This is a genomic window from Azonexus hydrophilus, from assembly GCF_038368255.1.
GTDB lineage: Bacteria > Pseudomonadota > Gammaproteobacteria > Burkholderiales > Rhodocyclaceae > Azonexus > Azonexus hydrophilus.
On the sequence record NZ_CP151406.1, the window covers coordinates 1,517,598 to 1,632,940 of the forward strand.

Here is a 115,343-nt window from a genome sequence, read left to right on the forward strand (position 1 = left end):
GACGATGAAATAGGTTTCGAAAGCGCGGAAATTGCGCGACTGGATGAAGTTGGCGGCGAAGGTCAGTTCCTCGGCGGCAATCTGCGAGCACACCGAGGTGCCGAGCATGACGATCACCACCTGGCTGCACAGCGCCGGCCAGACCTTGAGCAGTGCCGGCGGCAGGACGACATGGCGGAAGGTCTGCAGGCGGTTGAGCGCCAGTGACTGCGCCGCCTCGATCTGGCCCTTGGGGGTCGCTTCGATGCCGGCGCGGATGATCTCGGTCGAATAGGCGCCGAGATTGATGATCACCGCCAGGATGGCCGCCTGCCATTCGTTCATCTGCACCCCGATGGCCGGCAGGCCGAAGAAGATGAAGAACAACTGGACCAGGAAGGGGGTGTTGCGGATCAGTTCGACATAGACCGCGAACAGCCGGTCGAAGGGCGCCAGCCGCCAGGCGCGGCAGACGGCGCCGACGATGCCGAGCGCAATGCCGGCGACGGCGCCGATGGCGGTCAGCGCCAGTGTGCGGCCGGTGCCGGCGAGCAGCGCATCGGTATGCTCGAAAACCGCCGGAAAATCGAAGACGTAGGACATGGATTTCTCCGGTGCCGCCCGCAGGCGGCACCCAGCAGGGTCAGTGAATCAGAGGTCGGCCGGCAGCGGGGCTTGCAGCCAGCGTTGCGAAACCTGGTTCAGGTCGCCGCTCTTCTTGAGCTTGGCGATGACCTCGTTGACCTTGGCCAGCAGCGCGGCCTCTCCCTTGTTCACGCCGACGTAGCAGGGGGAGTTCTTGATCAGGAACTTGGTGTCCAGGCGACGGATCTTGGTGCGCTCGTTGACCGCGGCGGCGACGACGTTGCCGGTGGCGATCAGTTGCACCTGGCCGGACAGGTAGGCCGAGATGGTGGCGTTGTTGTCCTCGTAGCGCTTGATGTTTACGGTCGGCGGGGCGATCTTGGTGAATTCCAGGTCCTCGACCGAACCGCGGGTGACACCCAGCGTCTTGCCGGCGGTGTCGGCGGCGCCCTTGACCGTGCTGTCGGCCGGGCCGAACACGCCGTTGAAGAACGGCGCGTAGGCGATCGAGAAGTCGATTACCTTCTCGCGGTCCGGATTCTTGCCCAGACTGGAAATGACCAAGTCGGCCTTGCCCGTGGTCAGGTAAGGAATGCGGTTGGTGCTGCTGACCGGGATCAGCTCGACCTTGACGCCGAGTTCGCGGCCGATCAGGTTGGCAACGTCGATGTCGTAGCCGCGCGGCTTGAGGTCGGGACCGACGGTGCCGAAGGGCGGGAAGTCCTGCGGTACAGCGACGCGCAACACGCCGGCCTTCTGGACGTTGGCCAGCACGTCGGCGTGGGCGAGACCGCTGAATCCGGCCGAGAAAAGGGCGGTGGCGAAGACGGCTTTGAGGAAGGTACGTTTTTGCATGGCGAGGCTCCAGGGAAGGTTCAGGGTTTGACGAAAGTGATGCCGACGCGGCCGGCGGCCGAGTTCAGGTGCTGCTGCATGGCTTTGCGCGCGGCGCTGGCGTTGCCGGCAGCGACTGCAGCGAGGATGGCGTTGTGCTCGTCGGCCGGCTGCCAGATATGGCTGCGGTCGGCGAAGGGTAGGCGGAGGCTGTAGGCGAGGTGGGCCTGGAAGTGTTCGGTCAGCGCGGTCAGCGCCGGGTTACCGGATAGTTCGGCCAGCGCCAGGTGAAAGCGCAAGTCGCAGTCGGCGGCGGTGAGCAGGTCGCTGGCGGCCAGCGCCCGCTGCATTTCCAGCATGCATTCGCGCAGCGCCTCGATCCCTTCGGGGCCGGCCTGGCGGGCGGCCAGTGCGGCGTTGGCCGGTTCGACGACGTAGCGCATCTGGAAAATGGCGGCCGGCGGCATGGCGCTCGGCCCGGCCGGCAGGTCGGCGGCGCTGGCCGGTTTGCCGGCGGTGACGAAGACGCCTTTACCGGCTTGCGAGCGCAGCAGGCCGAGCGCTTCCAGCATGGAAATGGCTTCGCGCAGCGAGGCGCGGCTGATGCCGAGGTTCTCGGAGAGTTCGCGTTGTCCGGGCAGGGCACTACCGGGTGGGTAGTGGCCGTCGAGGATGCGGCGTTGCAGGGTTTGGGCAGCGATGTTGGCTAGGCTAGGCATGGGTTATCCGTTCAGACCGGTCAGACCAGTGGTGACCTATAAGCATGCTGCGTGCCAAAGTATTCTTTTCCTTATTTTGTGATTTATATATCTGTATTAATTGAACTTTTAATTTTTTGTTGTCTTTGTTTTGGCGTCGACTGCTCGCCCCAGTTCAGGGAGGTTTTTGTCGCATTGGCTTCAATGTGGTGCGTTTTATGACGAATGAGTGCGGAAGCTGGGGGATGTACTAGGTTCATCCGGACGACATTTGGGATTAAGATGAACGGCATACAAAAATGCTTCGGCAATATGCTGGGCAGTAGTCTCGAGAGGACAGGCTCATGACGTGCAGGCTGGTCTGGGAACCGGAAGGCGTATTGGCAATTTACGAGGGCGGGTTGCCGTCGGCCGGCCTTCTTGACGTGGTCAGGCGGATTCAGAGTGATCCGCGATTTGACGACGCTCGCTATGTGATTCACGACTTCTCGGCAGTCAGCCGGCACGATATCGGGCCGTCGGCGCTAACCGAGCTGGCCGCGCTGCATTACGGCGCCAAATTGTCGTCACCTAACTGCCGGATTGTCTTCGTGACGATGGATTCGCGATTGGCTGACGAAATCCGCAAAGTCCTGGGGGGCGACCTGAAGTCTTACCAGTGCGAGGTCCGTCCGACGCTAATCGATGCTCGCGACTGGCTGGACGCCCAGCCGCAACTGATGTTGCTCAGCGACGTCATGGGCTTCATCGGGCGCTGATGCCCGGTAATTGCCCGACAGGCAATCGAACAGCAAGGCGTAGAAGGCTTCCGGATTGATTGGCTTGGCGATGAATTCGTTCATGCCGGCGGCGAAACAGCGGGCGCGGTCTTCGGCAAAGGCATTGGCGGTCATCGCCGCGATCGGGATGTTGCGGCAGTTCTCCAGCCGGCGGATCCGGCGTGTTGCCTCGACGCCGTCCAGGCGGGGCATCTGCATGTCCATCAGGATCAGGTCGTAGGTCTGGCTGCCGGCCATCTCGATGGCCTGCATGCCGTCTTCGGCGGCGTCGGTGGCGAGGCCGGCATCGGTCAGCAGCATCAGGGCGATTTCCCGGTTGATCGGTTCGTCCTCGACCAGCAGGATGCGGCGGCCGGCGTATAGCCTGCGCAGTCGGGTTTCGTGATCGAGCGTCGCTGGCTCGTTATCGGCCTTGGCCACGGGCACCCTTTTCAGCCTGGCCGTAAACCAGAAGGTGCTGCCTTGTCCCGGGGTGCTGATTACGCCGACTTCGCCGTTCATGGCTTCGACGATCTTGGCGGTAATCGCCAGACCGAGTCCGGTGCCTCCGTATTTGCGCGTGGTCGAAGTGTCGGCCTGCTCGAACGGCTTGAACAGGCGTTCGCAGACTTCCGGGGAAATGCCGATGCCGGTGTCGCTGACTTCGAAGCGCAGCAGCAGGTCGTCCGGCGTTTCCGCCTCGACCCGGCCGCTCAGACGGATTTCGCCCTGCTCGGTGAATTTGATCGCATTGCTGGCGTAGTTCAGCATGGCCTGTTGCAGGCGGGTCGAGTCGCCAAGTAGCTGTTCCGGCAGATCGCTGGCATCGACCCGCAGGCGCAGCTGTTTGGCGCTGGCCTTTTCCTGGATCATCGAGCGCACGTTTTCGAACAGGCTGCCCGGGTGGAAAGCGGTGGCCTCGAGTTCCATTTTGCCGGCCTCGATCTTCGATAGATCGAGAACCATATTGATGACTTCGAGCAGATGCTGGCCGGCGGCTTCCAGCTTGTCGAGGCGGACGCCCTGTTCGGGCGGCAGGCCACCGCGGCGGATCAGGTGGGCCATGCCGCTGATGGCATTGAGCGGGGTGCGGATTTCATGGCTCATGTTGGCCAGGAAGGTGCTCTTGGCACGGCTGGCCGCTTCGGCCGCTTCCTTGGCCTGCTGCAGCGCGGTGGTCCGCTCGGCGACGCGTTCTTCCAGGCTGGCATTCAGTTCGCGCAGCGTCTGTTCGCGCTCGAGAATGGCGTTCGCCATGCGGCCGATGTCGCCGGACAGTCGGTTGAATTCGGCAATCCGTCCGCGCGGCCATTCGTCGACCTTCTCGCCCCGGGCCAGCCTGTCGGCGCGCTGGATGATCGCCCGCAGCGGGCGCAACAGGCGCGATGCACCGTAGAGGGCGAGCAGCGTACCGATTACCAGCGAGGCCAGGAAGCCGCCGACGACGATGAATACCGTCATGCGGATTTCCGGATGGGCGAGGCCGGCCGGTACGCGGGCGATGAACGACCAGCCGAGTTGTTGCGAGCGGGCGCCGCCGACGTAGTAATTCTCGCCATCGACCGCGAACTGGCTGGGCAGCGGCGTGCCGGCCAGCACGGCGGCCAGCAGCGGCGACGAATAGAGGTTGAGGGCGCTGCCGGTGCGCGTGGTCGAGGCGGTGTCGGCCAGGACTTCGCCACGCTGGTCGATGACCCAGATGGCGCGCTGGTGGGTTTCGTTGCCGCGGCCGAGATCGAGCAGGTAGGAGAGCGGCAGTTCGGCCAGCAGCATTCCCCGGTCGGCCAGCGGTATGCCCAGGCCGACGGTGACGATGCCGGTCAGCGACGACAGGTATTTGTCGCTCCAGACTGCGCTCTGCTTGTCCCGTACCTCGATGAACATCGGTGCCGACGACAGGTCGCTGCCGACCACTTCGGCTTGCAGGTGGCGATAGTTCGGTGCCAGGCTGGCCGTGCTCACCCGACCGTCCGGTGACAGCAGGTAGAGGGCGCGGAAAGCCTTGCCCTCGCCGACGGCCTTGTCCATCAATTGTCGGGTCCGGCCATTGCCGTCGAGCGCTTCGCCGAGCAGGACGAGCTGATCCTGCAATGCGCCCAGTTGCAGTTCGATGCGCAGGGCCAGTTCGCGTGCGTCGCCTTCGGCGCTGCTGCGGATTTCCTGCTCCAGTTGCGGAATCCGGTTGAACAGGAAGACCGAGGCGACGATGGTGAAGCTGAGCACCGAGGTCAGTGCCAGCAGGATGCCGAGGAAGTTATGCAGGCGCCACTCGCGCCGCTGCGATCGGCTCATCTGACCTGCTCGAATTTGCCGTTGCGGATTTCGGTGAAATACACCTGGCGGGTGGTGTCGCCGTTGGCATCGAAGACGATCTGCTGCTGTGCGCCTTCGTAAGGGCCATAGTTGAGCAGGGCCTGCTTCAGGCTTTCGCCATCCCGACGGCGTTGCAACGCGGTGATGATGATGTTGGCGGTGTCGTAGGCGAGCAGGGAAAAGGAACCGAATTCGCGCTGGAAGCGCTGCTTGTAGGCTTCGCGGAAGGATTGGTACGGCTGGCGCGAGTCGTTGCGGTCGTAGGCGTGGGCGATCAACAGGCCATTGACTGACTCACCACCCATTTCGGTCAGCAATTCGCCGGATGCCGCCCATTCGGTCGACGTGATCACCAGCGCCGGCGCCTGGCGGCGGGCCTGCTGGCTGAGACGGGCGGTGTCGAGCGAGCTGGCGACGAAAAGCAGAGTGTCCGGCGTTGATGGCAGCAGTTTGGCGATGACCTCGGCAAAGCTCGGCGTTGCCGCTGATTCGAAGCGGCTGGTATCGGTCACGCGGCCGCCCAGATGTTCGAACTTGTCACGGAAAGCCTTCACCCAGGTTTCGGAATATTGCAGGTTGGAGGCATCGAAAGCGATGCCGACCCGGCGCGAGCCGCGTTCGAACAGTATGCCGGCATGATGGATCGCCGCCTCGCGGGTGGTCCGGTTCACCCGGAAGAAATTGTCGTCCTTGCCATGGAAGTCGGTCGAGGCCACGGTCGGGCTGATGATTATCTGACCGGCGCGGTTCATCATCGGCACGACGATGCTGGCCATTGAACTGGTCACTGGCCCGATGATGATCTCGGGCTTGAGCGCGATCAACTCCTCGGCGGCACGGATGGCCTGCTCGCGCTCCTGGCCATCGTCGCGGACGATGAGTTCGATCTGGCGGCCATGAATGCCGCCGGCACGGTTCTGTTGTTCGATGGCCAGGATGACGCCGTTGCGCACACTCTCGCCGAAGTCCGAGCCGCGGTCAGACAGGCCGGCGAGCAGGCCGATGCGGATAGGTTCATCGTTGCCGCAGGCCGACAGCAGTAGCAGTCCAAGCACGGCCAGGATCTTGTGCAATTTTTCGCTCACCCGTTCCTCCCCCTGAAACGAGTCATCAGTTTAACGCCTTACATGCATAAGGCACCATGGTGGTGCGGCAGGTTTATTGGCGAATTTCGCGGGTGTTGTCCGGCGGAGCAAAGTCCCCGGTGCTGCGGAAGGGGTTGATGTCGAGGCCGCCGCGGCGGGTGTAGCGGGCATGGACGGCCAGCGCGACGGGGGCGCAGGCGCGCTGGATGTCGCAGAAAATGCGCTCGACGCACTGCTCGTGGAATTCGTTGTGATTGCGGAAGGAAACCAGGTAGCGCAACAGTCCGGCCCGGTCGATCGGCTGACCGCGGTAGCGGACGACGACCATGGCCCAGTCCGGTTGGCCGGTGACCAGGCAATTCGACTTGAGCAGGTGCGAGTACAGGGTTTCCTCGACCGGCGAACCCGGCAGCGTGCGCAGTAGCTGCGGACTGGGCTGGTAGCAATCGCAGTCGATGTCCAGATCGTCGAGCAGGATACCGGCCGGGCTGCCGATGCGGGCCTGCGGACGGCCGCGCAGATCGGCGATGTCCACCGCGACCGGGGCGCCGGCTGCACTGCTCAGGTCGCGGATCAGGCAGGCCTCGACCGCCGCCAGATCGGCAAAAACCGTCTGATTGAAGGAATTCAGGTAGAGCTTGAAGGACTTCGATTCGATCAGCATCGGGCTGTCCGCCGGTACCCGGAAACTGGCGACGGCAACCACCGGCTTGCCTCGAGGATTCAACCAGGAAAGCTCGTAGGCGTTCCACAGGTCTTCGCCGACGAAAGGCAGCTGGTCGTTCCGGATGCCCAACTCGTCGCGCTTCAACTGGCGGGGAATCGGGTAAAGCAGTTCCGGGGCGTAGTCAGCGCGGTATTCGGTCGGCTTGCCGAGCGGGGAGAGGATGCTGGGATCGGTGGGCTGGCTCATGGGCTGGATTTTACCCGCAAGCCCATTGTTGCGGGATGGCAAGCCGCAGTTCCGTGTGACCCCTCCTTCAATGTTTCGACTGATTTTCCCGGGCAAGGGAAAGCGAATCGAGTGCCGAGCTGGCTTCGCCGAAATCGTATTGTTTCAACGCCATCAGAATTCTCCGGTACATGATCGGCGAAACCGACCGGAATAACGCCGAGTTTTCCTCCAGCTTGTCGAAGGCATCCAGATCGCCAAGGTCGATCAGGGTTTTCAGTTCCCGAATGGCAAGCACCAGCCTTTCGTCATCCGCAGGGTTGTCGGGGAGCACGACGTCCGTTACCGGGCGTCTGCCTCCTGCATCGTCAAACACCGTCGCAGCGTCCGCTGACGGCAGCGAAATGGCTATGCCAGCCGGCAGGGTCCCGAGGCCGGGTTTGCTCAGCTTGATCGAAAACCAGAAGGTACTGCCCTGACCCGGTTCGCTGATGACGCTGATTTCGCCGCCCATCATTTCCACGAGGCGTTTGCTCAAGGTCAGGCCGAGTCCGGTCCCGCCGTATTTTCTCGAGGCTGAGCCGTCGCCCTGTTCAAAAAGCCTGAACAGTCGTTGTTTGTCCTCGGCGGGGATGCCAATGCCGGTGTCCTGGACCGAAAAACGCAGTTGCGCCTCCGTTGATGTTTCGGCGGCCAAGCGAACGCGGATATGAATATGTCCGCTTGGCGTGAATTTCACGGCATTGCCGGTCAGGTTGAGCAGGACCTGGGAGAGGCGCAGGGGATCGCCTTCGAAGACTTGCTGGCTCAGCTGTTCATCGATGTCGATGGCGAAGGACAAGCCCTTCAGCATGGCCTTTTCCCTTGACAGCAGATCAAGGTTTTTCATGACCTCACCCAGCTGAAAAGCGGATTTTTCCAGGGTCAGGCGTGCGCCCTCGGCGGTGTCCCGCGGAGTGGTGTAAGAGCGGAAGGTGTTGAGTTTGCCGTGGTGGCCCTGCAGGGCCACCACGGCGGGCGCAATCAGGAGGTCATCGGAGAACTCCGGTAAGGTTGGGTTTGCGAATCTCAATCTCTACTGAGGAGTAAACCGATGACCCAAGACAGAATGCAACTTTCCGAGCTGCTTGAAAAGGCCGGCGCCGACGATATCGTGCGCGAGATGATCGGCTTTGTGGCCCAGCGCCTGATGGAGCTGGATGTCGAGAACCGCTGCGGCGCCAGCCATGGCGAGCGTTCCGAGGCGCGAACCAATTCCCGAAACGGCTTTCGGGATCGCGCGTGGGATACCCGCGCCGGCACGGTGGCGCTGCGCATCCCTAAGCTGCGCTCCGGCAGCTACTTCCCGCCCTTCCTGGAACCACGGCGGACCGCCGAAAAGGCGCTGGCGGCCGTTATCCAGGAGGCCTACGTGCAGGGCATCTCGACGCGTTCGGTCGATGATCTGGTCCAGGCTATGGGCATGAGCGGCATCTCCAAGAGCCAGGTCTCTCGCCTCTGCGCCGAGATCGACGAGCGGGTGCAGACCTTCCTTGCCCGTCCCATCGAAGGCGACTGGCCCTATCTGTGGATTGACGCCACCTACCTCAAGGTACGTCAGGCCGGAAGAATCGTTTCCGTCGCCGCCATAATCGCCATCGGCGCTAACAGCGATGGCCGACGCGAAGTGCTTGGGCTGCAGGTCGGCGCCTCTGAAGCCGAACCCTTCTGGACTGAATTCCTGCGCAGCCTGTCGCGTCGCGGCCTGCGCGGCGTCAAGCTGGTGATCTCGGACGCCCACGAGGGCCTGAAAGCTGCTGTACGCAAGGTGATCTCTGCAACCTGGCAGCGTTGCCGGGTACATTTCATGCGCAATGTCCTGGTTCATGCGCCGACCAACCAGCGTCGCATGGTGTCTGCCCTGATCGCCACCATCTTTGCCCATGAGACAGAAGCTGCGGCACGGGACCAGTGGCGAACCGTCGCTGACCAACTCCGTGAGCGCCTGCCAAAGATCGCCCGGCTGATGGATGATGCCGAGGACGATGTGCTCGCACACATGGGCTTTCCTCGCGAGCACCGGAGCAAGATCCACAGCACCAATCCGATTGAGCGGCTCAATGCCGAAATCAAGCGCCGTACCGACGTCGTCGGCATCTTTCCCAACGAAGCGGCCATCTACCGCCTGGTCGGCGCCCTATTGCTTGAACAGAACGACGAGTGGGCCATGCAGCGACGTTACATGACCCTGGAAACCTTGGCCGAGGTCGGCGACAATCCCGCCGTCAGCTTGTCCGCCGTGACCCTCTGACTGGCAATCCAACCTCACCGGAATCCATGACTTCCTGATTGCCTCTTACACCACGAACGGGGACACGATCTGCGCCCTCGATGTTGGCGATATCAAGAAGGTCATTGATCAGTGTCAGCAGGTTCCTGGCGCAAAGGCTGGTCTTGTCCAGGTAGTTGAGCGTTTTGGGATCGACGGTCCGGCGTCTGGCCAGATCTGTCATGCCGAGTACGCCGTTCAGGGGAGTCCGGAGTTCATGGCTCAAATTGGCCACGAAAATGCTTTTGGCGCGGCTGCCCGCTTCAGCGGCTTCCTTGGCAATCGACAGTGCGGCGGTGCGTTCGTCCACCAAGGCCTCAAGATGGCTGCTGTAACGCGCCAGTTGCCGGTTGGCAGCTTCCAGTTCGGCGGTCACGGTATCGATGAATCTGACCAGGGAAGAAACGACGCGCGCGTGTTGCCGTGCGTAAGGGTCTCGTACTGCGGCGCTCGGTAACTTGCCTGCCGGCCCGGGTGCTTCGCCGCGGGAGTGCAGCGCATCGCTGGGCGGGCCCTCACGCATGCCAACGGCCAGCAAGGTGGCATTCAGTAGTCCCAGGGTTTCGCCGTGGCCGTGGAATTCCCCGTAGGTGTAAAAGCCCGCAGTTGGCGCCGACAACTCGAACGGCCAGGTTTCCAGTTCGGCGTCTTCCTGAAGCAGGTAGCGTCTGCAGCCGCAGACAAAGACAAGAATCCCCTGTGGCTTGAATTCACGCATGAAGCGGTGGATGCCATCGGCCGTCTCCAGCATCCTCGCCGGATCGCCATAGCCGATGCGAAAGCGGTCGCCGGCAGCAATGTCCGCCATGAAGAGCAGGGCATTGTCTTCCGCGGTATCGATGGGGACGCGGGCGAATGTCTCGCCATTGCGTTCTATGAGAAAGGGAAATTCGGATGCGGTCAGCGCGAATTCCGCCTCACGCTCTGTCTGGATATAGCGCCGGTAAACATCAAAGGCCGGCATGTTGTCGATGGTCAATACCTTGAGTCCATCGACCGAGGTAATTTGCATTTCCTTGCTGAGGGGATGCCAGCCGAGGGAGGTACGGGTTTCGATATGCAATTCGCTGCCATCAAGAGCGACGGCAATGCACCCCTGGTCCATGGTTTTATCGCCCATCAATATCCAGGAGCAATTCATTGCCGCATAGTCGCCGGCACCGCCTCCGAAGACGGGAACCGTGCCGAGGATCTGTCCGATGCCCTTGAGCAAGGGGTTGACATCGAGCGAGAGCGGTGTGGCCAGCAGCAATATCCCGGCGAATGAGCTTGAGCCGGCACCAAGCGCCTGAGCCAGTTGCTGGCCGAGTTCGTATTCACCGCCGCGGGCGCATTCTCCGGCCAGCACATGCAGTCGGGTGGCTTCAAAGAATGAGAGGATGATCAGTGTGGAGCCGGTCATCGTCCGTCCGGCGGCGACTTCACCGACCGTGCTGGCACCCACGACGATGGTTCCGGGAAGGCTGCCGGCTATCTCGGCAGCGATTTGCGCTGCCAGTGATGGATTGTCTGGCATCGAGTAAACTTGGGCCAGGCAGGCTCTGCTGGTGGCGCGGCAGCCACTGACTTCGTCTGATCCAAGATATTGCTTGAAGGATTCCAGATCGCTCAGAAGGTGTACGAGTTGTTTCATGCAAGTCTCCGTGCCCGGGTTTCGACCCCGATGCTAGTCGCGAATCCGTTCCTGAACCGGCTAATAATAGGGGGGCGAGCAACTTGACGGAAAAATGCCAGAATGCCATGCCAGAAGGGCACGGCACCCTGCTTTGCCTGGAATCGTCCGCTGCCCGGCAAGCGCTCCTGCGTCGTATTGCCGAAGTTCACGGGCTTCGTTTCCAGGGTTGCCGGAACGAATGCGAAATAAGCGCCGCACTCAACCGCGGGCAGAAATTCTCGGTCATGGTCATCGCTCATTCGACCGCTCAGGGAGATAGCCTGCAGGTGGTCGAAGCCGTGCGCTTGTCGCCATTGCACGCGACCTTGCCGATTGCCTTCCTGATCGGCGGGCGTGAGCTTTCGCTGGCCCGCAGCGCAATGAGCGCTGGGGTCACGGAAGTATTCCTGCGTGAGGAGCATGAAGCCCTGGTGAGTTTTGTCGGCGAATGTGCGGCCGCTACCAGCGATGTGAATTACGGGGGCAAGGTTCTACTGCTCGAGGATTCCGAATCGCATGCCAGCTATGTCCGGCACTTGTGCGAAGCACTGGGCATGAGGGTCGATGTCGCAGCGGATCTTGCTTCGGCAGAAAGACGCTACCGCGAAAATTCCTACCAGTTGATCATCGTCGATGTGGTCTTGAAGGACACGAAATCGGGAATCAGCTTTGTGCGTGACATCCGCCAGAACCACGAATCCAGGCTGCCGATTCTGGTGATGTCGAGTTTCGACGATGTCCCGCGTCGGATCATGGCGATGAAAAGCGGTGCCGATGACTTCATCAGCAAGCCGTTCACGCCTGAAGAGTTTGTCTGGCGGGCCAGAAAGATCATGGAGCGGCAGGCCAGCTATGACGTGGCACGGCAGATCGACAAGCAGGGTCGGGCAGCGGCGGAGGACGTGCTGTTGTCCCAGCTTTCCCGCCGGGAGACAGAAATTTTCCAGATGATCATTGCCGGCAAGGGCGATCGCGCCATTGCCAGCGATCTCGGTATCTCTTTCTGGACAGTCCGCGGACACATTCAGCAAATATTCAATAAGACCGGCGCCATTAACCGACGGGAGTTGATGTCCCGCTTCATCAGGGCGTCCGGCAGGCACTGAAGCTTGCCGTTTCCACCAGAATGACGGGCGGTGGGGCTGACCGCCGCCATGCCCGTCACACCGCCAGCGCTTCCCGCACCCCATCCTGCGGCATGGTCTCGCCGCGACCGCGCATGATGAATTCGCCGCGTTCCATCAGCAGGTACTGGTCGGCCAGGGATTCGGCGAAGTCGTAGTACTGCTCGACCAGCAGGATGGCCATTTCGCCGGTTTCGGCGAGCATGCGGATGGCGCGTTCGATGTCCTTGATGATCGACGGCTGGATGCCCTCGGTCGGTTCGTCGAGGATCAGCAGCGACGGGCCCATGGCCAGCGCGCGGCCGATGGCCAGTTGCTGCTGCTGGCCGCCGGAGAGGTCGCCGCCGCGGCGGTGCATCATCTGCTTCAGTACCGGGAACATGTCGAAGATGCGCTGCGGGATCTTGGTGCTGCCGGGCTTGGTCGCCAGGCCCATCAGCAGGTTTTCCTCGACCGTCAGCCGCGGGAATATCTCGCGGCCCTGCGGCACGTAGCCGATGCCGGCCTTGACGCGCTCGTGCGGCGGCAGCGCGGTGATGTCGCGGTCGGCCAGGGTGATGCTGCCGGATTTCGGTTTGACCAGGCCCATCAGCGTTTTCAGCAGGGTGGTCTTGCCGACGCCGTTGCGGCCGAGCAGGGTGGTGACTTCGCCCTTCTGCAGTTCGAAACTGAGGCCGCGCAGAATGTGCGAGCCGCCGTAGGCCTGGTGGAGGTTGTCGATTTTGAGCATGGTTAGCGTCCCAGATAGACTTCGATGACCCGTTGGTCGTTCTGCACCGTGGCCAGGTCGCCTTCGGCCAGCACCGAGCCTTCGTGCAGCACGGTGACCTTGCCGCCGAGTTTTTCGACAAAGGCCATGTCGTGTTCAACAACGACCAGCGAATGCTTGCCGGCCAGCGAGACGAAGAGTTCGGCGGTGCGCATGGTCTCGTCGTCGGTCATGCCGGCGACCGGTTCGTCGAGCAGCAGCAGCTTCGGTTCCTGCATCAGCAGCATGCCGATTTCCAGCCATTGCTTCTGCCCGTGCGAGAGCAGGCCGGCCGGGCGGTCGGCTTCGCCGTCGAGGCGGATCAGTTTCAGCGTGTCGGCGATGCGGTCGCGGTCGTCGCCGCTCAGCCAGGCCATCAGGCTCTTCCACACGCGCTTGTCGGTCTTCATCGCCAGTTCGAGATTCTCGAAAGCGGTGTGCTGTTCGAAGATGGTCGGTTTCTGGAACTTGCGGCCGATGCCGACGTGGGCGATTTCCGGTTCGGTCAGCCGGGTCAGGTCGATGGTCTGGCCGAAGAAGGCCTTGCCCGAATCGGGCCGGGTCTTGCCTGTGATCACGTCCATCATCGTCGTCTTGCCGGCGCCGTTGGGGCCGATGATGCAGCGCAATTCGCCGGCGTCGATGGCCAGGCTGAGCTTGTTCAGGGCGCGGAAGCCGTCGAAGCTGACGGTGATGTCTTCGAGGTAGAGCGCGACGCCGTGCGACAGGTCGAGCTCGCCGGTGACGACGTGGCCGAGCTGGGTGGCGCTGTCGCCACCGTCCGGTTGATCGATGAGGGCTGCTTGGGCGTTCATGCCTGGGCTCCTTGTTTCTTGCTCATGATTTTCTTCCACAGGCCGACCAAGCCCTGCGGCAGCAGCAGGGTGACGACGATGAACAGCAGGCCGAGGAAGAACAGCCAGTATTCCGGGAAGGAGACGGTGAACCAGCTCTTGGCCAGATTGACCGTGAAGGCGCCGATGACCGGGCCGATCAGCGTGCCACGCCCGCCGACGGCGACCCAGATGGCGATCTCGATGGAGTTGGCGGTGCTCATTTCAGACGGGTTGATGATCCCCACTTGCGGCACGTAGAGCGCGCCGGCAATGCCGCACAGCACGGCCGAGATGACCCAGATGCTCAGCTTGTACCAGAGCGGGTTGTAGCCGATGAACATGACCCGGCTTTCGGCGTCGCGGATGGCGGTGAGTACGCGGCCGAATTTCGATTTGACCAGCCAGGCGGAAAAAACCAGCGTCGCGGCGAGCGCGATGGCGGTCAGGCCGAACAGCACCAGCCGGGTTTCCGGCGCGGTGATCGAATAGCCGAGGATGCGCTTGAAGTCGGTGAAGCCGTTGTTGCCGCCGAAACCGGTTTCGTTGCGGAAGAACAGCAACATCGCTGCGTAGGTCAGCGCCTGGGTGATGATCGAGAAATAGACGCCCTTGATCCGCGAGCGGAAGGCGAAGTAGCCGAAGACGAAGGCGACGATGGCCGGTACCGCGAGGACCAGGAAGGCGGCCCAGCCGAAGCTGTCGCTGCCGAGCCAGAACCAGGGTAGTTCCTTCCAGTCGAGGAATACCATGAAGTCGGGCAGGTCGGCGCCGTAGCTGCCGTCGCGGCCGATCTGGCGCATCAGGTACATGCCGAAGGCGTAGCCGCCGAGCGCGAAAAAGAGGCCGTGGCCGAGCGAGAGGATGCCGCCGTAGCCCCAGATCAGGTCCATGGCGACGGCGACCAGCGCGTAGCACATGATCTTGCCGATCAAGGTGATCGCGTAGGTCGATACGTGGAAAGCATTTTCCGGCGGCAGCGCCAGGTGCAGCACCGGGACGACGACCAGCGCCAGGGCGAGGAAGACGCCAAGGGCGATCCAGGCCTTGCGGTCGAGTGCGGCGAAGACGCGTAGCGTCAGCGGCACGCGGCCGGAAGCGGGGAGCGGGAGGGCGGAAGTTATGGCAGACATGGGTCGCTCCTTACTGGTCGGCAAAGCGGCCCTTCAAGGCAAAGATGCCCTGCGGACGCTTCTGGATGAAGATGATGATGGCGACGAGGATGGCGATCTTGGCGATCACCGCGCCGGCCCAGCCTTCGAGCAGCTTGGAGAAGATGCCCAGGCCCAGCGCTGCCCAGACCGCACCAGCCAGTTGGCCGACGCCGCCGACGACGACGACCATGAAGGAATCGACGATGTAGCCCTGACCCATGTCCGGGCCGACGTTGGAAATCTGGGAGAGCGCCACGCCGCCGAGACCGGCGATGCCGGCGCCGAGCGCGAAGGCCATGGTGTCGATGCGCGAGGTCGGCACGCCGACGCAGCCGGCCATCGGACGGTTCTGCGTGACGGCGCGGACGAACATGCCGAGCCGCGTCTTGTTCATCAGCACCCAGACCAGGAACAGCACGAACAGCGCGAAGCCGATGATGATCACGCGGTTCCACGGCAGGATGAGGTTGGGCAGGAGTTCGACGCCGCCGGACATCCAGCTCGGGTTAGCGACCTCGACATTCTGCGCGCCGAAGATCACGCGTGCCGCCTGGATCAGGATCAGCGACAGGCCCCAGGTGGCGAGCAGGGTTTCCAGTGTGCGCCCGTAGAGCCAGCGGATCACCGTCCGCTCCATCAGCACGCCGACTGCGGCGGCGGTGAAGAAGGCGACCGGGATGGCGGCCGGCAGATACCAGTCGATCAATTCGGGGAAGTGCGTGCGGAACAGGCTCTGCATCACATAGGCGGTGTAGGCGCCGACCATCAGCAGTTCGCCGTGGGCCATGTTGATGATACCCATGACGCCGTAAGTGATGGCCAGGCCGAGCGCGGCCAGCAGCAGGATGGAGCCGAGCGACAGGCCGGAGAAAACGGCGGCCAGCGTGTCGCCCCAGGCCAGGCTGCGTTCGATGGTCTTGAGCGCCTGGATGGCCGCTTCGCGTACCGACTTGTCGGCCTCGTTGGCCGGGTCGGTCAGCGGCAGCAGCAGGCTGCGCACCGCCGGCGTCTGTACTTCAGCCAGCGCGGCCACGGCAGCCAGACGGACGGCCGGGTCGGCATCCTGCAGGGTGGCCTTGGCGTAGGCGGTGGTCAGCAGTTCGAGGATATGCGGGTCGCTCTCGCTGGCTTTGGCCTTGGCCAGCACCGGTGCCAATTCGGCACCGACATTGCTCTGCAGTTCGCGGGCAGCGTTCAGGCGTACCTCGCGATCGTTGTCGAACAGCTTGAGCGCGGCCAGGGCGTTGGCCAGTTCGCCGCGCAGGCGGTTGTTGACCGTGATCGTGTCGGCGCCTTCGGGCAGTTCGACGGTTTCGCCGCTGAAGGCGTCGAGCGTGTTCTCGCCGTCGAAGACGAAGAGTTTGTCGTCGAGCACGTACAGGCTGTCGTCAGCCATGGCTTGCAGGATACCGGCCGTGCCAGGTTCTGCCGCAGCGGCCAGTTGCTGGATGGCGGCGATCTTGTCGCTGTTGTCGTCGGCGGCCAGTTGCCGGACCAGGGCCGGGTCGGGGCCGGCCCAGGCGCTCAGGGCGCCGGTCAGCAGTAACAGGGTGGTGAGTAGTTTTTTCATGGGGTTCCATCCGCAATTTGTGCAGTGCAGCGACAGATTACGGAGCGGACCCCCGGCGGGGAATACGATGAATTGCGTAGGGCCGGCGGTGGACGGCCGGCCCGGTCGGTCAGCGCTTGCGGGTCTGGCGCAGCGAGAGGATCACCGAGGTGCCGATGATCGCGGCAACGACGCCGAGCGAGAACAAGACGGGGATCTTGTAGATGTCGATCAGCAGCATCTTGGTGCCGATGAAGATGAGCACCATCGACAGGCCGTATTTCAGCAGCGCGAAGCGGTCGGCCATCTCGGCGAGCAGGAAGTACATCGCGCGCAGGCCGAGGATGGCGAAGATGTTCGAAGTCAGTACGATGAACGGGTCGGTGGTGATCGCAAAGATCGCCGGAATCGAATCCACTGCGAAAATGATGTCGGAGAATTCAACCAGGACCAGCACCAGGAACAGGGGGGTGACGTAGCGCACCAGTTTGCCGCCTTCCTCGCGGTAAACCACGAAGCGCTCGCCTTCGAGCTGATTGGTGACCTTCATGTGGCCGCGAATCCACCGCAGGATGGGATTGGTTTCGAGATCGGGTTCCTGGTCGGCGAACCACCACATCTTGATTCCGGTGACCAGCAGGAAGGCGCCAAAGACATAAAGCAACCAATGGAACTGCGCCACCAGCCAGACGCCGGCGAAGATCATCCCGGTACGCAGGACGATGGCGCCCAGTACGCCATAGATCAGCACCCGTTTCTGCAACTCCATGGGAATGGCGAAGAAATTGAACAGCATCAGCCAGACGAACAGGTTGTCCACGGCCAGTGATTTCTCGATCAGGTAGCCGGTGACGAATTCCAGCGCCTTCTGGTTGGCCATCGCACGGCCGGCGGTCTGGTCGAGATAGGCCCACAAGCCCAGGGCAAAGAGCATCGAGACGCTGATCCAGATCAGCGTCCAGGTGCCAGCTTCGCGTACCGAGACGCGGTGCTGTTTGCCGCCGCCAACGACGAACAGGTCGATGGCCAGCATCGTCAGCACGATGCTGAAAAACGTGGCCCACAGCCCCCAGCTACCGATAGTTTCCAAAATTTTTCCCGGCGATGTGCGATGGCCGGGTGGCCACCGAAAATGCCGCCGAGAATAGGCGGTGGGTCAGTACCGGTCAATGTGCAGGCACTCGGAAAAGCCGAGGGATGATTCCGCTAAAACCGCAACCGCCAAGCCACTCCCGGCGCCGGTCAGCAGTAACAGGGTGGTGAGTAGTTTTTTCATGGGGTTCCATCCGCAATTTGTGCAGTGCAGCGACAGATTAAGGAGCGGAGCCCCGGCGGGGAATACGATGAATTGCGTAGGACTGAGCGGTAAACAAAAAAAGCCCGGCAGATGCCGGGCAAACTTACGCGAACTGATGTATTTAGTTCAGATAGATGCCACCATGGCGGGCCGCATAGAACAGGAAATCGTCGATGCACTTCTGCAGCGCTTCTTCGAAGATGCTGTCCTGCCAGTTGTCACGTCCGTAGGTGATGCCAAGCGAATTGACGTAGTTTTGACCGTTTTCGTTGGTGTAGTGGGCGGTGATCTCGATCCGCCGGTCGGACAGGTGGCCATCGAGGGTCAGGCCGCAATGGCCGCCATCACGATAGTGCAGGGTGAAGGAAATGCTGACCGGGGAAGCCTTGATCTCGGCAATGATCTTGCGCTCCGCGAGCCTGGCCTGATACGACGCGACAACCGGTTGCAAGCGGGCAACGACCATTTCCAGAAAAGCCTGATTTTCAGCCGGTACGTCCACGGCGCTGACGTTTACACGGGAAATCTTGGCATCGATGCTGCTGAAGAACTCTTCGCGATTCACTGCATACCTCCCTGATGTGTTGAAAAACATCGTGACCACGACGATCGCGCACGCTGGCTTGGGACATCGCAGTGCTATCTGGTTTGGGGAGGGGTGTTTTTGTTTTAGGAAGCCTCGCGATTATGCCACCGTCAGCCTGAGGGGGTGAGGTTTTTTCGCTTCGAAATAGGGTCTTGGGGGCAATTTGCAGTGCTGTCGCTATACTGCGCCTGAGCGTCGTTTGCCGCCGAGTCCATTTGCCGTCAGGAGTTGCCATGCAGGATTGTTTGCCCGCCATCGAAATCGAACACGGCAGCGTACCGCCCAGTTTCAGCGTCATCTGGCTGCACGGCCTGGGGGCCGACGGTTCGGATTTCGTGCCGGTGGTCCCCGAGTTGGGCCTGCCCGACGATGTCGGCGTCCGCTTCATTTTTCCGCACGCACCGGAAATCCCGGTGACCTGCAACGGCGGCTGGGTGATGCCGGCCTGGTACGACATCTTGTCGTTGTCGCCGAACGAAAGGCGGATCGACGAAGCCGGCCTGCTCGCTTCCCGCGAGGCGCTGCGTTGTCTGATTGCCCGGGAAAACGAGCGCGGCATTGCCTGTTCGCGGATTTTCGTCGCCGGTTTCTCGCAGGGCGGGGCGGTCGCCTACCTGGGCGCGCTGACCCACCCGCAGGCGCTCGGCGGCGTGATTGCGCTATCGACCTACATTCCATCGGCGTCCTTGCTGGCGCGCGAGGCGGCACCGGCCAACCGGCTGATCCCGGTATTTGCCGCCCACGGCAGCGACGACGACGTGGTCGCGCCCGTTCTCGGCAAACAGGCGCGCGACCTGCTGCTGGGCGAAGGCTATGCCGTCGACTGGCATGAATACCCGATGCAGCACAGTGTCTGCATCGAAGAAATTGCCGATATCGGCCGCTGGTTGCAGGCGCGCCTGGCATGAGCGCGGTGGAAGTCAGTCGCACCGATTTGACCGACGATCTGCCGCTGTATCCCGGGCTCGATCTGGACCGGATCACCCTGGTTGAAGGCGGGGCGGCACTGGCCGCAGCGGGCGGCGCCTTGCGGGCGGCGGAGGTGATCGGTTTCGACAGCGAATCCAAACCGACCTTCCGCAAGGGCGAGGAATCGACCGGGCCGCACCTGATCCAGCTCGCCACCGACGATCATGCCTGGTTGTTCCAGGTGGCCAATGCCGAGGTTCATCCCTTGCTGCGCGAGATACTCGAGTCGCCGACGCTGCTCAAGGTCGGCTTCGGCCTGGGCAACGACCGCAGCGCGCTCAAGCGCCGTCTCGACATCGTGCCGCGCAACCTGCTTGATCTCGGCGAGAAACTGCGCGGTCCCGGTCATCGCGGCACCGTCGGCGCCAAGGTCGCGGTCGCGCACTTCTTCGGCCAGCGATTCCAGAAATCGAAAAAGACCGGTACCAGCAACTGGGCCACCCGCCGTCTCGACGAACGGCAACTGCGCTATGCCGCCAACGACGCCCATGTTGCCTTGCGCCTTTATCAGGCGTGGCGTGCCGCGCACCCCGACGCCTGAATTCGATCTGACTGGGGTAATTGCTGGCTGTGGTATTTCTTGCGATTGGCTATGATGCTGCTGGCAAGTCCGGGATGCGTCGTTGCTTCCCGGGTGGGCCAATGCAGTCTTTCAATGATCGTTCTAGGGAGTGAAAATAATGTTCAGGAAATGGATGGCGGTAATGGGGTGTGTGCTCTCTTTCGGTGCTGCTTCGTTGCAGGCCCAGGAAGAATCGGTGATCAAGCATGGTGAGATGAATGTCTCGGTGATGACCATGGGGGCGGGCGAGCATGTCGTCATCGCGCTGCATGGCGGTGGCGGAACTGACCGCCGCTTCTTCTTCAGTGGTAACGGCGGCGAAATGGGGCAGGCGCTGGCGGCTGCCGGGTTCCGCGTGATTGCACCGAGCTGGGCCGGGCAGGCTGGCGCCGGTTTCAATGAGGTTGCTGCCTTGGTCGCGCATGCCAGGGAAACCGGTGCGACGAAGATTTCCCTGATGGGCCATAGCCGTGGTGGCGAACTGGCTGCCAACTATGCACGCAGTCAGGATGACGGGGTCTTCAATACGGTAATCCAGTTCGCTTCGGTGGATGATCGCGGATTGCCGATGACTCAGACCAAGAAACTGTTTGCCTACAACAAGAATGATCGTTGGGCCGCATGGCAGCCAAAGGCCTTCACCCAATCTGCCGAGCCCAAGGTCCAGATTGAACTGGGCGGGCGTGGCCATCCTGTTTCCGACCTGATCAAGGAGAAGGCTGATCTGGTTGAGGACGTGGTCGGTCTGCTCAAGCAGTAAGCTTTCCGGAACGCCAAAAACAAACGGGGGCTGAGGCCCCCGTTTTGCTGTGACTGAAGTACCGGTTTACTTGCCTTCCGGAACATCCTTCTTCTTGTCGTTGCCTTCGATGAACGGGCTCCACGGCTGGGCACGGACCGGACCCTTGGTCTTCCAGACGACGTTGAACTGACCGTCAGCCTTCACTTCGCCGATGAACACCGGCTTGTGCAGGTGGTGGTTCTTCTCGTCCATCTTGACGGTGAAGCCGGACGGCGCCTTGAAGGTCTGGCCGGCCATGGCGGCGATGACCTTGTCGGTGTCGGTGGACTTGGCCTTTTCAACGGCCTGGGCCCACATGTGGATGCCGATGTAGGTGGCTTCCATCGGGTCGTTGGTGACCACAGTTTTGGCGTTCGGCAGCTTCTGCTTGGCGGCCCAGTCCTTGTACATCTTGATGAACTTGGTGTTTCCCGGGTTCTTCAGCGACTGGAAGTAGTTCCAGGCGGCCAGGTGGCCGACCAGCGGCTTGGTATCGACGCCGCGCAGTTCTTCTTCGCCGACCGAGAAGGCGACGACCGGGACGTCGGTGGCCTTCAGGCCGGCATTGCCGAGTTCTTTGTAGAAAGGCACGTTGGAGTCACCGTTGATGGTCGACACGACGGCGGTCTTCTTGCCTTGCGAGGAGAACTGCTTGATCTTGGCGATGATGGTCTGGTAATCGCTGTGGCCGAACGGGGTGTACTCTTCCATGATGTCGGCGTCGGCGACACCCTTGGACTTCAGGAAGGCACGCAGGATCTTGTTGGTGGTGCGCGGATAGACGTAGTCGGTGCCGAGCAGGACGAAGCGCTTGGCCGAACCACCGTCCTTGGACATCAGGTATTCGACGGCCGGGATGGCCTGCTGGTTGGGGGCGGCGCCGGTGTAGAAAACGTTCTTCTCGAGTTCTTCACCTTCGTACTGGACCGGGTAGAAAAGCAGGCCGTTGAGTTCCTTGTAAACCGGCAGGACCGACTTGCGCGAGACCGAGGTCCAGCAGCCGAAGGTGACCGCGACCTTGTCCTGGGTCAGCAGCTGGCGGGCTTTTTCGGCGAACAGCGGCCAGTTGGAGGCCGGGTCGACGACCACCGGCTCGAGCTTCTTGCCGAGGACGCCGCCCTTCTTGTTGATTTCCTCGATGGTCATCAGCGCGGTTTCCTTCAGCGCTGTTTCGGAAATCGCCATGGTGCCGGACAGCGAGTGCAGGATGCCGACCTTGATCGTGTCGGCGGCGTGTGCGGCCATGCCGATCGACGACAGGGCGGCGGCGAGGACGGTGGCCTTGATGAAGCTGCGACGAGTGCTCATGAAAACTCCTTGATCTGAATTGACTGACGTTTCGGAAAAACTGTTTGCTGCGGTGCAACGTCAGATTAAGGAGGGCGAGCTTCTGGACAAATACGTCAGATTGCGTAGGTTTGCGTATTCGGTGAAGCGGGCTCAGCTCGGGTTGCTCAGATAGGCTTCCAGATGCTGGTCGAATTCCCGGAAATGCGCTTGCAGGGCATGCTGGACTTCGTCGATTCCCTGGATCGCCAGTACGCAGTTGCCATCCGCCGAGAAGACCAGGCGGATTGCCTGCAATTGTGTGGCAATGCCCTGGTGGGCCTGGTTGTGCGCAACGCGGTGTGCCTTGGGCACGTTGTCGGCCATGTATACCGATTCGATGGCGTTGTGTTTGAGCGTGGCTTCGACGAAGGTCCGGACCAGTTGCTCGATGTTGCTGTGGCAGGACTCACGGTGACCGGACGGGCAGTCGCGGCAATTGTCGATGCTGTCGTCACGGTCGCAGACGGACTTGATGCGCTGGATCAGGTCAAGCAGATAAGCGTGGTCGCGGTGCATACGATCCACGGCATCGTTACAGATCAAGTGCATACACGCCTCCAGGGGAGTGACTGTGGTGTTCCTGTCGAGCGTATTGAGTATAGAAGGTTTTACGGGAAAAAATGCTGACGGTGTCAGCCTTGCGATTTTTCCAGGGCTTCCAGCAATCGCAATGCCCGTTCGCGATTCTTGGCGATGGCGGCAGCGCGTTCATCTACCTTGGCGGCGTCGGCGAGCGATGCCTGCAGCAGTGCCTGGTGCGGCGTCAGACCGCCCAGTGCTGCGTGCAGCATGCTGTCGATTTCTGCGTCGGTTTTCTCTTCCGGCATGGGGTCTCCGTGGGTCTTGCGGCGATACGAATGAAAAGGCCCCGCGGGTCGCGCGGGGCCTCTCGTCATGCAAGCCCGGGAATTACTTGCCTTGCTTCATCGCTGCAGCGATGTTCTTCTGGGCGGCATCGGAGAATTGTTTGGCCATGGTGTTCATGTTGCCGAAAGCCGAGTTGGCAGCGGCGATGGCGCTCTGCACGGCGGCAACGGCACCTTCGGAACCGGCCGGGGCAGACTTGGCAGCCAGGTCAACCATGTTGGCGATCGACTTCTGGAATTCGCTGAACTGAGCTTCAACCATCTTGGCCAGTTCCTGTTGGGTCTGGCTGGAGATTTCGTAGACCGAGCGCGAGTAGGCAACAGCCTTCTCGACGGCCGGCTGGGCCAGGGCCTTCTGGGCGGCCAGGGCTGCTTGCGGGTCCTTGGCTTCGAGCACGGTCTTGACGCCGGAAGCGGTGTCTTCCAGGGCGGCGCGGGCGGTGTTCAGGTTGAGGGCGGCGATGCGCTCTGCGGAGGCCAGTGCCGTGTTGGCGACGGACAGCAGGGAATCAACGGTAGCCTTGTTGGCGGCGGCAAATTGCTCGGTATTGATGGACATTGCTGTCTCCTTGAATGAGTCATGAAAGTGTTCGCTGCGCAGTATAACGGAAGAATATTGTGCACTGCAACATAATTTGTTCGACCCGGTGTTCGCTGCCCGATCGGGTAAAATCAGGCCTTGCCGTTTATCTTCGTTTTTCCAGAGATGCTGTCGATGAAAATGCGTGTGTGCCTGAAGCCGTTGCTCCTCTCCGTTGTTCTGGTTTGCGGCCCGGCTGCCGTATTTGCCGAAACGCCGGGGGTACCCAGGGCGGTGGGGCTGACCGTCAGCAAGGCGACGGCGCCGGTGCTGACCTTGCATGGTGCCAGCGGCGACGTGCAGCTGAGTCTGGCCGAGCTGGAAAGTCTGGGCATGCACGAGGTACGGACGACGACCTTCTGGCCCGAGGACGATGGTAGCTATGCCGGCCCCCTGTTGCGCGATGTATTGCAACGTGCCGGCCTGGACAAAGCGGATGAGATCCGGGTGCGCGCCAAGGACGGTTTTTCCCAGGTGATCCCCCGCCAGGACTGGGAGCGCTGGCCGGTCCTGCTGGCGACCCGCCATGATGGGCAGCCGATGCGCCCGCGCAACAAGGGGCCGTTGCGCATCATCTATCCGCGCGACATGTCGCCGGAATTGGCCGACTCGGTCTATCGTCTGCGCTGGGTGTGGCTGGTGGACAGCATCGAAGCAAAGGCCGGACGATGACCCGGGCCTGGCTGCGCGGCGTTTTCCTGCCAGCAGCATTGATCGCTTTGCTGACGGGCGGCCTGGTCGTCTACCTGACGCACAGTACCAGTCAGATCAAGGCAGCCTTGCCGATTTCATCGCTGCACAAAGAGCGGGACTTTTCGGTCCTGCTCTACGATTTCCTGCGTCTCGAGCATGCGCTGGTGCGCTACGCGGACAGACCTGGCGCCGATTCTCGCGAGCAGTTCGGTTTCGCGCTTGATCTGCTGGTCCTGCGTTTGCAGGACAACCGTTCCCTGTACGCCGGCAGCGATCCGCGCATCGATGCGCTGTATGCCGATGCCGATGCCCTGGTCGCCACACTCGATTCCTGGCAGGATGATTCGCCCGAGCCGTCGGCGAGCGTGCGCCAAGCCGCAGTGCGGCAGGCAGCCCAGTTGCATGCCGTGCTGAAGTTGTTGAACGACGACATATTCCAGGCCTCGATGGCGCAGGCCTCGGTGCAACGCAACCATATTGCCGCACTGCGCCAATCGGTCAGTGTGCAGATCCTGTTTGCCGGTCTGGGCGCCTTGCTGTTGCTGTGGTTGTTGATCCAGAACCGGCGCGCGCTCGATGCCATGAAACGCAGCGAAGAAACCCTGCGGGCGATTGTCGACAACACGCCGTTCGAATTCTGGGCGCGCGATCGCGACGGTCGCTGCATCATGGAGAACCGTGCGCTGATCCAGCACTGGGGTAGCCTGCTCGGTAGCCGCCCCGAAGACAAGGCGAGTTCCCCGGAGGTGCTGGCAGTGTGGCTGGACAACAACCGTCGGGCGATGGCCGGCGAACTGGTCGATGCGGAGGTCGAATACCTGCACGCTGGCGAACGGCGTTTCTACCAGAACATCATTGCGCCGATCCGGGTGGATGGTCAGGTGACCGGTATCGTCGGTCTGAATCTCGACATCACCGAGCGCAAGCGGGCGGCGATGGAGCTGGAGCGCTACAAGCTGCATCTGGAAGACCGTATCGGCGAACGCACCCGCGAACTGCTCGCTGCCAAGCAGGCAGCCGAGGCGGCAAGCGTTGCCAAGAGCGCTTTCCTGGCCAATATGAGCCATGAAATCCGTACCCCGCTCAACGCCATCACCGGGATGACTCACCTGCTGCGCCGCGCGGGCGTCAGTCCCGAGCAATCCGGGCGTCTGGACAAAATCGAAATGGCCAGCCGGCATCTGCTGGAAATCATCAATGCCGTTCTCGACCTGTCCAAGATCGAAGCCGGAAAGCTCTGGCTCGACAGAGCCGAACTGCATGTTGCCGGCCTGGTCAACGAGGTCATCGGGATGATCCAGGGCAGTGCGGCAGCCAAACGGCTGCGTCTGCACGCCGATATCGACATGCCGGACATCTGTCTGCTCGGCGACGCCACCCGCCTGCGCCAGGCCTTGCTCAACTACATCGGCAACGCGATCAAGTTCACCGACCACGGCGAGGTTGCCGTTCGGGTCGGCCTGCTTGAGGAAAGTCCGGTCGATGCCCTGTTGCGTTTCGAGGTGTCCGATACCGGAATAGGGATCGAGCCGGCGGCGGTGGCCCGGCTGTTTTCGGTATTCGAGCAGGCCGATAATTCGACCACCCGGCAGTATGGTGGAACCGGACTCGGGCTGGCGCTGACCAAGCGCCTGGCCCACTTGATGGGGGGCGATGTCGGTGTCCGCAGTCAGCCCGGACAGGGGAGTGTTTTCTGGTTTACCGCCCGTCTGGAAAAGGCCGCTGGCAGACCGGTCGTCAATGGCCTGAATGCCGTGCCGGAGGAAGCCTTGCTGCTTGATCGCCACGCCGGCAAGCGCGTGCTGGTGGTTGATGACGAAGCGGTCAATCGCGAAGTGATCCAGGGCTTGCTGCACGATGTCGGCCTGATCGTCGATGGCGTCGAAGACGGCGACCGGGCGGTTCGCCTGATTGCCCGCCAGGCTTACGACCTGATCCTGATGGACATGCAGATGCCGGTCATGGACGGTCTTGAGGCAACCCGCGCGATTCGCGGCCTGCCCGGTCGTGAATCCCTGCCCATCGTGGCCATGACCGCCAACGCCTTTACCGAGGACCGGGAGCGTTGTCTGGCCGCCGGCATGAACGACTTCATTGCCAAACCGGTGGTGCCGGAGGTCTTGTTCGGGACCCTCCTGAAACGCCTGGATGGCGGTTCGCCGGGAAAAAGCCGTTGAATCAGCCTCCCCGCATTTTTCCCAAGGCCAGATTGGCCGCCGCCGTCCGCGTTTCCACCCCGAGCTTTTCGTAAATGTGCTCCAGGTGCTTGTTGACCGTGCGCGGGCTGCTGCCGAGGATGTCGCCGATGTCCTTGCTGGTTTTGCCCTGGACCACCCAGTAGAGCACTTCGGCTTCGCGCTGGGTGAGGCGGAAGGCGGCGATCAGGGATTCGACGGCGGAGGCGTCGTTTTCCTCGCGCAGGACGACCAGCCATTCGTCGTCGCCGGTCTGGTCGTGGAAGGAGGCGAGCAGGCGCTTGTTGCCCTGGGCGGTGAGCAGCGGCGCCGGTTCGCGCTGGTCGCGGCGGGCGGCGTTGGCGGCGGCGATCCAAGCGAGCAGTTCTTCCGGGGCGACGGTTTCCGGGTTGGCGAAATAGGCGTTGAGCAGGTCGCGGGCCAGCGGCGTCTGCCAGACGATGCGGCTGTCGGCGGCGCGCACGGCGACGGTGGCCTGGCCGAAGGCGTCGAGCGCGCTGCGCGCCTGCTTCATCTGGCGGGCGTTCTGCATGTGCGCGGCGATGCGCGCCAGGACTTCGGCCGGGCGGATCGGCTTGGTCACGTAGTCGGCGCCGCCGGCGGCGAAGGCGGCGACGACGTGCTCGGTTTCGGTGAGCCCGGTCATGAAGACGATGGGAATCTGCTGTGTCGCGAAGTCGGCCTTCAGCCGGCGGGCGACTTCGAAACCGTCGATGCCGGGCATCAGCGCATCGAGCAGGATGACGTCGGGCAGGCTTTGGCGCGCCCGCTGCAGCGCCGATTCGCCGTTGGTGGCGACGAGCACGGTGTAGCCGGCCTCGTCGAGCGCGTCGTGCAGCAGCGAGAGGTTCTCGGGGACGTCGTCGACGATCAGGACGATGTCGGAGATGGCGCGGTCAACGGGGTTCATGGGCAGATTTTCTCAGGATTTCCTTCATCGCGTCGAACTGGAACTGGCGCGCCAGTTCGCGCAGGACGCGGACGAACTCGCCGTGGCGGGCGTCGAGCTTTTCGATCTCGGCGAGCTGGGTGAGGATGCCGCGCAGGTAGCCAAGGTTGATCGCTTCTTCCAGCGCGCTGACCTGCCCGGCGTCCGGGGCGACCAGCGGCAGCGGTTCGGCCGGCGCCGGGGCGGGCGGTGGCGTGTCGGCGGTGACCCATTCGAGGCCTAGCTTTTTGCCCAGCCAGTCGAGCAGTTGATTGACCTTGAGCGGCTTGACGATGAAATCCTCAGGCGCAATGCCGACATCGTTGTCCAGCCCCTTGTCGAAGGCGTTGGCCGAGAGAATGGCGATATGGGCGTCGGTCAATTGCTGCTGGCGGATGCGGCGGATGGTTTCCCAACCGTCGATGCCGGGCATGCCGAGGTCCATGAAGACGAGGTGCGGTTTGCACCGGGGAATCGCTTGCAGCGCTTCGTAGCCGCTGGCGGCCTGGTCGACGATGAAGCCGAGCGGTTCGAGCACGCTCTGCAGCATGTCGCGGTCGACCTTTTCGTTGTCGACGACGAGGATGCGTTTGCGCACGCCGACATAGCCAACCCGGTTGAGCTTCGGCAGTTCGCGTGCCGCCTGTGCCGAATGCACCTGCGGCAGGAAGAGGCGGATGCGGAACAGCGTGCCCTCGCCGGGCGTGCTCGACACCTGCATTTCGCCGCCCATCAGGTCGGTCAGCATGCGGGCGATGGTCAGGCCGACGCCGCTGCCGCCGGCCTGCACCGTGCTGCCGCGGACGAAGGGTTCGAAGATGCGTTCCATGTCCTCGGCCGGGATGCCGGGGCCGGAGTCGCGGATTTCGAAGACGGCCATCTCGCGCCGGCATTCGACCTTGAATTCGACGCCGCCGCGCACCGTGAACTTGACCGCGTTGCCGAGGATGTTGATCAGGATCTGGCGCAGCCGCTTCTCGTCGGCGCGGACCACGGCGGGCAGCTCGCCGGCCGGCCGGTAGTCGAACGACAGCCCCTTGTTGCGCGCCTGCAGCTCGAACATGCCGACGATCTGCTGCATGAAGTCGGGGAAGTCCATCGCCTTGACCTCCAGCGTCAGCTTGCCGCCTTCGATGCGGGCGATGTCGAGGGTGCCCTCGATCACCGACAGCAGGTGGTCGCCGGACTTGCGGATGACGCTGACCGCCTGCTTGCGCTTGGGCGGCACTTCGGGGTCGGCGTCGAGGATCTGGGCGTAGCCGAGGATGCTGTTCAAGGGCGTGCGCAGTTCGTGGCTGATCGCCGTGATGTAGCGGCTTTTCGCCTGGTTGGCGGCGTCGGCTACCTGTTTGGCCTTCTGCAGCGCCTCGTCGGTGCGTTGGTGCGATTCGATTTCCTGCAGCAGCAACTGCGTCTGGCGGTTCGATTCCTCCTGCGCGACGCGCCGGCTTTCCTGGGTCAGCACCATCCACCAGGCGCCGACGCCGGAGAGCAGCAGCAGTGCGGCAAAGGTCTTGACGAAGGTTTCCTGCAGCGCGGCGACCATGCCCGGCTTGCCGTCGCCGAGCATCAGCAGTTCGTGCGTGTACAGCACGCCGAGGACCAGCGCCAGAATCGGCACGATGCCGAGCATCAGCAGCAGGTAGTGGCCGAGCCCGGTTTCCAGATAGGGCAGGGCGGCTTTCGGCAGCAGCCGGCGCAACAGTGCATGCCACTGCGCCGACAGATTGGCGTGCGGTTTGCACAGGTCGTGGCAGCGGGCGTCGAGCGAGCAGCACAGCGAACAGATCGGCCCCTGGTAGGCCGGGCAGTGGGCCATGTCTTCGCCTTCATACTCGCGCTCGCAGATGACGCAGGTGTGACTGTGGGGGGCGGCACCGCCGGCCGTGCGCGCCAGGTAGTAGCGGCCGCCGGTGGCCCAGGCGATCAGGGGCGAAATGACGAAGGCGGCGGCCATGGCGACGAATGGCGCGTAGGGCTGGACGGCGTCGCCGAGCAGGCCCGAGAAGGCGGCTACCGAAAGCAGCGAGGCGACCACCATGGCGCCGACGCCGACCGGGTTGATGTCGTAGAGATGGCTGCGCTTGAACTCCATGCCCTTGGGCGACAGGCCGAGCGGCTTGTTGATGACGAGGTCGGCAACCACCGCCGCCATCCACGAGATGGCGATGTTCGAGTACAGCCCGAGCACCTGGCCGAGCGCCTGGAAGACGTTGAGCTCCATCAGCAGCAAGGCAATCGCCGTGTTGAAGACGACCCAGACGACGCGCCCCGGGTGGCTGTGGGTCAGCCGGGCGAAGAAGTTGGACCAGGCGAGCGAGCCGGCGTAGGCGTTGGTGACGTTGATCTTGAGCTGCGAGACGATGACGAAGATGGCGGTGACGGCAATCGCCAGGGTCGTGTTGTCGAAGACGTGGGAAAAGCCGATCAGGTACATCTGGTTGGGGTCGACCGCCTTGTCCGGGCTAAGGCCGTCGCGCAGCAACAGCCAGGCGAGCAATGCGCCGCCGAGCATCTTGAGGATGCCGGGAACGACCCAGCCCGGTCCGCCGACGATCACCCCAAGCCACCAACGGCTGCGGTTGGCGGCGGTCTTCTCGGGCATGAAGCGCAGGTAATCGACCTGCTCCCCCATCTGGGTCACCATGGCGATGCCGACGGTCAGCGCCGCACCAAAGAGGTGCGGGTTGAAACTGGCGCCGTTGCCGTTCTCGCCGGCGTAGGCGAGCAGGCCGGCGAAGGCGTCGGGCTCTTCGAGCAGCACGAAGACGTAGGGCAGGACCAGCAGGAAGATCCACACTGGCTGCGTCCACGCCTGGAAACGGCTGATCGCGGTGACGCCGTGGGTGACCATGGGGATCACCACCAGGGCGCAGACCAGGTAACCCCAGGCCGGCGGCAGGCCGAAGGCGAGTTCCAGCGCGTAGGCCATGATCGCCGCTTCGAGGGCGAAGAAGATGAAGGTGAAGGACGCATAGATCAGCGAGGTGATGGTCGAGCCGATGTAGCCGAAACCGGCGCCGCGCGTCAGCAGATCCATGTCCAGCCCGTGTTTGGCGGCGGTATGCGAGATCGGCAGGCCGATCAGGAAGATGATCAGCCCGGTCGCCAGGATCGCCCAGAAGGCGTTGATGAAGCCGGCGTTGACCAGCATGGTCGCGCCGACCGCCTCGAGCACCAGAAACGACGCTGCGCCGAAGGCGGTGTTGGCGACGCGTAGTTCGGACCACTTGCGGAAGCTGTGCGGGGTGAAGCGCAGCGCGTAATCTTCGAGCGTCTCGCTGGCGACCCAGGTGTTGTAGTCACGGCGGATCTTGATGATGCGTTGGGCGGGGGCGTTATTCTGGTTCATGCACCAGATTGAAGCAGGTTTTATGCCTTGGTGAACCGGGGTTTTTGTCTGCCTCGCAACTTCTTGGTGCAGGTTTGATTTGTGTTCTGACGCAGGAAGAAATACATTGTCTTAATAGATATCGCTGTCAGGGCACTTCGCTCCTGAAGCAACGATTTCGAGATTGGAGCGCAATTGCCTGTTCCCAAGTCCTGCACCGGAGAGTCATCGCCGCTGGGGTCGCGCCGTCGGGGGATACTGAATCCCGAGGTGTTGCCCTGGATCGTGCTCGGACTGCTGTTGGCGCTGGTCTTTGCCGCCTGGTACCTGGCTCGGGAAACTGCCAACCAGCGCGCCAGCGAGAGTTTCCTCTACCGTGCCGAGAAGGAACGCGATTACATCCAGCGGCGCATGTCGGCGCACGAGCAGATATTGCGCGGTGCCGCCGCCTTCTTCGAAGCCAGCGATGACGTCACCCGGGATGAATGGCGGCGCTATGTCGCGCGCCTGCAACTCGGCGGAAATCTGCATGGGACGCAGGGGCTGGGTCTGGCCCTGGTGTTCGCTCCCGAGGCCAAGGCGGCCCATGAAGCGAGCTTGCGTGCCGACGGCATCTCGCCGCATGAAATCCGCCCGCCCGGCCAGCGCGATCAGTACAGCAGTGTCACCTATCTGGAGCCGCAAAACGAGCGCAACCGGCGGGCGATCGGCTACGACATGCTGACCGACAACGCGCGGCGCGAGGCCATGGAGCGCGCCCGCGACAGCGGGCAGCCGGCGATGACCGGGAAAGTGATTCTCCGACTGGAGCCCGAGGGGCCGGACCGGCAACCCGGTTTCCTGATTTACCTGCCGGTCTATCGTACCGACCTGCCGCGTGACACCGTCGAACAACGGCGGCGCGCGCTACTTGGCTTTGTTTTCAGTCCTTTCCGGGCTGGCGATCTGCTGCGCAATATCAAGGCAAGCCGCGAGATGGATGTCGATTTCGCGCTGTTCGATACTACAGTTGCGCCGGAAAACCTGCTCTACGATTCGCTGGCCGACGAACCGGCGGTATCCGGTCGCCATCTCGTCGATCTGCCGATGGAGCTCGGCGGCCACCGCTGGGTCGTCCGCTTCCGTAGCAGTCCCGAATTCGACCTCGCTTCGACCAGCAGCTTGCCGCAAAGCATTGCCGGTTACGGACTGCTGCTCGGGCTGATGATCTTCGGTCTGCTCTACGGCAATTCCCGTCACAACCGGCGGATCGAAGCGATCGCGCATCGCTTGCGGGACAGTGAGCAGTCGCTGCGCAGCATCCTCGACAACACGCCGGATGCCGTTTTCATCGCCCGCCCGGATGGCAGTTACGAATACGTCAATCAAACGGCCGGCGAGCTGGTCGGCTACACCCGGGAAGAGCTGCTGGTCATGGGTATCGGCGGGCTGGCGCCCAGCGGGCTGGACGAGGTACACCATGAACTGTTCAAGCAGGTTGTCGACGAAGGGCGTTGTTTTGCCGAAATCGATCTGCGCCGCAAGGACGGCAGCATCGCCCATGCCGAAATGAGCGCGGTCCTGTTGCCCAACGGCAATGTGCTCGGCCTGTGCCGGGACATTGCCCGGCGTCGGCAGGCGGAGCAGGCCCTGCTTGCCGCCGAGCGCAAGTTCCGCGGCCTGATCGAGCAATCCCTGGTCGGGGTGTACATCATTCAGGATGGCTATTTCCCTTACGTCAATCCGCGTTTTGCTGAAATGTTCGGCTTCGCCAGCCCCGACGAGGTGATCGGGCAGGTTCCGGTCAGCAATCTGGTGGCGCCGGAAGCACGGGACACCGTCGCTGAAAACCTGCGGCGGCGGATGAGCGGCGAAGTCGAGGCGGTCAATTACTCCTTCGTCGGCGTGCGTCAGGACGGTAGCCGGCTGGATGTCGAGGTCTATGGGCGGATCATGGAGCACGAAGGGCGGCCGGCCGTCATCGGTGTCCTGCTCGACGTTTCCGAGCGCAAGCGGGTCGAGGCCGAACTCGAACAGAACCGCCTGCACCTGGAAGACCTCGTCGCCGCGCGCACCAGCGAACTGCTGTTGGCCAAGGATGCTGCCGAAGCCGCCAATCGGGCGAAGAGCAGTTTCCTCGCCAACATGAGCCACGAACTGCGTACGCCGATGAACGCCATCATCGGCCTGAGCGAAATTCTCCTGCGTCGCTACGACGATCCGGCGTTATGCGACAAACTGGGCAAGATTTCCGGCGCGGCCAATCACCTGCTGCGTCTGCTCAACGACATCCTCGATCTGTCCAAGATCGATGCCGAACACCTGGTGCTGGAGAACGTGCCTTTCCGTTTCGGCAGCTTGCTGGCCGATGTCGACAGCCTGGTTCATGACCGTCTGGAGGCGCGCCATCTGATCCTCAACCGGCAGATCGACCCGCGTCTGGCCAGCCTGGAACTCCTGGGCGACCCCTTGCGCCTGCAGCAGATACTGCTCAATCTGGTGACCAATGCCGTGAAATTCACCGAGCGGGGCGGGGTGACGATAGACCTCGGGGTCGAAGCCGAAAGCCCGGGTGACATCTCCCTGCGCCTGAGTGTCGAGGATACCGGCATCGGCATCCCGGCCGAAGCGCTGGGGCGCATTTTCTCGCCCTTCGAGCAGGCCGACAGTTCGACCACCCGTCGCCATGGTGGTACCGGACTCGGTCTGGCGATCTGCAAGCGCCTGGTCGAACTGATGGGTGGTTCGATCGAAGTGAGCAGCACGCCGGGCCTGGGCAGTTGCTTCAGCTTCGTGCTGCGCTTCCACAAGGCCGCCAAGCCGGCCGCCGATGCCTCGTCGATGGCGATTGCCGGCGGCGAAGCCGAGACGATCATCCGGCAGCGTTATCACGATCGACGCATCCTCGTCGTCGAGGACGATCCGATCAACCAGGAAGTCGCCCGGGAACTGCTGGAAACCTCGCTCGGGCTCGCCGTCGACGTCGTTTCCGACGGTCGCGAAGCGGTCGACAAGGCGGCTCAGGTCCCTTACGACCTGATTTTGATGGATGTCCAGATGCCGGTCATGGACGGGCTGGAGGCGACGCAGGCGATCCGTCAGCTTGCCCTGCATGCGACAACGCCGATCCTGGCGATGACGGCCAACGCCTTCGTCGATGACCGGCAGCGTTGCCTGGCTGTCGGCATGGACGACTTCATCGCCAAACCGGTCAATCCGGATGTCCTGTTCCTGATGATCAAGCGATGGTTTGACCGGATGTCCGCTCAGGTCGGCAAAGACGGCGCCTGATTGCTGCGGCACCGGTTCAGTCGATGATGCATGCACTGTTTAGGTGCGTGCATGCCGACATCAAGCCTTCATGAAGTGCGTCGCACAATGGCGGGCAATAAAAATCAAGGCCTTGTAAGCATGGTTCATGTCTTGCTTCTAGGCTGGTGAACAATCCATCCGGAGCTTGCCCGTGTCCATCCATGTCGCACTGAACCACGTCACGCATTACAGCTATGACCGTCTGATCAATCTCGGTCCGCAGATCGTCCGTCTCCGCCCCTGCCCCCATTCGCGCACGCGCATCCTGTCCTATTCGCTGAAGATCGGCCCGGCGAAGCATTTCATCAACTGGCAGCAGGACCCGCAGGGCAACTACCTGGCGCGCCTGGTGTTCCCGGAAAAGGCCCGCGAATTCCGCGTCGAGGTCGACCTGGTCGCCGAAATGTCGGTGATCAATCCCTTCGACTTCTTCCTTGAACCGCACGCCGAGAAGATTCCCTTTGCCTACGTCGCCGAGGAACGCCACGAACTGGCGCCTTATCTCTACAAGGTCAATTATGGCCCGCTGTTCGATAAGTACCTGGCCGGCATCCCGCGCGAGGCGACGCGTAGCGTCGATTTCCTGGTTGCCCTCAATGCCCAGGTGCAGCGCGACATCAGCTATACGATCCGTCTCGAACCCGGTGTGCAGACGCCGGAGGAAACCCTGGAAAAGCGCTCCGGCTCCTGTCGCGACTCGGCCTGGCTGCTGGTGCAGTTGCTGCGCCATCTCGGCCTGGCCGCGCGCTTCGTTTCCGGCTACCTGATCCAGCTCACCGCCGACGTCAAATCGCTCGATGGCCCGTCGGGCCCGGAAGCCGATTTCACCGACCTGCACGCCTGGACCGAGGTTTACCTGCCCGGCGCCGGCTGGATCGGGCTCGACCCGACTTCCGGCTTGTTCGCTGGCGAAGGCCACATTCCGCTGGCCTGTACGCCGGAGCCATCTTCTGCGGCACCGGTCAGCGGCGCCATCGACAAGTGCGAAACCGAGTTCTCGCACTCGATGGGCGTCACCCGCATCTGGGAAGCGCCGCGCGTGACCAAGCCGTACACCGACGAGCAATGGTTGGAGATCGAGAATCTCGGCCACCACATCGACGACGAGCTCATGCGTATGGACGTGCGCCTGACCCAGGGCGGCGAGCCGACCTTCGTTGCTGTCGACGACCCCGACGGCGCCGAATGGAATACCGCCGCACTCGGCCCGACCAAGCGCTTCTTTGCCGCCGAGCTGTTCCACCGCTTGCGCGATAAGTACGCCCCGAACGGGCTGATGCACTTCGGCCAGGGCAAGTGGTACCCCGGCGAGCAACTGCCGCGCTGGTCGCTGAACTGCTTCTGGCGCAAGGACGGCGAGCCGATCTGGAACAACCCGGCGCTGTATGCCGACGAGCGCAAGGATTACGGCGCCACCGCCGACCAGGCCGGGCATTTCCTCAAGCGCGTTGCCGAGCGCCTGGGGGTGACCCCGGACTACGTCTTCCCCGGCTACGAGGATGTCTACTACTACATGTGGCGCGAACGGCGCCTGCCCGGCAACGTCGACCCGTTCGACTCACGCGTGGACGACGCCATGGAGCGCGAACGCCTGATGAAGGTATTCACCCAGGGCATGACCTACGTGGTTGGCCATACGCTGCCGATCATGAAGAACGTCTACAACGAGTGGCAGACCGGGCCGTGGTTCCTGCGCGCCGAGCGCTGCTACCTGTTCCCCGGCGATTCGGCGATGGGCTACCGCCTGCCGATCGACTCGCAGCCGTGGACGGCGCAGAGCGACTATCCCTACGTCAATGTCCCGGATGCAGAGACGGCGACCGATCCGCTGGCTTCCTACGCCGCCCTGCGCGCCCGCGTCAGCGGCGAAGTCGGCGCCCGCGTGCCGCAGATGCAGGATAGACGTGGCGCAGCTGCCGGGATCAGCGCCGACGGCAAGGGTCGGGCCTGGGAAAAGCCGACCGACACCCGCCCGGGCTTCAAGGAATCCGCCGGCTGGATCACCCGTCTGGCGATGTGCGCCGAGCCGCGCGACGGCAAGCTCTACATCTTCATGCCGCCGACGCAGACGCTCGACGATTACCTGGAAATCGTCGCCGCCGTCGAAGCCACTGCCGAAGAGATGCAGCTGCCGGTGATCATGGAAGGCTACGAGCCGCCGTCCGACCCGCGCCTGACGCATTTCCGGGTCACCCCCGACCCCGGCGTGATCGAGGTGAACATCCACCCGGCCCGCAACTGGGATCAACTGGTCGGTCAGACCACGCACCTCTACGAAGCGGCTCACCTGACCCGCCTGACCACGGAGAAATTCATGGTCGACGGCCGCCATACCGGCACCGGCGGTGGTAACCACTTCGTCCTCGGCGGCGCCACCCCGAACGATTCGCCCTTCCTCCGCCGGCCGGACCTGCTCAAGAGCCTGGTCGCCTACTGGCACAATCATCCCAGCCTGTCCTACCTGTTTTCCGGCCTGTTCATCGGCCCGACCAGCCAGGCACCGCGGGTGGACGAAGCGCGCAACGACAGCCTCTACGAGCTGGAAATCGCCTTCAAGCAGATTCCGCCGGCCGGCCAGAATGTGCCGCCCTGGCTGATCGACCGCATCCTGCGCAACCTGCTCACCGATGTCACCGGCAACACGCACCGTTCGGAATTCTGCATCGACAAGCTGTACTCGCCCGACGGCCCGACCGGCCGCCTCGGCCTGCTCGAACTGCGCGCCTTCGAAATGCCGCCGCACGCGCGCATGTCGCTGGCTCAGCAATTGCTGCTGCGGGCGCTGATCGCCCGCTTCTGGAACGAACCCTACAGCCCGCAACGCCTGGCCCGCTGGGGCACCGAGTTGCACGACCGGTTCATGCTGCCGCATTTCGTCGAGCAGGATTTCCGCGACGTCATGGAAGAAATGACCGCTGCCGGCTATCCGTTCAAGCACGAGTGGTTTGCCCCGCATTTCGAATTCCGCTTCCCGAAATACGGCGATTTCGCGGTCAAGGGCATCGCCTTCGAACTGCGCCACGCGCTCGAACCCTGGCACGTCATGGGCGAGGAGGGCTCGGCCGGCGGCGCCGTGCGTTACGTCGATTCCTCGGTCGAGCGCGTCCAGGTCAAAGTCACCGGCATGGCGCCGGACCGCTACATCCTGACCTGCAACGGCGAACCCGTGCCGCTGACCAATACCGGAAAAAACGGCGAGTTCGTTGCCGGCGTCCGTTACCGGGCCTGGCAGCCGGCGTCCTGTCTGCATCCGACCATCGGTGTGCATGCGCCGCTGGTGTTCGACATCGTCGATACCTGGATGCAGCGTTCGCTCGGCGGTTGCCAGTACCACGTGGCGCATCCGGGCGGGCGCAGTTTCGATACCTTCCCGGTCAATGCCTTCGAAGCCGAAAGCCGTCGTCTGGCCCGTTTCTTCCGCTTCGGCCACACGCCGGGACGGATCGAGGTCAAGGCACCGCAGGTCAGCGCCGAGCACCCGTTTACGCTAGACTTGCGCCGTTTCTAACCGGTTGGGCGGCGGCTTTCCGCCGCCAGCCGAACGACAGGCCGGTAGCGGCCTGTTTCTTTTCCTGCCATGGCCCGTACACTTCTCGCCATCTATCCGCATAGTGCCCGCCGTTACGACGAAATGTTGATGGCGGATGGCGACGTGCGCCCGCACTGGCGGGGCTTCTTCAACCATCTGGATGCCGTGTCGCCGGAAGACATGCACCAGCGGCTGGATTTTGCCGACCGGCGCATCCTGGAAAACGGCGTCACCTACAACGTCTACGCCGACCCGAACGGTGCCGACCGGCCGTGGGTGCTCGATCCGGTACCGCTGATCATCCCGCCCGACGAATGGGCCGAGATTTCTGCTGCCGTGGCCCAGCGGGCGGCCCTGCTCAACGCCATCCTGGCCGATCTCTATGGTCCGCAGACGCTGCTCGCCAAAGGCCTGCTGCCGCCGGCGCTGGTCTATGGTCAGCACGGTTACCTGTGGCCGTGCCAGGGCATACAGCCGCCGGGCGGGGTCTGGCTGCACCATTACGCCGTCGACCTGGCACGCTCGCCGAACGGGCGCTGGTGGGTCATCGCCGACCGCACGCAGGCGCCGTCGGGTGCCGGTTACGCGCTGGAAAACCGGCTGGTCGTCTCGCGCGTCTTCCCGGAAATGTTCCGCGACCTGCACGTCCAGCATCTGGCCGACTTCTTCCGCGACCAGCAGGAAGGCCTGACCAAACTGGCGCCGCTCGATCCGGGCGAGCAGCCGCACATCGTGCTGCTGACGCCGGGGCCGTACAACGAAACCTATTTCGAACACGCCTACCTGGCCCGTTACCTTGGTTTCCCGCTGGTCGAGGGCCAGGACCTGACGGTGCGCGGCGATACCGTGTTCCTGAAAACCCTGCGCGGCCTCAAGCGGGTGCATGTGATCCTGCGCCGCCAGGACGACGACTACTGCGATCCGCTCGAACTGCGCGGCGATTCGGCGCTCGGGATTCCCGGCCTGATCAACGTCGCCCGCGCCGGTCGGGTGGCGATTGCCAATGCGCTCGGCAGCGGACTGCTCGCTTCGGGGGCGCTGATGGGTTTCCTGCCGGCGATCTGCCGCGAACTGCTCGGCGAGAAGCTGGCCATGCCGTCGATCGCCACCTGGTGGTGCGGCGAGAAGCCGGCCCTGGAGTTCGTCAAGGAGAACTTCGACGATCTGGTGATCAAGCCGGCCTACCCGACCCAGCGCATGGAGCCGGTGTTCGGCCATGAGCTGGAGGGCGAGGCGCGCGAGGAAATGCTGCGCCGGATCGAAGCCCGGCCGCATGCCTATGTCGCTCAGGAAATGGTCAACCTGGCGCAGGCGCCGACTTGGAGCCGTGCTCACGAACGCCGGCTGATCGCTCGGCCGGTTGGTCTGCGCGCCTACGCCGCAGTCAATGGCGACGGCGAGTATTCGGTCATGCCCGGCGGCCTGACCCGCGTTGCTCAGGGCGCTGGCGCGCGCATCATCTCGATGCAGCGTGGCGGCGCGTCTAAGGATACCTGGGTGCTGACCAACGGCCCGGTCAGCGAATTCACGCTGCTCAAGCCGTCGTTCGGCGTGCGCGACCTGGTCCGCGCCGGTGCCAACCTGACGTCGCGGGTGGTCGAGAACCTGTTCTGGCTCGGCCGCTATTCCGAACGGTTCGATGACAGCGCCCGCCTGCTGCGGGTTGCCCTGGCGCGCCTGGTCGATGTTGGCGGCGAGAAGACCCAGGCCGTGGCGTCGGTGCTCGAACTGGCCGAGCGACTCGGTGTCCTGCCGACGCCCGAAGAAGATAACGAAGTCGGTGAGGGCAGCGAACATTCGCTGCTTGAAGCCATCTACGATCCCGATCAGCCGGGCAGCCTGGCCGGCAACATCCGCAGCCTGATGTGGTCGGCCTCGCATGTGCGCGAGCGTCTGTCGCTCGATCACTGGCAGTCACTGAACCGCTTGTTGCGCGAACAGCAGACGGCGCAGAAGAAACATCCGACGCTGACCGAGGCGATTGCCTTCCTTGACCGCGTGCTGCTGGTTTCGTCGTCGCTCAACGGCTTCGCCATGGACAACATGACCCGCGACGATGGCTGGCGGTTCCTGATCATCGGCCGCCGTCTCGAACGTTTGTCCTTCCTCGCGCGCGGCGTCGCCGATTTCCTGCGCATGGAATCGGCGCGCGGTCAGGGTTGCCTCGAATGGCTGCTGGAAATGGCCGATTCGATCATCACCTACCGCTCGCGTTATTCGCGCCATGCCGAACTGCTGCCGGTCATCGACCTGCTCGTCTTCGACGAGAGCAATCCGCACGGGGTCAGCTTCCAGACCAATGTGCTTGGCCGTTACCTGGAACGCATGGCCAGCGAGCTTGGCGCCGATTACGACCAGCGCCTGAGCGGGGCCGTCGAGCGCCTGCGTGCCTTCGACCTGGGCAAGCTGGAGCATCTGCAGTTCAACCAGTGCCGCAGTTGTGCGCCCTGCGAAGAACTGGCCACCTTGCTGCTCGATCTCGATGCCGCCGCGGCGCATCTGTCGGACGGCCTGGCCATGCGCTACTTCACCCATGTCGGCGACGTCAGCCGGCAGACCATGGCGCTGTGAACATGGAACCGGTCCGTTACCACGTCCTGCACGAAACCAGCTACGACTACGGCAGTCCGATTTCGCTGTCGCAGCAGCAACTGCACCTGTCGCCGCGCTTCCTGCCCTGGCAACTGGTGCACGAACAGCGCATCGACATCGAGCCGCAGCCGACCTGGCGCCGCGACGGCCTGGATGCCTTCGGCAATCCGGTGAGCTGGATTTCCTTCCACGCGCCGCACGACAGCCTGCGCCTCCGGTCGACGATGAATATTTCGGTCCTGTCGCACATGCCTGACGCCGAGCAGCTTGCGTCCTCGATGCCCTGGGAAGAACTGCGCGAGCGCCTGGCCTACGACGCCCAGCCGCCGGAGCCGGAAGATCTCGAAGCGGTGCGCTTCCTGTTCGAAAGCCCGCACGTCCGCGTCAAGCACGAACTGGCGCAGTATGCGGCCGACTGTTTCCCGCCGGGCACGCCGGTGCTGGTCGGGGCGCACAATCTGATGACAAAGATTTTCGAGGAATTCGAGTTCGACCCGGAAGCGACGACGGTATCGACACCGGTACTCGAAGTGCTGGAGAACAAGCGCGGCGTCTGCCAGGACTTCGCCCACCTGATGATCGCCTGCCTGCGCGCGCTCGGGCTGTCGGCGCGCTACGTCAGCGGTTACCTGCTGACCCGGCCGCCCCCCGGCAAGCCGCGCCTGATCGGCGCCGATGCCTCGCACGCCTGGGTCTCGGTGTATGCCCCGGGCACGGCGGACAACTGGGTCGATTTCGATCCGACCAACAATCTCCTGCCCGATACCGAGCACATCACGCTGGCCATCGGCCGGGATTTCTCCGACATCTCGCCACTGCGCGGCATCATCCTCGGCGGTGGTAGCGCGGAGCCGGAAGTGGCGGTGACCGTGGTGCCGCTCGACGAAGAGGAAATTCCGGAAGCCCTGCGGGCTGCCGCCGAGGCGGTCAAGGCCGCCGACTGATGCGGCGGGCGGTCATCGTCGGCGGTGGTCCGGCTGGCCTGATGGCCGCCGAGCGCCTGGCAGCCCAGCCGGGGATCGAAGTCGATGTCTTCGACGCCATGCCCTCGCTGGGGCGGAAATTCCTGATTGCCGGCGTCGGCGGCATGAACATCACCCATGCCGAAGCCATGCCCGATTTCATTGCCCGTTATGGCGCACGGGCTGCCCAGATCGCGCCGCTGCTCGACGATTTCGGGCCGCAGGCGGTGCGCGACTGGATTCACGGTCTGGGCATAGCAACCTTCATCGGTAGTTCCGGGCGGGTTTTCCCCCGGGAAATGAAGGCCGCGCCGCTGTTGCGCGCCTGGCTGCACCGTCTGCGCGGGCAGGGGGTGCGTTTCCACGTCCGGCATCGCTGGCAGGGTTGGGATGCGGCCGGCCGCTTGCGCTTCTCGACCCCGGCCGGTGAGGTCGCGCACGCTGCCGACGTCACGCTCCTGGCGCTGGGCGGCGGCAGCTGGGCCAAGCTCGGTTCCGACGGACGCTGGGTCGAGGTGCTGGCCAGCCAGAATATTCCGGTCGCGCCGCTGCGTCCGGCCAATTGCGGTTTCGATGTGGCCTGGAGCGAACATTTCCGCCAGCGTTTCGCCGGCCATCCGGTCAAACCGGTGGTCGGCGAATGCGGCGGTCTGCGTCAGCAAGGCGAATTCAACATCACCGAGCAGGGGATCGAGGGCGGGCTGGTCTATGCATTGTCGGCACCGCTGCGCGATGCGCTCGATGCCGGTGCGCCCGCGCACCTGGTGCTCGACCTGGCGCCGGGGCGTAGCCAGGAGCGTCTGCAGTCCGACCTGGCCCGGCCACGCGGGCGCGATTCGCTGGCCAAGCATCTGCGTCGTTGCGCCGGTATCGAGGGAGTCAAGGCCGGGCTGCTGCACGAATTCTGTCCGCCGCCGGTACTCGGCGATCCCGTTGCCCTGGCCGCGGCGATCAAGGCCTTGCCATTGCCGGTCAGGGCCACACGACCGCTCGACGAGGCGATCAGCAGTGCTGGCGGCGTCCGTTTCGAAGGGCTGGATGACAGTCTGATGGCACAGACCCGCCCTGGGCTATTCCTGGCCGGCGAAATGCTGGACTGGGAGGCGCCGACCGGCGGCTATCTGCTGACCGCCTGCCTGGCCAGCGGCTACCGCGCCGGTAACGGCGCCGCTGCCTGGCTGTCGCGCCAGCCGGCCTGATCAGTCGAGTCGGGCCAGGGCCTGCGCCAGCAGCTCGGCTGCGGCAGCAAAGTCGAAATCGGCGATCTGCCGCTCGAAGCGGGGAAAGTCCTCGCCCAGCAGTTGGCGCAGGACGGCACCATCGGTTTGCAGGCGGGCCTGGGCCGAGAAATCGCAATCCTGGAGTTGCCGGGTCAGACTGGCCAATTGCTGGCGCACTTCGCCGGCGGCCATGTTCAACTTCGGCTGGCTGGGCTGGACGGACGGCGGCGCCAGTTCGAGCGCAGCGTGCAGTTGCCGGTACTGCTGCTCGCAGTCGGCGATGAGGCGGAGGATTTCATCGTTTGGCCGTGTCTGGCGGATGGCGTGGTCGACGTCGGCCGCACTCTGGAACACCGCACTGGCGCCAAGCGTCGCCGCCGCGCCCTTGAGCGAATGCGCCAGCCGCCGGGCTTCCTCGTTTTCCCCCCGGGCCAGCAATTCGCGCATGCGCGCGAAGTCGCCGGTGTGATTGTCGGCCAGGCTGCTCAGCAAACGGCGATAGGTCGACAGTTTGCCGCGCACGGCGTGCAGGCCGGCCTTGAGATCGAGGCCGGGGATGCGCGAGAGTTGTTCGAGCTGCGCCGCCTCATCGTTGGCGGCGGGCGGCGGCGAGTCGGCCGGGAGCGTCTTGCCGGCTTCCAGGTCGGCGCGTTTTAGGGTCACCGAGAACCAGAATTCGCTGCCTTCGCCCAGGTGACTGTTCACGCCTATCCTGCCGTCCATCATTTCGGCCAGGCGGCGGCTGATCACCAGCCCCAGGCCGACGCCGCCGTGCCGGCGGGTGGTCGAGCTGTCGCCTTGCTCGAAGGGGTTGAACAGGCGCGGTAGAAGATCGGCCGGGATGCCGATGCCGGTATCACGGATCGAGAAGCGCAGGGTGATCGAGCGGGACTCGCTGGTTGGCGCGTCGACCGACAGGGTGATGCTGCCGCGGTCGGTGAACTTGACGGCGTTGGACAGCAGTTGCTGCAGGATCTGCCTGAGGTAACCCGGATCGCCACAGAGGCGTGCCGGAACCTCCGGGGCAAGGTGGTGCACGAAATCCAGCCCCTTGCTGTGCGCCTGTTCGGCGAACGGCTGGCAGGTTTCGGTCAGCAGGTCGGCCAGCGAGAAATCGGCGTTCGCCGGTTTCTGGGTGCCCGATTCCAGGCGCGACAGATCGAGAATGTCGTTGAGCAGCTGCATCAGCTGGTTGGCAGCGTCGGCAATCCGGCCCAGGCGCTCGTCGTCGTGATCGCGCTGGAGCAGGTGGGTCAGCCCGAGGATGGCGTTCATCGGGGTGCGGATTTCATGGCTCATGTTGGCCAGGAAACTGCTTTTCGCCCGGCTGGCCGACTCGGCTTCTTCCTTGGCATGCTGCAGTTGCTGGGTCCGTTGTTCGACCAGGCTTTCGAGTTCGGCACGGTAACGCGCCAGTTCCTGCTGGTCGCGCTTGCGCTCGGTGATGTCCTCCTCGATGGCCAGGTAATGAGTGACCTGGCCGTCGGCCTGGCGAACCGGGGAAATGATCGCGTAGGCGTTGTACAGGGTGCCGTCCTTGCGCCGGTTGATGAATTCGCCCCGCCACAGGTCGCCTCCGCGCAAGGATTGCCATAGCGCCTGCGGGGTTTCCGGTGGCGTCTGCTCGGATTTAAGGAAACGCGGATTGCGACCGATGGCTTCTTCCGGCTGGTAACCGGTGCAGGTGACGAAGGCGCGGTTGACGTATTCGATGTTGCCCTCGGCGTTGGCAATGACCACGCTGTGCGGACTTTGCTCGATGGCCAGCGACAACTGGCGCAGGCTGGCTTCGTTGGCGGCCATGGCGCGGCGCTGGCTGATGTCGGCAAGAATGCCACTGGCCATCGTCACCCGACCGTCGCCGTTGCGCTCGGTGATGCTGCCGCGGTCCTCGACCCACAACCAGCCTTTGGCGGCATGGCGGACCCGGTATTCCAGGCGGTGTTGATCGCTGCTACCGTCGAGGAGGGCGGCGAAGGAGCGCTGGTAGGCGGCCTGGTCGTCGGGGTGGATGCGTTCGCGCCACTGCAGTACGGACTTCGGCTGGGCAGCCGTGGATTCACCGAACAGGTTGCACAGGCTGTCGCTGCAGAGGAATTGGTCGTTGCCCGCACGATATTCCCAGGCCCCGGCCCCGGCGGCGGCCAGGGCGAAGTCGAGCTGGGTCTGCAGGCGCTGGCGGTCGCGTTCTTCGCACAGGTGGATCAGGGCAGCTTCCATCTCGTGCAGGGCCAGTTGCTCGAACAGTCGCTGCTGGCTGACCATGCCGGCGAGCCGGCCACGCTTGTCGAGAACCAGCATGTGCCTGACGCGGTGCGTGGCCATCGCGGCCAGGGCATCGCTGACCGAACTGTCGATGTCGACACTGTACAAGGGGGCGGTCATCGCTTCGGATAGCGTAATGTCGCTGGCTGCCTGCACGCGATTGAGCAGGCGAGGAATGTCGCGTTCGGTCAGGATGCCTTGCGGGACACCGTTGGCGGAGCACAGCACGTAGTCCGTTGTATTGCTCAGCATGCGGGCCAGCGCCTCGTTGAGCGGCGTCTCCGGCGAAAGCTGGGGCATCTCCCGGTCCATCGCGCTGCTCAGGTTCTGCATGTGCTTGAACGCTAGGGCACCGAGATGGCGGCGGAAATCGGTTTCACTGACGATGCCGGCGGTGCGACCATCGCCAGCCAGCACCACCAGATGGCGGATGCGATGCGTGTCGAGCAGTTTGCGGGCCGCCAGCAGGTCAAGTTCAGGTGGCGCGGTAACCAGTGGGCTGGACATCAGTTCGCTGATCGGGGTGTTGCCGGGCAGGCGCCAGTGCAGGGCGCGCAGCAGGTTGCTTTCGGTGACGATGCCGCTGGCGCATTCCGGGCTGCCGACCAGCAGGCTGGAAATGCCCGCCTCGCTCATGATCCGGGCAATTTCGGCAAGCGGGGTAGACAGTTCGACGGTACGGACGTCGGTCGTCATGATGTCCGCCAGGGTCATGGGAAAACGCGGGGTCATGAGGATCTCGGATGTTCCTGTTGGTAGTGCTGGATGCCGGTGCAGGTCTGCTTCAAGGCGTCGATCAGGTCGGCAAACAATGGTTCGGGATCGTTGGCCGGACCACCGGGCAGCAGGGCGTCGTTGAGGGCGCAGGCGGCAGCATGGATACGCCAGAGGCCGAGCGTTCCGGCCACGCCCTTGAGATTGTGCGCCAGCTGCCGGGCATCGTGCAGGCGGTTTTCCCGGCGTGCCGCGTCGAGGATTTCGTCGTCATGACCGTGGCCCGTGATGAAGCTGTCGAGCAGACGCCGGTAATTGCCGATCCGGTTGCGTACGGCGACCATGGCCTGTTCCATGTCCACCCAGTGCTGGGCGGCCAGTGCGGCCTTTTCATCGTCTGCCGGCGGGGCATGCGTGACGGGCTGGCTGGCCGTATGCAGCGGCATCCATTTGGCGATCGAGGCGTACAGGTTGTCGGGATTGACCGGCTTGGCGATGTGGTCGTTCATGCCGGCTTCGAGGCAGCGTTTGCGGTCCTCGCCGAAGGCGTTGGCGGTCATCGCCAGGATCGGCGTGAGACAGCCATCGGCGCGCAGCCTGCGGGTGGCTTCGAGGCCATCCATGACCGGCATCTGCATGTCCATCAGGATCAGATCGTAGGTGTTGCCCAGGCAGAGTTCAATCGCTTCCGCACCGTTGGTGGCAACGTCGATGGTGAAGCCGACGTCTTCGAGCAGTTCGCGGGCGACTTCCTGATTGATCGGGTTGTCCTCGACCAGCAGGATATGCGGCGATTTCTGGAATTGGCGGAGTTGGGTGGCGGCGCCGGCATCGGCCACGGCGATGGCAGCGTTGTCACCCTTGCCGGCCTGCAGGCGGGCGGTGAACCAGAAATTGCTGCCGACCTCGGGCGTACTGTCTACTCCGGTATCGCCGCCCATCAACTGGGCCAGGTGACGGGCGATGGCCAGGCCGAGGCCGGTACCGCCGTAGCGCCGGGTGGTCGAGTCGTCGGCCTGTTCGAAGGCCTGGAACAGGCGTACCTGCTGTTCCGGCGTGATGCCGATGCCGGTATCGCGAACCGCGAAGCGGACCAGCAGGCCGCTGCTGTCCCGGTCGACCAGGTCGACCTCGACGCGAATGCTGCCGTGCTCGGTGAATTTGGCCGCATTGGTGAGGAAGTTGAGGAGAATTTGCCCGAGCCGCAGCGGATCGCCATGCAGGACCTCGGGCAGAGCGGGATCGATGTGGCAGGAGAATTGCAGGCCGCGCGAGCGGACCCGGTCGACGATCAGGGTCGAGGTGTTGTCGATGATCTGCTGCAGGCGGAAGTCGCTGGGCGCCAGAACCAGCTTGCCGGCCTCGATTTTCGAGATGTCGAGAATCTGGTTGATGATCGCCAGCAGGTGGTGGGCGGCGTCCTGGACCTTGGCCAGGCGGTCGAGCATGCCCGGATCGCCGGTCTGGCGGGTGGCCAGGTGGGTGAGGCCGATGATGGCGTTCATCGGCGTGCGGATTTCGTGGCTCATGTTGGCCAGGAAGGCGCTCTTGGCCCGGTTTGCTTCTTCTGCCGCATCGCGGGCGCTGGCCAGTTCACGGGTGCGTTCGGCGACCAGTTCTTCGAGGTGCAGACGGTAACGTTCCAGTTCCCGGTTGGCCTGCCGCTGTTTTTCCTCGCGCTCGATCAGGGCGCGCGCATCGGCCAGGCGGCGGGAGATGTCGGTGATGAAGACGATCAGGTAGCGTCTGCCATCGACCCGGATGATTTCGGCCGACAGGCTGATGTCACGGCGATGGCCGTCGCTGGCGACGCCGACACTTTCGTAGTCGATGATATGGCCATCGCGCTCGAGGATGGCGATCATCCGGTCGCGGTCTTCCGCTTTTCCCCACAGTCCGGCTTCGAGCGTCGTCTTGCCGAGCAGCGCTTCCCGGGTCCAGTGGTAATCCTGCAGCATGCGTTCATTGACATCGACCAGTCGGCCGTCTTCGAGGCGGGTGATGCAGGCCGCGACCGGCGCGGCCTGGAAGGCGACGGCGTAGCGAGCCAGGGTCTCGCTCTCTTCCTTGAGTGCCAGCAGCATGCTGTGCTCGTTGTCGCGAGCTGCCTGTAGTGCCCGGTGGGCGTCAGCGAGTTCGCCGAACTTGCGCCGCATCAGGTAATAGAGCAGGCCGGCGGTGATCGCGATGTAGAACCAGCCCTTGAGCAGGTTGACCAGCGCGCGTTCCTTTTCGCTGGGGATCAGCCAGTTGACGGCGAGGTCGCTGAACAATATCCAGCACGCGCCGAAGGCCATGTACCAAAGAACTACCTTCTGCATCGCCCGGGCATATCCGGGATCTTTGGTGGCCGGTGTTGCCTGGACTGGGTTCATTCAGCGTAGGCGGCGGCGATGCGTTTGAAGGTTTCGAATTCGCCAACAAAGGCGCTGACCACGTCGGGGTCGAAATGGCTGCCGCTGCCGGCGACGATGATCCGGTAGGCTTCTTCCATCGGCATTGCCGGCTTGTAGACGCGGGCGCAGATCAGTGCATCGAAAACATCGGCCAGCGCCATCAGGCGCGCGGAGATGGGGATCTCATCGCCGGCCAGGGCGCCGGGGTAGCCGCTGCCATCCCATTTTTCGTGGTGGCAGCGGGCGATTTCCTGGGCGATGCGCAGGAATTCGACCGGTCGCGCCGAATCGGCTTCGGCCTGGGCAATCGCCTGGGCGCCAATTTCGGCATGGGTCTTCATGATTTCCCACTCTTCCGGCGTCAGCTTGCCGGGTTTGAGCAGGATGTGATCGGGAATGCCGACCTTGCCGATGTCGTGCAGCGGTGCCGATTGTGCCAGCGCATCGATGGTGCGGCGGTCGAGATAGGCGCTGAAGCGGGGATGATGTTGCAGGGCATTGGCCAGCGTGCGCACGTATTCCTGGGTGCGGCGCAGGTGGTTGCCGGTTTCCGGGTCACGCGTTTCCGCCAGGTGGGCGAGGGCGTGGATACTGACTTCCTGAATCAGCTGGTTTTCCGCCATGCGCCGGGCGACTTCCTTTTCCAGGAAGGCGTTGTGGTCGCTGAGCATGTCGCGGGCCCGCTTGAGTTCGAGTTGGGTACGCACCCGGGCGAGCACGATGGCCGGCCGGATCGGCTTGGTGATGTAGTCCACCGCGCCGCAGTCGAGCCCACGTTCCTCGTCGTCGGTACCATCCATCGCCGTGACGAAGATCACCGGAATGTCGCGGGTGGCGGCGACACTGCGCAATTCGGCCAGGACGTCGTAACCGTCCATGCCCGGCATCATCACGTCAAGCAGGATCAGGTCGGGCGGCGGGGTCGCGTTGGCGATCTGCAGGGCGCGCTGCCCCGAATTCGCTGCCCGGACATGGTAGATCGGCTGCAGTAGTTCGCCGAGGACGCTGAGGTTCTCGGGAACATCGTCGACAATCAGAATGGTCGGCTGCGCTTGGATCTTGGTTCTCCAGCCTGGATAGGGGGTGGAGGGATTATCACCCGTGCGGCCGGTTCTGGCTACTGCCCTTTTATTCAGGGCGCCGGCTCGAGGCCGACCAGCCGGCGATAGCTGGCGAAACGGCTCTTGTCCACGGTGCCGGATTCGACGGCCGGGCGCAGCGCGCAGTCCGGCTCGCGGTCGTGCCGGCAGTCGCGGAAGCGGCATTGGCCCAGGTAAGGACGGAATTCGCGGAAGGCGTACTCGATCTCGCCCCGGCCTAGGTGGCCGAGGCCGAATTCCTGCAGGCCGGGCGAGTCGATCAGGTGGCTGTCGGCGTCGAGGTGGTAGAGCGTGGCGTGGGTCGTCGTGTGCTTGCCGGAATCGAGCGCCTGCGAGATTTCGCGGGTGGCGGCGCGGGCTTCCGGGATCAGGGCGTTGACCAGTGTCGATTTGCCCATGCCCGACTGGCCGACCAGCACGCTGGTCCGGCCCTGCAGGTGGGGGCGCAGGTCGTCGGCGTGGTGCAAGGCCGACAGTTCGAGTACGCGGTAGCCGAGGGCGGTGAAAATGGCGGTCTGGCGCCGGGCTTCGGCCAGGCGGTCGGTGAGGTCGCACTTGTTGAGGGCGATCAGGACTTCGATGTCCTCGCTTTCGGCGGCGATCAGGGCGCGGGTCACCAGGTCGTCGGAGAAGGCCGGTTCGCTGGCGACAACGACGACCAACTGGTCGACGTTGGCGGCGATCAGCTTCTGGCGGATTTCGTTGGAACGGTAGAGCAGGCTGCGCCGCGGCAGGATCTTTTCGATCACGCCCTGGTCGGCCGAACTGCGGGCGAACTCGACCTCGTCACCGCAGGCGACTTCGCTTTTCTTGCCGCGCGGAAAGCAGGGCAGGCGCGTGCCGTCCCCGGTCTCGACGATGTATTGCCGACCGTGGGCGGCGACGACCCGGCCGTGCATCATTCTTTGAAGTGGTAGTAGGTCTGGTTCAGGTAGGCAGCGACTTCGGCTTCCTCTTCCGGAAACCAGCCGGTGTTCATCTGGGCGTTGCAGGCAGCGGTCCGTTGCAGGATGTCGAGCTTGGTCGACAGCATGCGTCCCTGGCGGGTGTAGATGGTGCTGCCGTCGCCGCCGTACATCTTGGCATGGCAGGCCACGCACTGGGCATCGTGCTTGGCCTGGCCGGCCTTGGCGTCGGCATTGCCCCACGGATCGGCGGCGAAGGCCGGGAAGGACAGCAGGGCGGCGGCGAGCATCGGGCTGGTCGTTTTCATGCGCTTGTCTCCTGGTGTTGCAGTCGTCCGATGCGTTGGGCGGCTGGTGGGTGGGAATCGTGGAACAGCGAGTGTAGCGGGTCCGGCGTCAGTGTCGAGGCATTGTCATCGTAAAGCTTGACCAGGGCATGCACCAGATCATCGGCCGAGGCGTGTTCGGCGGCGTAGGCATCGGCCTCGAACTCGTGTTTACGCGAGAACTGGCTGGATAGCGGGGTCAGCGGGAACAGGAAGACCGGTACCACCAGGAAGAACAGGATCAGTGCCAGCGCGGTGCTTTGCACCGGTACGCCGAGGCCGGCGTAGAACCAGGGGGCGTCGATCAACTGACCGAGCAGCCAGAGGAAGGCGAGTGAGACCGTGAACATCAGCACGATGCGCTGGACGATGTGACGCTTGCGGAAATGGCCGAGTTCATGCGCCAGCACGGCTTCGATTTCGGCCGGGCTGAGGCGTTCGAGCAGGGTGTCGAAGAAGACGATGCGCTTGTTGTTGCCGAAACCGGTGAAATAGGCGTTGCCATGGCTGGAGCGCTTCGATCCGTCCATCACGAACAAGCCGCTGCTGCGGAAACCGCAACGCTTGAGCAGGGCTTCGATGCGGGTTTTCATCTCGCCGTCGGGCAAGGGTGTGAACTTGTTGAACAGCGGCGCGATCCAGGTCGGGTAGACGAACAGCACGAGCAGGTTGAAGGCGCTCCAGAACAGCCATACCCACAGCCACCAGAGGTTGCCCATTGCGCTCATCAGCCACAGCACGACGGCGATCACCGGGGCGCCGATGGCCAGCCCGAGCAGCGTCTGCTTGACGAGGTCGGAGACGAACAGGGCCGGCGTCATGCGGTTGAAACCGTGGCGCGCCTCGATGACGAACTGGCTGTACAGCGACAGCGGCAGGTCGATCACCGCGGAAATCAGCATCACGGCGAGAATCATGGCCAGGCCGTAGGCAATGCCTTCGAGGTGTGCCGACCAGAAGTCGTGCAGCCAGGCCAGGCCGCCGCCGAGCGTGAAGGCGAGCAGTACCGCTGTCTCGACGACAGTGGCCAGCATCGCCGCCTTGCTGCGGTCGATGGTGTAGCTGGCGGCCTTTTCGTGGGAAGCCGGCGTGATGCGTTCGGTGAATTCCGCGGGAACCCGTGTCCGGTGGGCCGCGACATGGCGGATGTGGCGCAGCTTCAGCCACAGGCGGGTGAGCACGGTCAGGCTCAGGATGCAGAGGAAGAAGAGGGTGAAATTCTCGGTCACGGGCAGATGTCGGGGAAGCTGTGAGAAAATGGCGTTTTTAAAGTTTCGGGCAATTATATGGCAGGCAATGCAAACAACCTCGTCTGGGTGGACATGGAAATGACCGGTCTGAACCCGGACGGTGACCGCATCATCGAAATGGCGTTCGTGGTGACCAATTCCGAACTCGAGATGGTCGCCGAGTCGCCTTCCTGGGTGGTGCACCAGTCCGACGAAACCCTGGCCGCCATGGACGATTGGAACCAGAAAACGCACGGACGTTCCGGTCTGATCGACAAGGTCCGCGCTTCCACGCTGGATGAGGCTGCCATCGAGGCCGAGGCTCTGGTATTCCTGCAGAAGTACTCAGGCAAGGGATTTTCCCCGATGTGCGGCAATTCCATCGGTCAGGACCGCCGCTTCATGGCCCGCTACATGCCGACGCTGGAAGCCTTCTTCCACTACCGCAATCTTGATGTCAGTACCCTCAAGGAATTATGCAAGCGCTGGCAACCTGAGATTTACAAGGGCTTCAAGAAGCGTGGCCGGCACACGGCGATGGCCGACATCCACGAATCGATCGACGAACTCAAGTATTACCGCGAGCACTTCCTGATCAAGTCGTCCGGCGGTTGAGCAGTTCCCGGTCAGCGGCGGTAGAGACGGAAGCGTTCCCGTCGCTCGCCGGGACGGTTGCCCTGCCAGACCGACGTCCATTCGGGGCCGGGTGGGGCCAGTTGGTCCTCCGAGTAGGCGGCGACGATCAGCCAGTCGCAGGCCTTGCCTGCCTTGGTCGAGTGATTGACTGGCGCGAGATCGGCGAAATAGGAGAATGATCCGAGCTGGGTTGAATTCAGGTTCCGCTCTGCAAGGCAGCGCTTGTCGCGAGGCAGCTTCGCCGCAATGGCTTCGGCCACCGGGCGGTAGCTTTTGCCGTAGTCGAACCAGGGCAGTATCAGTGCGGTGGTCATCAACCACCAGGTCGTGAAGCCCATCGTCCAGTGCACGAGACTGCGGTAGGGGGAGCGAGGTACCCGCAGCATGAGCCAGATCCACCACAGGCTTGCGGCCAGACCGACCAGCAGCCCGATCAGGTCAAGTTCGCCGGAAAACCCCGGGCGGAGTTTGACGATTCTGTCGGCCAAGGTCTGGGGGACGCCCATCGTCATGCCTGCCCAGGCCACCCACACCAGCAAGGCAAGAAAGCTGAACAGGCTCAAGGCAAACCAGTCGAATGCGTTGGCTGCTCCCCGGCGCAGGCTGAGTGCGCCGGGGGTGGCGAGCAGGGCCAGCGAAGGAAGCAGCAGCAGGCTGCTGATCGCGTTCGGACGATAAGCCCAGACCAGGAGCAGCAGCGTGATCAGCAGGAAGCTCAGTGGTAGCAACAGGCTTTGCGTTTGCCAGTCTTTGCGTCGCGACCAGAGCGTCCAGGCGGCAAGCGGCAATACCGGAAAGGCGAACCAGGGTAGCAGTGCGAGGTACTTGCCCAGTCCAAGCGCCGTTAACGGTGTTTTCAGCGGGGCGAGTTCGGCCACTAGCCAGGCATTGAAGCGTGCAGGCTGCAGCAAGCTCAAAGCCAGTGGCCAGGGTAGCGCCAGCACGATACCGATGCCCAGGCCGATCAGCAGGGTGTGCGCGGCCTTGCGGCGATCCGGCGACAGCCACCAGGCCAGCGGTGCGATGGCGAGTAGTGGCAAGGTTGGCGCGATGCCAGCGCCGAGCAGGCAGGCGGCCAGGGCCAGGCCGTAGAAAATGCCGGTCAGGCGGGGTTTGCGCCCAATCGTGGCGAGCGCGCCGAGGCCGCCGGCGTAGGCCGCCAGCGCGATCAGCATGGGTTGCGCATCGTGGGCGTGGAACAGCAGGCCGACACAGCCAGCCAGCAGCAGCGGGCTGGCGGCAGCGCTGTCGGTGCCGTAGAGCTCCCGGCCGGCGTAGTAAAGCCCGGTCAGCGCCAGTGCGATCCAGATGCCGCTGGCCAGGCGCATGGCTTCGTGGGCCGGCAGGGCCCAGTCGAAGAGCAGGCCGGTGAGGGCCGCGCTCCAGTAAAACAGCGGCGGTTCGTGGAAGGGGCGGCCGGCCAGCGAGGGGGCCAGCCAGTCGCCGGTCGACAACATCTGCCAGGCCGTGCCGATATGGATCGCGTCTTCACCCTTCCACGGGTCGCGGCCGAACAGGCCGGCCAGGACGTAGAAGGCAAGCATGCCGGCGAGCGCCCAGCCGGCAGGAGGCAGGCGAATGCCGCGACGGATCAGGGACAGTTGCTCAGGCATGGAATGCGCAAATGAAAAAGGCAGCCCATGGGCTGCCCTTTCTGGCGAAATTCAAACCGATCAGGCAGCGGCCTTGCCGCGCATGGCGCCGAACTTCTGGTTGAACTTTTCAACGCGGCCGGCGGTGTCGACGATCTTCTGCTTGCCGGTGTAGAACGGGTGGCAGGCAGAGCAGACTTCGATGTGGAAGTCGTTCTTCGGCATCGTGGACTTGGTGGTGAAGACGTTGCCGCAAGAGCAGGTCACTTGCACGTCGTGGTAATTCGGGTGAATGTCGGCTTTCATTTCATATCCTTTAAGCGAGCGACCGGCGGTATTGGCCGATCTGGGAAGCGCGAGATTATCGTTGAATAATCACGCGCTTGCAATAGTTTTTTCAGCCACGACGCATGGCGTCGAAGAATTCGGCGTTGCCCTTGGTGGACTTGACCTTGTCGAGCAGGAATTCCATCGCTTCGAGGTCGTCCATCGGGTAGCAGAGTTTCCTGAGCACCCACATCTTCTGCAGCACGTCCGGCTTGAGGAGCAGCTCTTCGCGGCGGGTGCCGGAACGGTTGACGTTGACTGCCGGGTACATGCGCTTCTCGGCCATCCGGCGGTCGAGGTGGATTTCGGAGTTGCCGGTGCCCTTGAATTCTTCGTAGATCACTTCGTCCATGCGCGAGCCGGTGTCGATCAGCGCCGTGGCGAGGATGGTCAGCGAGCCGCCTTCCTCGATGTTGCGCGCGGCGCCGAAGAAGCGCTTCGGCTTCTGCAGGGCGTTGGCGTCGACGCCGCCGGTCAGCACCTTGCCGGAGGCCGGCTGCACGGTGTTGTAGGCGCGGGCGAGGCGGGTGATCGAGTCGAGCAGGATGACCACATCCTTCTTGTGCTCGACCAGGCGCTTGGCCTTCTCGATGACCATCTCGGCGACGGCGACGTGGCGCGAAGCCGGTTCGTCGAAGGTCGAGGCGACGACCTCGCCCTTGACCGTACGGGTCATTTCGGTGACTTCTTCCGGGCGTTCGTCGATCAGCAGGACGATCAGCACGACATCCGGATGGTTGGCGGTGATCGCGTGGGCGATGTTCTGCAGCATCACGGTCTTGCCGGTCTTCGGCGGGGCCACCAGCAGGCCGCGCTGACCGCAACCGATCGGGGCGATCATGTCGATGACCCGGCTGGTGATGTTTTCCTCGGACTTGATCTCGCGTTCGAGCTTGAGGTGACGCGTCGGGTGCAGCGGCGTCAGGTTCTCGAACATGATCTTGTTCTTGTTGGCTTCCGGCGGGAAACCGTTGATCGATTGCAGCTTGGTCAGGGCGACGTAGCGTTCGCCGTCCTTGGGGGTGCGGATTTCGCCTTCGACCGTATCGCCGGTGCGCAGGTTGAAGCGACGGACCTGCGACGGGGAAACGTAGATGTCGTCCGGGTTGGACAGGTAGGAGGTGTCCGACGAGCGGAGGAAACCGTAGCCGTCCGGCAGCACTTCCAGGGTACCGTCGCCGTAGATGGTGTCGCCGTTCTTCGCCTTGGCCTTGAGGATGGCGTAGATCAACTCCATCTTGCGCATGCGGTTGGCGTTTTCGATGGCGAGTTCGGTCGCCATGTCCAGCAGTTTGCTGACGTGTAAGGTCTTGAGTTCTGAAAGTTGCATTGGAAGTGTGTGTGGCGCCGGAATGTAAGCGCGGGCGACAGCCCGAAGATCGGGGCGCAGGAGCTAGAGGGCTTGGGAGGGAAGAGACGCCGGGGCGCGTGGCCGTTTGCGTCAGCCTGAAGGTGCGCGTTGCACCTTCAGGGCGGGAGACTACGGAGATTACAGCGTGCTGTCAATAAAGGCAGCGAGTTGCGACTTGGACAGGGCGCCAACCTTGGTGGCTTCGACGTTGCCGTTCTTGAAGATCATCAGCGTCGGGATGCCGCGGATGCCGAATTTGGCCGGCGTCTGCTGGTTTTCATCGATGTTGACCTTGGCGACTTTCAGCTTGCCGGCGTATTCGGCGGCAATTTCGTCGAGGATCGGGGCGATCATCTTGCAGGGACCACACCATTCTGCCCAGTAGTCGACGAGCACGGGTTGCTGCGCTTGCAGCACCTCGGCTTCGAAGGTGTCGTCGGTGACGTAGTGGATGTGCTCGCTCATGTGTGCCTCGTGGTTTCAGGGGTCTGTATACGTTTGGAATGGGGCGTTCAGCCCGATAAGTGTTTTGTGATGCTAGCGAAAAAAGCCCGGCATGGGAAGCGTCAGCGCCCTGTTTTGAACAGATTGGCCAGCTCGACGGCCGTCTTGACCTGCATCTTGTCGAACAGGTTGGCGCGATGCACTTCGACGGTGCGCATGCTGATGTTCAGTTCGTCGGCGATGACCTTGTTGTATTTTCCGGCGAGTACCAGCTCCATGATCTGCCGTTCGCGGGTGGTCAACCGCGATACCCGGGCATTGACCGAATCCTGGGTGGCGCTTTCGGCCCGCTGGCGGGTGTCGAGCGCCATGGCTTCTTCGACCCGGCTGGCCAGCTCATTGTCGTTCAGCGGTTTTTCGAAAAAATCGAAGGCGCCGCGCTTGAGTGTGGCCACGGCCAGTGGCACGTCACCGTGGCCGGTCAGGAAGATGACCGGCAGCGTTGAGCCGCGCTCGAGCAGCGCGTCGAAACAGTCGAGTCCGCTCATCCCGGACATGCGCATGTCGAGAACCACGCAACCGCTGGTGGCCGGCGTCCATGCGGCCAGGAAATCCTCGGCTGATGCGTAAACGGCAAACGGCAGTCCGCGGGATTTGAGCAGCCAGCTCAGTGCGTCGCGGATGGCTTCGTCGTCGTCGACCAGATGGGCACGGGGCGTGTTCATGCGCTTTCCAGGGGCAGGGTGAAGATGAATATCGTACCGTTTCCGGTCGGCGAGTCGGCGTTCTTTTCCGCCCACAGGCGGCCGCGATGAAACTCGATGATCGAACGACAGATCGACAGACCGACACCCATGCCTTCCTGCTTGGTGGTGAAGAAGGCGGTATACAGTTTATCCTCGATTTCCGGGGCAATCCCGCAGCCATGGTCGGCGACGCTGACGCGGACCTCGTTGTCGTCCGCCTGTACGTTCAGCCGGATCAAGCGATGGGCCGTTGGTGTTTCGTTCATCGCATCCATGGCGTTGCGTACCAGGTTGAGCAGGACCTGCTCGAGCATCAGTCGGTCGGCCGGCAATAGCGGCAGGTCGGGGATTCCGGCTTCAATGCGGATCTGTCGCTTGCGCGCTTCCGGTTCGACGAAGCCCAGGCAGTCATCGATGACTTCGCCGAGGGCGCAGGGTGCACGCTTGGGCTCGCTCTTGCGCACGAAATCATGAACCCGGCGGATGATCTTGCCGGCACGCTGGGCCTGGACGCCGATTTTCTCCAGCGCCGGTTTGAGTTCGGCGCAGGAGAGATTTTCGCTGTTCAGCAGGTTGAGGCAGCCGGTGTTGTAGCTGGCGATTGCGGCCAGCGGCTGGTTCAGTTCGTGGGCCAGGGTCGAGGCCATCTCACCCAGGGTCACCAGGCGGGCGGTGAATTGCAGTTGCTCCTGCTGCTGGCGGGCCAACTCTTCGGCGTTCTTGCGCTCGGTGATGTCGAGGACCGATGCCATCCAGCCGGTATGCTGGCCGTTGCCGTCGATCAGCTTGGCTTCGTAGACCAGCGCCTGGAAGCGCTCGCCGTTCTTGCGCATGAAAGTGATCTCGAAGCCGTCGCTGGGGGCTTCGCCGGCCATGACTGCGCGGTGCATGGCTTCGGTGTTTTCCAGGTGTTCGGGCGCCCAGTAGGGCATTGGTGGTTCGTGGCCGACCAGTTCATCGGGCGCGAAACCGGTCATCTTGCAGAACGCCGGGTTGACGTAGATGACCCGTCCCTTGAGGTCTCGGGCGCGCATGCCGACCGTCAGCGAGTCTTCCATGGCGGCCCGGAAAGCATGCTCGGCGCGCAAGGCTTCCTCGGCCCGGGTGCTCTTGTGCATCAGGTCGCGGACCAGCCACAGGCTCCAGAAGACCCCGCCGGCGAGCAGCAGGATGGAAATCGTCAGCAATCGCTGCAAGGCGTTCTGATCGCTGGGGTAGTTGCTGATCTTCAGCCGCAGGCCGTGGCCGGGTGGATCAAAAGGAATCTGGTAGCTGTCGGCGTTGGTGCCCTCAAGATGGGTTTTGGTGGCGTAGAGCATGTCGTTGTCGTCGACGATTTCCAGCTTGTATTTCTCGGTGAACCACCAGGGCACCTGATTGGTCAGCAGGTCGTTGAGCGGGTAGGTGGCCAGCAGCATGCCGGTCAGGTGCGATTCGTCGTAGATCGGCACCAGCAGGTCGATCAGGCTTTCTCTTGCAGCAGAGAAGTAAGGCTCACTGTAGGCGGGTTTGCCCAGTCGTTTGGCGACGTCGAAGGCACGGATACGGCGTCCGGGGTTAGGTTCGTTGGTGATCTCGTGGCCGGGCAGGGAAATCAGCGCACGGCCTTGTGGGTCCAGCCAGCTGATCCGGGATATTTCCGGACTGTTTTTCAACAGATGTGTCGAGCGGACGCGGAACAGGCGTTCACGTTCCTGGGGGTCGTTCATGTCCACGGCCAGTTGCTGTAGCAGGTCACGGTTGCCTTCGAGGTGAAAGCGCAGGTTCTGTTCCAGCCACAGGACATCCTTGATCAGGATGTTGCGCTGTTCTTCACGCTCCGAATGCTGGAGCAGCCAGAGCAGGGCAAACAGGGCGGCCATCAGCAAGACGATGCCGAGTTTTGGCAGGGCCAGCAGCCAGGGCAGATGGCGTTTTTCGGCTAGGGTCGGGGCGCTTGGTGAGTCCATGGTGCGATGTTAACCCGGCGGGTCGAATGTGGATATCCACAATACGCAGGTGTTGCCCGTTTCGTAATACTTTCATCCAGTCGCAATTCGATTCTCGCGACCAACAAATCTTTGGAGGAGATATCCATGAAAGTTTCCAAGCTTCTCGTCGGCCTGTTCGCCTGTGCCGTTTCGCTCGGCGCCTACGCACAACAGCCGATCGTGATCAAGTTCAGCCACGTCGTTGCCAATGACACGCCCAAGGGCAAGGCCGCTGACTTCTTCGCCCAGAAGGCCGCAGAGCTGACCAAGGGCAAGGTCAAGGTCGAGGTTTATGCCAACTCGACGCTGTACAAGGACAAGGAAGAAATGGAAGCGCTGCAGCTCGGCGCCGTCCATATGCTGGCCCCGTCGCTGGCCAAGTTCGGCCCGCTCGGCGTGCGTGATTTCGAAGTCTTCGACCTGCCGTTCATGTTCGACAGCTACGCCGACCTGCACAAGGTCACCACCGGTCCGGTTGGCAAGAGCCTGCTGGCCAAGCTGGAGCCCAAGGGCATCAGCGGCCTGGCTTTCTGGGACAATGGCTTCAAGTCGTTCTCGGCCAACACCCCGATCCGTACCCCGGCTGACCTGCGCGGCAAGAAGCTGCGTATCCAGTCGTCGAAGGTGCTCGAAGAGCAGGTTCGTGCCCTGAATGCCCTGCCGCAGGTGATGGCTTTCTCCGAGGTTTATCAGGCCCTGCAGACCGGTGTGGTTGATGGTACCGAGAACCCGATTTCCAACCTGTACACCCAGAAGATGCACGAAGTCCAGAAGCATCTGACGCTGACCGAACACGGTTACCTCGGCTACGCCGTGATCGTGAACAAGAAGTTCTGGGACGGTCTGCCGGCGGATATCCGCAAGCAGCTTGACGATGCCATGGAACAGGCAACCCGTTACGCCAACCAGATCGCCAAGGTCGAGAACGACACTTCGCTGGACAATGTCCGCAAGAGCGGCAAGACCCAGGTGCATACGCCGACCGCTGCTGAGCGTGCCGAGTTCAAGAAGGCCCTGGTGCCGGTGCACAAGAAGATGGAAAGCCGTATCGGCAAGGAAACGATCGACGCGGTCTACAAGGCTACCGGCTTCAATCCGAACAAGCTGTAATCGTTTCAGTCCTCTGGGCGCCCGCTGTTGCCAATGGTGGCGGCGGGCGTTTTTGCAAGGAGAGGGGTCATGGGAAAACTCATCGATTTTCTTGAAGAATTCATCATCGGCTCGCTGATGGCGGTAGCCACCGTGGTGATCTTCATTTCCGTGGTGCATCGCTACGGTACCGGGTTTGATATCCCGGTTGTTCAGGACTGGCTGCTGTCCATCGATATGGGCTGGGCGCAGGAGTTCTGCATCATTCTTTTCGTGTGGATGGCGAAATTCGGCGCCGCTTACGGTGTGCGTACTGGCATCCACGTCGGGGTCGATCTGCTGATCAACCAGTTGTCGGAGAAGCCGCGGCGCAGCATGATCCTGCTCGGTCTGGCCTGCGGCATCCTGTTTACCGGCGTGATCGGCCTGTTTGGTGCCTATTTTGTCTGGGAAAACGGCATGGCTTACGTCACGCTGAGCAATTTTGGCCTGGACACCGGGCATTTCTTCGAGGGACCGGTTACGCCTGATCTCGAATGGCCGACCTGGATCGTTTATTCGGCGATTCCGCTGGGTTCCTTCCTGATGTGCTTCCGCTTCGTCCAGGTGATGATCAAGTTCGCCAACACCGGTGAATTGCCGACGCACGACCATGGTCACGTCGAGGGTCTGGAAGAGGGCGAGGTACTGCAGGTTGGCGAGGCCATCGCCATCGCCGAGCAGCGCGAGCATGCGCATGCCGGTCTGAGCGACCGCGAGTGGGAGAAACAGCATCCCGCTGCCGACAAGAAAGAGGAGAAGTAAGCCATGAGCGCAGTCATCATTTTTGGCATCCTTCTCACCCTGATGGTGATCGGCATGCCGGTCGGCGTGGCGCTGGGTCTTACTGTGCTCGGCTTCATGTTCGCCTTTACCGATACCCCGATCGCCTCGGTGGCCCTGAAGATGTTCACCGGCATCGAGAAGTTCGAGATCATGGCGATCCCGTTCTTCATCCTGGCCGGCAACTTCCTGACCCATGGCGGCGTCGCCCGGCGCATGATCAACTTTGCCACCTCGATGGTCGGTCACCTGACCGGCGGTCTCGGCATGTCGGCGGTGCTGGCCTGTGCGCTGTTCGCGGCGGTTTCCGGTTCGTCGCCGGCAACTGTGGTGGCAATCGGTTCGATCCTGATTCCGGCCATGGTCAAGCAGGGCTTTCCGCTGCGCTTCGGTGCCGGTGTCGTCGCTTCGGCCGGCGGTCTGGGTATCCTGATCCCGCCCTCCATCGTCATGGTGATGTACGCGGTGACGACCAACTCGTCGGTCGGCGCGCTGTTCATGGCCGGCGTCGTTCCGGGCCTGCTGCTGGCCTTGGCGCTCGGTGCGACGACCTGGTGGCAGGCACGCAAGGGCGGTTATCCGCGCTTGCCGAAGGCGAGCTGGGGCACCCGCTTCAAGGCCTTCCGTGAAGCTTTCTGGGGGCTGATGCTGATCGTCGTGGTCATGGGCGGTATCTACTCCGGCATGTTCACGCCGACCGAAGCGGCGGCCATGTCGGCGGTCTACGCCTTCTTGATCGCGGTGTTCGTGTACAAGGATCTGACCTTCAAGCAGATTCCCAAGGTGCTGCTCGATTCGGCCAATATGAGCTCGATGCTGCTGTTCATCATTGCCAGCGCCATCCTGTTCTCGTTCATCCTGACCTCCGAGCAGATTCCGCAGGGCATCGCCGACTGGATCATCCATCTCGGCCTCGGTCCGGTGGGCTTCCTGGTCATCGTCAACATCCTGCTGCTGATCGCCGGTAACTTCATGGAGCCGTCGTCGATCATCCTGATCCTGGCGCCGATCCTGTTCCCGGTTGCTGTGGCCCTGGGTATCGATCCGATCCACTTCGGCATCATCATCACGGTGAACATGGAAATCGGCATGATCACGCCGCCGGTCGGTCTCAACCTGTTCGTTGCCAGTGGCATCACCCGCGCCGGCATGAGCGAAATGACCAAGGCCGTGCTGCCGTGGTTGTACACGATGCTGGTCTTCCTGATCTTCATCACCTACATCCCGGATATCTCGCTCTGGCTGCCGCGCACGCTCGGCATGATGTAGCGATCCGCTGATCGAACCAGGCCGCGCTTCTCCGGAAGCGCGGCCTTTTTCATTTCGTGCTCTCCAGCCTGTGGCACAATCGCTGCCTTGAATTGAAAGCCTGACTGCTCATGAAATTTGCCCTGTCCATGGTGGCGCTGGTCCTGGCCGCGCTGATCGTTCCTTTCCTGATCCCGGGTACCGGCAAGCAAGAGGGTTTTGATCCGAATGCCAACCTGCCCTGGCAGATCGAAGTTGATGGCCGGGGCGGTGCCCGTGTCTTCGGCGTGAGTCCGGGCTTGCAGACGCTGGGTGAAGTCCGCGCCATCCTCGGCGGAGAGCCGGAAGTGGCGATCATTGCGGCGCCCAATGAAATTGGTTCGCTGGAGGCTTACTACACCCAGTTGCCGCTGGGTTTCGTGCTGGCCAAGGTGATCCTGGTCGTCGATGTTGCGCCCGAAGCCATCATCGCCATGCGTGAACGTGCCCTGAAGGCCGAGCACATGGAAAGTACGACGCGCAAGATCCGCCTGCATCCGGACGATCTTGCTGCTGCCGATGCCATGCGGGTGAAGGCGATCAGCGTGATTCCGACGGTCAATCTCGACGAGGCAACCATCGTTCAGCGTTTTGGCGAACCCGCCGAGCGTCTGCCGGTGTCCGACAAGCGCGTTCATCTGCTTTACCCGGACAAAGGCCTTGATGTCGTGGTCGACGCCGACGGCAAGGAACTGCTGCAGTATGTGGCGCCGCGCGATTTCGCCCTGCTGCGCGAACCTTTGCTGAAGGCAGCCGAGGTTCAGTGAGGCGGTCAAGACCTCGGCTTATCTGCTAAAATTCCCCGTTTTTCAACCGACTAGCTTTTTCGGAGCAAATTCATGGCTATCGAGCGCACCCTTTCCATCATCAAACCCGACGCCGTCAAGAAGAACGTCATCGGCCAGATCTACTCCCGTTTCGAAGGCGCCGGCCTGAAGGTCATCGCCGCCCGCATGACCTGGCTGTCCGAGCAGGAAGCCGGCCAGTTCTACGCCGTGCACAAGGATCGGCCCTTCTTCAAGGATCTGGTCTCGTTCATGACCTCCGGTCCGGTCATGATCCAGGCCCTGGAAGGCGAGAACGCCATCGCCAAGAACCGTGAGCTGATGGGCGCCACCGACCCGAAGAAGGCCGACAAGGGCACCATCCGCGCCGATTTCGCCGAGTCGATCGACGCCAATGCCGTGCATGGTTCCGACGCCCCGGAAACCGCTGCCGTGGAAGTTGCTTTCTTCTTCCCGGGCATGAACACCTACGCAGGTCGTTAATTTTGCCTGTCGTCGGGCTCGCCGTTTCGGCGGGTTCGACGCCTCGGGATGCTGATGCAGAATCTTCTTGATTTCGATGCCGACGGACTGACCGCCTGGTTTGCCGAGCAGGGCGAAAAGCCCTTCCGGGCTCGCCAGGTGCTGCGCTGGATGCATCGTTCCGGGGTGGCGGATTTCGATGCCATGACCGACATCGCCAAGAGCCTTCGCGAGAAGCTCAAGGTAAAGGCGGTCGTGGCGCCGCCAACGGTGGTCTCCGACAAGCTGTCGGACGACGGGACGCGCAAATTCCTGATCGATGTCGGCAACGGCAATGCGGTCGAGACGGTGTTCATCCCCGAGGATGAGCGCGGTACCCTGTGCATTTCCACGCAGGCCGGTTGCGCGCTTGATTGCGCCTTCTGTTCGACCGGCAAGCAAGGTTTCAACCGCAACCTGACGGTGGCGGAAATCATCGGCCAGCTCTGGCAGGCCAACAAGGCGCTGGGCGCCGTTCATGGCGACGAGCGGGTGATCTCCAACGTCGTCATGATGGGCATGGGCGAGCCGCTCGCCAATTACGACAACACCATCAAGGCCCTGCGCCTGATGCTCGACGACAACGCCTACGGCTTGTCGCGGCGGCGGGTCACGGTGTCGACTTCGGGGCTGGTGCCGACCATCGACCGGCTGCGCGAGGATTGCCCGGTGGCGCTGGCGGTGTCGCTGCATGCGCCGAACGACGCGCTGCGCGATCAGCTGGTGCCGATCAACCAGAAATACCCGCTCAAGGAACTGATGGCTGCCTGCCGGCGCTACCTGGAAAAGGCGCCGCGCGACTTCATCACCTTCGAATACACGATGATGGCCGGGGTCAACGACAGCGACGCGCATGCCCGCGAACTGCTGGCGCTGGTCCGCGACGTGCCGTGCAAGTTCAACCTGATTCCCTTCAATCCTTTCCCCGGGTCACCGTTCCGCCGCTCTCCCGCGGATCGTGTCCGCCGCTTCGGTGAAATCCTGTTGCAGGCCGGTATCGTCACCACCACGCGCAAGACGCGCGGCGACGACATCGACGCGGCCTGTGGTCAATTGGCCGGACAGGTCAAGGATAAAACCCGGCGGACGGCCGGGACGACGATTCCCATTCAGGAGTTGAGAACATGATGCGCTGTTTCCGGCAGTTCCGGTGGCTCTCTTTCCTTGTCTTGTTTGGCGCGGCCGCTCAGGCCGCGGCTCAGTTCGATGTTCCCCCGTCGGCGCAGCAATTCGGTGGTGCTGGCGATACGACCATCTCGGTATCTGATCCGCGCAGTCGGGCGAGAATACATACCGAACTCGGTGCGCTATATTTCCAGGCGGGCACGCCGGCGGTTGCGCTGGAGCATCTGTCCATGGCGCTGCAAATTGATCCGCGTTTCCATCAGGCGAACAGCGTGCGCGGACTGGTCTATGCATCCTTGCGCGAATTTGCCAAGGCAGAAGCGGATTTTGCCCGTGCCCTCTCGCTGGCGCCGAACGATCCGGAAATCAATAACAACTATGGCTGGTTCCTCTGTGACACCGGCAAGCCGAGCCAATCCCTTCAGTATTTTGATCGTGCTCTGCGTGATCCCCTGTATGAAACGCCGGATCGTGCCTACACCAATGCGGGTTCCTGTCTGCTCAAGGCTGGCGACCTGGATCAGGCGCAAACCTACCTGTTGCAGGCAGTGCGTGTCTCGCGCAATGGGGCTGTTCAGGCGCGTGTCGGGTTGGCCACCATTTTTTTCAAGCGCGGCAATCTCCAGGAGTCCAGGTTGTATCTGAACGATGCGCTGCGCATGATGGAGCCGCCGACCGCCGAGGCTTTGTGGCTGGGGGTCAGGCTGGAGCGCAAGTCGGGCGATCAACGGGCGGAAAGCGGTTTTGCTTCGCAGTTGCGCAGCCGTTATCCGACGTCGGTGCAATACCAGGAATTCCTCAAGGGTGATTTTGAATGAGCGATCAAATCGACAACGCCGAAGCCACCGAAGTCCCGGACCAGGAAGTCGTACCCGAGGCCTTGCCGTCCGTCGGTACAGTGCTGCGCAACGCGCGCGAAAGCCGCTCGCTGCCGGTCGCTGATATTGCCCAGGCGTTGAAACTGGGGCAACGGCAGGTTGAGGCGCTCGAGCGCGACGATTGGTCGGTTCTGCCCGGTACCACCTTCATCCGGGGGTTCGTGCGTAATTATGCCCGGCTGGTCGATATCGACCCGGCGCCTCTGATGGATCGTCTTGAAGGTCAGCTGGAAAAGCCAGTCGATACCCTGGCGGTTCCTGCCGCTGCCCCTCCCAGGATCAGCAATGCCTCGAAGTCGCGTGACGGGCTGGTCGTCGGCATCGGCGGTTTGCTGTTGATCCTGGCGGCGCTCGCCTATTTCCTGCTGCCGAACGATCTGACCGAATTGCGCGATGCCTGGCAGGGCTTGCTCGGCGGGGCCGAGATTCCGGTTGAGACAGCGCCGCCTCCAGCGGCAGCGGCCCAGGAGGTTCTGTTTCCACCCGATGCCACGGCACAGCAATTGATCGCGCCGCAGGCTGCGCCGAGCGAAGGCGTGGCCCAGCCGCCTGCAGTCAACGCGCCGTCCGAAGCCGCTGTGGTCACCTCGCAATTGCGTTTCGTGCTCAGCCAGGCCTCCTGGCTGGAGGTGCGGGATCGTGACGACAACATCATCTTTTCGCAGCGCCTGATCGCTGGTTCCGAGCAGGCCGTCGACGGTCGGGGCCCGCTGTCGGTGACGATCGGCTATGCGCCTGGCGTCAAGCTTCTCCACCGGGGCCAGGTCGTCAACCTTGAGCCGCATACCCGTGGCGATGTTGCCCGTCTGGTGCTGGAGTAAACCTTGAGCGCAATCAGCAAGCGTCCGACCCGCGCGACCGCCATCGCCCACGTCCGCCTTGGCGGTAACGCACCGGTGGTCGTCCAGTCGATGACCAATACCGATACCGCCGATTATCTGGCTACGGCCATCCAGTGCGCCGAGCTGGCGCGGGCCGGCTCCGAATTGGTCCGCATCACCGTCAATTCGATGGAAGCGGCGGCGGCCGTACCGAAGATCCGCGATCATCTCGACAAGATGAACTGCAACGTGCCGCTGATCGGCGACTTTCATTACAACGGTCATCGTCTGCTGACCGAGCACCCAGCCTGCGCCGAGGCGCTGGCCAAGTACCGGATCAATCCCGGCAACGTCGGCTTCGGCAAGAAGAAGGACGAGCAGTTCGCGCAGATGGTCGAACTCGCCTGCCGCTACGACAAGCCGGTGCGCATCGGCGTGAACTGGGGCAGCCTCGACCAGGAATTGCTGGCACGCATCATGGACGAGAACAGCAAGCGTACCGAGCCACTCGATGCGACCGAGATGATGCGCCACGCGATGGTCACCTCGGCGCTGGAATCGGCGGCGAAGGCCGAGGAAGTCGGCCTGGCCGGCGAGAAGATCATCCTCTCGTGCAAGGTATCCAGCGTCCAGGACCTGATCGCCATCTACCGCGAACTGGCGCGGCGCGCCGATTACGCGCTGCACCTCGGCCTGACCGAGGCCGGCATGGGCTCCAAGGGCATTGTCGCCTCGACCGCCGCGCTGTCGGTGCTGCTCCAGGAAGGCATCGGCGACACCATCCGTGTTTCGCTGACGCCGGAACCGGGCGGTTCGCGCAGCCAGGAAGTGATCGTCGCCCAGGAAATTCTGCAGACCATGGGCCTGCGCGCGTTCACACCGATGGTCGCGGCCTGTCCAGGCTGTGGCCGGACGACCTCGACCTTCTTCCAGGAACTGGCCGGCGAGGTGCAGGATTTCGTTCGCGCCCGCATGCCGGAATGGAAGCTGCATTACGATGGCGCCGAGAACATGACGCTGGCCGTCATGGGCTGCATCGTCAATGGCCCGGGCGAGTCGAAGCACGCCAACATCGGCATCTCGCTGCCGGGCACCGGCGAAGCGCCGTCGGCGCCGGTCTACGAGGACGGCGAGAAGACCGTGACCCTCAAGGGCGACAACATCGCCGCCGAATTCAAGGACATCATCGAGCGCTACGTCCAGCGCACCTACAAGAAGAAACTGCAAGCATGAGTCAAACGTTGCAAGCCGTGCGCGGGATGAACGACATCCTGCCGGAAGAAGCGGCATTCTGGGAACTGTTCGAGGACACCGTCCGCACCTGGCTGAAAGGCTATGGTTACAAGCCGATCCGCATGCCCATCGTCGAGCCGACGCCGCTGTTCAAGCGTGCTATCGGCGAAGTCACCGACATCGTCGAGAAGGAAATGTATTCCTTCGTCGACGGCCTCAACGGCGAAGCGCTGACCCTGCGTCCGGAAGGCACCGCCGGCTGCGTGCGCGCCGTCATCGAGCACAACCTGGCGGCGCGGCAGACGCAGCGCCTCTACTACATCGGCCAGATGTTCCGCCACGAGCGGCCGCAGAAGGGGCGTTACCGGCAGTTCCATCAGGTCGGTGTCGAGACTTTCGGCATCGCCGGCCCGGACATCGATGCCGAGCTGATTCTGATGGGCGCCCGCCTGTGGACCGACCTCGGTCTTGACGGCATTGAACTGCAGATCAACAGCCTCGGTCAGCCGAGCGAGCGCGCCGAGCATCGCGCCGCGCTGATCGCCTACCTGGAACAGCACGTCGAGGTGCTCGACGAGGACGCCAAGCGTCGTCTGTACACCAACCCGCTGCGCATCCTCGACACCAAGAACCCGGCGCTACAGGACATCTGTGCGGCGGCACCGAAGCTGATCGACTTCCTCGGCGCCGAATCGCTGGCGCACTTCGACGGCGTGCAGCAGGTGCTGCGCGACGCCGGCCAGCCGTTCACGATCAACCCGCGCCTGGTGCGCGGTCTCGATTACTACAACCTGACCGTCTTCGAATGGGTCACCGACAAGCTCGGCGCCCAGGGCACGGTCTGCGCCGGTGGCCGCTACGACGGCCTGGTCGAGCAACTCGGCGGCAAGCCGACGGCGGCTTGCGGCTTCGCCATGGGCGTCGAACGGCTGATCGCGCTGATCAAGGATTCCGGCGGCGCCCCGGCTGAGCCGGCGCCCGACGTCTATGTCGTGCACCAGGGCGAAGCGGCCGGCCGGATGGCCTTCCGCGTCGCCGAAGGTCTGCGCGACCAGGGGCTGGACGTGCTGCTGCATTGCGGCGGCGGTTCGTTCAAGTCGCAGATGAAGAAGGCCGACGGCAGTGGCGCTGCTTTCGCGGTGATCATCGGCGACGACGAAGCGGCGACCGGCGAGGCACAATTGAAGGCCTTGCGTGAAGAAGGCGTGGCCCAACGTAAACTGAAGGTCGACGAACTGGCGGAAGCCATCATCGACCACATGATTGATTCGGACGAAGAGGAATAAACAGCATGGCGCATTACGACCTCGAAGAACAGGAACAGATCGACACGCTGAAAACCTGGTGGAAGATGTACGGCAACCTGGTCACCTCGCTGGTGACCGCCGCCGCCCTGGCCGTCGTTGGCTGGCAGGGCTGGAACTGGTATCAGAACAACGAGACGGCCAAGGCGGCGACGGTGTTTGCCGCACTCGAACAGGCGGTTGAACAGGGCGATGCTCAGCGTATCAAGGCGACGGCCGGCGAACTGACGGCAAAATTCGGGCGTAGCGGTTACGCGTCGCTCGGTGCCTTGCTGGCCGCCCGACAGTCCTTTGATGCGGGCGACCTGAAGACAGCCAAGGCCCAGCTGACCTGGGTGACCGATAACGCCAAGGATGAATTGCGCGATATCGCCCGTTTGCGCCTGGCCGCCGTGCTGCTCGACGAGCAGGCTTACGACGAGGCCCTGAAGGCACTCGAGGCGACTTCGGCGGCGGCCTTCCAGGCCCGTTTCCAGGAACTCCGCGGTGACATTCTGGTGGCCCAGGGTAAACCGGCAGATGCGCGCACGGCCTACCAGGCGGCGCTCGACCAGGCGGCAGCCAAGGCCGGAAGCCCGGCGCGCGAATTGCTGCAGCAGAAGCTCGACAGCCTTGGCGGTGCAGCATGAGTCGCCGCCTGATGCCGCTGGCCATCGCTGGCGCCTTCTTGCTGGGAGGGTGTTCGACGCTGAACAACGCCGTTGACTCGATCAATCCCTTCTCTTCCAGTGCGCCGAAGATGTCGCCGCTGCCGGCTTTGTCAGCCGATACGCAAACGGTGCGCAGCGTCTGGTCGCAGGGCGTGGGCAAGGCGGGCGGTGCGATGTTCTCGCCGGCTGTCGTTGGTGATGCAGTATTCGTCGCCGATCAGAAGGGCGGGGTCTACCGCATCGAAGCCGGCCGTATCGTCTGGAAGGTTGATGCCGGGCAAGCCCTGTCGGCTGGTGTCGGTGCTGATATCCACATGGTCGTCGTCGGTACCGCCAAGGGCGGCGTCTTGGCGTTCGACGCAGAAACCGGCAAGGCCCTGTGGCAGTCGCAGGTCAGCAGCGAAGTGCTGGCGGCCCCGGCGGTAAGCGGCGAGGGCGTGGCCGTGCGTAGCGGCGACAACCGCATTTTCCTGCTTGATGCGCGCGATGGCGCGCGCAAATGGATGTACGAGCGGCCGATGCCAGCGCTCTCGGTGCGCAGCGTGGGCGCGCCGGTCTTTGCCGATCGTTACGTGTTTGCCGGTTTTCCCGGTGGCAAGCTGATGGCCCTGTCGCTGGCCAATGGCGCGCCGGTCTGGGAGGGCGCGGTGGCGCAACCCAAGGGCACGACCGAACTCGACCGCGTTGCCGATATCGTGTCGCCGCCGGCCATCGATGGCACCCAGATCTGTGCCGTGGCCTTCCAGGGCAAGGTCGCCTGCTTCGACATGGCGCAGGGTGGCAGCATGATCTGGTCGCGCGATCTGTCCTCGGCGCGCGGCCTGGTGCTGGACGGTCGTTATCTGTTCGTCACTGACGACGACGGTGTGGTCTATGGCCTGGATCGTCTGAGCGGCAGCAGCCTGTGGAAGCAGGACAAGCTGCGCCGCCGCAATGTGACGGCGCCGGCTGTGCGCGGCAACGTCGTTGCCGTTGGCGACGTCGAAGGCTATGTCCATTTCCTGTCCCGCGAGGAAGGGGCCTTTGTCGGTCGCTTCAAGACCGACGGCAGCGCCGTACGGGTCCCGCCCCAGTTGCTGGGCAACAGTTTCCTGACCCAGTCATCCGGTGGCGATGTCAGGGCAATCGAGATTCAATGAAACCTACTATCGTTCTGGTCGGTCGGCCCAATGTCGGCAAATCCACGCTGTTCAACCGCCTGACCAAGTCCCGCGATGCCATCGTTGCCGATATTCCGGGCCTGACCCGCGATCGTCACTACGGTCATGGCAAGCTGGGCAAGAAACCTTTCCTGGTTGTCGATACCGGTGGCTTCGAGCCGCTGGTCAAGGAAGGCATCCTGCATGAAATGGCGCGTCAGACCGAGCAGGCGATCGCCGAAGCCGACGCGGTCATTTTCGTGGTCGACGGTCGCACCGGCCTGACGCCGCACGACAAGGAAATCGCTAACAAACTGCGCCGGCTGGAGCGCCCCGTCTTTGTTGCGGTCAACAAGGCGGAAGGCCTGAACAGCGGCATGGTCGAGGCTGATTTCCACGAACTCGGCCTGGGCGAACCGAACGCCATTTCCGCCGCGCATGGCGAAGGCGTACGCGGGCTGATCGAGATGGCGCTGGAGAGCTTCCCCGAGCCGGAAGACGACGAGTGGCACTCCGATGCCATCCGGGTGGCCATCGTCGGTCGTCCGAACGTCGGTAAATCCACGCTGATCAATACCCTGCTGGGCGAGGAGCGGGTCATCGCCTTCGACGCGCCCGGTACGACTCGCGACTCGATCGAGATCGACTTCGAGCGCAACGGGCGCAAATACGTACTCGTCGACACGGCCGGCATGCGCAAGCGCGGCAAGGTTTTCGAGACCATCGAGAAATTCTCGGTGATCAAGACCCTGCAGTCGATCGAGGATGCCAACGTGGTCATCCTGATGGTCGACGCCCGTGCCGACATTTCCGACCAGGACGCGCACATCGCCGATTTCATCGTCCAGTCCGGGCGGGCACTGGTTGTTGCCGTCAATAAATGGGACGGTCTCGATTCCTACGTCCGCGAACAGACCCGGCAGATCCTGCAGCGCAAGCTGAAATTCCTCGATTTTGCCAAGTTTCATTTCATTTCGGCGCTGGAAAACGTCGGTCTGGTCAATCTGTTCAAGTCGGTCGATGCCGCCTACGGCGCGGCCATGACCAAGCTGTCCACGCCGCGCCTGACGCGGGTGCTGGCCGATGCCATCGCCCGTCAGGCACCGCCCAAGCACGGCCTGTTCCGGCCGAAGCCGCGCTATGCCCACCAGGGCGGGTCGAACCCGCCGATCATCGTGGTGCACGGCAACGCCGTGGATCAGATTGCCGACAGTTATCGCCGTTATCTGGAACACACCTTCCGTGAGGCATTCCACCTTCAGGGGACACCGCTGCGCATCCAGTTCGTCGCGGGCAAGAATCCCTTTGCCGACAAGGAGCGTCGCTGAGTCACAAATTAACCACAAAATTTCCAACACCATTCTTCTAATTTGGGTACATTAGGACCCTCATAACAACACACATGGAGTCCACACCATGAGCAATAAAGGGCAACTCTTACAAGACCCCTTCCTTAATGCCCTGCGCCGCGAGCATGTTCCCGTTTCCATCTATCTGGTGAACGGCATCAAGTTGCAAGGTCAGGTCGAGTCTTTCGACCAGTATGTCGTTCTGCTCAAGAACACCGTGACCCAGATGGTCTACAAGCACGCCATTTCCACGGTCGTGCCGGCCCGTCCGGTCAATCTTCAGCAAGAGCAGGCCGCAGAATAAGACGCTTCATCCCGCCGTCCTGCGCCTGCAGGACGGTATTTTCTTCCGCAGGATTTTTCCATGCATGAGCGCCCCGCTTCCGGCGAGCGCGCCGTTATCGTGCAACTGGATTTCGGGCAGGTCGATGTTGAGGACCAGCTTGAAGAACTCCGTCTGCTGACCGAATCAGCCGGTGGCCTGGTTGTTGCCGAAGTGCGTGGCCGGCGTCACAGTCCCGATCCCCGGACCTTTGCCGGTAAAGGCAAGGTCGATGAAGTGGCAGCCATGATTGCGGCGGCCGATGCCCAGTTGGTCATCTTCAATCACGCCCTGTCGCCCGTTCAGCAACGCAACCTCGAACAGTCGCTGAAGTGCCGGGTGGTCGATCGCAACAGCCTGATCCTCGATATCTTCGCCCTGCGTGCAGCCAGTGCCGAGGGCAAGCTGCAGGTCGAACTGGCGCAGCTCGAACATCTGGCCACCCGTCTGGTACGTGGCTGGACCCACCTCGAACGGCAGCGGGGCGGGATCGGCATGCGCGGTCCGGGCGAAACCCAGCTCGAAACCGACCGGCGCTTGCTCGGCAACCGCGTCAAGTTGCTCAAGGAGCGGCTGGGCAAGTTGTCGCGTCAACGCGGCGTGCAGCGCAAGGCCAGGCGGCGCGGCGATGTGCTCAATGTCTCGCTGGTCGGCTACACCAATGCCGGCAAGTCTACCCTGTTCAATACCCTGACCCACGCCGGCGTTTATGCGGCCGACCAGTTGTTCGCCACGCTGGATACCACGTCGCGCAAGTTGTGGATCGAGCAGGCCGGCAATATCGTCATTTCCGACACCGTCGGCTTCATCCGCGATCTGCCGCACTCGCTGGTCGATGCCTTCCACGCGACGCTGGAAGCAGCGGTCGACGCCGACCTGCTGCTGCACGTCGTCGATAGCGCCAGTCACGCCCGCGACGAGCAGATGGCCGAAGTGGGCCGTGTCCTCGAGGAGATCGGTGCGCGCGATGTGCCGCAACTGATCGTCTGGAACAAGATCGACCTGACCGAGGCCTCGGCCGGGGTCGATCGTGACGAATATGGTAATATCTCCCGCGTTCGCATCAGTTCGCGCACCGGTGACGGTATGGAACTATTACGCCAGGCTCTGGCCGAACACGCCCGTGCCAAAGCCGAATCGCGCCGCAAGGCGCTCGACGAGGCAGCACGTCTGGCACAATCCGATTTCTCCTATTGACTCCCCGAGACCCATGATTCCTACCCTAGGTATTCTCATGTCGATCAACGACCCGCAGTGGGGCAATCGCGGTAGCGACGACAAGCCGAACGGCAATGGCCCGCGCCGCCCCAACGATGGACCGCCCGACCTCGAAGAACTGTGGCGGGATTTCAACCGCAAATTGTCCGGCATGATGGGCAAGAAGGGCGGCGGCGGTGGCAACAATGGCGGCGACGGTCCGCGCATGCCGCCGGTTGACTTCAATCCCAAATTCCTCAGCGGCGGCCTCGGCCTGCTGGTCGGCCTGATCGCCATCGTCTGGCTGGCTTCCGGCTTCTATATCGTCGATGCCTCGCAGCGCGGCGTCGTGCTCCAGTTCGGCAAACTGACCGAAACCACCGAGCCCGGTCTGCGCTGGCGTCTGCCGTATCCGATCCAGTCGCACGAACTGGTCAATCTGACCGGCGTGCGTACTGTCGAGATCGGCTACCGCGGCAGCGAACGCAACAAGGTGCTCAAGGAAGCCCTGATGCTGACCGACGATGAAAACATCGTGAACATCCAGTTTGCGGTCCAGTACATCCTCAAGGATCCGGTCGAATTCCTGTTCAACAACCGTCATCCGGAAGAAGCCGTGATCGGCGCTGCGGAAACCGCCGTGCGTGAAATCGTCGGCAAGAGCAAGATGGACTTCGTGCTCTACGAAGGTCGCGAGCAGATCGCCAGCGACGCTTCCCGCCTGATGCAGGACATCCTTGATCGCTACAACGCCGGCATCCTGATTTCCAAGGTCACCATGCAGAACGCCCAGCCGCCCGAGCAGGTGCAGGCGGCGTTTGACGATGCGGTCAAGGCCGGGCAGGACCGCGAACGTCAGAAGAACGAAGGCCAGGCCTACGCCAACGACGTGATTCCCCGAGCCCGCGGTACCGCCGCCCGTCTGATGGAAGAAGCGCAGGGTTACCGCGAACGCGTGATCTCCACCGCTCAGGGTGATGCATCGCGCTTCCGCCAGATCCAGACCGAGTACGCCAAGGCGCCGGAAGTCACGCGTCAGCGCATGTACCTGGAAACCATGCAGCAGATTTACGCCAACACCACCAAGGTCATGGTCGATGCCAAGGGCCAGGGCAACCTGCTCTACCTGCCGCTCGACAAGCTGATGGGGGCTGCCAGCGGCGCCGCCGCGGCCCCGCAGGGCATGATCGACGGTGGCGGCTCGGCTGCTGCGGCGACCCGCCAGTCCTCGGCCTTTTCCGGCGGCGTTCCGCCGCAATCCGAAAGTTTCCCCGCCGTTGGTGGTAACCCCTTGAATGCCAATACGCGTGCCGGTTCGCTGGGTACGCGTGAACGGGAGGCTCGCTGATGAGTTCGCGTCTCAATGTGCTGGGCGGCATCGTCGCCCTGATCCTGGTTGTCCTGTCGATGTCGGTGTTTACCGTCGATCAGCGACAGTACGCGCTGGTTTTCCAGCTCGGTGAAGTCAAACGGGCGATTACCGAACCCGGCCTGAATTTCAAGATTCCGATGATCCAGAACGTGCGTTTCTTCGATCGTCGCATCCTGACGCTGGACAGCGCCGATCCCGAGCGTTTCATCACCTCGGAAAAGAAGAACGTGCTGGTTGATTCCTACATCAAGTGGCGCATCGTCGATCCCAATCTGTACTACATCTCGGTCGGTGGCGACGAAACCCGGGCGCGTACCCGCCTTAGCCAGACGGTCAACGCCGGTTTGCGCGAGGAATTCGGTAAACGCCTGGTCAATGATGTCATTTCCGGCGAGCGTGACAAAATCATGAACCAGATGCGTGAAAAGGCTGATATCGACGCCCGCCGCATCGGCGTGCAGATCGTTGATGTCCGTCTGAAGCGGGTCGAACTGCCGGACGAAGTCAGTGGCGCGGTGTATAGCCGGATGGAAGCCGAGCGCAAGCGGGTGGCCAACGAGCTGCGTTCCGAAGGTGCGGCCGAGGCGGAAAAGATCCGCGCCGATGCTGATCGTCAGCGCGAAGTGATCATCGCCGAAGCCTACCGTGAAGCCCAGAAGGTCAAGGGTGAGGGCGATGCCAAGGCGGCGGCGACCTACGCCGAAGCCTTCGGCAAGAGCCCCGAGTTCTATGCCTTCTATCGCAGTCTCGAGGCTTACCGCAACAGCTTTGCCAACAAGAGCGACGTGCTGGTTGTCGAACCCAACTCCGATTTCTTCAAATACATGAAGAATATCGGTCGCTGATCATCGTCAATGACCTCGACCCTGTTGCTGGCGTTCGCGTTGATGCTGGTGCTGGAAGGCGCGATGCCGTTCATCGCGCCGGCCGCCTGGCGTGAAACCTTTCGCCGCCTGATCCAGTTGTCCGACGGTCAGATCCGTTTCATCGGTCTGACCTCGATGCTGATCGGACTCGTCCTGCTGATAGTCTTCTCATGAACTGGCTGCTTCCTGAATACATTGCCGATGCCCTGCCGTCCGAAGCGGCGCGCATCGAAACCCTGCGGCGCAATCTGCTCGATCATTTCCGTGTGCGCGGCTTCGAGTACGTCATGCCGCCGATGCTCGAATACCTCGATTCCTTGTTGACCGGTACCGGCCAGGATCTGAACCTGCGCACCTTCAAGCTGGTCGATCAGTTGTCCGGACGGACCATGGGCGTGCGTGCCGACATGACGCCGCAGGCGGCCCGTATCGACGCGCATCTGCTCAATCATCAGGGCGTCACCCGTCTGTGCTATTGCGGCAGTACCCTGCACACCCTGCCGGCCAACGTCTCGGCCGGTCGCGAGCAGGTCCAGCTGGGGGCCGAACTGTACGGTTATGCTGGCGTCGAAGCCGACCTCGAAATCGTCCGCCTGATGGCGACGGCGTTCGACCGGGTCAAGTTGCCGCTGGCACGCATCGACCTCGGCCATGTCGGCATCTTCCGCGCCCTGGTCGAAGCAGCCGGTCTGCCGGGCGATGCCGAAGCCGAGTTGCTGGCGCTGTTGCGCGACAAGGATGTCCCGGGGCTGACCGAGTCCACCGCTGCCGTGCCGTCGCCATACCGCGAAGCGCTGCTGGCGCTGCCAACGCTGTATGGCGGGCCGGAAACCGTTAATCGCGCCGTCGCCTGCCTGCCCGACCTGCCGGCCATCCGTGCCGCGCTGGAACAGCTGCGCCACCTCATTTCGAGCGCGCCGGAACTGCCGTTCTCCATCGATCTGGCTGACCTGCGCGGTTATCACTATCACAACGGCATCGTCTTTGCTGCCTACTGCCCGGGTTTTCCCGCGGCGATCGCGCTTGGTGGGCGTTACGACGGTGCCGGCAAGGCCTTTGGCCGGGCGCGTCCGGCCACCGGGTTTTCGCTGGACCTGCGCCAGTTGGCGCAACTGGCGCCGGCCGGCAAGTCGGTCCGCGGTGTGCTCGCCCCGTATGCCGGTGCCGACAAGTTGCTGGCTTCGCACATTGCTGCGCTGCGCGAACATGGCGAGACCGTCGTTGAACTGCTGCCGGGCGAGACCGCCTGCGAAGGCCCGTCATGCGACCGCAAGCTGGTCCAGGTCGGCGGGCGCTGGATCATTGAAGCTATACAAGAGGATTGAGAGAGAAAATGGCCAAGAATGTCATCGTCGTCGGTACCCAGTGGGGCGACGAAGGGAAGGGGAAGATCGTCGACTGGCTGACCGACCACGCCCAGGGTGTGGTGCGTTTCCAGGGCGGTCATAATGCCGGCCATACGCTGGTTGTCGGCGACAACGTCTACAAGCTCAACCTGGTGCCGTCGGGCATCGTTCGCGCCGGTGTCGATTGCTACATCGGCAACGGTGTCGTGCTCGACATCCATCACCTGATCTCGGAAATCGCCGAACTGGAAAAGGGCGGCATCGACGTCCGTTCCCGCCTCAAGGTCAGCCCCGGTTGCCCGATCATCCTGCCGTACCACTCGGCCATCGACAAGGCGCGCGAAGCGGCCAAGGCCGGTGACAAGAAGATCGGCACGACCGGCAAGGGCATTGGCCCGACCTACGAAGACAAGGTTTCCCGTCGCGGTCTGCGCGTTTACGACCTGTTCCACCCGGAGCGTTTCGCCGAGAAGCTCAAGGAAGTGCTGGAATATCACAACTTCGTGCTGACCCAGTATTTCAAGGCCGACCCGGTCGACTTCCAGACCGTTTACGACCAGGCCATGGCCGATGCCGAAGTGATCCGGCCGATGGTCGTGGACGTATCCGCCGCGCTGTACGACGCCAACAAGGCCGGCCACAACATGCTGTTCGAAGGCGCCCAGGGCACCCTGCTCGACATCGACCACGGTACCTATCCCTTCGTCACCTCGTCCAACTGCGTTTCCGGTCAGGCCGCAGCCGGTGCCGGTGTCGGTCCGGGCATGCTGCACTACGTGCTGGGTATCACCAAGGCTTACTGCACGCGCGTCGGCGGCGGTCCTTTCCCGAGCGAGCTGGACATCGACACCGAAGGCACGCCGGGCCACCAGATGTTCTCGGTCGGCAAGGAATTCGGTACGGTGACCGGGCGCAAGCGCCGCTGCGGCTGGTTCGATGCCGCGCTGCTGCGCCGTTCGGCGCGCATCAACGGCCTCACCGGCCTGTGCATCACCAAGCTCGACGTGCTCGACGGCCTCAAGGAAATCAAGATCTGCACCGGTTACCAACTGGGTGACAAGGTCATCGACCTGCTGCCCATCGGTGCCGACGACGTCGCCCGTTGCGTGCCGATCTACGAAACCATGCCGGGCTGGGAAGGGACGACCTTCCGCGTCAAGCGCTGGGAAGACCTGCCGGTCAACGCCCAGGCCTACCTGAACCGTCTCGAAGAACTCTGCGAAGTGCCGATCGCCATCGTGTCGACCGGTCCCGAGCGCGACGAGACCATCCTCAAGCAGCATCCGTTCAAGTAATCCGGATTGTTCCCGGGCAATGCACAAAGCGGGCCGTCTGGCCCGCTTTGTCTTTCAGTGCGGACGAACCGCCTGCCAGCCTTCCGGGCAGGCTTGGGTGTAGGGGTAGTATTGTCCGGAAGAGCGGCAGTAGAACCAGTTTCCGTTCGGCGGAGGCGGCGCGCCATGAACGACGCGCGGCGGCGTGTTGGCGTGATAGAGCGCGGTGCCGATGGCCAGGCCACCGATGGTCAGCACCGCAGCCGGACCGATCCAGTCGTTGCGGTGATGGTGTTTCTGAACGCGCGGTGGCGCATGGTAGTGATGATGGTGTTGACTGACCTGGGGCCGATGGTCGTGGCGCCAGTGGCGATCCGGGCCGGCGCTGGCCTGGCCGATCAGGCCGATGCTCAGGCTCGCGGCGAGCAGGGTGTTGACTATCCTTTTCATGATGAACCTCGCAATGGGTGTTGGCATGAGGTCAGGATAGCCAGCTGCTGGCGCGATTGCTGCAACCAGATGTTAGTAATTGTTAAGCTCGGGGAAGCTTGTGCTGTGAGACAATTCGCTTTGTCGACGCGTGCGCCAGAAATGAAAAAAGGCCTTGCCGTAGCAAGACCTTCTGTCAAAATCGCTGGTGCCCAGGAAGGGACTCGAACCCCCACGCCTCTCAGCGCTAGTACCTGAAACTAGTGCGTCTACCAATTCCGCCACCTGGGCACAGGTGCGAAGAGCCGCCATTATAGAGAAAGAAAAAGTGATGTCAAGAAAGAAGTTGTCGAAGATACGTCGTGCCGATCCATTTTTCGAGCGCGAGAGCAAACGTTATGAATTCCCTTTGCCGTCGCGCGAATACGTGACGCAAACCCTGACCGACGAAGGTCGTCCCCTGAGCTTTGCCAATCTGGTCGATCTGCTCGATATCGCCAGTGTCGAGCGCGAAATGTTCCAGCGCCGCCTTGGTGCCATGGAGCGCGAGGGCCAGTTGCTGCGTAACCGCAAAGGCGATTACATCCTGCCCGAACGGGCCAGCCTGACCGCTGGGCGCATCCAGGGACACCAGGATGGTTACGGCTTTCTGGTGCCCGATGACGGCAGCGCCGACATCTTTCTCGATCAGCGGCAGATGGGCAAGGTGCTCCACGGTGACCGGGCGCTGGTCCGGATCAACGGCATCGACCGTAAAGGCCGGCCGGAAGGCAGCATCGTCGAGGTTACCGAACGCGTGAATACCCGCCTGGTCGGCCGCGTTTTCGTCGAACACGGCGTCGTCATCGTCGCCCCGGAGAACAAGCGCATCGCCCAGGACATCCTGGTGCCGCCGGAAAAGAAGTCCAAGCTCAAGATCGAGTCTGGCCAGGTGGTGATGGTCGAGATCATCGAGCAGCCCAGCAAGTTTTCCCAGCCGATCGGGCGCATCGTCGAGGTGCTCGGCAATTACGCCGATCCGGGCATGGAGATCGAGATTGCCCTGCGCAAGCATGACCTGCCGTTCGAGTTTTCCAAGGCGGCGCTCGAAGAAAACAAGAAGATGCCGGACAAGGTGCGCAAGACGGATTTCAAGGGCCGTGAGGACCTGCGCGAATTGCCGCTGGTGACCATCGACGGCGAGACCGCCCGCGACTTCGACGATGCCGTCTTCTGTGAAAAGCAGGGGCGTGGCTGGCGCCTGGTGGTGGCGATTGCCGACGTCTCGCATTATGTGCGTCCGGGCATGGCCCTCGACAAGGAAGCGCTGGAGCGCGGCAATTCGGTCTATTTCCCGCGCCGGGTGATCCCGATGCTGCCGGAAAAGCTGTCCAACGGTATCTGCTCGCTGAACCCCGATGTCGAACGCCTGGCCATGGTCTGCGACATGTCGATCAGCGCCGCCGGCAAGATCGGCAAGTACCGTTTCTACCCGGCCGTCTTCCGTTCGCATGCGCGGCTGACCTACAACAAGGTCTGGTCCTGGCTGTCGGGCGAGGGCAAGCCGGAAAGCGAGGCCGAACAGGCGGTGCTGCCGCACGTGCATAACCTGTACAAACTCTACGCCGCGCTGCACAAGGCGCGCGGCCAGCGCGGCGCGATCGACTTCGAGACCACCGAAACGATGATGCTGTTCAACGATCAGGGCAAGATCGAGAACATCGTCCCGGTGGTGCGCAACGACGCCCATCGCATCATCGAAGAGTGCATGCTGGCGGCCAATGTCTGCGCCTCCGACTTCCTCGCCGAGCACAAGCAGACCTGCCTGTATCGCATCCACGAAGGACCGTCCGAGGACAAGCTGCGCAACCTGCGCACCTTCCTCGGCGAATTCGGCATGGCCTTGAGCGGCGGCGACGATCCGCGTGCCAAGGACTACGCCGCATTGCTCGAGAAGATCAAGCCGCGGCCCGATTTCCAGTTGCTGCAGACAGTGATGCTGCGTTCGCTGCGCCAGGCCATGTACAGCCCCGACAACGTCGGTCACTTCGGCCTGGCCTACGAGCACTACACGCATTTCACCTCGCCGATCCGGCGTTATCCCGACCTGCTCGTCCATCGCGCGATCAAGGCCGTACTGGCCGGCGAGAACTATGAGCCAAACAAGCCCTGGGACGATATCGGCCTGCAATGCTCGGCCACCGAGCGGCGTGCCGACGAAGCGACGCGCGATGTCGAGAACTGGCTGAAGACCTTCTTCATGAAGGAACGCATCGGCGAAGTTTTCGCCGGGACCATTTCGGCAGTGACCGCTTTCGGCATTTTTGTCGCGCTGGACGAGGTTTACGTGGAAGGCCTGGTCCATGTTTCGGAGCTGGGCCAGGACTACTTCCAGTTCGACAACATCAAGCACCAGATGCTCGGCGAGCGCAGCGGCGAACGCTTCCGGCTCGGCGACCGGGTGCGGGTCAAGCTGGTTCGCGCCGACCTCGAATCGAACAAGATCGATTTCGTGCTGGTCCGTGACGAGCCAAAAACGCCTGCAGCGACCAAGCCAGGTCAAAAGAAGGGGGTCGCCCGGCGTCGTCGCGGATAGACTGTTGCAGATGCAGCACAGGGGCACATTCAATGCGCCCCATTTTTGTGCGTACTGGAGTGACGTATGACCAAAGTGATAAAATATACGTTTGATCCATGCATCTTGAGGGTGGGATGAGCCACGAAGCTGACGCTCCGTTGATGGTCGAATCACAATCCAGGTCGATCATGACTGATCTGCCGCCGGCGCTGGAAACGGGCAATTACCTTATCGACGACGAACATCGTCTACTACTTGGTATCATGGGGAACCTGCGCCGGGTCTGTGTCGATCCGGCCAGCCTGGACAGTTGCCGCGGCTGCGATCATCAGCGCCAGAATGCATGCGAGAAGGAAGTCGTCAGCCAGCTTGGCGACCTGTTTGCCTTCATCCTCGAACATTTTTCGACGGAAGAACGCATCATGCGCGACGCCCTGATGTCGATGACCGACAAGGCCTTGTGCGATGCCCACATCGAGGATCATGCCGCGATTGCCCAGAAAGTCCAGGAAATCGTCTCCCGACTCGACAGCGAACAGACCGTTCGCCGCATCCGAGAACTCGATACCCTGCTCAGGCGCTGGGTTGACAACCACATCGGCCTGCACGACCTGATGCTGGTCCGCTGGCTGAACAACGAGCAGGGCCTGGTCAAGGCCGGACAGCCGGGCTGAGTGCCGGATTCGCACCGACCCGGTGCGGCGCGGTAGAATTCGGCTCCTTCCTTTGGGTTGCCCACCATGTCATCGCGTCTGATCTACGGTTTTCACGCCATTACCGCCAAGCTTCGCCAGGATCCCGAGTCGCTGAAGGAGATCCTGATCGACGCCGGCCGGCAGGACGCCCGTGCCCGCGAGTTGTTGAAGCATGCCGAACTGCAGGGGGTGAAGTTCATCCTTGCCGACAGCAAGCGTCTCGACGACCTGGCCGGCGGCGGTCGGCACCAGGGCGTGGTCGCCCGCATCGAAGGGACGCGCAAGCCGGCGCATCTCGACGATGTGCTCGATACACTGGAAGAGCCGGCCTTCCTGCTGGTCCTCGATGGCGTCACCGATCCGCGCAATCTCGGCGCCTGCCTGCGCGTCGCCGACGCCGCCGGCGTCCATGCGGTGATTGCGCCCAAGGACCGGGCCGCCGGCCTCAACGACGTGGCCGTCAAGACTGCCTGCGGCGCGGCAGAAACCGTGCCCTACGTGATGGTCACCAACCTGGCGCGCACGCTGCGCGAACTGAAGGAACGCGATATCTGCGTGATCGGCACGGCCGGTGAAGCCTGCGAGGATCTTTACGTTGCCGAATGGCCGCAGGCTACCGCCTGGGTCATGGGCGCGGAAGGCGAGGGCATGCGCCGTCTGACCCGGGAAACCTGCGATCAGCTGGTCAGCATCCCCATGCACGGCAGCGTCGACAGCCTGAACGTGTCGGTTGCCGCCGGTGTCTGCCTGTTCGAAGCCCGTCGTCGCCGTAGCTGATTCATGACCCATCGTCGCGCCGTCGCCTTGATGGTTCTGGTGACGCTGCTGTGGAGCATTGCCGGGGTCGTTGCCCGCCACCTGGAAGCCGCTGCCGGCTTCGAGGTCAATTTCTGGCGCAGCGGCTTCAACGCACTGGCGCTGGCCATCGGCCTGACCTGGCTGCGCGGGCCGGGGCTGTGGGCTGGCCTGCTTAATGCACCGCGCATCGTGTGGATTTCAGGATTGTGCTGGGCGGTGATGTTCACCGCTTTCATGCTGGCGATCACCATGACCACGGTCGCCATGGTGCTGGTGACGATGGCCCTTGGGCCGATGATCACCGCGCTGTTTGCCCGTTGCTTCCTGAAGCAGCGCTTGCCGTTGCGGACCTGGCTGGCGATCGCGCTGGCCGGGCTGGGCATTGCCTGGATGTTTGGTGCTGAAGCCCCGGCCGGCGCGCGTCTGCTCGGCTCGCTGGTGGCCTGCGCGGTGCCGCTGGCGGCGGCGGTCAACTGGACCCTGCTACAGAAGACCGGTCAGGGCAGCGACGCAGGGCCGGACATGCTGCCGGCCGTGCTCATCGGTGCCGTGCTGTCGGCCTTGTGTACCCTGCCGCTGGCCTGGCCGTTGCAGGCAACGACCCACGATCTCGGCCTGCTGGCCTTGCTCGGTGTTGTGCAACTGGCCATTCCCTGCCTGCTGGTGGTTCGCCTGACGCGTGTCCTGCCGGCCCCGGAAATCGCCCTGCTGGCGCTGCTGGAAGTCATTTTCGGTGTTGCCTGGGCCTGGCTGTGGGCCGGCGAACAGCCCGCCGTCAGTGTGCTGGCCGGTGGCGGACTGGTCCTGTTCGCGCTGGTCTTCAACGAAGGACTGGCCTTGCGGCAGCGGGCCTCCGGAACTTTTTCCGAAGCCGAAGGTAATATCAAGCAACTCTGATACGATACCCCGAAACAGGGAGAATCCACATGGGCAGTGTTGCTATTGCCGGCATCGGTGCGTCAGCGGGCGGTCTGGAGGCGATCACTCAGTTGATCAGCCATTTGAAACCAGATCTGCCGTGCGCGTACGTTGTTCTGCAGCATTTGTCGCCGAGTTACCGCAGTATGATGGTCGAGATACTCGGCCGCGAGACCCCCCTGCACGTCAAGGAAATGGAACAGGGCGACGTGCCCGAGGCCGGAGTCATTTACGTCGTTCCTGCCAACTCGAATGCCCTGATCCGGGAAGGCTGCTTCTGCCTGATGACGGCGGCGCCCGAGGTCGTGCCTAAACCGTCGATCAACCAGTTCCTGATCTCGCTGGCCGCCGAGGAGGGCGATGCCGCCATCGGCATCGTGCTTTCCGGCACCGGTTCGGACGGCGTTGCCGGTCTGCGGGCGATTCAGGCGGCTGGCGGTTTCACGCTGGCGCAGCGACCGGATAGTGCCAAGTATGACGGCATGCCCAGGGCAGCGATTGAGGCTGGTGTGGTCGATCATGTGCTGACCCCCGAAGAAATCGCCGCACAGATTCCCCGTCTGCTGGAGCTGCCGCCGGCCGGCAGCGAGGTCGAGCCGCCGCCGGATCTGTTGCAAAACCTGCTGGTCAGCCTGCGTGATCGCCTTCAGTTCGATTTTTCCGGTTACAAGGTCGGCACCTTGATGCGGCGCATCCGTCGTCGGCAGTTTGCCACCGGCGGTGAGGATCTGGCAGCCTACCTGCGCTGGGTCGAGCGTCACCCGGAGGAACTGGAACTGCTGGCCCGCGACATCCTGATCTCGGTGACGGCCTTCTTTCGCGACCGCGAGGCTTTTGCCGCCTTGCGTCGGGTGGTTGGCGACATCGTGGCACGCAAAGCCTCGGGCAGCGAAATCCGGGTCTGGGTGGCGGGTTGTGCCACCGGCGAGGAGGCCTACTCGATTGCCATGCTGTTTGCCGACGCGCTGGGCGATAAACAGGAACAGTACCGGGTCCAGATTTTCGCCACCGACGTCGATGACGAGGCGCTCAATGTCGCCCGCCGCGGTGTTTATCCCGCCGCTTCGATGAGCGAAGTCGGGCCGGAGCAGCTTGACCGCTATTTCAAGCAGATCGGCAATACCTATGAGGCGGGCAAGGTACTGCGCGACATGATCGTGTTTGCCCGCCACAACCTGGTCAGCGATCCACCTTTCATGCGTCTCGATCTGGTCAGTTGCCGCAACGTGCTGATTTATTTCGATGCACCGCTGCAGAGCAAGGTGCTGAAGATTTTCCACTTCGGTCTGGCCGCCGAGGCGTATCTGTTCCTCGGTCGTTCTGAGAGCATCGCCCAGGCCGAGCAGCATTTTTCGACCATTGATCGCCGCGAGCGCCTGTTTCGCAAGCAGGGCGATTCGATGCCGATTATCCCGACCTCATCGAGTCTGCCGGTCAGTTCGCTGAGGACGACGGTGCAGCGGCGCGACCGGCGCCTGGAATTGCTGCTCTCCGGGCTGGTGTCGCATTTCGGCCTGACCGTGGCCATCTGCGACCGTGAAGGGAATGTGCTGCATACTGCGGGCGAGGTCGACAAGCTCATGCACTTCCCGGTCGGCGCGTCGCGCCTGTTGCTGGGCGATGTCGTACTCCCCGATCTGCGTGGCGAGGTGCTGACCCTGCTGCGTCGCTGCCAGCAGCAGAACTCGACCCAGAAGGGCCGGCGTCGGCGTCTGGGCCACGATTATCTGCGCATCATCGTCGAGCCGGTTTCCGACGGTTCTGGCGAATTGCTGCTGGTTATCTTTGCCCCGGAAGCGGTCAAGGAAGTTGCTGCCGAGGAAATTCAACCCAGCGCCACGCAGCAGCTTGAAGATGAACTGCTGACTACGCGCGAGCATCTGCAGGCGCTGGTTGAGGAGATGGCAACCGCCAACGAGGAAATGCAGGCCCTCAACGAGGAGTCGCAGGCCGCCAACGAGGAGTTGCAGGCGACCAACGAGGAACTGGAAGCCGCCAACGAGGAAATGCAGGCGACCAACGAGGAACTGGTCAGCCTGAACGAAGAACTCAACGTCAAGACCATCGAGTTGTCGCGTCTGTCGGAGGATTACGCCCACCTTTACGATGCACTGGAATATCCGGTTCTGGTGTTCGATCGTTCGCTGCAGCTGAGCCGTTTCAATGCGCCGGCAGCGCGGCGTTTCGACCTCAGGTCGACAGCCTTGCGCCAGCATTTGTCGCGCTTGCGTCTGCCGGAAGCGCTGGGCGAGATGGAAACCTGGCTGGGACGGGCGCTGGCCCACGGCGACCGTGAGCAGATACTGGTTCAGGTGGACAAGCGTGACCTGCGCGTGCTGATTTCCCCCGGGCTTGGGAAAACCGGGAGCATCAGCTCCCTGGTGGTCAGCTTCATCGATGTGAGCGACATCGTCCGTACGCAGGCAGCTTTGTCCCAGTCCGAGGAGCGGCTCAACGCCTTGATGGAGAACACCACGGTGATCTTCGCCATGCGCGATGTGTCCGGGAACTACATTTACGCCAACCGCCGTTTCATCGAGTTCTTCGGACTCGAAGACAAGGAAGTCCTGGGCAAGAACGATTTTTCGCTGTTCGAACACGAGCTGGCTGTCAATTTGTGGAACAGCACGGTTTCCTCGCTGCGCAGTCTGGATGCGGTGACCGTCGAATACGAGATCAACGATGCCCGTGGCACCCGCTACCTGCGTGCAGTGCATCAGAGCCTTTACGATCCGGGTGGTAATCCCGTGGCCTTGATCCTTGAGGCAGAGGATGTTTCGGCGAGCAAACTCGCCGAGCAGCAGTTGCGGATTACCGCGCGGGTTTTCGATCAGGCCGGCGAAGCCATTGTCGTGACAGACCCGCTGGGTGTGATCCAGACGACCAACAAGGCTTTTTCGGCGATCACTGGCTATGGCATCGAGGAGTCGGTTGGCAAGCAGGTCGGTCGCTTATTGAAGTCGGGTCGGCATAGTGCCGATTTTTACGCCGCGATGTGGGGTGCTTTGCGTGACAAGGGTTTCTGGCAAGGCGAAATATGGAACAAACGCAAGAGTGGCGAAGTTTTCCCCGAATGGCTGACGATCAACCGGGTCGACGATGCTGACGGGCGGGTCGAGCATTTCGTCTCGGTCTTTTCAGACATCACCGATATCAAGAACGCCCAGCGCAAGGCCGAGTATCTGGCCGCCCACGACGTGCTGACCGGCTTGCCCAACCGCACCCTGTTTCAGGACCGCCTGCGTCATGCACTGGCCCAGGCAAGGCGGAAGCAGGAACGGCTGGCGCTGATGTTCATCGACCTCGACAACTTCAAGGACATCAACGACACCCTCGGTCACGATATCGGCGACGAGCTGTTGAGGCAGGCGGCGAACCGCCTGCAGCAGGTGATGCGCGATGTCGATACGGTGGCCCGGCTGGGCGGTGATGAATTCACGGCGGTGCTCTCCGATTGCGACGCTGAGGGGGCGGGCCGGATTTCGCGGCGTATCGTCGATGAGCTGGCGGCTTCGTTCGACATCCAGGGGCGCCAGCTGTTTGTCTCGGCCAGCGTCGGCGTCGCCTTCTTCCCGGAGGATGGGCAGGACAGCAATGCACTTGTCAAGGCGGCCGATACCGCGATGTACCGGGCCAAGGAGCTGGGGCGCAACCGGGTCGAGTTTTTCGTTCCTGACCTGCATGTGCGCCTGCTCAAGCGGGCAACGATGGAAAGTGCGATGCGGGCAGCGCTCGATCTGGGGCGGCTGCGTCTGGTCTATCAACCCAAGTTCAGCCTGCAGGCGGGCCATCCTCTGGTCGGTGCGGAAGCCTTGCTGCGCTGGCGCGACCCCGAGCTGGGCGACGTTTCGCCAGGGGAATTCATTCCGGTGTGCGAAGCCTGCGGATTGATCAAGGACGTCACGCGAATGGTGCAGAAACTCCTGTTGAGCCAGATCGCGACCTGGTTGAAGCTGGGCCTGAAGGTGCCGCCGATTGCCTTTAACTGCTCACCACGCAATGTACGCGAGGCCGACATGGCGGAATCCCTGGTGCTCGCCTTGCAGGACAGCGGTGTTCCGGCCGGTCTGGTGCAGGTCGAAATCACCGAAGGCGCCCTGCTCGAGAACAGCGAGGCCGTGATCGGCAACCTGAATCAGCTGCACCACAATGGCGTCGCCATCAGTGTTGATGATTTCGGCACAGGGTATTCCTCGCTGACCTATCTCAAGCGCCTGCCGTTGGCCGAACTCAAAGTGGACAAGAGTTTCGTCGATGGCTTGGGCAGCGATACGGATGACGAAGCGATTGCCCGCGCGGTACTCGGACTGGCGCAGGCGCTGGGCCTGCGCTCGGTGGCCGAAGGGGTGGAAAACGAAAGACAGATGCAGTGGCTGAGCAGCCATGGCTGCGAGGTGGTGCAGGGCTACCATTTGTCGCGGCCGCTGGAAACGGTTGACTTCGAGGACTTGTTGGCGAGGGTTGAAGGTGGATAGGCGTTTCATCGACGAATGCGAAAAGGAAGAATTGCATCTTTCCGGGGCCATACAGCCGCATGGCGCCCTGCTGGTGATTGACGAGCACTACCGGATTAGTCATTTCTCGACCAACGCCGGGCAACTGCTGGCGGACGATTTCGTCGTCGCGATTGACGCGGCGATGCCGGTACCGCTGGCGGAAATGGCCGGCGAGCTAGGTGAAAGGGCGGGCAGTCGACTGCAGTACGAAGCTGCCTTGAATGGCCGCGATGGCCGGCTTGACGTCGTGCTGACCCGCAATGCCCGGGGCCGGATCATCGTCGAATTGACCCCCTGTTGTGAGGACCCTGTTTTTCCGAGCATCGCGACCCAGGGGGTTGTGCCGCCGGCAAGCAGCGATGAAGTCGAGGCTCAGCGTCAGGCGCTGATCGAGAAGGTCTGCATCCATACCGGTTTCCAGCGGGTGATGTATTACCGCTTTCTCGAGGACGGCGACGGCGAGGTGCTGGCCGAAGTGCGTCAGGAAGGCGTGGAGGGCTCCTATCTGGGATTGCGTTTCCCGGCCAGCGACATCCCGCAGATCGCCCGCGTGCTCTATCAGCAGAATCCCTGGCGACTGATCCCGGATGCGCTGGCGGCTCCCGTGCCCCTGCTCGGACGGGACGACATCCCGCCCGATCTGAGTTATTCCGACCTGCGCAGTGTTTCGCCAGTCCATGCCGTTTATCTGTCCAATATGGGCGTCGGCGCGTCGTTGTCCTTTCCGATTGTCGTTGGCGGACAGTTGTGGGGGTTGATCGCCTGCCATCACGCCACGCCATGCCAGGTCGGGTTGGGCAAGCTCAGCCAGGCGTCGCAGGACGTTCGCTCGCATACGCTGGGTCTGGCAGCCTACTTTGCCCAGCGCCGCATGCAGTTGCTTGACGGTCTGGTGCGCCGTTTTGGCGAAGCCCGCGAAATTGTTCATGAAGCCGGCGATATCGTGGCCGCCTGGCCGCGTCTCGGAAGCTGGCTGGCGGCCGAATTCGGTGCCGATGGCGTGCAACTGTGCCTGAACGAAGGGCATGTGGATTGGGGAGAAGGATTTGAGCCCGAGGCTTTGTCCCATATCGACGACTGGTTCATCGGTCAGCAGATCGATCCGGTCTGGCTGGCCGAATCGCTGTCGCGACAGTTGCCGGATTGTCCGCTGTCGCGCGTGGCCGGTGTGCTCGCGGTCAAGGCGAAAACGGCGGACGGCCTGATGTTGCGCGTCTACCTGACGCGGCACGAGCACATCCACGATGTGGCCTGGGGCGGCAATCCCGACAAACCCGTGGAGCGCCATGACGGGGTGTACGGCATTGCACCGCGGCGTTCCTTCGAGAAATGGGTGGAGAAGCGTCTCGGGCGCAGTCGTCCCTGGGATAACGAAGCCCGGCTGCTCGGTCTAAAACTGCGTGAACTTCTGATGCAACTGGGCCGCCGTGAATGATCCGCTGAGCTGTCTGCGGGCGCGGACGTCGGCCCTGCATCGGCAATTGGAGGCCTGTCCCGCGTTCAGCCGCCTGACCCGGGACGATGTCTCGCCCACCGAAGTGACGAAGGCGTTGAGCATCTTCCATGCCTTTTACCACGGCCTGGAAGATGAACTCATGCGGCGCCTGGCGGCGACGCCTTTTGCCCATCTTTACCGGCCGCGACGCGCCTTGCTGGCTGTCGATCTGGCGACATTGGGGGCACCGCTTCCGGTGGCTGCCGAAGTCAACCTGCCGGAATCTGCGGTCGGCCTGCTCGGCGTGGTTTATGCCGTCGAGGGTTCGGCGCTGGGCGGCCAGGTGCTGGGTCGCCATCTGTGCCGTTGCCTGGGTGAGGACTTTGCCGGCTCGCTGGCCTATTTCAATGCTTTTGCCGGTGGGACGCACTGGCAACTGCTCCTGCGTGTGCTCACCGACAAGCTGCACGAGGAAAATGCCGTGGATGCCGTCGGCGATGGTGCCGCCCTGGTTTTTTCCTCGTTGATCAGGCTGGCCACCGAGACCGGGCCAGCCTGACCTAGACGCGCGACTTCAGGATGCTGCGCGCCAGCCGCCGCCCAGTGCCTTGAACAGATCGACGGCCGCATTCAGGCGGGCCTGACGCGTGGCGATGGCGGCCAGTTGCGCCTCGTTGGCACTGCGCTGGGCGTCGAGCACTTCCAGGTAGCCGGAATAGCCGGCGTCGTAACGCAGGCGGGCCAGGTCGAGGGCTTTGCGGGCGTTGTCGGCGCGATTCTCCTGCGCGCTTTCGGCGGTGCCCAGTTCGTTCAGGCTGACCAGGGCGTCGCGGACTTCCTTGTACGCCGTCTCCAGTGTCTTCTGCCAGGCGATCAGCGACTGCTGGTTGAGCGCCTTGGCCTGGTCGACGCGGGCGCCGGTCTTGCCGAAATCGAAGATCGGCATCAGCAGCGACAGCCCGGCAGACCAGGTGCCGGCGCCGCTGGAGAACAGATCGGACAGCGTCTTGCTCTCGCTGCCGAGCACGCCGGTCAGCGAGAATTTCGGGTAGTAGGCGGCCTTGGCGACGCCGATGTTGGCGTTGGCGGCGATCAGTTGCTGTTCGGCCTGGCGGACATCGGGGCGGGCCTCGATCAGATCGGCCGGCAGACCGGCCGGCGGTTGCGGCGGCAGCGGGATGGCCGACAAGGGGCCAGCAGCGACTTCCAGGTCGGGCTTGCCGGTCAGTAGCGCCAGCTGGTGAGCGAGCAATGCCCGGCTGCGCCGCAGTTCGGCCTGCTGGGCCTGCAGTGCGGCCAGGGCGCCGTCGGCCTGGTACTGGTCGAGCGGCGACACCAGGCCGGCATCGACCCGGGTCTTCACCAGTTTCGCGCTTTCCTCGCGGCTGCTCAGCGATTCGGCGGTGATCGCCAGCTGGGCATCGAGGGCGCGCAGGTTGAGATAGTTGGCGGCGACCAGACCGGCCACCGACAGGCGGATGCTGTCGCGACCGTACTGGCTGGCGAGCAGGCTGGCGCGGGCGGCCTCGTTGCTGCGGCGGACGCGGCCCCAGACATCGAGTTCGTAGGACAGGCTGAGCCCGGCGCTGCGCGCGCGCAGGACTTCCGGCGAATTGACCGACCAGGTGGCGGTCTTCTCGCTCAGGTGCGTATTGCTGCCGGCGGCCTGGGCGTCGACGTTGGGGAACAGGCTGGCGCCGGCCTCGCGGGCAGCGGCGTCGGCCTGCTCGACGCGGGCGACGGCGCTGCGCAGGTCGGCGTTCTGGCGTAGTGCCAGGTCAACCAGTTCGTTCAGCGTCGTATCGTTGAACAGCGTCCACCACTGCTGGACGATGGCCGGGTTGTCGGTTTTCGTCTCGGCGACGGCGGTCGGCGCTTCCTTGAAGGCTGCCGGCAGCCAGTTGGCCGGGCGCAGGTAGTCCGGGCCGACGGCACAGCCGGAGAGCAGCACGGCCAGGGCCAGCGGGGTCAGGCGAAACAGGGGGCGGCGCATCATGCTTGCTCCTCTTCGACGTCGAGATGCGTCGGGTCGATCTGCTTGCCGCGCTCCAGCCAGAGGAAGAACAGCGGCACGAAAATGGTGGCAATGAAGGTGGCGGCAATCATCCCGCCGAAGACGCCGGTACCCATCGACTGGCGGGCGGCAGCGCCAGCGCCGGTGGCCTTGACCAGCGGCACCACGCCGAGCACGAAGGCCAGCGAGGTCATGATGATCGGCCGCAGGCGCAGGCGGGCGGCAGCCAGGGCGGCATCCTTGACGCTCAGGCCTTCAGCGTATTTCTGGGCGGCGAACTCGACGATCAGGATGGCGTTCTTCGAGGCCAGGCCGATCAGCACGACCATGCCGATCTGGAAGTAGATGTCGTTGGGCATGCCGCGCAACCAGATCGCCGTCAGTGCGCCCATCAGCGCGAACGGGACGGCCATGACCACGGCCAGCGGTAGCGACCACTTCTCGTACTGGGCGGCGAGGATCAGGAAGACCATGATGATGGCGAAGGCGAAAGCCTGGATCGACGAACCGGAGGTCTGCTTTTCCTGGTAGGCCTGGCCGGTCCAGGCGATGCCGTAGCCGTCGGGCAGGGTCGCGGCGGCAACTTCCTCGACGATGCGGATGGCGTCGCCCGAGCTGATGCCGGGTTTCGAATCGCCCATCACCTTGGCGGCGACGAAGCCGTTGAAGCGCTCGACCTGTTCCGGGCCGACGACGTTCTTCACGGTGCTGATTGCCGACAGCGGAATCATCTTGCCGCTGGCTGTGCTCTTCACGTAGACCTTGCCGATGTCGTCCGGCTTCATCCGGTAATTGGCTTCGGCCTGCAACTGCACGCGATAGACGCGGCCGGCCTTGTTGAAGTCATTGACGTAGAGCGCACCCATGGTGCTCTGTAGTGTCGAATAGACATCGGCCAGCGGAATGCCCAGCGCCAGGGCCTTGGGTTCGTCGACCTCGATGAACAGTTGCGGCACGGTCGGGCGGAAGAAGGTCGAGATACGGGTGAATTCCGGGTGTTTCTGCAGGTCGGCCATGAAGTTCTGGACGACTTCGTTGAGTTTCATGGCGTCGCCGTCGACGCGGTTCTGCACATAGACCTCGAAGCCACCGGCAGTACCCAGCCCCATGATCGGCGGCGGGTTGAACACCAGGCCCATGCCGTCGGCCTGCATCATGCCGATGCCCATGAACTTGCCGGCCAGGTCCTGTGCCTTGCCTTCCCGCTCCGACCAGTCCTTGAGCGGAATGAACATGGTGCCGGCGTTGGGCTTGTTGCCGCCACCGATCAGGTCGAAGCCGGAGACGACAAAGGTGTGCTTGACCGCCTCGTCGTGGGAGATCATCTCACGCATGTTCTCGCCGGTCGCCTGGGTGCGCTTGAGCGTCGCGCCGTCGGGCAGGATCAGCGCCGAGATCAGGTAGCCCTGGTCTTCCGAGGGCACGAAACTGCCGGGAATGACGCGGAAGAACAGGGTGCTGATGCCGATCACGGCGACGAAGATGAGGGCGCCGACGATGCCGTGCTTCAGGGTGAAGCCGACAGTGCGCACATAGTTGTCGGTAAGCCGGTCGAACAGGCGGTTGAAGCCGGCGAAGAAGCGGTTCGGGCTGTGCTGGGCCTTGAGTAGCAGGGCGCACAGGGCCGGCGTCAGGGTCAGCGCGACGACGCCGGAAAGGAAGACGGCGACCGCCACGGTGACGGCGAACTGCTTGTATAGCTGGCCGGCGATGCCGCCGAGGAAGGCGACCGGCACGAACACCGCGCACAGCACCAGGACGATGGCCACCAGTGCGCCCTGCACCTGGTGCATGGCCTTGATCGCCGCCTGCTTGGGCGGCAGTTTCTCCTCGCTCATCAGGCGTTCGACGTTTTCCAGCACGACGATTGCATCATCGACGACGATACCGATGGCGAGCACCATGGCGAACAGCGTCAGGGTGTTGATCGAGAACCCGAACAGCCACAAGCCGGCGAAGGTGCCGATCAGCGAGATCGGTACCGCCACCATCGGGATCAAGGTCGCGCGCCAGCTCTGCAGGAAGAGATAGACGACAGCGATGACCAGTAGCGCGGCTTCGATCAGCGTCCACACGACTTCGTTGATCGACGCCGAGACGAAGCGCGTGGTGTCGAACGGGATGACGTACCCCATGCCCTCGGGGAACTTGGTTTTGAGTTCTTCCATCTTGACCCGGACGCGCTTGGCAACGTCCAGCGCGTTGGCGCCGGTCTGCAGGAAGACGCCCATGGCGATGGTCGGTTGGCCGTCGAGGGTGACCTGCTGGTCGTAGCTGTAGGCGCCGAGTTCGATGCGGGCGACGTCCTTCAGGCGCAGCAGGCCGCCGGGGCCGCTGGCGCGGATGACGATGTTGCCGAACTCTTCCTCGGTCAGCAGACGACCCTTGGCGGTCACCGTGTACACCAGCATCTGGTCGTCGGGTGCCGGTTCCTGGCCGATCTTGCCGGCCGCGTTCTGGGCGTTCTGGGCGCGCACGGCGCTGGCGATTTCCGCCGTCGTCACGCCGAGCTGGGCCATGCGGTCGGGCTTGAGCCAGACGCGCATCGAGTAGTCCTGGGCGCCGAAGATGGTCACGTCGCCGACGCCTTGTACGCGCTTGAGTTCGTCGACGATGTTCAGACTGGCGTAGTTCGACAGGAATAGGGTGTTGTACTTGCCGGCTTCGGAGTCGAGCGCGATCACCTTGAGAATGTCGTTCGAGCGCTTCTGCACGATCACGCCGTTGCGCCGGACTTCCTCGGGCAGCCGGGCTTCGGCGGCCTTGACCCGGTTATTGACGTTGACCGCCGCAGTATCGACATCGGTGCCGACATCGAAGGTGGCGGTGATGGCGACGCTGCCGTTGGCCGACGCCGAGGAGGTGAAATAGGCGAGGTTCTCGACCCCGTTCAACTGTTCCTCGATCGGTGCGGCGACGGTGCGGGCCAGGGTTTCAGCCGAGGCGCCGGGATAGGTGGCGGTGATCATCACCGTCGGCGGGGCAATCTGCGGGTACTGGGCAATCGGCAGCACCTGCGCGGCGACCAGGCCGGCAATGACGATGATGATCGAGATGACCGACGCGAAGATCGGCCGGTTGATGAAGAATTTAGACATGTTCGCCCCTTACTCGGCCTTGGCCGCGGCTGCAGGTGCGGCGCCGGCCGGCTTGCCCGCTGCGGCCGGCGGATGCGGTGCGACCGGGGCGCCGGGACGCAGTTTCATCAGGTTGTCGACGATGACCTTGTCGCCGGGCTGCAGGCCACCGAGCACCACCCAGTCCTTGCCGAACCATTCGCCGGTCTGGATCGGGCGCGGGGCAACCTTGTTCTCGGCGTCGGCGGTCATCACCAGATTGCCGCGCTCGCTCTGGATCACTGCCGTCTGCGGCACCAGGAAAACGCCTTCGCGTTCACCGGTGAGCAGGCGGACGCGGACGAACTGGCCGGGCAGCAACTGCTGTTCCGGATTGGTAAATTCGGCGCGCAGCGCCTGGGTACCGAGGGTCGTGTCGAGATTGGCGGCGACGAAGTTGAGTTTGCCCGGCTGAGCATAGACCTGACCGTTGGCCAGAATCAGTTCGACACCGCGCACGTCTTCGTCGCGGACACGGCCGGCCGGCAGTTTGGCCAGATCGCTCTCGCCCAGCGAGAAGCTGACCCACATCGGGTTGGTCTGGTAGATCGAGGTCAGCAGGCTGTCGCTGCCAGTATTCACCAGATTGCCCTCGGAACGCACGGCGCGGCCGCTGGTGCCGGCAACCGGTGCGGTCACGGTGGTCCATGACAGGTTGAGTTCGGCCTGGCGCAGCGCAGCCTGGGCGACGGCATCGGCCGACACGGCATCGTCGTAGTCCTTCTGGCTGATCGCCTTGGCTTCGGCCAGACCCTTGAGCCGCTGCTTTTCGCGTGCCGTCTGGTCAGCACGGGCGCGGGCTTCGGCCAGGGCGATCTCGTACGGTGCCCGGTCGATCTGGAACAGGGGCTGGCCGGCCTTGACCACTTCGCCTTCCTGATAGAGGCGGCGCATCAGGATGCCGCCGACCCGGGCGCGCACTTCGGTCTCACGGGCGCCCTCGGTCTGCGCCATGACTTCGATCGAGGTGGGTACGGCGCGCGGCTGCATTTCCAGCACGGTCACCGGCATCGGCCCCATCTGCGGGCCGGCTGCCCCTTGTTGATCGGAACAGGCGGCGAGGCCGAGGGTGCAGATGGCCAGGGCAAGCAAGGTGGGCTTCAGCGTTTTCATGGGGTTGGGGCTCCGGGTGATTTTTGCGCTATTATATACAGACACGGATGTATGTAAAACATTTCGTTTTATCGGGCGGGCGGTTTACCATGGCGCCGCCCAAGGCTTGAACGAAGGGTGACAGGAGAGGAATATGGTCAGGAAAACCAAGGAAGAAGCCGAGCAAACCCGGCTGGACATCATCGATGCTGCCCGTCGTGTGTTTCACGCGTGTGGCGTCAGTCGTTCCTCGCTTGACCGTATCGCCCGCGAAGCTGGCGTCACCCGCGGTGCGGTGTACTGGCACTTCAAGGACAAGGCCGAGCTGTTCTTTGCGATGCGCGACGCCATGTTTGCGCCGATGATCGGCAGTACCGATGCCGTTCTCTTCAATCCGGCGCTGCACAATCCGCTGGATGCCATCGAAGGTTCGATCCGTGAGTTTTTCCGGGTGCTGGTGGAAAATGCTGAATTCCGCGAGGTTTTCGAAATCATGATCTCGCGCTGCGAATACGTCGACGAGTTTGCCAGTATCGAGCAGGAAGTCGGTCGGCCGGCGCAGGAATTCCTCGACAAGATCCTGCGTATGTACCGCCTGGCAGCCGAGAAGGGCTATCTGCGGGCCGGGCTTGAACCGGAAGTCGTGGCTCGCGATACCTGGGCCTTTACCAGTGGCCTGTTGCACCTGTTGCTTGGCTGCCGTCGGGGCAGTGGTATGGAAGCCGAAATTGCCGGCATGATCGCCGCACACATGGCCCTGCGTCGTAATCCGGGCTAAGCCTTTGCTGGGGTCTCTTCCTGGTTTTTGCTGGTGGCAGTAGCCTTGGTGATCTGATACCTTAGCGTCATGGCGGAGGGGAATCTTTGGACAAGGCACAGGTTTTCTCGGCAATAGCTGCGCAGATCAGCGAGCACGGTATGGTCTTCCCGACCAGCGTCCGGCTGGCACTGCGCATCCGCGACATGCTGGCCGATCCCGATTGCCACATCGACGCCGTCGCCAAACTGGTGCAGGCCGAGCCGGTGTTGTCGGCGCGCATCGTCGCACTGGCCAATTCGGTGGCCTACAACCCCTACGGGCGGGAAATCGACGATCTGCGCTCGGCCATTGCCAGGATCGGGCTGGCCACGGTGCGCACCCTGGCCATGGCAGTCGTCGCGCGGCAGATGGCCGGGAATTCGATACCGGCGGACGCCAGCGCACTGGCGGAGAAACTGTGGGCGCACAGTGCCCATGTGGCGGCGCTGGCGCGGGTGCTGGCCCGCCGGGTTACCCGGCTCGATCCGGAGGCGGCGATGTTCGCCGGTATCGTCCATGAAGTCGCGGGGTTTTACCTGCTTTCGCGCAGCCAGGATTACCCCGGTATCCTCGGCGACGATTTTGCCGAATGGATCGAAAGCGGCGAGCGCACGATCGGCGAGCCGCTGCTGCGGGTGCTGAATGTTCCGGAGAACATCCGGGCGGCGGTCGACACCTATTGGGATGGTTATCTGGGGATGCCGCCGGCGACCCTTGGCGACACGCTGCTGCTGGCCGAGGAATTGTGTCCGGTCCCGTCGCCGCTGCATGTCCGGGTCGATGGTGGTTCACCATCCCGCGGGAGTGCCGAAATCGAGTTGCTGATCGGCGAGGAATTGCTCACCGAAATTCTCGAAGAGTCCCGGCGGGAGGTCGATTCACTCTCCGATGCCTTGCGTTTTTGAGAGCTTTCCGGCAAAGCTGAAATTGTTATGAATAACCTGCTGGATATTGCGGTTTTTGTGGTTTGTAATAATTAATTTTGCTTGTACCATAAGTTCGTCGTTCTCCGGGCGGCATCAAGAACAGCCCAGCAACCCCAATAAGAGTCTGCACGCAATGAAAACAATATTCCTAGTCGATGATTCAGCCACCATCCTGCTCAGCATTTCGAACATTCTCGGCAAGGCGGGTTACGCCACCGAGAAGGCCGGAAGCGGTGAAGAGGCGTTGAAGAAATTCCAGGCCGGCGTCAAGGTCGACCTGCTGATCACCGATCTGAACATGCCCGGCATCAACGGGATCGAGTTGATCAAGGAAGTGCGCAAGCTGCCGGCTTACAAGTTCATTCCCATCCTGTTCCTGACCACCGAGTCGCAACAGTCGCGCAAGCTGGAGGCCAAGGCGGCCGGTGCGTCGGGCTGGATCGTCAAGCCCGCGACCGCGGACGAACTGCTGAATACCATCAAGCTGGTCCTGCGCTGAGGTCATTGACATGCCGATCGATAACCTGAAACGTCGGGGCTTGATCGTTGCGCTCCTGGTGGCGGCAGTTGCCTTCGTCGTGGTCTACCTACTCAACGAATGGTTTCACGAGATCTTGCTGCCCGGCCTGGGATTCAGCAATCCGCTGGGCGATGCCGTTGGTTCTGTCTTCCTGGTGCTGGCGGCTTACCTGGCGCAACGCCTGGTCTCCCTGGCGGTGTACCGCGATGCGATGCTGGGGATGACGACGCAGCAGGAGGAAATCGTCGGCAAGATCAGCAATGTCGAGACGGTCAGCGAGGAAGTCGCCCGGGAACTGGCCGGTGTGCGTAATTTCAACGAAGTGTTGCGCAAGCAACTGGACGGCATCGTTGCTGCTACCGAAAAAGCCGCTTACGACATCACCGAGCGTTTGCAGGCGATCGATTCGGTGGTGACCACCCTCGATAACTTTGTCGCCGAAACGGCCACGACATCCAGCGAACTGGCGAGTCACTCAGAAGAAGATATCCAGGGCAATCGTGCGCTGATCGAGAAAATGGATTCCTATATCCGCAAGCGCATCGAGGAAGCTCAACTCGATCAGCAGCGCATCGAACAGATCGTGACCGAGGCCCAGGGCCTGGGTACGCTGGTGCGGCTGGTCAAGGATATTTCCAGCCAGACCAATCTGCTGGCGCTCAACGCGGCCATCGAAGCCGCGCGTGCCGGCGAAGCCGGGCGTGGTTTTGCCGTTGTTGCCGACGAGGTGCGCAAGCTGTCGACCGAGACCGATGTTGCGGTCAACAAGATCAACGAGGGGATCAACGGGGTTGCCAGTTCGATCCGCACCCAGTTCCAGGACAAGCTTGCGCATTCCAACGTTGAAGGCGAGCGTGCGGCCCTGACCGAATTTTCCGCGCAGCTTGGCAGCCTGGGTGAGGGTTACCAGACCCTGCTCGATCATGATCTCAATGTTCTGCGGACGGTTCGCGAGGCCAGCGGGGAACTGGCCCGGATGTTCATGGATGTGCTGGCCTGCGTTCAGTTCCAGGACATCACCCGGCAGCAGATCGAAATCGTATCCAACGCCCTGCGCAAGCTCGACGAGCATGCCGATACCCTGGCCCGGCGCATTCGCGATGCAGAAGGCGAAACTTTCGAATATGTGCCGCTGGCCGAGCATCTGGACGACTTGTACGGAAAGTACGTGATGGATGCCCAGCGGGTCAGTCATCAGGAAGCCTTGCATCAGTCGCCCAGCGCGAATGCCAAGGCAGCCGGCGGGTCGGCAAAGATCGAACTGTTCTGACGGAGGTCGTATGGGGAGCAACAACCGTTTGGTCATTGTCGAAGACATGACCATCTACAACGCGCTCGACCAGAAAAAGCGGCTGGTGGCCGCGCTGGATGGTGCGGATGGCCTGGAACTGGATCTTTCGCAGGTTGCCGAAATCGATTCGGCAGGTTTGCAGTTGTTGATTCTGACCAAGCGCGAAGCCGCTCGACTGGGCAAGCAGATGTCCATCGTTGCGCATAGTCCGGCGGTTCGCCAGACGCTCGACTTCTGCAATCTCGCCGCTTTTTTTGGTGACCCGGTTGTCATTACCGCGCATGAGCAGCATTAAGGAGCAGACTCGTGGATGAACTGACCAGCGTATTCATTCAGGAAGGTCGGGAGCAGTTGCAGGCCATGGAGAGTGGCTTGCTCGAACTGGAACAGCAACCGGACAACCAGGACAACATCAACGGCATCTTCCGCGCCGCCCATACCGTCAAAGGGGCGTCAGGTGTCATCGAATGCCACTTCATCGAAGGCTTCATGCACAAGGTGGAGAATGTGCTCGATCGCCTGCGCAATGGTGATATTCAGGTTTCCAGCGATCTGACCGGTTTGCTGCTGCGCTGTTGCGACCATCTTGGGCGCCTGATGGATGTGCTCGAGTTGGGGGCGCCGGAGCCCGAGGCCGAGGTCAAGGCCGCTGGCGATGCCTTGCTCGAGGAGTTGGTTGCCTATACGGCGCCGGCAGCGCCGGTTTCCGGCGGCAGCGTGGTCGAAGCTGAGGCCGATGTCGAAGCCTCCGGTGGGGGCGTGGTCAATACCGACAGTTGGCACATTTCGGTGCGCTTCGGTCCGCACATGCTGCGCGGTGGCATGGACCCCTTGTCGTTTATCCGTTTCCTTGCTTCGCTGGGCGAGATACTGGCACTGGAGACTGTTCCGGACGCGATGCCGGAAGCTGCGGAGATGGATCCCGAATCCTGCTATCTGGGTTTCGAGATCCGTCTGCAGACGCGCGCCTCGAAAGCCGAGATCGAACGTGTCTTCGACTTCTGCCGCGATGATTGCGAATTACGCATCCTGCCGCCGAACAGCAAGCTTGCCGAATATCTCAAACTGATCAAGGAGCTTCCCGAGGACGACATGCGCCTGGGAGAGATCCTGTTGCGCTGCGGCGCACTGACCCAGGGCGAGCTCGACGACGCACTATCCTCACAGCAACAAGGACGTCTGCCCGACGTGGTGGCAGGGAGGAGCAGCGAAGTGCCGCCGATAGGCGAGATTCTTGTCGATCACAAGGTGGTACACAAGGAAGTGATCGATGCTGCGATCAACAAGCAAAGTCAGGTCTCCGAGAAGAAAGCGGTTGAGGCTCGTCTGATCCGGGTGCAGGCGGATAAGCTCGATCAGTTGATCGATCTGGTCGGCGAGTTGGTCATCGCCGGCGCCTCGGCCAATTTGCTGGCGCAGCGCAGCGGTCAGAGCGAGCTGGTCGAATCTACGTCCATCTTGTCGCGCCTGGTCGAAAACATCCGCGACTCGGCGCTGCAACTGCGCATGGTCCAGATCGGCGAGACCTTCAACCGCTTCAACCGCGTCGTCCGCGATGCCTCGCGCGAACTGGGCAAGGAAATCGATCTGGTCATCACCGGCGCCGAAACCGAGCTCGACAAATCGGTCGTCGAGAAGATCGGTGATCCGCTGATGCATCTGGTGCGCAATTCCATGGACCACGGGATCGAGAAACCGGATGTGCGCGAGGCCCGGGGCAAATCGCGCCACGGTCGTCTTGAACTCAACGCCTATCACGATTCGGGCAGCATCGTCATCGAGGTGGTCGACGACGGCGGTGGTCTGCCACGCGACAAGATCCTGCAGAAAGCCATCGACAAGGGGCTGGTCCAGCCGACCCAGCAACTGAGCGATCAGGAAATCGTCAACCTGATCTGGGAACCGGGGTTCTCGACTGCCGAGCAGGTCACCAACATCTCCGGTCGCGGTGTTGGCATGGATGTGGTACGCCGCAATATCCAGGGGCTGCGCGGCAGTTGTGAAGTGAGTTCGAGCGAAGGCGTCGGGACGACCTTCACCATCCGTCTGCCGCTGACGCTGGCGATCATCGACGGCTTCCTGGTTGGTGTCGGCAAATCCGCCTACGTCATTCCGCTCGACATGGTCATCGAATGCATCGAATTGACCGAAACGTCGGCAGACCGCGATTTCCTCAATCTGCGCGGCGAGGTCCTGCCTTTCGTTCGCTTGCGTGACATGTTCGAGATCGGCGGCGACCGGCCGGCGCGCGAGAACATCGTTGTCGTCCAGTTTGCCGGCCAGAAGGCGGGGATCGTCGTCGATCAGTTGATGGGCGAATTCCAGACCGTGATCAAGCCCTTGTCCACCATCTTCCGCCATCTGCGCGGTATTGGTGGATCCACTATCCTGGGAACTGGGGAAGTTGCCCTGATCCTCGATGTCCAGGCGCTGGTCCAGCGCAACGTGCGTCAGGAAGAGCGTGACATGAATGCCAATAATGCCTTGCCCCGCTCGACAGCGGCCAATTAACCCCTTCAGTTTTCGTCAGGTTCGATTCAGGAGTTCTTCATGTTGAACAATCTTAAAATCGGTGTCCGGCTCGGGATCGGCTTCACGGTCACCCTGGTCTTGTTGATTGCCATTGCGGTGATTGGCTACAGCCGTCTCGTTGCGCTCGAGATGCAGGTCCAGGATCTGGTTCAGGATAAATATCCGAAAACGGTTCAGGCCAACGACGTCATTGATGCTCTCAACGTGGTGGCACGGGTGGTCCGCAATGCTGCGCTGGCCGCTTCCAAGGAGGAGGCCGCCCGTGAGCTAGACCGGATTCCCGAGCAAAGCAGGATCATCACGGAGCGACTCGAACAACTGAACAAGACGGCAACCAGCGAGACGGATCGGGAAATCCTGAAGACCGTCGCTACGGTTCGTGCCGCCTACGTGGGTGAATTACAGAAACTCTCGGGCTTCCTGCGTGCAGGGCAGCGTGACGAAGGTGTCGCGGTCCTGACCAGCACCATGCGCAAGGCGCAGGCGGACTACATCGGCGCCCTGCAGGAGCTGATCAAATACCAGTCGAACATGGTCGAACAGACTGGTCGCGAGGCAACCGAACTGGCACAGAGTGGCGAAAACCTGATGCTGACGCTGGCGGTCATCGCCGCCTTGCTGACCGCGATCTTCGGTTTCGTCATCACGCGCAGCATCACCCGTCCGGTCGGCGAAGCGGTGGTGATCGCCGACAAGATCGCCGCCGGCGACCTGTCGATGAAGATCGATGCCAGCGCCAAGGATGAGGTCGGCCAGGTACTGCGTTCGCTGGACAAGGCGGTGACCGCCGTGCGCAACATGAGCGCTGAAGCCGGCCGTCTGGCCCAGGCGGCTGTCGATGGCAAGCTGGCAACGCGCGCCGACGCCAGCCAGTACCAAGGCGAGTACCAGCGAATCGTGGTCGGCGTGAACAACACGCTCGATGCCGTGATCGGCCCGCTCAACGTGGCGGCGAAGTATGTCGACGATATTTCCCGCGGTGCGATTCCGGCCAAGATCACCGACAGCTACAACGGTGACTTCAATGTCATCAAGAACAACCTGAATACCTGTATCGACGCCATCAATGCCCTGGTGGCCGATGCGGCGATGCTGTCGCAGGCCGCTGTTGAAGGCAAGCTGTCGACGCGTGCCGATGCCAGCCGGCATCAAGGTGATTTCCAGCGCGTGGTCAAGGGCGTGAACGACACCCTGGATTCGGTCATCGGGCCGCTCAACGTCGCGGCGCATTATGTGGACCGTATCTCCAAGGGCGACATCCCGGATTGCATCACCGATTCGTACAACGGTGATTTCAATACCATCAAGAACAACCTGAATACCTGTATCGAGGCGGTCAACAAGCTGGTCGCCGACGCCAACATGCTGTCGGCGGCAGCCGTCGCCGGCAAGCTGGAAACACGTGCCGACGCCAGCCAGCACGAGGGCGATTTCCGAAAGATCGTTCAGGGCGTCAACGACACGCTGGACGCCGTGGTTTCGCCGATCCAGGATGTGCAGCGCGTGATGGCAGCGATGGAGCAGGGTGACATGACGCAGACGATCACCAAGCCTTATCAGGGTGACTTCGCCACGCTGAAGGACGCGCTCAATAACACCATTGCCCGTCTGTCCGAAACCATCGGCCAGATCATCACCGCGGCCGATGCCTTGTCCAACGCCTCGGGTCAGGTCTCGGCCACCGCCCAGTCCTTGTCCCAGTCGTCGTCGGAGCAGGCTGCGTCGGTCGAGGAAACGACGGCCAGCCTGGAACAGATGACGGCTTCGGTGTCCCAGAATACGGAAAACGCCAAGGTCACCGACAACATGGCGACCAAGTCGGCCAAGGAAGCGGTCGAGGGCGGCGACGCGGTTGGCAAGACGGTCGATGCGATGAAGTCGATTGCCGACAAGATCGGCATCATCGACGACATCGCCTACCAGACCAACCTGCTGGCGCTGAACGCAGCGATCGAGGCGGCGCGTGCCGGCGAGCACGGCAAGGGCTTTGCCGTGGTGGCGGCGGAAGTGCGCAAGCTGGCCGAGCGTTCACAGGTCGCGGCACAGGAAATCGGCGAACTGGCCGGTTCCAGCGTCAAGATGGCCGAGCGGGCGGGCAGCCTGTTGCAGGAAATGGTGCCGAGCATCCAGAAGACGTCGGATCTGGTCCAGGAAATTGCCTCGGCCTCGCAGGAGCAGTCCAGCGGTGTCGCCCAGATCAACAACGCCATGGGACAACTGAACAAGGCGACCCAGCAGAATGCTTCGGCGTCTGAGGAACTGGCGGCAACCGCTGAGGAACTGGGCGGTCAGGCCGGCCAGTTGCAGCAGTTGATGGGCTTCTTTACCGTCGAACAGGGCACGGTCGGTTTCTCCCGCAAATCCGCTTACAGCGCACCGGTTGCTCGCAGCGTCAGCGCCCCGCGCAGTGCGCCGACGCGCACGGTGACGGCGGTTCTGGACGAGTCCGATTTCGAGAAATTTTGATTTAGGGGGCCATCATGGGACAAGTTGTCCAGAGCGCTGGAAAATCCGGAAAATCGGTGGCCGAACTGGCCGCCGACAGCGCACCGCAGCAGTACCTGACCTTCACGCTGGGCGGCGAGATGTTTGCCGTCGCCATCCTCAACGTCAAGGAAATCATCGAATACGGCACGGTCACCGAAATTCCGATGATGCCGGGCTTCATCCGCGGGGTGATCAACCTGCGCGGCGCGGTGGTGCCGGTCATCGATCTGTCCTGCCGGTTTGGCGGGAAATCGTCGCAGGTGGCGCGGCGGACCTGCATCGTCATCGTCGAGCTTGAACAGGACGATCAGAAACACGATATCGGCGTGATGGTCGATGCCGTTTCGGAAGTGCTGGAAATTCCGCGTTCCGATATCGAGCCGCCGCCGAGCTTCGGCGCCAAGATCCGTACCGATTTCATTTCCGGGATGGGCAAGGTCGGCGGCAAGTTCGTCATCATCCTCGACGTGGCCCGCGTGCTCTCGGTCGAGGAAATTGCCATGCTGACCCAGATCGGCGAAAGCAGCGCCAGCGAAGCGGCCTGAGTCAAAGAGGGAGGGCATCATGCTGAATAACATGAAGGTGGGTTCGCGCCTGGTCATCCTGCTGACCATCATTCTTGGTTTCCTGTTCGTGATTTCCTTTGCCGCCTTGCGTGGCCTCGAGACATCGCGGCAGGACCTGCAGGTTACCAACGAAGAAAAACTCAAGCCGACCCGGCTCGCCGGCCGCTTGCAGCGGATGGTCGCCGATACCCGAATCCAGAGTCTGCTGACCTTGCAGCACGATCCAAAGTCCGAGTTCGTCAAGCTGCACGATCATCCGACTACCATGCACATCGAAACGATAGGCAAGGCGCGGGCGCAGTTGATCGAAGCCTTGGCGGAAATCAAGCAACACAGCATGGGTGACGAGGAGCGCCAACTGCTGGCGAATGTCGAGTCGGCTGCCAATGTCTACCTGACGGAAGCCCTTGATCCGACGGTCCGCCTGTTGCAGGCCGGTGACTTCTATCAGGCCAATGTGCTGCTGTTGCAGCAAATGAATCCCAAGGCAGCACAGTTCCAGGAAGCCATTGCCAAGCTCAATAATTTTTACAATGACAGCGCCAGAATACTCTACGAGCAGGCTTCGGCGCAGGGGGAGCGGGCACGCTCTCTGACCTTGACCCTCGGTGCGGCAGCCATCCTGCTGGCCATTGTGCTGGGCTGGCTGATCATCCGCAGTATTACCCGGCCACTTGGCGAGGTGGTGCAGGCTGCGCACAAGATGGCGGTTGGTGACCTCAACTTCAAGCTGGCCAGTGAGGACAGGAACGAGGTCGCCGAGGTGGTTCGTGCCGTGGCATCGGTACAGCGTGCTGTGCAGGAAATGGTGCAGGATACGCGCCGCCTGGGCGAAGCGGCGGTTGCCGGCGAACTGTCGGTACGGGCCGATGCGCAAAAGCATCACGGCGAATACCGGGCCATTGTCGATGGCATCAATCACACGCTGGATGCGGTGATCGGACCCCTGAACGTGGCCGCCAGTTATGTGGACCGTATCTCGAAGGGGGATATCCCGCCGGCAATTACGGACAGCTACAACGGCGATTTCAATGCCATCAAGAACAATCTGAATACCTGCATCGCGGCCGTCAACCGGCTGGTTGCCGATGCGCGGACGCTTTCCGTCGCCGCTGTCGAAGGGCGGCTGTCGACCCGGGCCGATGCCACCCGTCACCAGGGCGATTTCCGCAAGATCGTCGAGGGTGTCAACGATACCCTGGATGCGGTGATCGGCCCCCTGAACGTGGCCGCCAACTACGTCGACCGCATTTCCAAGGGCGATATCCCGGCCAGGATCACCGACAGCTACAACGGCGATTTCAACAACATCAAGAACAACCTGAACACCTGCATCGAGGCGGTCAACAAACTGATTGCCGATGCCAACATGCTGTCGGCGGCGGCCGTCGCCGGCAAGCTCGATACGCGCGCCGATGCCGGCCAGCACCAGGGCGATTTCCGTCGTATCGTCGAAGGAGTCAACGCCACGCTGGACGCGGTGGTGACGCCGATTCAGGATGTCCAGCGCGTGCTGGCCGCGATGGAAAAGGGCGACATGACCCAGAGCATCAGCGCGTCCTACAACGGCGATTTCGACGTGCTCAAGCAGGCGCTCAACAACACGATTGCCCGCCTGTCGGAAACGGTGGCCCAGATCATCACTGCTGCCGACGCCCTGTCGAATGCCGCCGGCCAGGTTTCGGCAACAGCGCAGTCGCTGTCGCAATCCTCTTCCGAGCAGGCCGCTTCGGTCGAGGAAACCACGGCCTCGCTGGAGCAGATGACGGCATCGGTCGAACAGAACACCGAAAACGCCAAGGTCACCGACAACATGGCGACCAAGTCGGCCAGTGAAGCGGTCGAGGGCGGCGACGCGGTCGGCAAGACGGTCGAGGCGATGAAGTCGATTGCCGACAAGATCGGCATCATCGACGACATCGCCTACCAGACCAACCTGCTGGCGCTGAATGCGGCCATCGAGGCGGCACGCGCCGGCGAGCATGGCAAGGGTTTTGCCGTGGTGGCGGCGGAAGTGCGCAAGCTGGCCGAACGCAGCCAGGTGGCGGCGCAGGAAATCGGTCAGCTGGCCGGTTCCAGCGTCAAGATGGCCGAGCGGGCGGGCAACCTGCTGCAGGAAATGGTGCCGAGCATCCAGAAGACTTCTGATCTGGTCCAGGAAATCGCTTCGTCATCGCAGGAGCAGTCAGTCGGCGTCGCCCAGATCAACAACGCCATGGGGCAGTTGAACAAGGCGACCCAGCAGAATGCTTCGGCGTCCGAGGAACTGGCGGCAACCGCCGAGGAACTGGGCGGCCAGGCCGGCCAGTTGCAGGAATTGATGAGTTTCTTCTCGGTGCAGCCGGGACGTTCGCCATCGCCTGCCAGAAACCCGGCAGCGACTGCGTCCAGACGCCCTGTCGCGGCGACGGCGAGTGCGCGGCGCGCGGTCGCGGTGCTCGACGAGGCCGATTTCGAAAAGTTCTGACCCCGGGTACCGGCGACGGTACCCGAAACAAACATAAAAATAACGCGGAGAGACAACATGGCCTTTCAGATCAGCCGATTGCATTCATTGAAGACCCAGCTGTTCACGGTTTTCTGGGCATTGACCGCGGCGCTGCTGTACTACGCCATTTCGGCCATCCTCAGCGACTGGCAGCAGTTGAAGTCGCTCGACGATGTAGCCGATGCGCAGAAGATCGCCATCACCAGTGGCAGCCTGGCCCACGAACTGCAGAAGGAGCGCGGGTTGTCGGCTGGTTTCCTGTCCTCGCGCGGCGAGCGTTTCCGCGATACCTTGACCAGTCAACGCCAGTTGAGCGATCTCGTGTTCAAGGAATTCGAGACCCTGCAGGCCGAAATCGACGTTGCGCGCCTGGGCGACAGTGTCCGCGGCAAGCTTGACGCCAGCCTGAAGGCCATGAAGCAACTTGCCGAGACGCGGCGGGCGATCGACGGTCTGCAGATGCAGCCGCCGGCGTCGTTTGTCTATTACTCGAACACCATCGATCAGTTGCTCGACATGGTCACCGAGAGTGGCAAGATCAGCGACCAGGACATCACCAGCAAGGCGCTGACCGCGCTCGATCTGTTCCTGCGCGCCAAGGAAAACGCCGGGCGCGAGCGGGCCACGGTCAATGGCATCCTCACTGCCAACGCGCCGGTTGCCTTGCCCCAGTTCCGGACCCTGGCCAGCGTGGTGGCGGCGCAGGGCGCCTACGTCAAGCAGTTCCTCTCGGTGGCCGACCCGGCCCGTGTCGATGAGCTTTCCGGACTGCTGGCCGGGCCAGTAAACGGCGAGGTCGAGCAGATCCGCCAGCGGGTTTTCGACAAGGTCAACGAAGGCGGTTTCGAGGTCGAGCCGGCCCATTGGTTCAAGATCATTACCGACAAGATCGACGCCATGAAGGTGGTCGAGGATCATCTGGTCGGCGACCTGAGCGCCAAGGTCGAAGCTTTGCGCGCCGCGGCGCGCTGGTCGCTGGGCATGGGGGTCGCGGTCGTCCTGGTCGGTGTGTTGTTCAACATCCTCTTCCTCTGGGTGATGATCCGTCTGGTGCGTGGTCTGGGCTCGGCGCAAGGCAGTGTCAGCCGTCTGGCGGCCGGCGATTTCTCGCGCCAGATCGAGGTCGACCGCAAGGACGAACTCGGTGCCGTCCAGGCGTCGCTGGCGGAAATCCAGCAGGTGCTGATCAGCATGGACCACGACGCCCAGGCCCTGGTCGCTGCCGCCCTGCAGGGCGATCTGTCGGTGCGTGCCGATGCCTCGCGGCATCCGGGTGAGTACGCCAGCATCATCGCCGGCATCAACCAGACCCTGGATGCGGTCATCGGGCCGCTCAACGTCGCCGCCAACTATGTTGACCGGATTTCCAAGGGCGACATTCCGCCGCCGATCACCGACCCCTATCACGGTGATTTCAACGTCATCAAGAACAACCTGAACACCTGCGTCGAGGCGGTCAACAAGCTGGTCGCCGACGCTGCCATGCTGAGTACGGCAGCGATCGAGGGCAAGCTGTCGACGCGCGCCGACGCCAGCCGTCATGCCGGGGATTTCAAGCGCATCGTCGACGGCGTGAACCGCACGCTCGACGCTGTGATCGGGCCGCTCAACGTCGCTGCCAGCTACGTGGACCGGATTGCCCGTGGCGATATTCCGCCGCGCATCACCGATAACTACAACGGCGATTTCAACACGCTGAAGAACAACCTGAACACCTGTATCGCTGCGGTCAACAAACTGGTCGACGATGCCAACATGCTGTCGGCCGCTGCGGTCGCTGGCAAGCTGGCGACGCGCGCCGACGCCGGCCTGCACCAGGGCGACTTCCGCAGGATTGTCGAAGGCGTCAATGCAACCCTGGATGCCGTCGTGACGCCGATCCAGGATGTCCAGCGGGTGCTGGCGGCGATGGAGCGGGGCGACATGAGCCCGCGCATCACCGAGGCCTACCAGGGCGATTTCGCTACCCTGCAGACGGCCCTGAACAACACGCTGAACAAGCTTTCCGACACCATTGCCCAGATCATCGTCGCCGCTGACGCCTTGTCCAATGCCGCCGGCCAGGTCTCGGCAACGGCCCAGTCGTTGAGCCAGGCATCGTCCGAGCAGGCGGCTTCGGTCGAGGAAACTACGGCCTCACTGGAGCAGATGACCGCATCGGTCACCCAGAACACTGACAATGCCAAGGTCACCGACGGCATTGCCACGCGCGCGGCGACCGAGGCTGGCGACGGTGGCGAGGCGGTCAACCGGACCGTCGAGGCGATGAAGTCGATTGCCGGCAAGATCGGCATCATCGACGACATCGCCTACCAGACCAACCTGCTGGCGCTGAATGCGGCGATTGAGGCGGCCCGCGCCGGCGAGCACGGCAAGGGCTTTGCCGTGGTCGCGGCGGAAGTGCGCAAGCTGGCCGAACGCAGCCAGGTGGCGGCGCAGGAAATTGGTCAATTGGCCGGTTCGTCGGTCAAGATGGCGGAAAGCGCCGGCCAGTTGCTCGAAGCCATGGTGCCGAACATCCAGAAGACCTCGGATCTGGTCCAGGAGATTGCCTCGGCCAGCCAGGAGCAATCGTCGGGCGTGGCCCAGATCAACCAGGCCATGGGCCAGTTGAACAAGGCGACCCAGCAGAATGCTTCGGCCTCGGAAGAACTGGCCGCCACGGCCGAGGAACTGGGCGGGCAGGCCGGGCAACTGCAGGAATTGATGGACTTCTTCACCGTCGAGCAAGGGCGCGGGCAAGGACGTCGATGACCGATTACAGCAGTCTGAGCACCCGGGATATCGAACGTCTGTCGCGCAGCATCCGGCCCGGCGAGTGGGCGGTCGAGCGCGAGCGGCCGATTTCCACGCTGCTCGGCTCCTGTGTGGCGGTCTGCCTGTTTGATCCGGTACTGCCGATTGCCGGGATGAATCACTTCATGCTGCCGCAGATGAAGCGCGGCGCGCACGCCGACGAAGATGTACTGCTGGCTGGCGACGCCTGCATGGAAGCCCTGCTCAACGGCATGCTGCAGCGCGGTGCGGCCAAGCACCGCATGCAGGCCAAGGCCTTCGGCGGCGGTGCGGTGATCGACACCACGGTTCAGGGGGCGCCGGCGGTGGGCAAGCGCAACGCCGATTTTGCCCATGAATGGCTGGACCGCGAAGGCATTCCGCTGGTGGCTTCCGACTTCCTCGGTCCGTGGTCGCGCAAGATCCTGCTGGTTCCGGCTACCGGCGACGCTTACTGCAAGCGGGTCACGTCCAGCCTGGTCAGCCAGGAATCCCTGCGTCGCGAGGAACAGGCCTACGCCGAATCCCTGCTCAACAAGCCGGCGCAGCCTGCCGGCAAGAAAATCGAGTTGTTCTGATGAGCGAATCCGCAATCACCGATCAGGAATTCGGGCTGTTCCAGCGCCTGATCTACAAGCTTGCCGGCATCAGCCTGTCCGACGCCAAGAAGGTGCTGCTCGTCGGTCGTCTGCAGAAACGCCTGCGCTACTATCAACTGGATAACTTCAGCCAGTATTACCGCATGCTCGCTACCGGCGAACATCCGGAAGAACTGCAGACCATGGTCGATCTGCTGACCACCAACGAAACCTATTTCTTCCGCGAACCCAAACATTTCGACTTCCTGCGCGAAGAAATCCTCGCCAACCGGCGCAGCCCGTCGACCTTCCGGGTTTGGAGCGCAGCCAGTTCGACCGGCGAGGAGGCCTACACCCTGGCCATGCTGCTGGCCGAGAACCTGAAGGATGCGCCCTGGGAGATCGTCGGCTCGGACATCAGCACGCAGGTGCTGGAGAAGGCTCGGCGCGGGCATTATCCGATCGAGCGTAACGAGGGCATTCCGCCGGCTCTGCTCGGCAAGTACTGCCTCAAGGGGGTGCGCAGCCAGGCCGGCACCTTCCTGATCTCGCCGACCCTGCGCAGCCGCTGCACTTTTCACCACATCAACCTGACCCAGGAAATCACCGCCGACATCGGCCGTTTCGACGTGATCTTCCTGCGCAACGTGATGATCTATTTCGACATGGAAACCAAGCGCAAGGTGGTGGGCAATCTTCTGCCGCGCCTGCAGCCGGGTGGGTATTTCATCATTGGTCATTCGGAAACGCTGAACGGCATTTCCTGCGGACTGACCCAGGTTCGTCCGACCATTTACCAAAAAGACTGACGGACATGGCAGGAAACATCAAGGTAATGATCGTCGACGACTCGGCGCTGGTGCGCCAGGTCATTTCCCAGGCACTTTCGCGGGAGCCGGGCATCGAGGTGGTTGCCACCGCGTCCGACCCGGTGTTTGCCGTGGACAAGCTGCGGGCCTGCTGGCCGGATGTGCTGATCGTCGATATCGAGATGCCGCGCATGGATGGCATCTCCTTCCTGCGCAAGATCATGACCGAGCGGCCGACGCCGGTGATCATCTGCTCGTCGCTGGCCGAAAGCGGCGCCCAGGCGACTTTCGACGCCATGGCGGCCGGCGCGGTGACCATCATCACCAAGCCCAAGGCCGGTCTCAAGGCTTTTCTCGAAGATTCATCCAACGACATCGTCCAGGCGGTGCGTACCGCCGCCAAGGCCAACCTGCGCGCGCTGCCGCGCAGCGGTACGGCGGCACCGCTGAATCGCCCGAAACTGACCGCCGACGCCGTCCTGGCTTCCGGCACGCCGACCGCCATGGCGCGCACCACCGACCAGTTGATCGCCATCGGCACCTCGACCGGCGGCACCCAGGCCCTGGAGGCCATCCTGACACGCCTGCCGGCGACCTGCCTGGGCATCGTCATCGTCCAGCACATGCCCGAGAAATTCACCGCCATGTTCGCCGAACGCCTGAACAGCATCTGCGAGATCGAAGTGCGCGAAGCGCGCGACGGCGACCGGGTCATGCCCGGTCGGGCGCTGATCGCCCCCGGCGGCCGGCACATGATGCTCAAGCGTAGCGGTGCGCAATACCTGGTCGAGGTGGTCGACGGGCCACTGGTCAATCGCCACAAGCCGTCGGTCGATGTGCTGTTCCGTTCGGTCGCCAAATTTGCCGGTGCCAACGCGCTGGGCATCATCCTGACCGGCATGGGCGACGACGGTGCCCGCGGACTCAAGGAAATGCACGATGCCGGCGCCCACACCATCGCCCAGGACGAAGCCAGTTGCGTGGTCTTCGGCATGCCCCGCGAGGCCATCAAGCTGGGCGCGGCCGATCAGGTGATGCCGCTGGACAGCGTCCCGGAAGCGATGATGGGCTACACCCGGGCCAACCGCTAGGCGCCCTGGCGTTTCTGCCACATGCTCCAGCTGAACACCAGCAGGCCTAGCCAGATCAGCGCGAAACTGAGCAGTTTTCCGGTCTGCAGCGGTTCGCCGAAAATGTAGATGGCGGTCAGGAACTGCATGGTCGGGTTGATGTACATCAGCATGCCGACGGTGGCCAGGTTCAGGCGTTGGGTGGCGGCGGCGAAGGCGATCAGCGGCAGGGCGGTGAGGATGCCGGCGCCGATCAGCCAGAGCGTGGTCGAGGGCGTATCCAGGACGAACACCGTATGCCCGCTGTTGGCCTGCCAGATCGCGTAGGCGAAACACAGCGGCAGCATGACCAGGGTTTCCAGCCACAGGCCGGGCAGGGCATCGACCGGCACCTGCTTGCGCACCAGGCCGTAAGTGCCGAAGGTGCCGGCCAGGAACAGCGATACCCAGGGCAGACCGCCGAGGGTGACGATTTCATTGACCAGACCGGCGACGGCCAGGCCGATGGCCAGCCATTCCTTGCCGTTGAGCCGTTCCTTGAGCACCAGCAGGCCGAGCAGCACGTTGACGATGGGCGTCAGGAAATAACCCAGGCTCGACTCGACCACTTGCTGGTTGCCGACCGCCCACAGGAAAACCAGCCAGTTGCTGCCGACCAGCAGTGCCGCCAGGCTGAGCATGGCGATCTGGCGCGGCTTGCCGAAAATCTGCCGGACCTTGTGCCATTGGCGGCTGAGCATCAGCAGCAGGGCGACGAAGACGCAGGCCCACAAGGCGCGGTTGGCGAGGATGTCCATCGGCGCGACATGATTGAGCTGATGGAAGTACAGCGGGAAAAATCCCCAGATACCATAGGCGAGCAGGCCGAAGCCGACGCCGGCCAGTGCGTTCTTCTGCATGGTCAGGCTTTGCCGCGCAGGACGTCGAGGGCGGCCGAGCGATAGTCGCGGCGATACAGCACGACACACACCAGCAGGGCAGCGAGCGCCAGGATCAGCGGATGGAACAGCCAGCCGGCAGCGGCCAGGCCGAAATAATAGGCCCGGATGCCGCGGTTGAAATCGTCGCCGGCCAGGTTGTTGGCACCGGCGACCTGCCGGGCGTAGGCGTCGATGGCCGGGTCGCCGGTCGCCCCGGTTGGCGCGGCGCCGACGAGGATGGACAGCAGGTTGAACTGGCGCAGCGACCAGGTGAACTTGAAGTAGGCGAAGACGAAACTGCCGAGTACCAGGATCAGCTTGATCTCCAGCAATTCGCGGCTGCCCGGCCCGGCGAAGGGCAGGTCGGCCGCCACGCCGAGCAGCGTGTCGGCGGCGCCGAGGGCGGCGAACAGGCCGGCGATGATGTAAATGGTGGTGTTGGCGTAGAACGAGACGCTGGTCATCAGGTTGCCGATCAGCGTCGAGTCGGTCACCCGGACATCGCGTTCGAGCATGCGGTAAGCCCATTCCAGCCGGTAGCGCTGGCTGGTCCGGATCAGCCCGCCGGCACCGCGCACGCTGTGTTCCGAAAACCAGGCGTAGCCGGCCCAACTGGCAAAAAACACGGTCAGTGCCAGCCAGTCGATGGCGGAGAGATGGGGAAATGCATGCATGGCGGAAGTTTGCCACAAGCTCGTCATCGGCAGGCTTAGGGATTTTCCCCGGCCATGCTTGGCGCGAGGCAATTTAGCACAACAATGTGTCAAAATTATGTCAAATAACAAAAATATTGATATTTGCATTGTTTTGATTTAATGTATTTGACGATTATGTAACTTATGAGGTGTCGCCTTGGTCATCGTCAGCCCCCGTTTCAACCCGCCGGAGTTTGTGCCGGAAGTGCTTGATTCCCTGTTGCAGGGGAGTCCGGTGGCGACATTCGTGATCGACGGGCAACATCGCGTCACCCACTGGAATCGCGCCTGCGAACTGGTGACCGGTATTCCGGCAGCTGAAATCATCGGTAGCAGCGATCACTGGCGTGGCTTTTACGCGGCGCCGCGCCCCATACTCGCTGATTACATCGTTGCCGGCGAGATCGAGCAGGCCATGCGCAACTACGAGGCCGGGCACTGCAAGGCTTCCGAGGTGGTTGTCGGGGCTTACGAAGCCGAGGGTTTCTTTCCTTCGCTCGGAGAACGGGGCTGCTGGCTGTACTTCACCGCCGCTCCCGTGCTCGGCCCGGGGGGGGAAGTCATCGGCGCCATCGAGACCCTGCAGAACATCACTGCCCGCAAGCTTGCCGAACAGGCCTTGCTCGACCAGAACAGCGCACTGGAAGCCGCCGTCGCCGAAAGAACCCGGGCGCTTGAGCAGAACAATGCCGAACTGCGCGCGCTGCTGCAGGAGCGTTGCGAACTGCAGGAGCAGGTCGGATCGGCCAGCAGCACGGCGTTTTCGGCAATGAGCAGCATGGGCGAGATGGGCGTGCTGTTGCAGGCACTGCAGCGCTTCAACAGTTGCCAGCAGGCTGGAGAACTGGCGCAACTGGTGCTCGATACGCTGGTTTCATATGAGCTCGTCGGCGCAGTGGAACTGCGCCTGCCCGGGCAGGCGGTTCGGATGTTTCCCGATTCAGGTGGCCTCGAAGCCGCCACCTTCGCCAACTTGCGCGACATGGGGCGGATCGTCGGCTTCCATAGCCGGATGATTGTCAATTACCCCTGTCTCTCTATCCTGGTCAGCAACATGCCGCGGGACGACGAACGGGCAGGGCGGATCCGGGATAATTTGGCCATCCTGGCCGAGGCGGCCGATGCCCGGGTGCGGGCACTGGATGCGGAACTGCGTCGGCAACAGGGAGAGGCGGCGATCAGTGGCAGTCTGGCGGGGATCAACAAGCTGCTCGCGGCCATCGAAGGGCGGCAGAAACAGTCGATGGCCGAAACCCGGATGGCTATCCATCGCCTGGGGGAAACGCTGGAAAAACGTTTTGTCCATCTCGGCCTGACCGAGCAACAGGAGCGTTATCTGCTGGAAACCGTGCGCGATGGACTGGATGGCCTGATCGATGCCCAGGACGGGCAACTCGACATTCAGTCAGAACTATCCGCCATCATCCACCGTCTGACCGACGCGGTCTGACCTGGGGATCAGCGGGGTTTGCCGCGCAAGGCACGGACCTCGAAGCGGTTGCTGTCGACCAGCGTGCCGCGACCATCGTGCAGGCTCAGGCGGTGCCTGCCCGGTTGTGGCAGCCAGCGCTCCCTGGTACCGGCGGGCAGCGGCTGGTCGTTGATGCGCCATTGGCCGCCCTTGGGCATGGGGCCGGAGAGGCGCAGCAGGATGCGTTGGCGGGCGGGCGGAATGTCCGGGTCGAGGGCGATCACCGTGCCGTCGGCCGGATAGACGATGCGGGTCAACGCCTGGCCGGCGGCGGCGCGGA

Annotated in this window: 94 protein-coding genes and 1 tRNA gene (2 of these 95 cut by a window edge); 55 read left to right on the top strand and 40 right to left on the bottom strand. The window is 62.8% G+C overall.

All coding sequences use genetic code 11. The features are described from left to right. The 3 genes in view from AADV58_RS07355 to AADV58_RS07365 are tightly spaced (at most 48 nt apart) and all read right to left on the bottom strand, a layout consistent with a single transcriptional unit that may run on beyond the window. Nucleotides 1–582 carry the 5' portion of an amino acid ABC transporter permease gene (locus AADV58_RS07355; protein ID WP_028995990.1) on the bottom strand. The gene continues 84 nt to the left of window position 1, outside the view, so the window shows 582 of its 666 coding nt (coding positions 1–582); it begins with the start codon at nucleotides 580–582; its stop codon lies off the left edge, out of view. Nucleotides 583–630: 48 nt separating this feature from the next. Further along, entirely contained in the window at nucleotides 631–1,419 is a 789-nt protein-coding gene (locus AADV58_RS07360; RefSeq protein WP_043421672.1) for a transporter substrate-binding domain-containing protein, read from the bottom strand. 20 nt (nucleotides 1,420–1,439) lie between these two features. Further along, entirely contained in the window at nucleotides 1,440–2,117 is a 678-nt protein-coding gene (locus tag AADV58_RS07365) for a FadR/GntR family transcriptional regulator (protein ID WP_028995988.1), read from the bottom strand. A gap of 323 nt (nucleotides 2,118–2,440) precedes the next feature. Between AADV58_RS07365 and AADV58_RS07370 the strand changes: the two genes are divergently transcribed. Next, nucleotides 2,441–2,854: a hypothetical protein gene (locus tag AADV58_RS07370; RefSeq protein ID WP_157272552.1), complete on the top strand. Its 414-nt coding sequence runs from the start codon at nucleotides 2,441–2,443 to the stop codon at nucleotides 2,852–2,854. Here AADV58_RS07370 and AADV58_RS07375 read toward each other — a convergent pair. The 4 genes from AADV58_RS07375 to AADV58_RS07390 form a co-directional block, all read right to left on the bottom strand. Beyond that, entirely contained in the window at nucleotides 2,774–5,146 is a 2,373-nt protein-coding gene (locus AADV58_RS07375) for a hybrid sensor histidine kinase/response regulator (protein WP_051295519.1), read from the bottom strand. The two genes, AADV58_RS07370 and AADV58_RS07375, sit on opposite strands and share 81 nt — an antisense overlap. Beyond that, the gene (locus tag AADV58_RS07380; RefSeq protein WP_341744445.1) at nucleotides 5,143–6,252 is read right to left on the bottom strand and encodes an ABC transporter substrate-binding protein; all 1,110 of its coding nucleotides are present in this window, start codon (nucleotides 6,250–6,252) and stop codon (nucleotides 5,143–5,145) included. Before AADV58_RS07380 ends, AADV58_RS07375 begins: the two co-directional genes overlap by 4 nt. Before the next feature lie 73 nt (nucleotides 6,253–6,325). Next, nucleotides 6,326–7,165: an NADPH-dependent 7-cyano-7-deazaguanine reductase QueF gene (gene queF, locus AADV58_RS07385; protein WP_341744446.1), complete on the bottom strand. Its 840-nt coding sequence runs from the start codon at nucleotides 7,163–7,165 to the stop codon at nucleotides 6,326–6,328. Between the two features lie 67 nt (nucleotides 7,166–7,232). Beyond that, complete coding sequence (locus AADV58_RS07390) at nucleotides 7,233–8,216, bottom strand: ATP-binding protein (RefSeq protein WP_341744447.1); 984 nt, start codon at nucleotides 8,214–8,216, stop codon at nucleotides 7,233–7,235. A gap of 21 nt (nucleotides 8,217–8,237) precedes the next feature. Between AADV58_RS07390 and AADV58_RS07395 the strand changes: the two genes are divergently transcribed. Next, nucleotides 8,238–9,434, top strand: a complete 1,197-nt coding sequence (locus AADV58_RS07395) for an IS256 family transposase (RefSeq protein WP_341743058.1) — start codon at nucleotides 8,238–8,240, stop codon at nucleotides 9,432–9,434. Here the strand turns inward: AADV58_RS07395 and AADV58_RS07400 are convergent. Beyond that, nucleotides 9,409–11,085, bottom strand: a complete 1,677-nt coding sequence (locus tag AADV58_RS07400; RefSeq protein WP_341744448.1) for an FIST signal transduction protein — start codon at nucleotides 11,083–11,085, stop codon at nucleotides 9,409–9,411. The two genes, AADV58_RS07395 and AADV58_RS07400, sit on opposite strands and share 26 nt — an antisense overlap. A gap of 83 nt (nucleotides 11,086–11,168) precedes the next feature. On the opposite strand from AADV58_RS07400, the gene AADV58_RS07405 reads away from it, so the two are divergent. Next, a complete protein-coding gene (locus tag AADV58_RS07405) occupies nucleotides 11,169–12,212 on the top strand; it encodes a response regulator transcription factor (RefSeq protein WP_157272551.1) in 1,044 nt (347 codons plus the stop codon). A 55-nt stretch (nucleotides 12,213–12,267) separates the two neighbouring features. On the opposite strand, the gene urtE is transcribed toward AADV58_RS07405, so the two are convergent. The 6 genes from urtE to AADV58_RS07435 all read right to left on the bottom strand — a co-directional run bounded on the left by urtE (nucleotide 12,268) and on the right by AADV58_RS07435 (nucleotide 18,376). After that, nucleotides 12,268–12,960, bottom strand: coding sequence for an urea ABC transporter ATP-binding subunit UrtE (urtE, locus tag AADV58_RS07410; protein ID WP_028995984.1), 693 nt, complete (start codon nucleotides 12,958–12,960; stop codon nucleotides 12,268–12,270). Between the two features lie 2 nt (nucleotides 12,961–12,962). Beyond that, a complete protein-coding gene (gene urtD / locus AADV58_RS07415; RefSeq protein WP_028995983.1) occupies nucleotides 12,963–13,793 on the bottom strand; it encodes an urea ABC transporter ATP-binding protein UrtD in 831 nt (276 codons plus the stop codon). Beyond that, nucleotides 13,790–14,944, bottom strand: coding sequence for an urea ABC transporter permease subunit UrtC (gene urtC / locus AADV58_RS07420; RefSeq protein ID WP_341744449.1), 1,155 nt, complete (start codon nucleotides 14,942–14,944; stop codon nucleotides 13,790–13,792). Before urtC ends, urtD begins: the two co-directional genes overlap by 4 nt. Nucleotides 14,945–14,954: 10 nt before the next feature. Further along, nucleotides 14,955–16,535 (bottom strand): urea ABC transporter permease subunit UrtB, encoded by a 1,581-nt coding sequence (gene urtB / locus AADV58_RS07425; protein WP_341744450.1) that lies wholly within the window; start codon nucleotides 16,533–16,535, stop codon nucleotides 14,955–14,957. Between the two features lie 109 nt (nucleotides 16,536–16,644). Further along, complete coding sequence (locus AADV58_RS07430; protein ID WP_028995980.1) at nucleotides 16,645–17,604, bottom strand: TerC family protein; 960 nt, start codon at nucleotides 17,602–17,604, stop codon at nucleotides 16,645–16,647. Between the two features lie 328 nt (nucleotides 17,605–17,932). Continuing rightward, nucleotides 17,933–18,376, bottom strand: coding sequence for a hypothetical protein (locus tag AADV58_RS07435; RefSeq protein WP_028995979.1), 444 nt, complete (start codon nucleotides 18,374–18,376; stop codon nucleotides 17,933–17,935). Nucleotides 18,377–18,630: 254 nt separating this feature from the next. Between AADV58_RS07435 and AADV58_RS07440 the strand changes: the two genes are divergently transcribed. The 3 genes from AADV58_RS07440 to AADV58_RS07450 all read left to right on the top strand — a co-directional run bounded on the left by AADV58_RS07440 (nucleotide 18,631) and on the right by AADV58_RS07450 (nucleotide 20,688). Beyond that, nucleotides 18,631–19,305: an alpha/beta hydrolase gene (locus AADV58_RS07440; protein WP_028995978.1), complete on the top strand. Its 675-nt coding sequence runs from the start codon at nucleotides 18,631–18,633 to the stop codon at nucleotides 19,303–19,305. Further along, nucleotides 19,302–19,907 (top strand): 3'-5' exonuclease, encoded by a 606-nt coding sequence (locus AADV58_RS07445; RefSeq protein ID WP_043421670.1) that lies wholly within the window; start codon nucleotides 19,302–19,304, stop codon nucleotides 19,905–19,907. The genes AADV58_RS07440 and AADV58_RS07445 overlap by 4 nt, the downstream gene beginning before the upstream one ends. Nucleotides 19,908–20,046: 139 nt before the next feature. Further along, entirely contained in the window at nucleotides 20,047–20,688 is a 642-nt protein-coding gene (locus tag AADV58_RS07450) for an alpha/beta hydrolase (protein WP_081700292.1), read from the top strand. A 66-nt stretch (nucleotides 20,689–20,754) separates the two neighbouring features. On the opposite strand, the gene urtA is transcribed toward AADV58_RS07450, so the two are convergent. The 4 genes from urtA to AADV58_RS07470 all read right to left on the bottom strand — a co-directional run bounded on the left by urtA (nucleotide 20,755) and on the right by AADV58_RS07470 (nucleotide 23,463). Then, nucleotides 20,755–22,017: an urea ABC transporter substrate-binding protein gene (urtA, locus tag AADV58_RS07455; protein WP_028995975.1), complete on the bottom strand. Its 1,263-nt coding sequence runs from the start codon at nucleotides 22,015–22,017 to the stop codon at nucleotides 20,755–20,757. Between the two features lie 132 nt (nucleotides 22,018–22,149). Continuing rightward, on the bottom strand, nucleotides 22,150–22,587 hold the full coding sequence (locus AADV58_RS07460) for a hemerythrin domain-containing protein (protein WP_341744451.1): 438 nt from the start codon (nucleotides 22,585–22,587) through the stop codon (nucleotides 22,150–22,152). Between the two features lie 83 nt (nucleotides 22,588–22,670). Next, on the bottom strand, nucleotides 22,671–22,865 hold the full coding sequence (locus AADV58_RS07465; protein WP_028995973.1) for a hypothetical protein: 195 nt from the start codon (nucleotides 22,863–22,865) through the stop codon (nucleotides 22,671–22,673). Between the two features lie 82 nt (nucleotides 22,866–22,947). Further along, nucleotides 22,948–23,463, bottom strand: coding sequence for a phasin family protein (locus AADV58_RS07470; RefSeq protein WP_028995972.1), 516 nt, complete (start codon nucleotides 23,461–23,463; stop codon nucleotides 22,948–22,950). Between the two features lie 156 nt (nucleotides 23,464–23,619). Here AADV58_RS07470 and AADV58_RS07475 point away from each other — a divergent pair, with 156 nt between their 5' ends. Both AADV58_RS07475 and AADV58_RS07480 read left to right on the top strand, forming a co-directional pair. Next, nucleotides 23,620–24,156 carry a molybdopterin-dependent oxidoreductase gene (locus AADV58_RS07475; RefSeq protein ID WP_341744452.1) on the top strand — a complete coding sequence of 179 codons (537 nt, stop codon included), beginning with the start codon at nucleotides 23,620–23,622 and terminating at the stop codon, nucleotides 24,154–24,156. Then, entirely contained in the window at nucleotides 24,153–26,354 is a 2,202-nt protein-coding gene (locus tag AADV58_RS07480) for a PAS domain-containing hybrid sensor histidine kinase/response regulator (RefSeq protein WP_341744453.1), read from the top strand. The genes AADV58_RS07475 and AADV58_RS07480 overlap by 4 nt, the downstream gene beginning before the upstream one ends. A 1-nt stretch (nucleotide 26,355) precedes the next feature. Here the strand turns inward: AADV58_RS07480 and AADV58_RS07485 are convergent, their stop codons facing one another. Then, entirely contained in the window at nucleotides 26,356–27,282 is a 927-nt protein-coding gene (locus AADV58_RS07485; protein WP_028995970.1) for a response regulator transcription factor, read from the bottom strand. Next, complete coding sequence (locus AADV58_RS07490) at nucleotides 27,269–30,652, bottom strand: hybrid sensor histidine kinase/response regulator (protein ID WP_043421667.1); 3,384 nt, start codon at nucleotides 30,650–30,652, stop codon at nucleotides 27,269–27,271. The genes AADV58_RS07485 and AADV58_RS07490 overlap by 14 nt, the downstream gene beginning before the upstream one ends. Before the next feature lie 249 nt (nucleotides 30,653–30,901). Between AADV58_RS07490 and AADV58_RS07495 the strand changes: the two genes are divergently transcribed. From AADV58_RS07495 to AADV58_RS07515, 5 genes are all read left to right on the top strand, one after another. After that, complete coding sequence (locus tag AADV58_RS07495; protein ID WP_341744454.1) at nucleotides 30,902–33,901, top strand: CHASE domain-containing protein; 3,000 nt, start codon at nucleotides 30,902–30,904, stop codon at nucleotides 33,899–33,901. A 172-nt stretch (nucleotides 33,902–34,073) separates the two neighbouring features. After that, nucleotides 34,074–37,430: a DUF2126 domain-containing protein gene (locus AADV58_RS07500; RefSeq protein ID WP_028995968.1), complete on the top strand. Its 3,357-nt coding sequence runs from the start codon at nucleotides 34,074–34,076 to the stop codon at nucleotides 37,428–37,430. Nucleotides 37,431–37,499: 69 nt separating this feature from the next. After that, a complete protein-coding gene (locus AADV58_RS07505) occupies nucleotides 37,500–40,022 on the top strand; it encodes a circularly permuted type 2 ATP-grasp protein (RefSeq protein ID WP_028995967.1) in 2,523 nt (840 codons plus the stop codon). A gap of 2 nt (nucleotides 40,023–40,024) precedes the next feature. Next, on the top strand, nucleotides 40,025–40,987 hold the full coding sequence (locus AADV58_RS07510; protein WP_028995966.1) for a transglutaminase family protein: 963 nt from the start codon (nucleotides 40,025–40,027) through the stop codon (nucleotides 40,985–40,987). Then, nucleotides 40,987–42,204: a TIGR03862 family flavoprotein gene (locus AADV58_RS07515; RefSeq protein ID WP_341744455.1), complete on the top strand. Its 1,218-nt coding sequence runs from the start codon at nucleotides 40,987–40,989 to the stop codon at nucleotides 42,202–42,204. Before AADV58_RS07510 ends, AADV58_RS07515 begins: the two co-directional genes overlap by 1 nt. On the opposite strand, the gene AADV58_RS07520 is transcribed toward AADV58_RS07515, so the two are convergent. Genes AADV58_RS07520 through AADV58_RS07545 form a run of 6 tightly spaced genes read right to left on the bottom strand, consistent with a single transcriptional unit; the run spans nucleotide 42,205 to nucleotide 51,160 of the window. Continuing rightward, nucleotides 42,205–45,222: a CBS domain-containing protein gene (locus AADV58_RS07520; protein ID WP_341744456.1), complete on the bottom strand. Its 3,018-nt coding sequence runs from the start codon at nucleotides 45,220–45,222 to the stop codon at nucleotides 42,205–42,207. Next, nucleotides 45,219–47,525, bottom strand: coding sequence for a response regulator (locus AADV58_RS07525; protein WP_341744457.1), 2,307 nt, complete (start codon nucleotides 47,523–47,525; stop codon nucleotides 45,219–45,221). The genes AADV58_RS07520 and AADV58_RS07525 overlap by 4 nt, the downstream gene beginning before the upstream one ends. A gap of 50 nt (nucleotides 47,526–47,575) precedes the next feature. After that, nucleotides 47,576–48,850: a two-component system response regulator gene (locus AADV58_RS07530; protein ID WP_341744538.1), complete on the bottom strand. Its 1,275-nt coding sequence runs from the start codon at nucleotides 48,848–48,850 to the stop codon at nucleotides 47,576–47,578. Further along, nucleotides 48,733–49,602, bottom strand: coding sequence for a ribosome small subunit-dependent GTPase A (gene rsgA, locus AADV58_RS07535; protein WP_341744458.1), 870 nt, complete (start codon nucleotides 49,600–49,602; stop codon nucleotides 48,733–48,735). The genes AADV58_RS07530 and rsgA overlap by 118 nt, the downstream gene beginning before the upstream one ends. Next, complete coding sequence (locus AADV58_RS07540; RefSeq protein WP_298393665.1) at nucleotides 49,599–49,913, bottom strand: cytochrome c; 315 nt, start codon at nucleotides 49,911–49,913, stop codon at nucleotides 49,599–49,601. The genes rsgA and AADV58_RS07540 overlap by 4 nt, the downstream gene beginning before the upstream one ends. After that, nucleotides 49,910–51,160 (bottom strand): M48 family metallopeptidase, encoded by a 1,251-nt coding sequence (locus tag AADV58_RS07545; protein WP_341744459.1) that lies wholly within the window; start codon nucleotides 51,158–51,160, stop codon nucleotides 49,910–49,912. Before AADV58_RS07545 ends, AADV58_RS07540 begins: the two co-directional genes overlap by 4 nt. 57 nt (nucleotides 51,161–51,217) lie before the next feature. On the opposite strand from AADV58_RS07545, the gene orn reads away from it, so the two are divergent. Then, nucleotides 51,218–51,775 (top strand): oligoribonuclease, encoded by a 558-nt coding sequence (orn, locus tag AADV58_RS07550; RefSeq protein WP_341744460.1) that lies wholly within the window; start codon nucleotides 51,218–51,220, stop codon nucleotides 51,773–51,775. A gap of 11 nt (nucleotides 51,776–51,786) precedes the next feature. Here the strand turns inward: orn and AADV58_RS07555 are convergent, their stop codons facing one another. The 6 genes from AADV58_RS07555 to AADV58_RS07580 form a co-directional block, all read right to left on the bottom strand. Continuing rightward, entirely contained in the window at nucleotides 51,787–53,409 is a 1,623-nt protein-coding gene (locus tag AADV58_RS07555; RefSeq protein WP_341744461.1) for a hypothetical protein, read from the bottom strand. A 60-nt stretch (nucleotides 53,410–53,469) separates the two neighbouring features. After that, nucleotides 53,470–53,694, bottom strand: coding sequence for a 50S ribosomal protein L31 (rpmE, locus tag AADV58_RS07560; RefSeq protein WP_028995958.1), 225 nt, complete (start codon nucleotides 53,692–53,694; stop codon nucleotides 53,470–53,472). A 91-nt stretch (nucleotides 53,695–53,785) separates the two neighbouring features. Beyond that, complete coding sequence (gene rho, locus AADV58_RS07565) at nucleotides 53,786–55,045, bottom strand: transcription termination factor Rho (protein WP_028995957.1); 1,260 nt, start codon at nucleotides 55,043–55,045, stop codon at nucleotides 53,786–53,788. A gap of 159 nt (nucleotides 55,046–55,204) precedes the next feature. After that, nucleotides 55,205–55,531 carry a thioredoxin TrxA gene (gene trxA / locus AADV58_RS07570; RefSeq protein ID WP_028995956.1) on the bottom strand — a complete coding sequence of 109 codons (327 nt, stop codon included), beginning with the start codon at nucleotides 55,529–55,531 and terminating at the stop codon, nucleotides 55,205–55,207. 101 nt (nucleotides 55,532–55,632) lie between these two features. Then, complete coding sequence (locus tag AADV58_RS07575; protein ID WP_028995955.1) at nucleotides 55,633–56,235, bottom strand: response regulator transcription factor; 603 nt, start codon at nucleotides 56,233–56,235, stop codon at nucleotides 55,633–55,635. After that, the gene (locus tag AADV58_RS07580; RefSeq protein WP_028995954.1) at nucleotides 56,232–58,205 is read right to left on the bottom strand and encodes a PAS domain S-box protein; all 1,974 of its coding nucleotides are present in this window, start codon (nucleotides 58,203–58,205) and stop codon (nucleotides 56,232–56,234) included. Before AADV58_RS07580 ends, AADV58_RS07575 begins: the two co-directional genes overlap by 4 nt. A gap of 126 nt (nucleotides 58,206–58,331) precedes the next feature. On the opposite strand from AADV58_RS07580, the gene AADV58_RS07585 reads away from it, so the two are divergent. From AADV58_RS07585 to AADV58_RS07680, 20 genes are all read left to right on the top strand, one after another. Next, the gene (locus tag AADV58_RS07585) at nucleotides 58,332–59,336 is read left to right on the top strand and encodes a TRAP transporter substrate-binding protein (RefSeq protein WP_028995953.1); all 1,005 of its coding nucleotides are present in this window, start codon (nucleotides 58,332–58,334) and stop codon (nucleotides 59,334–59,336) included. A gap of 69 nt (nucleotides 59,337–59,405) precedes the next feature. Further along, on the top strand, nucleotides 59,406–60,119 hold the full coding sequence (locus AADV58_RS07590) for a TRAP transporter small permease (protein WP_051295510.1): 714 nt from the start codon (nucleotides 59,406–59,408) through the stop codon (nucleotides 60,117–60,119). A 3-nt stretch (nucleotides 60,120–60,122) separates the two neighbouring features. Beyond that, entirely contained in the window at nucleotides 60,123–61,406 is a 1,284-nt protein-coding gene (locus AADV58_RS07595; RefSeq protein WP_028995952.1) for a TRAP transporter large permease, read from the top strand. Between the two features lie 110 nt (nucleotides 61,407–61,516). Beyond that, a complete protein-coding gene (locus AADV58_RS07600; RefSeq protein ID WP_341744462.1) occupies nucleotides 61,517–62,191 on the top strand; it encodes a hypothetical protein in 675 nt (224 codons plus the stop codon). Between the two features lie 72 nt (nucleotides 62,192–62,263). After that, nucleotides 62,264–62,692 carry a nucleoside-diphosphate kinase gene (ndk, locus tag AADV58_RS07605; RefSeq protein WP_028995950.1) on the top strand — a complete coding sequence of 143 codons (429 nt, stop codon included), beginning with the start codon at nucleotides 62,264–62,266 and terminating at the stop codon, nucleotides 62,690–62,692. Nucleotides 62,693–62,746: 54 nt separating this feature from the next. Continuing rightward, a complete protein-coding gene (rlmN, locus tag AADV58_RS07610) occupies nucleotides 62,747–63,838 on the top strand; it encodes a 23S rRNA (adenine(2503)-C(2))-methyltransferase RlmN (protein WP_341744463.1) in 1,092 nt (363 codons plus the stop codon). After that, entirely contained in the window at nucleotides 63,835–64,653 is an 819-nt protein-coding gene (gene pilW, locus AADV58_RS07615) for a type IV pilus biogenesis/stability protein PilW (protein ID WP_051295509.1), read from the top strand. Before rlmN ends, pilW begins: the two co-directional genes overlap by 4 nt. After that, entirely contained in the window at nucleotides 64,650–65,534 is an 885-nt protein-coding gene (locus tag AADV58_RS07620) for a helix-turn-helix domain-containing protein (RefSeq protein WP_341744464.1), read from the top strand. Before pilW ends, AADV58_RS07620 begins: the two co-directional genes overlap by 4 nt. Nucleotides 65,535–65,537: 3 nt before the next feature. After that, nucleotides 65,538–66,767, top strand: coding sequence for a flavodoxin-dependent (E)-4-hydroxy-3-methylbut-2-enyl-diphosphate synthase (gene ispG / locus AADV58_RS07625; protein WP_281984107.1), 1,230 nt, complete (start codon nucleotides 65,538–65,540; stop codon nucleotides 66,765–66,767). Next, nucleotides 66,764–68,053 carry a histidine--tRNA ligase gene (hisS, locus tag AADV58_RS07630; RefSeq protein ID WP_341744465.1) on the top strand — a complete coding sequence of 430 codons (1,290 nt, stop codon included), beginning with the start codon at nucleotides 66,764–66,766 and terminating at the stop codon, nucleotides 68,051–68,053. The genes ispG and hisS overlap by 4 nt, the downstream gene beginning before the upstream one ends. Nucleotides 68,054–68,058: 5 nt before the next feature. After that, entirely contained in the window at nucleotides 68,059–68,700 is a 642-nt protein-coding gene (locus AADV58_RS07635; protein ID WP_281984111.1) for a YfgM family protein, read from the top strand. Then, nucleotides 68,697–69,860 (top strand): outer membrane protein assembly factor BamB, encoded by a 1,164-nt coding sequence (bamB, locus tag AADV58_RS07640; RefSeq protein WP_081700289.1) that lies wholly within the window; start codon nucleotides 68,697–68,699, stop codon nucleotides 69,858–69,860. The genes AADV58_RS07635 and bamB overlap by 4 nt, the downstream gene beginning before the upstream one ends. Next, nucleotides 69,857–71,188: a ribosome biogenesis GTPase Der gene (der, locus tag AADV58_RS07645; protein ID WP_028995943.1), complete on the top strand. Its 1,332-nt coding sequence runs from the start codon at nucleotides 69,857–69,859 to the stop codon at nucleotides 71,186–71,188. The genes bamB and der overlap by 4 nt, the downstream gene beginning before the upstream one ends. A gap of 88 nt (nucleotides 71,189–71,276) precedes the next feature. After that, entirely contained in the window at nucleotides 71,277–71,513 is a 237-nt protein-coding gene (hfq, locus tag AADV58_RS07650; RefSeq protein ID WP_011288708.1) for an RNA chaperone Hfq, read from the top strand. A gap of 60 nt (nucleotides 71,514–71,573) precedes the next feature. Next, the gene (gene hflX / locus AADV58_RS07655; protein ID WP_028995942.1) at nucleotides 71,574–72,728 is read left to right on the top strand and encodes a GTPase HflX; all 1,155 of its coding nucleotides are present in this window, start codon (nucleotides 71,574–71,576) and stop codon (nucleotides 72,726–72,728) included. Between the two features lie 37 nt (nucleotides 72,729–72,765). After that, nucleotides 72,766–74,076 (top strand): FtsH protease activity modulator HflK, encoded by a 1,311-nt coding sequence (gene hflK / locus AADV58_RS07660; RefSeq protein ID WP_028995941.1) that lies wholly within the window; start codon nucleotides 72,766–72,768, stop codon nucleotides 74,074–74,076. After that, on the top strand, nucleotides 74,076–74,945 hold the full coding sequence (gene hflC, locus AADV58_RS07665) for a protease modulator HflC (RefSeq protein ID WP_028995940.1): 870 nt from the start codon (nucleotides 74,076–74,078) through the stop codon (nucleotides 74,943–74,945). The genes hflK and hflC overlap by 1 nt, the downstream gene beginning before the upstream one ends. Before the next feature lie 9 nt (nucleotides 74,946–74,954). Next, a complete protein-coding gene (locus AADV58_RS07670; protein ID WP_028995939.1) occupies nucleotides 74,955–75,140 on the top strand; it encodes a DUF2065 domain-containing protein in 186 nt (61 codons plus the stop codon). Further along, the gene (locus AADV58_RS07675; protein WP_341744466.1) at nucleotides 75,137–76,291 is read left to right on the top strand and encodes an ATP phosphoribosyltransferase regulatory subunit; all 1,155 of its coding nucleotides are present in this window, start codon (nucleotides 75,137–75,139) and stop codon (nucleotides 76,289–76,291) included. The genes AADV58_RS07670 and AADV58_RS07675 overlap by 4 nt, the downstream gene beginning before the upstream one ends. A gap of 8 nt (nucleotides 76,292–76,299) precedes the next feature. Next, nucleotides 76,300–77,607 carry an adenylosuccinate synthase gene (locus tag AADV58_RS07680; RefSeq protein ID WP_281984133.1) on the top strand — a complete coding sequence of 436 codons (1,308 nt, stop codon included), beginning with the start codon at nucleotides 76,300–76,302 and terminating at the stop codon, nucleotides 77,605–77,607. 54 nt (nucleotides 77,608–77,661) lie between these two features. On the opposite strand, the gene AADV58_RS07685 is transcribed toward AADV58_RS07680, so the two are convergent. Both AADV58_RS07685 and AADV58_RS07690 read right to left on the bottom strand, forming a co-directional pair. After that, on the bottom strand, nucleotides 77,662–78,036 hold the full coding sequence (locus AADV58_RS07685; protein ID WP_028995936.1) for a hypothetical protein: 375 nt from the start codon (nucleotides 78,034–78,036) through the stop codon (nucleotides 77,662–77,664). Between the two features lie 185 nt (nucleotides 78,037–78,221). Then, nucleotides 78,222–78,306 (bottom strand) — tRNA-Leu (locus AADV58_RS07690). 40 nt (nucleotides 78,307–78,346) lie between these two features. Here AADV58_RS07690 and rnr point away from each other — a divergent pair. From rnr to AADV58_RS07725, 7 genes are all read left to right on the top strand, one after another. Beyond that, nucleotides 78,347–80,590 (top strand): ribonuclease R, encoded by a 2,244-nt coding sequence (gene rnr, locus AADV58_RS07695; protein ID WP_341744467.1) that lies wholly within the window; start codon nucleotides 78,347–78,349, stop codon nucleotides 80,588–80,590. Between the two features lie 170 nt (nucleotides 80,591–80,760). Further along, nucleotides 80,761–81,246, top strand: coding sequence for a hemerythrin family protein (locus AADV58_RS07700; RefSeq protein ID WP_341744468.1), 486 nt, complete (start codon nucleotides 80,761–80,763; stop codon nucleotides 81,244–81,246). 66 nt (nucleotides 81,247–81,312) lie between these two features. After that, entirely contained in the window at nucleotides 81,313–82,044 is a 732-nt protein-coding gene (gene rlmB, locus AADV58_RS07705) for a 23S rRNA (guanosine(2251)-2'-O)-methyltransferase RlmB (RefSeq protein WP_341744469.1), read from the top strand. 3 nt (nucleotides 82,045–82,047) lie between these two features. Continuing rightward, nucleotides 82,048–82,962 (top strand): DMT family transporter, encoded by a 915-nt coding sequence (locus tag AADV58_RS07710; RefSeq protein WP_341744470.1) that lies wholly within the window; start codon nucleotides 82,048–82,050, stop codon nucleotides 82,960–82,962. A gap of 29 nt (nucleotides 82,963–82,991) precedes the next feature. Further along, nucleotides 82,992–87,458, top strand: a complete 4,467-nt coding sequence (locus tag AADV58_RS07715) for an EAL domain-containing protein (RefSeq protein WP_341744471.1) — start codon at nucleotides 82,992–82,994, stop codon at nucleotides 87,456–87,458. Further along, nucleotides 87,451–88,914 carry a GAF domain-containing protein gene (locus AADV58_RS07720; protein WP_341744472.1) on the top strand — a complete coding sequence of 488 codons (1,464 nt, stop codon included), beginning with the start codon at nucleotides 87,451–87,453 and terminating at the stop codon, nucleotides 88,912–88,914. Before AADV58_RS07715 ends, AADV58_RS07720 begins: the two co-directional genes overlap by 8 nt. After that, the gene (locus AADV58_RS07725; RefSeq protein ID WP_281984050.1) at nucleotides 88,907–89,473 is read left to right on the top strand and encodes a biliverdin-producing heme oxygenase; all 567 of its coding nucleotides are present in this window, start codon (nucleotides 88,907–88,909) and stop codon (nucleotides 89,471–89,473) included. The genes AADV58_RS07720 and AADV58_RS07725 overlap by 8 nt, the downstream gene beginning before the upstream one ends. A 15-nt stretch (nucleotides 89,474–89,488) precedes the next feature. Here AADV58_RS07725 and AADV58_RS07730 read toward each other — a convergent pair whose 3' ends face one another. The 3 genes from AADV58_RS07730 to AADV58_RS07740 are packed head-to-tail and all read right to left on the bottom strand — an operon-like array spanning nucleotide 89,489 to nucleotide 95,157. Further along, entirely contained in the window at nucleotides 89,489–90,910 is a 1,422-nt protein-coding gene (locus tag AADV58_RS07730) for an efflux transporter outer membrane subunit (protein WP_341744473.1), read from the bottom strand. Beyond that, the gene (locus AADV58_RS07735) at nucleotides 90,907–94,026 is read right to left on the bottom strand and encodes a multidrug efflux RND transporter permease subunit (RefSeq protein ID WP_341744474.1); all 3,120 of its coding nucleotides are present in this window, start codon (nucleotides 94,024–94,026) and stop codon (nucleotides 90,907–90,909) included. The genes AADV58_RS07730 and AADV58_RS07735 overlap by 4 nt, the downstream gene beginning before the upstream one ends. A gap of 9 nt (nucleotides 94,027–94,035) precedes the next feature. Then, nucleotides 94,036–95,157, bottom strand: coding sequence for an efflux RND transporter periplasmic adaptor subunit (locus AADV58_RS07740; protein ID WP_281984056.1), 1,122 nt, complete (start codon nucleotides 95,155–95,157; stop codon nucleotides 94,036–94,038). 133 nt (nucleotides 95,158–95,290) lie between these two features. Here AADV58_RS07740 and AADV58_RS07745 point away from each other — a divergent pair, with 133 nt between their 5' ends. The 13 genes from AADV58_RS07745 (at nucleotide 95,291) to AADV58_RS07805 (ending at nucleotide 111,998) form a co-directional block, all read left to right on the top strand. After that, nucleotides 95,291–95,914 carry a TetR family transcriptional regulator gene (locus AADV58_RS07745; RefSeq protein WP_341744475.1) on the top strand — a complete coding sequence of 208 codons (624 nt, stop codon included), beginning with the start codon at nucleotides 95,291–95,293 and terminating at the stop codon, nucleotides 95,912–95,914. An 86-nt stretch (nucleotides 95,915–96,000) separates the two neighbouring features. Then, nucleotides 96,001–96,840: an HDOD domain-containing protein gene (locus AADV58_RS07750; protein ID WP_341744476.1), complete on the top strand. Its 840-nt coding sequence runs from the start codon at nucleotides 96,001–96,003 to the stop codon at nucleotides 96,838–96,840. 154 nt (nucleotides 96,841–96,994) lie between these two features. Continuing rightward, a complete protein-coding gene (locus AADV58_RS07755; RefSeq protein WP_028995925.1) occupies nucleotides 96,995–97,360 on the top strand; it encodes a response regulator in 366 nt (121 codons plus the stop codon). A 10-nt stretch (nucleotides 97,361–97,370) separates the two neighbouring features. Beyond that, nucleotides 97,371–98,651, top strand: coding sequence for a methyl-accepting chemotaxis protein (locus AADV58_RS07760; RefSeq protein WP_341744477.1), 1,281 nt, complete (start codon nucleotides 97,371–97,373; stop codon nucleotides 98,649–98,651). A 10-nt stretch (nucleotides 98,652–98,661) separates the two neighbouring features. Next, nucleotides 98,662–98,967, top strand: coding sequence for an STAS domain-containing protein (locus tag AADV58_RS07765; protein WP_341744478.1), 306 nt, complete (start codon nucleotides 98,662–98,664; stop codon nucleotides 98,965–98,967). 11 nt (nucleotides 98,968–98,978) lie between these two features. Next, nucleotides 98,979–101,183, top strand: coding sequence for a chemotaxis protein CheA (locus AADV58_RS07770; protein WP_341744479.1), 2,205 nt, complete (start codon nucleotides 98,979–98,981; stop codon nucleotides 101,181–101,183). A gap of 39 nt (nucleotides 101,184–101,222) precedes the next feature. After that, nucleotides 101,223–103,670, top strand: coding sequence for a methyl-accepting chemotaxis protein (locus tag AADV58_RS07775; protein ID WP_341744480.1), 2,448 nt, complete (start codon nucleotides 101,223–101,225; stop codon nucleotides 103,668–103,670). Between the two features lie 14 nt (nucleotides 103,671–103,684). After that, nucleotides 103,685–104,236, top strand: a complete 552-nt coding sequence (locus AADV58_RS07780; protein ID WP_028995920.1) for a chemotaxis protein CheW — start codon at nucleotides 103,685–103,687, stop codon at nucleotides 104,234–104,236. 19 nt (nucleotides 104,237–104,255) lie between these two features. Next, entirely contained in the window at nucleotides 104,256–106,724 is a 2,469-nt protein-coding gene (locus AADV58_RS07785; protein WP_341744481.1) for a HAMP domain-containing methyl-accepting chemotaxis protein, read from the top strand. A 57-nt stretch (nucleotides 106,725–106,781) separates the two neighbouring features. After that, nucleotides 106,782–109,499, top strand: coding sequence for a nitrate- and nitrite sensing domain-containing protein (locus tag AADV58_RS07790; protein WP_341744482.1), 2,718 nt, complete (start codon nucleotides 106,782–106,784; stop codon nucleotides 109,497–109,499). Further along, nucleotides 109,496–110,098, top strand: coding sequence for a chemotaxis protein CheD (locus tag AADV58_RS07795; protein ID WP_028995918.1), 603 nt, complete (start codon nucleotides 109,496–109,498; stop codon nucleotides 110,096–110,098). Before AADV58_RS07790 ends, AADV58_RS07795 begins: the two co-directional genes overlap by 4 nt. After that, nucleotides 110,098–110,907, top strand: a complete 810-nt coding sequence (locus tag AADV58_RS07800) for a CheR family methyltransferase (RefSeq protein WP_028995917.1) — start codon at nucleotides 110,098–110,100, stop codon at nucleotides 110,905–110,907. The genes AADV58_RS07795 and AADV58_RS07800 overlap by 1 nt, the downstream gene beginning before the upstream one ends. Before the next feature lie 5 nt (nucleotides 110,908–110,912). Continuing rightward, on the top strand, nucleotides 110,913–111,998 hold the full coding sequence (locus AADV58_RS07805) for a protein-glutamate methylesterase/protein-glutamine glutaminase (protein ID WP_028995916.1): 1,086 nt from the start codon (nucleotides 110,913–110,915) through the stop codon (nucleotides 111,996–111,998). Here the strand turns inward: AADV58_RS07805 and rarD are convergent. Next, on the bottom strand, nucleotides 111,995–112,876 hold the full coding sequence (gene rarD, locus AADV58_RS07810) for an EamA family transporter RarD (RefSeq protein WP_028995915.1): 882 nt from the start codon (nucleotides 112,874–112,876) through the stop codon (nucleotides 111,995–111,997). The two genes, AADV58_RS07805 and rarD, sit on opposite strands and share 4 nt — an antisense overlap. Nucleotides 112,877–112,878: 2 nt before the next feature. After that, the gene (locus AADV58_RS07815; protein WP_028995914.1) at nucleotides 112,879–113,571 is read right to left on the bottom strand and encodes a DUF599 domain-containing protein; all 693 of its coding nucleotides are present in this window, start codon (nucleotides 113,569–113,571) and stop codon (nucleotides 112,879–112,881) included. 178 nt (nucleotides 113,572–113,749) lie between these two features. On the opposite strand from AADV58_RS07815, the gene AADV58_RS07820 reads away from it, so the two are divergent. Then, nucleotides 113,750–115,042 (top strand): PAS domain-containing protein, encoded by a 1,293-nt coding sequence (locus tag AADV58_RS07820; RefSeq protein ID WP_051295506.1) that lies wholly within the window; start codon nucleotides 113,750–113,752, stop codon nucleotides 115,040–115,042. Nucleotides 115,043–115,050: 8 nt separating this feature from the next. Here the strand turns inward: AADV58_RS07820 and pbpC are convergent, their stop codons facing one another. After that, on the bottom strand, nucleotides 115,051–115,343 hold the final stretch of the coding sequence (gene pbpC / locus AADV58_RS07825) for a penicillin-binding protein 1C (protein ID WP_341744539.1). It continues 1,945 nt past the right edge of the window; 293 of the gene's 2,238 nt are visible here — the last part of the coding sequence; its start codon lies off the right edge, out of view; the stop codon is at nucleotides 115,051–115,053.

Bases quoted from the DNA above. Each gene is read 5' to 3' on its own strand.
- AADV58_RS07360 (WP_043421672.1), bottom strand. From the start codon at position 1,419: ATGCAAAAACGTACCTTCCTCAAAGCCGTCTTCGCCACCGCCCTTTTC.
- AADV58_RS07365 (WP_028995988.1), bottom strand. From the start codon at position 2,117: ATGCCTAGCCTAGCCAACATCGCTGCCCAAACCCTGCAACGCCGCATC.
- AADV58_RS07370 (WP_157272552.1), top strand. From the start codon at position 2,441: ATGACGTGCAGGCTGGTCTGGGAACCGGAAGGCGTATTGGCAATTTAC.
- AADV58_RS07375 (WP_051295519.1), bottom strand. From the start codon at position 5,146: ATGAGCCGATCGCAGCGGCGCGAGTGGCGCCTGCATAACTTCCTCGGC.
- queF (WP_341744446.1), bottom strand. From the start codon at position 7,165: ATGAGCCAGCCCACCGATCCCAGCATCCTCTCCCCGCTCGGCAAGCCG.
- AADV58_RS07395 (WP_341743058.1), top strand. From the start codon at position 8,238: ATGACCCAAGACAGAATGCAACTTTCCGAGCTGCTTGAAAAGGCCGGC.
- AADV58_RS07400 (WP_341744448.1), bottom strand. From the start codon at position 11,085: ATGAAACAACTCGTACACCTTCTGAGCGATCTGGAATCCTTCAAGCAA.
- urtE (WP_028995984.1), bottom strand. From the start codon at position 12,960: ATGCTCAAAATCGACAACCTCCACCAGGCCTACGGCGGCTCGCACATT.
- urtD (WP_028995983.1), bottom strand. From the start codon at position 13,793: ATGAACGCCCAAGCAGCCCTCATCGATCAACCGGACGGTGGCGACAGC.
- urtC (WP_341744449.1), bottom strand. From the start codon at position 14,944: ATGTCTGCCATAACTTCCGCCCTCCCGCTCCCCGCTTCCGGCCGCGTG.
- urtB (WP_341744450.1), bottom strand. From the start codon at position 16,535: ATGAAAAAACTACTCACCACCCTGTTACTGCTGACCGGCGCCCTGAGC.
- AADV58_RS07440 (WP_028995978.1), top strand. From the start codon at position 18,631: ATGCAGGATTGTTTGCCCGCCATCGAAATCGAACACGGCAGCGTACCG.
- AADV58_RS07445 (WP_043421670.1), top strand. From the start codon at position 19,302: ATGAGCGCGGTGGAAGTCAGTCGCACCGATTTGACCGACGATCTGCCG.
- AADV58_RS07450 (WP_081700292.1), top strand. From the start codon at position 20,047: ATGTTCAGGAAATGGATGGCGGTAATGGGGTGTGTGCTCTCTTTCGGT.
- urtA (WP_028995975.1), bottom strand. From the start codon at position 22,017: ATGAGCACTCGTCGCAGCTTCATCAAGGCCACCGTCCTCGCCGCCGCC.
- AADV58_RS07460 (WP_341744451.1), bottom strand. From the start codon at position 22,587: ATGCACTTGATCTGTAACGATGCCGTGGATCGTATGCACCGCGACCAC.
- AADV58_RS07465 (WP_028995973.1), bottom strand. From the start codon at position 22,865: ATGCCGGAAGAGAAAACCGACGCAGAAATCGACAGCATGCTGCACGCA.
- AADV58_RS07470 (WP_028995972.1), bottom strand. From the start codon at position 23,463: ATGTCCATCAATACCGAGCAATTTGCCGCCGCCAACAAGGCTACCGTT.
- AADV58_RS07475 (WP_341744452.1), top strand. From the start codon at position 23,620: ATGAAAATGCGTGTGTGCCTGAAGCCGTTGCTCCTCTCCGTTGTTCTG.
- AADV58_RS07480 (WP_341744453.1), top strand. From the start codon at position 24,153: ATGACCCGGGCCTGGCTGCGCGGCGTTTTCCTGCCAGCAGCATTGATC.
- AADV58_RS07485 (WP_028995970.1), bottom strand. From the start codon at position 27,282: ATGAACCCCGTTGACCGCGCCATCTCCGACATCGTCCTGATCGTCGAC.
- AADV58_RS07490 (WP_043421667.1), bottom strand. From the start codon at position 30,652: ATGAACCAGAATAACGCCCCCGCCCAACGCATCATCAAGATCCGCCGT.
- AADV58_RS07505 (WP_028995967.1), top strand. From the start codon at position 37,500: ATGGCCCGTACACTTCTCGCCATCTATCCGCATAGTGCCCGCCGTTAC.
- AADV58_RS07510 (WP_028995966.1), top strand. From the start codon at position 40,025: ATGGAACCGGTCCGTTACCACGTCCTGCACGAAACCAGCTACGACTAC.
- AADV58_RS07515 (WP_341744455.1), top strand. From the start codon at position 40,987: ATGCGGCGGGCGGTCATCGTCGGCGGTGGTCCGGCTGGCCTGATGGCC.
- AADV58_RS07520 (WP_341744456.1), bottom strand. From the start codon at position 45,222: ATGACCCCGCGTTTTCCCATGACCCTGGCGGACATCATGACGACCGAC.
- AADV58_RS07525 (WP_341744457.1), bottom strand. From the start codon at position 47,525: ATGCAGAAGGTAGTTCTTTGGTACATGGCCTTCGGCGCGTGCTGGATA.
- rsgA (WP_341744458.1), bottom strand. From the start codon at position 49,602: ATGATGCACGGCCGGGTCGTCGCCGCCCACGGTCGGCAATACATCGTC.
- AADV58_RS07540 (WP_298393665.1), bottom strand. From the start codon at position 49,913: ATGAAAACGACCAGCCCGATGCTCGCCGCCGCCCTGCTGTCCTTCCCG.
- orn (WP_341744460.1), top strand. From the start codon at position 51,218: ATGGCAGGCAATGCAAACAACCTCGTCTGGGTGGACATGGAAATGACC.
- AADV58_RS07555 (WP_341744461.1), bottom strand. From the start codon at position 53,409: ATGCCTGAGCAACTGTCCCTGATCCGTCGCGGCATTCGCCTGCCTCCT.
- rpmE (WP_028995958.1), bottom strand. From the start codon at position 53,694: ATGAAAGCCGACATTCACCCGAATTACCACGACGTGCAAGTGACCTGC.
- rho (WP_028995957.1), bottom strand. From the start codon at position 55,045: ATGCAACTTTCAGAACTCAAGACCTTACACGTCAGCAAACTGCTGGAC.
- trxA (WP_028995956.1), bottom strand. From the start codon at position 55,531: ATGAGCGAGCACATCCACTACGTCACCGACGACACCTTCGAAGCCGAG.
- AADV58_RS07575 (WP_028995955.1), bottom strand. From the start codon at position 56,235: ATGAACACGCCCCGTGCCCATCTGGTCGACGACGACGAAGCCATCCGC.
- AADV58_RS07580 (WP_028995954.1), bottom strand. From the start codon at position 58,205: ATGGACTCACCAAGCGCCCCGACCCTAGCCGAAAAACGCCATCTGCCC.
- AADV58_RS07585 (WP_028995953.1), top strand. From the start codon at position 58,332: ATGAAAGTTTCCAAGCTTCTCGTCGGCCTGTTCGCCTGTGCCGTTTCG.
- AADV58_RS07590 (WP_051295510.1), top strand. From the start codon at position 59,406: ATGGGAAAACTCATCGATTTTCTTGAAGAATTCATCATCGGCTCGCTG.
- AADV58_RS07595 (WP_028995952.1), top strand. From the start codon at position 60,123: ATGAGCGCAGTCATCATTTTTGGCATCCTTCTCACCCTGATGGTGATC.
- AADV58_RS07600 (WP_341744462.1), top strand. From the start codon at position 61,517: ATGAAATTTGCCCTGTCCATGGTGGCGCTGGTCCTGGCCGCGCTGATC.
- ndk (WP_028995950.1), top strand. From the start codon at position 62,264: ATGGCTATCGAGCGCACCCTTTCCATCATCAAACCCGACGCCGTCAAG.
- rlmN (WP_341744463.1), top strand. From the start codon at position 62,747: ATGCAGAATCTTCTTGATTTCGATGCCGACGGACTGACCGCCTGGTTT.
- pilW (WP_051295509.1), top strand. From the start codon at position 63,835: ATGATGCGCTGTTTCCGGCAGTTCCGGTGGCTCTCTTTCCTTGTCTTG.
- AADV58_RS07620 (WP_341744464.1), top strand. From the start codon at position 64,650: ATGAGCGATCAAATCGACAACGCCGAAGCCACCGAAGTCCCGGACCAG.
- hisS (WP_341744465.1), top strand. From the start codon at position 66,764: ATGAGTCAAACGTTGCAAGCCGTGCGCGGGATGAACGACATCCTGCCG.
- AADV58_RS07635 (WP_281984111.1), top strand. From the start codon at position 68,059: ATGGCGCATTACGACCTCGAAGAACAGGAACAGATCGACACGCTGAAA.
- bamB (WP_081700289.1), top strand. From the start codon at position 68,697: ATGAGTCGCCGCCTGATGCCGCTGGCCATCGCTGGCGCCTTCTTGCTG.
- der (WP_028995943.1), top strand. From the start codon at position 69,857: ATGAAACCTACTATCGTTCTGGTCGGTCGGCCCAATGTCGGCAAATCC.
- hfq (WP_011288708.1), top strand. From the start codon at position 71,277: ATGAGCAATAAAGGGCAACTCTTACAAGACCCCTTCCTTAATGCCCTG.
- hflX (WP_028995942.1), top strand. From the start codon at position 71,574: ATGCATGAGCGCCCCGCTTCCGGCGAGCGCGCCGTTATCGTGCAACTG.
- hflK (WP_028995941.1), top strand. From the start codon at position 72,766: ATGTCGATCAACGACCCGCAGTGGGGCAATCGCGGTAGCGACGACAAG.
- hflC (WP_028995940.1), top strand. From the start codon at position 74,076: ATGAGTTCGCGTCTCAATGTGCTGGGCGGCATCGTCGCCCTGATCCTG.
- AADV58_RS07670 (WP_028995939.1), top strand. From the start codon at position 74,955: ATGACCTCGACCCTGTTGCTGGCGTTCGCGTTGATGCTGGTGCTGGAA.
- AADV58_RS07675 (WP_341744466.1), top strand. From the start codon at position 75,137: ATGAACTGGCTGCTTCCTGAATACATTGCCGATGCCCTGCCGTCCGAA.
- AADV58_RS07680 (WP_281984133.1), top strand. From the start codon at position 76,300: ATGGCCAAGAATGTCATCGTCGTCGGTACCCAGTGGGGCGACGAAGGG.
- AADV58_RS07685 (WP_028995936.1), bottom strand. From the start codon at position 78,036: ATGAAAAGGATAGTCAACACCCTGCTCGCCGCGAGCCTGAGCATCGGC.
- rnr (WP_341744467.1), top strand. From the start codon at position 78,347: ATGTCAAGAAAGAAGTTGTCGAAGATACGTCGTGCCGATCCATTTTTC.
- AADV58_RS07700 (WP_341744468.1), top strand. From the start codon at position 80,761: ATGACTGATCTGCCGCCGGCGCTGGAAACGGGCAATTACCTTATCGAC.
- rlmB (WP_341744469.1), top strand. From the start codon at position 81,313: ATGTCATCGCGTCTGATCTACGGTTTTCACGCCATTACCGCCAAGCTT.
- AADV58_RS07710 (WP_341744470.1), top strand. From the start codon at position 82,048: ATGACCCATCGTCGCGCCGTCGCCTTGATGGTTCTGGTGACGCTGCTG.
- AADV58_RS07715 (WP_341744471.1), top strand. From the start codon at position 82,992: ATGGGCAGTGTTGCTATTGCCGGCATCGGTGCGTCAGCGGGCGGTCTG.
- AADV58_RS07730 (WP_341744473.1), bottom strand. From the start codon at position 90,910: ATGATGCGCCGCCCCCTGTTTCGCCTGACCCCGCTGGCCCTGGCCGTG.
- AADV58_RS07735 (WP_341744474.1), bottom strand. From the start codon at position 94,026: ATGTCTAAATTCTTCATCAACCGGCCGATCTTCGCGTCGGTCATCTCG.
- AADV58_RS07740 (WP_281984056.1), bottom strand. From the start codon at position 95,157: ATGAAAACGCTGAAGCCCACCTTGCTTGCCCTGGCCATCTGCACCCTC.
- AADV58_RS07745 (WP_341744475.1), top strand. From the start codon at position 95,291: ATGGTCAGGAAAACCAAGGAAGAAGCCGAGCAAACCCGGCTGGACATC.
- AADV58_RS07755 (WP_028995925.1), top strand. From the start codon at position 96,995: ATGAAAACAATATTCCTAGTCGATGATTCAGCCACCATCCTGCTCAGC.
- AADV58_RS07760 (WP_341744477.1), top strand. From the start codon at position 97,371: ATGCCGATCGATAACCTGAAACGTCGGGGCTTGATCGTTGCGCTCCTG.
- AADV58_RS07765 (WP_341744478.1), top strand. From the start codon at position 98,662: ATGGGGAGCAACAACCGTTTGGTCATTGTCGAAGACATGACCATCTAC.
- AADV58_RS07775 (WP_341744480.1), top strand. From the start codon at position 101,223: ATGTTGAACAATCTTAAAATCGGTGTCCGGCTCGGGATCGGCTTCACG.
- AADV58_RS07780 (WP_028995920.1), top strand. From the start codon at position 103,685: ATGGGACAAGTTGTCCAGAGCGCTGGAAAATCCGGAAAATCGGTGGCC.
- AADV58_RS07785 (WP_341744481.1), top strand. From the start codon at position 104,256: ATGCTGAATAACATGAAGGTGGGTTCGCGCCTGGTCATCCTGCTGACC.
- AADV58_RS07790 (WP_341744482.1), top strand. From the start codon at position 106,782: ATGGCCTTTCAGATCAGCCGATTGCATTCATTGAAGACCCAGCTGTTC.
- AADV58_RS07795 (WP_028995918.1), top strand. From the start codon at position 109,496: ATGACCGATTACAGCAGTCTGAGCACCCGGGATATCGAACGTCTGTCG.
- AADV58_RS07800 (WP_028995917.1), top strand. From the start codon at position 110,098: ATGAGCGAATCCGCAATCACCGATCAGGAATTCGGGCTGTTCCAGCGC.
- AADV58_RS07805 (WP_028995916.1), top strand. From the start codon at position 110,913: ATGGCAGGAAACATCAAGGTAATGATCGTCGACGACTCGGCGCTGGTG.
- rarD (WP_028995915.1), bottom strand. From the start codon at position 112,876: ATGCAGAAGAACGCACTGGCCGGCGTCGGCTTCGGCCTGCTCGCCTAT.
- AADV58_RS07815 (WP_028995914.1), bottom strand. From the start codon at position 113,571: ATGCATGCATTTCCCCATCTCTCCGCCATCGACTGGCTGGCACTGACC.